Here is an 86,985-nt window from a genome sequence, read left to right as displayed (position 1 = left end):
ACCCTATGCATAAATCAAACTCAGCTATAGAAAGAATAAAAAATCATTTAGCTTATAAATTAGGCAAAGTTATGATTGACTTTAGTCATCAAAGAAATAATTATAAATATGGGGGGGGGTATATAGCATTATTTAAAAAACTCTATAAAATCAAAAAACAACACAAAAAAGAACAAAAAATTTATCAACAAACCATACAAGTTTTTCCTCAACTCAAATATCCAAATTTAGAAACATGCAGCGATTATGAGCAGGCTTTAAAATATAAATTTCATTTATCTTATATGCTTGGTGAAGTTCTTATACAAACTTTTCAAAATTTACATAAAGGAAGCATGTTTAAACTAGCTAAAAATATTAAAAAAGCCAATAAAGAATTTAAAATATTTAAAGAAATTTTTAATAATTTTGCGAAATTAAGTCCAAATATCATTAAAATAATCTCTAAAAATAAGCAAGCCTTTTTAAAAGAACTTCCAAGAATACAAAATATATTAAAAATTCATCAAGATTATCAACCTATACTTGATAATATTTTCCATAATTTTAATTATTTTATACAAAATTTTAATCTTATAGAAGAATGGCTATTATCAAATGATTTTAATGAAAAATATAAAAAAGAAAACCATCCTTATCCTTCATTACTTGATCCTAAAAAACTAAATGATGAAAAAGAAAAAATAAACTATAAAAACATACCAGCTGAACTTGCTTGGGAAATGAATCTACCTTTACCTGATAATTATGAATTTGTGTATCCATTATTTGGGTTATCTGGAGGTGGTGCTTTATCTTCTTTTTTTCAAAAATGTGGTTTAAATATGCATTATGATTTTCATAGAAGTTTTTTAAAAAGTTATTATTTAAATTATAATTTATTTAAAGAAAGACACCGAAATAATATTTTATATTATACAGAATGGGGTTTAAATACATTATATAGGGAAAAATTTTTATCACTTTTTTTAAAAAAAGTGATAATTCTTTTTTTGGTAAGAGATCCGATATCGCGGCTTAAAACAGCTGTGAATCATCATACCAATAATCCAGATAAAGATGTTCGATTATTTAATTTAAGTTCAGATTTCAATAAAATTTTAAATTGTAAAAAATATGGTACCAGTATAGTTGGAAAATTTGCTAATGCTCCGATGATTGAATATCTAAATTTTTGGTTTTTTACAGATAGATGGTTTCTATATAATTCTTTGTTATCCTCAATTAGGAATTTCGAAGTTTTTTATATTGACATGGAAGAAATAAAACCAGCAAAAGCATTTGATACAATGTGTGATTTAGCTAACAAATTTGGTTTTAAGAAACCAACGGATAAAAAATTTTTTGAAGGAGTTATGAATGGAGATTTTTTAGGGATATTGCCATTTACTTTATATATACATTCTAAGGATATAGATAATGTTTATTCTTTAATGAAATCTTACGAAAATTTATCTTCATTAAAAGATAATGATGGGATCCATCTTCAAATCACATCTACAAATTTGATTGAATTTTATAAACAATCTAAAGAATATATTAACTTTACTAAAGAATTTTTTGATAAACCTTTGAAATATGAAAATTTGGGAATATTTTTAAAACCACAAGAATTTGAGCGTTTAAAGCAAGATTCTAAGCTATTTGATGTTACTAAAAGATATTTGAATAATTTTATTGAAGCTTTAGAAGAGAGAATAGACCTAGAAAAAGCTAAATTATTTAAAGAAAAAGACGTGTTAAACTATTTAAAAGAAAATAAAGAATTAAGAGTTAAGTTAAAAAACATATTAGATAAAGAACTTGTTCATATTAAACAACATCGTCCAGATATAGTAGCTTCTTGGAAATACTATCAAGAATTTGAAAAAATGTGCAAGGAGTTGGATGGGTGATATTCAGGAGAAAGATTTTGTAAATTAATAAAAAAAAGATATAATTATGTTTTAATTTGGAGAAAGGAATCAATATGAAACAAGGGGATTTTACAGAGGTTGCAAAGCATTATCATAATAGGCCTGCTTATAGTCCATTTTTACTTGAAAAACTTGTAGCTTGTATCAATGATAAAAATAAAAATTTTAAAGATTTAAATATTGTTGAAGTAGGAGCTGGAACTGGAAAACTTACTAAGATGCTGGGAGAAATGTTTGGATGCCAAATTAGTGCTGTGGAACCAAACGATAATATGCGTGAAGAAGGGCAAAAATTTACACAAAATTTATCAAATATTTCTTGGCACAAAGGAAGTGGTGAAGAAACCTGCATGAGCAATAATCAAGCTGATTGGGTCATCATGGCTAGTTCTTTCCATTGGACAGATCCTAAAAAATCTCTCCCAGAATTTAATCGTATATTGACAGGGGGGGGGGTATTTCACTGCGATTTGGAATCCTCGCCACATTGTAGAGGGTTCGGTTTTTGATGAAATTGAAAAGGAGATTAAACATATTGTTCCAGATCTTGCTCGTGTAAGCAGTGGCACTCAAAATGTTAAAAAATGGGAAGAAATTCTTGTTTCAACAGGAGATTTCACAGACTGCTTTTTTATGGAGTGTGACTATAAAGAGTTTTGGGATAAAGAGCGTTATCTTGGAGCTTGGCATTCTGTAAATGATATACAAGCACAAGCAGGTGAAAAAAGATGGAAGGAAATTTTAGAGATGATAGAAGCTAAAATTTCTCATATGCAAAGTATAGAGATTCCTTATAAAATAAGAGCATGGACAGCTAGAAAAGCATAAAATACCTCCTTTTTTTCATCAAGCTTGTCAAAGATGAAAAAAAGGAAATAAAATGCAAAAACTAGTAGAACAAGTGTGGGATTATACCAAGCATGCTAAATTTTATAGCTATAGACCAAATTATGCTCCAAAAACTATAGATATGCTTATTAGCTTAGTTGGAAAAAAAGATATTAAAGTCGCTGATATCGGTGCAGGAACTGGAAATTTAAGCATTATGCTTTTAGAAAGAGGATGTAGGGTAGTATCTGTAGAACCCAATGATGCGATGCGTGAGATCGGGATAGAAAGAACCAAGGATCAAAAGATTGACTGGGTTAGAGCAACAGGCTTAAACTCAACACTCCAAAATAGTGAATTTGATTGGGTGACTTTTGGTAGTAGTTTTAATGTAATGGATAGAAATGAAGCCTTAGAGGAAGCGCATCGCTTATTAAAATCAGAGGGATATTTTTCTTGTATGTGGAATCACAGGGATTTAAACGATCCTGTGCAAAAAATAGCTGAAGATACTATTATAGAATTTGTACCAAATTATACAAGGGGAACAAGAAGAGAAGATCAAAGACCAATTATAGAGAGTCGAAAGGATCTTTTTGATAATATTGTTTATATTGAAGAGGATTTTTATTTTCATCAAAGCATTGAAAATTATATTAATGCATGGAAGAGTGTTAAAAATCCTTACTGGGATTTGGAGACTGATGAAGGAAGTGAACTTTTTAATAAAATTAGTAATAAAATTTCACAAAGACTTCCTAAGGAATTTAGCATAAAATATACCACTCGTTGTTGGAGTGCTAAAAAAATATAAAACTAAGGAAAAACATGGCGGAGTTAAAATTTAAAACCAAAGCACAAAATTTAAAAAATTTACAAACAAAATTAAAAAAAGCAAAAGTTCTACCTTTGGTTTTAACTTCGCTTGAAGAATTAATATCAAATGAAGATAAAGTTTTACAGGACATTCAAACCTTAAAGGCTAATAGACTCATTATAAGAAGTTCTTCTTTAAGTGAAGATAGCATGAAAAACTCCAATGCAGGTGCTTTTCTTTCTTTGGCAAATATTAAAGCTGATTCTAAAGATGAGTTATTAAAAGCTTTATATGAAGTTGCCAATTCTATGCCATCAAAAAGTGATGAAATTTTAGTTCAACCTATGCTTGAAAACATTACTCTTTGTGGAGTTGGTTTTAGCGTTGATAAAGATAATTTTTCCCCTTATTTTTGTCTTCAATATGATGAAAATGGTTCAAATAGCTCTATTACAGATGGAAGCAGTAAGAGTGCAAAAACTTACTATCATTACAGAAATTATTTAGAATTTAAAGATATTAGACTTCAAAAAATTATAGAACTTATAAAAGAATTAGAAGTTTTATATGATTGTCATTTTTTAGATGTTGAATTTGCATTTGCTATTCAAGATGATAAGGAAGAACTTTTTTGCTTACAAGTGCGTCCTTTGGTTATGCATGAAAAAAATAATTTATTTCATTCTTTACCAAAAGAAGCTTTATATAGATTTTATAAACGTTTTGAGTCTTTAAAAGAATCAAGATCTAGAGTTTTGGGAGATAAAGCCATTTTTGGGGTAATGCCTGATTGGAATCCAGCTGAAATCATAGGGTTAAGACCTAAGCGTTTAGCTTTTAGTTTATATAAAGAAATCATTACGGATAATATCTGGGCGTATCAAAGAGATAATTATGGTTATAGAGATCTAAGATCCCATCCTTTAATCCATTCTTTTTTAGGCATTCCTTATGTGGATGTAAGATTATCTTTTAATTCTTTTATACCAAAAAAAATAGATGAAAATATCGCACAAAAACTTGTCAATTTTTACTTAGATAAGCTTAATAAAAATCATGAATTGCACGATAAGATTGAATTTAATATTGTTTATTCTTGTTATGACTTTAATAGTTCTAAAAAATTAGAAGAACTTTTAAATCATGGTTTTAATGAAAATGAAATCAAAAGATTAGAATTTTCATTATTAGAACTTACAAATAAGATTATTAATCCTAGATCAGGGTTTTATTTAAAAGACATACAAAAAGCTTATAAGCTAAAAGAAAGATATGATGGCATTATTAATTCTAATTTTTCTTTAATTGATAAAATTTATTGGCTTATTGAAGAATGCAAGCGTTATGGAACCTTGCCTTTTGCGGGGGTGGCTAGGGCTGCATTTGTAGCAATGCAACTTTTAAATTCTTTAGTTGAGATTGATTTTATAACCAAAGAGGAAAAAGATGATTTTTTAAATTCACTCAATACAGTGAGCAAAAATTTAAGCAAACAAACAAACCATCTTAATTTTCACAACAAAGATCAATTTTTGAAAGATTTTGGACATTTAAGAGCAGGAACTTATAATATTTTATCTCCAAGATATGATGAAGATTTTGAACTTTATTTTGATGTGGATCAAAAAGATAGTAAAGTTTATTTACAAGATAAAGTTTTTGTTTTTTCAAAAGAAAAGACAAAAGCTTTAAATGCTTTACTTAGAGAGCATGGATTAGAGATTAATGCTTGTGAATTTTTTGATTTTTTAAAACAGGCTATCGAGGGTAGAGAGCTCGTTAAATTTGAATTCACTAGATTGCTTTCTAAAGCTATAGTTTATATAGAAGAATTAGGCAAATATTATGGCATTGAAAAAGAAGATTTGGCTCATCTTGATATAAAAAGCATTTTAAATCTTTATTCTAGTCTTTATTCTATAAATCCAAAAGAGCAGTTTGTAGAAGAAATTAATCGCAATAAAAAAGAATATGAACTTACACAAGCTATAAAACTTCCTTCTTTGCTTTGCAATGCCGATGAAATTTTTTCTTTTTATAATCATAGCATTATTCCAAATTTCATTACACAAAAGAGTATTACTGCATTTACGGCAAAGGAAAATGATAAAGATTTAGAAGGAAAGATTGTTTTAATTTATGCGGCAGATCCCGGATATGATTATTTATTTACAAAAAATATAGCAGGACTTATTACATGTTATGGGGGTGCTAATTCGCATATGGCCATTCGTGCCTCAGAACTTGGAATGCCTGCTGTTATAGGAGTTGGAGAAGAAAATTTTGAAAAATATTTAAAAGCTAAAAAAATAAATATAGAATGTGAAAGTGAGCAAATATTTTGTTTATAGGTATTACTCAAAGGCTTATTTGCAACGATAGTTATCATGAAGAAAGAGAATGTTTGGCTTTGGATTGGGGAAAATTATTTAATAAAGATTTATTTAAAAATTTTACTCCTCTTCCTCTTAGCTATGAAATAGATTTTTCTTATTATAAACATCTAATAAAAGCTGTGATATTAAGTGGTGGCAATGATTTAAGTTTTTATAGTCCTAATGTTTTATCCAAAAAGAGAGATTTATATGAAAAGCAAGTTATAGAAATTTGTTTAGAAGAAAAAATACCACTTTTAGGAATTTGCAGAGGGGCTCAGATGATAGCTCATTATTTTAACAGCCATATGAGTCCTTGTGAAAATCATATAGGCAAACATGAAGTATTTTTCTCAAAAGAAAAATTTATAAGCAATTCTTTTCATAATTTTGCTATTGAAAAATTAGGCGAAGATCTTGTAGAACTTTGCTTAGCAGAAGATAATACCATAGAAGCTTTTAAGCATAAGTATGAAAATATTTTTGGTATAATGTGGCATATTGAAAGAGAAAATGGGCTTAATAATATTCAAATTTTAAGAGAGTGGTTTAGTTTAATCAAGGAATAATATGAATGCAATTATCTTAGCAGCAGGTTTTGGATCAAGGCTGATGCCTTTAACCAAAGATCAACCAAAGTGTATGGTTGAGTATAAGAATAAAAAAATCATAGATTATGAAATCGAAGCTTTAAAATCAGCAGGTATAAATGAAATAGCTGTTGTGGGTGGATATTTAAACGAAGTGCTAAAAAATTATCTTAATAAATATGATATCGAGCATTTTTTTATTAATTCAAAATATGATAAAACCAATATGGTTCATACTTTTTTTTGCGCTAAAGATTTTATATTAAAATGCATCGAAGAAAAACAAGATTTGATTATTTCTTATGCGGATATTGTTTATTTTCAAGATTGCGTGCAAAAGCTTATAAATGCTAAAGAAGAACTTGCTATAGTAGTTGATAAGTCTTGGCGTAAGCTTTGGAGCAAACGCTTTGCAAATCCTTTAGAAGATGCTGAAACATTAAAGATGACAAATGGTTATATTATAGAACTTGGAAAAAAAGCTAATGCCTATGATGAGATAGAAGCTCAATATATAGGACTTTTTAAATTTTCTTATCAATTTCTTTCCGAAGTTATTGCTTTTTATGGAATGCTTGATCGAGATATTTTATATGATAATAAAAATTTTGAAAATATGTACATGACAAGTTTTTTGCAAGCTTTAATTGAAAAATACAACAACGCAAAAGCAGTGGAAATTGATGGCAATTGGTGTGAAATTGATTTTATGAGTGATTTAGAGGTGCAAATTGATAAATAGTCCTTATATTATTTGGCTTACTGGTTTAGCTGGAAGTGGAAAAACAACTATAGGTCAAGCTTTGTATGAGAAATTAAAACTAAAATATAAAAACCTTATTTATCTCGATGGAGATGAGTTAAGAGAAATATTAGGACATTATGCATACGATAGACAAGGTCGCATAGATATGGCTTTGAAAAGAGCTAAATTTGCAAAATTTTTAAACGATCAAGGTATGATGGTTATTGTCACTACGATTTCAATGTTTAATGAGATTTATGATTACAATAGAAAGCAATTAAAAAATTATTATGAAATTTATATAGAATGCGATATGCATGAATTAATACAAAGAGATCAAAAAGGGCTTTATACTAAGGCTTTAAATAAAGAAATTGATAATGTAGTTGGTGTTGATATAGAATTTGATAAACCAGAGGCCGATTTAGTGATCAATAATTCTTGTCGAAATAATTTAGAAGAAAAAGTTGAACTTATAATAAAGAAATTGGCATTGTGAAGCATTACTCAATATCAAAAAAACTTATTGCTAATGTTAGAAATTTTTACACCATTTCTTTGTATAAGAAAAATTCAAAAATAAATAAAGATGATCTTTTCCTTGGCTGGGGACGCAAAAAATCAGGTTTAAAAGCTATAAATTTAGCTAAAAAATATAAGGCTAAATTCATACTTTTAGAAGATGGATTTATCCGCTCATTAAACTTAGGGGTTGAAAATAGCCCAAGTTTTTCTATGGTTAAAGATGATATAGGCATTTATTATGATGCAACAGCACCTTCAAAGCTTGAAAATCTTTTAAATACTTATGAATTTAAAGATGAAGAAATCAAGCAAGCTAAAAAAGCTATAGAGCTTATCAAAAAATATAAAATTAGCAAGTATAATAACAATCTTGATATTCCAGATGATTATTTTCAAAAAGATGAAAAAAGGGTTTTAATCATCACCCAAACGGCCAATGATGCCTCACTTGAATTTGGGCTTGCTAAAGGTTTTAAAACCGTCGATATGATAAAAGATGCCATAAAAGAAAATCCTAAATCTAAAATTTATATAAAAATCCATCCTGATGTTTTAAGCGGTAAAAAACAAAGTGATTTAGATATAAATTCCTTACCTAAAGAATGTATTTTAATCACTGAAAATTTTAATCCCATAGCCTTGCTTGAGTTTTTTGATAAGGTTTATACCAAAACTTCTGGTATGGGTTTTGAAGCTTTGATGCAAGAATGTGAATGTATTTGTTATGGTATGCCTTTTTATGCAGGTTGGGGTCTAACAAAAGATAAATTAGAGTGTAAAAGAAGGATGCAAAAAAGAAGTTTAGAAGAAGTTTTCTATGTTGCTTATATACTTTATGCTGAGTATTTTAATCCTTATTTAAATCAAAAAAGTAATATTTTTGATACTATTCAAACTTTAGCAAAATATAAAGATATAGAAAAGGCAAATTCTAATAGACTTTTTTTCTTTGGATTTTCAAAATGGAAAAGGAAATTTGTAAAACCTTTTTTTATAGCTAAAAACAATGAAATCATATTTCTAGATTTCTTAGATTGTTTAAAGAATATACAATTAAAAGAAAATGATAAATTTTTCATTTGGGGTAAAAGGATAGATTATAACGCTCTTAAAACTACTCTTATAAAAAAAGCGCAAGATGAGAATTTGCTCCATTTTACTCCCAAAATTTCTTTAGTTGAAGATGGATTTATTCGCTCAATCTCTTTAGGTTCTGATCTTACGCGCCCTTTTTCTTTAATTGTTGATGATAAAGGACTTTACATAGATCCAAATAAAGCAAGTAAATTAGAAGAGCTTTTGCAAAACGAAATTTTTGATGAAAATATGCTAAATAGGGCAAAAAATATTATAAAAATCTTACTTGAGAACCGCTTTTCAAAATATAATGGCTTAAAGCATGAAGACTTAAAAATCAATGCCAAAACAGGGCAAAAAATTATTTTAATCCCTGCTCAAGTTGAAGATGATGCTTCGATGATTTTAGGGGGTTTTGGCTTATCTACTCTTGATTTGCTTAAGGAGGTGCGTTCTAAAAATCAAGATGCTTATATCATCTTTAAGCCTCATCCTGATGTGTTAAGTGGCAACCGTGTAGGTTTAAAAGATGAAACACTCATCTTGGAATTTTGTGATGAGATTGTAAAAGATTGCAGTATTGATAGCGCTATAAAAATTGCTGATGAAATTCACACTATTACTTCTACAAGTGGTTTTGATGCTCTTTTAAGAGCTAAAAAAGTTTTTACTTATGGTATGCCTTTTTATGCGGGCTGGGGTTTAACAAAAGATAAATATAGATGCGAAAGAAGAACAAGAAAACTAAGCCTAGAAGAGCTTGTAGCAGGTGCTTTGATAGCATATCCAAGATATATAAATCCTAAAACAAAAACTTTATGTGAAATTGAAGTTTGTTTAGATATAATGCTAAATTTACAAAAAGCTTATTTTTCAAAAAAATATATAAAATTGGCAATAGATTTTAAAACTTTTATGCTTAGAAAAATAAGAAGATTTTATGAATTTTTAGCAAAGAAATGAGATTTAGCACTAAAATTAAAAAAGAATTTAGCGGTAAAAATGTTTTACTCTTGCAAGGGCCTGTGGGAAATTTTTTTCATCATCTTGCAATAAAAATGAAAAAAAAACAAACCAAAGTTTTTAAACTCAATTTTAACGGTGGAGATTTTTTTTTCTATCCTAGTGGAACGAGGTGTAAGTGCGATGAAAAAGATCTTGAAAATTTCTATAGAGATTTTTTTCAAAGCAAAAAAATCGATGCTATTTTAATGTATAATGATTGTCGCATTATACATACTAAGGCTATTAAAGTGGCTAAAGAATTAGGAATTGAAATATGGATTTTTGAAGAAGGATATTTAAGGCCTTATTGTATTACTTTGGAAAAAGATGGGGTGAATGCAAATTCTTCTTTACCGCGTGATAAAAATTTTTATCTTTCTCAAAATATTTTTACCAAAGAAAGCATAAAAGAAATTCCAGGTGGATTTAAATTTATGGCTTTTGATGCTTTTTTGTATTGGTTGTTTGCTTTTATTTTGGCTCCATTTTTTAACAACAAACTTCATCATCGCACTTTATATCCTTTTGAATTTTTATTTTGGTTTAGATCATTGTATAGAAAGTATCTTTATAAGATTACAGAAAAAAAACTAAATGAAAAGATTTATAATTTAGAAAAAAAGTACTTTTTGGCGATTTTACAAGTTTATAGCGATACGCAAATTAAATATCATTACAAAAAAAGCATAGAGCACTTTATAGAGGAAACCATACTTTCTTTTGCAAACCATGCAAGAGCTAAATCTTATCTAGTTTTTAAACACCATCCCATGGATAGGGGCTATAAGAATTATTCTAAACTCATAAATGATTTAAGTCAAAAATATCATGTAGAAGGAAGGGTTTTATATGTTCATGATACCCACTTGCCAGTTCTTTTAAGAAAGGCTTTGGGTTGTATTACTATAAATTCAACAGTAGGCCTTAGTGCTATTTTAGAAGGCTGTCCGACTAAGGTTTGTGGCAATGCTTTTTATGATTTTGAAGGCTTATCTTATCCAAAAAAACTTCAATTTTTTTGGCGTGAAGCTCATGCTTATAAACCCAATCCTGTTTTGGTATGTAATTTTAAAAAATATCTTTTACAAACTAATCAATTCAACGGCAATTTTTATAAAAATTTCTTTTTAGACAAATAAGACTAAAAAGCTTTGATTAAGAGAGCTTTTAAAGCAAAGTTGTTATAATTAAAAGCAAAAAGAAATTATTGTATGGATAGGGAAGTATTTTATATAGCAGGATATGATCCTAAAAGTTATAGATTTTATTATGATTTATTTAAAAAAAACCTAAAAGATTATTCTCATGCTTTTAACATTAAAGTTGATTTAAGTAAAATTGAAAAAAATGAGCAATTTCCTTTTTTTCAAATTTCTTGCGAAGGAGTACAAACTACATATCATTTTTTAACATGGAATGATATTGTTAAGAAAAATTGGTCAGAAAATTATAAAGATGCTTTGGCAGATTGTTATAGTTTTTTTAGAATTTATACTATCACAGGGCTTTTTATCAAATTTGGCAAAGAGTCGATTTATCAACTTATCACAGGTTATTATCCTTTTTTTTATGTGTTATTTTCTTTACTATTTTCTTTGGTTGTGGCTTTTGGAAGTTTTGCTTTTTTGCAAAATTATATGCATTTTTCTTTAGCTATCATCATAGGATGTTTTTTAGGATTTTTACTAAATCATTTTTTATTTAAATTAGGTAAGAAATTAGCTGTATTTTGGATAGCAAGAATTTGTGCTTTTTGTGCTACTTGGCAAGATAAAAAAACAGGCACTATGCAAGAAAGAATCAAGCTTTTTGCGAATACCATAGTAGATAAGCTAAAACAAAATGAAAATAAACAAGATTATGAACTTGTTTTAGTAGCACATAGTGTTGGAACTATAGTTTGTATAGAAGTTTTGGAGTGTATTTTAAGACAAAATTTAGATTTATCTTTACTTCATAAGTTAAAAATTCTTACTCTAGGAGAATGCATTCCTTTAGTGAGTTATCAAAAAAAAGCGGATGAATTTAGAAAGAAGCTTGAATTTGTTTCAAGGTTTGATTTAAAATGGTATGATTATACATCGATTATTGATGGAGCATGTTTTCCTCAAGTGGATTTTTTCCGCACGAGTGGCGTAAATGCTAAATTTACACCCCCATTTTTAAGTGCTAAATTTCACACTTTATATGAAAAACATGAGTATAAAAAAATAAAAAGAGATAAAAACAAAGCGCACTTTTTATATCTTTATAGTATTAGTGTTAAAGGTGATTATGATTTTTTTTCTTTCATCATAATGCCTAAATTTTTAGAAGAAAAGGTAAAAATATGAGTGAATGCCCCTTTTTTCCAAAACCTTATAAAAATAAAGCTTCTACGCTTTTAACTTTTTTGTTAAAGCGTAGATCTTGGCTTGACGGGCTTTATGAGCGTAGTTATAAAATGCAAACAGGCTATGTGAAGATGCCAAATTTTGATCTTTATGTCATAAATGACACTAAAGAAGTTAAAAGAATGATGGTTGATGAGGTTAGAGAATTTCCTAAAAGTGCATTTTTACATGAGCTTTTAAGTCCGCTTTTAGGGGAGAGTATTTTTACTACAAATGGTGAAGTTTGGAAAAAACAAAGAGAGCTTTTGCGTCCAAGTTTTGAAATGACTCGTATCAATAAAGTGTTTAATCTTATGAGTGAAGCTGTGGCAGATATGATGGATCGTTTTAGCAAGTATCCAAATCATGCTGTTATCGAAGTAGATGAAGCTATGACTTTTATTACCGCTGATGTGATTTTTCGCACCATTATGTCTTCAAAACTCGATGAGGAAAAAGGTAAAAAAATCTTAAACGCATTTGTGACTTTTCAAGAGCAAAGCGTGCATACAGCCATGCGTCGTATGTTTCGTTTTCCAAAATGGCTTTCTTATGTGTTAGGAGATTGTAAGCGTGCTAAGGCCGGAGATGTGATCAGACAGGTTTTAAGTGATATCATAAAACCAAGATATGATATGGCAGATAATGCAGAATTTGAAGATATTTTAGGATCTTTGCTTTTAGTAGTGGATGCTGATACAAATAAGCGTTTTTCTTTTGAGGAAATTTTAGATCAAGTGGCTATGCTTTTTTTAGCAGGACATGAAACCACAGCAAGTTCTTTGACATGGACGCTTTATTTACTCAGTCTTTATCCTAAGGAGCAAGAAAAAGCTTACGAGGAGATTACTCAGGTTTTACAGGGTGGAGTCATTGAAATTTCGCATTTAAGACAGTTTAAATACTTAACAAATATTTTTAAAGAATCTTTAAGACTTTATCCTCCTGTTGGGTTTTTTGCAAGAGAGGCAAAAAAAGATACTCAAGTTAGAGATAAGCTTATTAAAAAAGGTTCTGGGGTGGTGATTGCTCCTTGGCTGATACACAGACATAAAGAATTTTGGACAAATCCGCATGGATTTAATCCTTCTCGTTTTGAAGGAGAGTACAAAAAAGATGCTTATTTGCCTTTTGGGGTAGGGGAAAGAATTTGTATAGGACAAGGTTTTGCTATGCAAGAAGCGATTTTGATTTTGGCTAATATTTTAAAAACTTACAAACTAGAACTTGAAGAAGGTTTTGTACCTGATGTAGTAGGGCGTTTAACAGTGCGTTCGGCTAATGGTATGAGGATAAAATTTAGCAAAAGAAAGCTATGAAAAGAGTTAGAACTAAAATTCGCGCCAATTTTCGTCGTCGTGTAAAACGCACCTTAAAAGGAAGCTTAAAAGAAAAATTAGCAGGGACTATTCTGCTTTGTGCAATAGTACCTTTAGCAGTTTTAGGATATCTTTTTATCGTGATTATAGGAATTTTTTTTAATACCGCACGAGCAAGACAGGGTGTTAGAGCCTTAGATCATTTCGTAAATGCAAGCTTGTTTAATGGCTATGCTTGGGAGAGCGTTTCTTCTCATGCGTGGCGTGAAAGAAATCGCAAAAAATGGGCAAGGATTGTTATAAAAATCACAGATTTTTTTCAAAAAGATCATTGCAAAAGAGCAAACAAAAGAGAACAACCTGTGGTGGATTTCATACTTTCAAGAAATTTAGACAAGCAAACTATAGGAAAATAATCAAACTATAGCCACTATGGCTATAGCAAAACCATTATCATGAGAAATACTTAGGGAAGTTTGAGTGATATTAAAATCTTTTGTAATTTTTTGAGAATATTTTAATTTAGGTGCGTTTTTTTCATCTTTTGATATTTCAATATCAAAAAAACTGCATAATTCACAAATTCCAATACCCAAAGCCTTGCTAGCGGCTTCTTTAGCAGCCCAAAGACCTGCTAGAGTTGCTGGATTTTTAATGAGTATTTGTTCTTTTGGGCTTAAAAATTTATCCAAAAAATTTTTGCCATGTCTAGAATGAATTTTTTCTATCCTAGAAATGGCGATGATATCACAGCCTACGCGCATTTAAGAAACTACAAAATCCGTAAAATAAACATTTTTAATAAAGCCATCGGTTAAAATTTCATTGATTTTTCCAACTAGCTCATCTTTTAAACGTTCTTTGCCTTTTTGTGTACTTACTTCTTCAAAGGTTTTAGCTGTTAATGTACGAATAATAATATCACGAATCACTGGGACTTTTTTATCAAGTTCAGGTTTTAAAAGTTCGCTATTTTGTTCTAGTTCTATAGTGCATTTTACATATCTTGAGCCGCTATCGCTAAGTAAATTTAGGGTAAAAGGATCAAGTGGATACATAGGACCTATATTAGCAAAATCACTACCTCGCTGAGTAGGAGCTGAAACTTTAGGTTTATCAGTTTTTGCCTCTTCTTTTGGGGCTTCTTTGACTTCACTTTCATCACTTGAACTGCTTGAAATAAGCCAAGCAATTACTCCCATAATACTAAGAAGTAAAACAAAAAGTAAAATAACAATAATAATTACAAGTGAACCGCCTTTTTTCTTTTTCGTTTCTTCGTTTTCTAATTCTTCATCCATAAATTTTCCTTCATTTAGTGAAATTAATGTAAAATTGTAGCAAAAATTTCTTTTCTATCCAAATTTGCTTTAGAAAAACGATAAATTTAGGTTAAAGAAGAGATGAATTTGAAGGAAAAAAATGTTAGATGTGATTTTTAGAGAATATGATATAAGAGGACTTTATGGCAAAGAACTGAATGAAAAAAGCGTTAAAGCTATAGGTTTTTGCTTGGGACAAACCATGCTAAATAAAGGCTGTAAAAATGTAAGTGTGGGCTATGATGCAAGATATAGTGCAAATGAACTTTTTAATTATCTAGTGAGTGGACTTAACAAAGCGGGAATAAAAATCTATGATATAGGGCTTGCGCCAACTCCATTGGGGTATTTTAGTCTTTATGAGGGCTTGAAATTTGATGCAAATGTTATGATAACAGGCTCTCATAACCCAAAAGATTATAATGGTTTTAAAATCACTATCAATAAAGAAAGTTTTTTTGGCGTAGAGTTAAAAGAGTTTTCAAAAGAAGTTTATAAGCATTTAAATGATGATATTGAAGAAAATTTAGAAGTAGAAAAGTACGATATTTTAAGCCTTTATGTGAAATTTATATGTGAGCAATTTAGCTTTTTAAAGGATTTTAATTATAAATTTGGTGTTGATTGTACAAATGGTGCGGCTGGAGTAGTGATAGAGCCTTTAATTAAAGCTTTAAATTTAAAAGCTCATGTAATGTTTGCAGAGCCTGATGGACAGTTTCCAAACCATGCCCCAGATCCTACAGAAGAAGAAAATTTAAGTGCGATTAGAGAATTTTTAAATCAAAATCAAGATTATTCTTTGGCTTTTGCTTTTGATGGGGATGCTGATAGAATGGTTGCTTTAAGTAAAACTCATGTATTTTGTGGGGATGAGCTTTGTTATTTGTTTGCTAAAAATATCCCTAATCCACGCATTTTAGGCGAGGTAAAATGTTCTAAAAATCTTTTTGATGAAGTGGCTAAATTTGGAACTATTTTTATGGGAAAAACAGGACATTCTAATATCAAAAAAATGATGAAAGAAAAAGATATTGATTTAGCTGCTGAAGTGAGTGGGCATATTTTCTTTAAACATAGATATTTTGGTTATGATGATGGAATTTATGCATTTTTAAGAGCCTTGGAGCTTGTTTATAAAGGTTTTGATCTAGAAAGTATGATTAAAGCTTTACCAAAACTTTATACTACACCTGAAATTAAAATTCCTGTAAATGAAGAAGAAAAATTCAAACTTGTGGAAGAATTTCAAAAAGAGATTGAAAAAGGAGCTTTAAAAGGTGTTAAAAGTCTTTGTGAAATTGATGGAGCTAGGATAGATTTTGGCGATGGATGGGCTTTACTTCGTGCATCTAACACCAGCCCTTATCTTATCACACGCTTTGAGGCAACGTCTTTAGAAAGAGCAAAAGAGCTTGAAAGTATGGTATTTACTTTATTTGATGATATAAAAGCTAGATTTAAGAATTGATGAGATAATATTTCGCGATTTAAATTTATCTTAAAAAGGAATAAAAAATGAAAAAAATACTTGTTCTACTTACGCTATGTGCTTTTGCTTTTGGTGCAAGTGAATGCGATAAAAAAATTGATCGTATTAATAAAGAAATCAGTTTTTCTAAAGCACATAATGACACAGCTAGAACTTTAAGTTTAGAACTTGCTTTAAAGCAAGTGCAAAATGATTGTACTAAAGATCCTATGTTTTATGATAAAAAGTTAGAAGCTAAAAAACTTAAAGAACAAGAAGTGGAAAAAATCGAAAAAGAACTCGATGCTTTACATGATCAAAAAGACTATATGAGCAAGGTTGAGTATAAGGCTAAGAAAAAAGCTTTAAAAGAGCAAAAAGAGAAAATTAAAAAAGAGATTGAAGAATATATCAATAATCTCTAAAAATTAAAAAGGCTAATTAAATTTTAGCCTTTTTAAACCCTGCCTTTTTTAAGGTTTTCTAGTAATTCTTCTATATTATAAATTCCTCTGTGTTCTGGTGTTAAAAGATGGATTAAAATATCGCCAAGATCAATCACGCTCCATTCTTCGCTACTATCTATGTTTAAAAATTCCTCACCTTTGGCTTTAAGTTGTGTTTTAAGCTCATCGATCAAGGATAGAGCGTGTCTTTCTCCTAAAGTAGCTGCAATAATGACATATTTTACAAAGTATTCTTGCTCGCTCATGTCAATGGTTTTGATATTTTCAGCTTTTTTTTCATCTAAAATTTTAACGATTGAATCTATTCTTTCTTGCATTATTGTCCTTTAATTTTTGAAATTGTATCAATTTTTTTGTAATTTTTCATAATATTTTTTTACTTCATCTTTAATTTCTTCACAAACCTCATTTGTATTTAAAGTGTCGCGTATGAAAGAAGAAGCGATTTTTTTATTGGTTTTTAAATCTTTGAAATTCTTAGGAATTCCTATATCATTGCGATTGGCAATAACAAATTCTACTAAAGAATTGAGTTTTTCAAAATCATGCCAAAGATGAAGTTTTTCTAAATGATCTGCGCCAATTAAAAGATAAAATTTACTAGGATTATAAAGCTTATAAAGATACTTAACACTTTCTATGCTAGGAACAGGGCGTTTTTGCCTGATTTCAAAATCGCAAATTTCTACTTTTTCTAAATTTCCCCAAAGTTTATTTACCCAAGCAAATCTTTGTTTTTCATCGGCAAAAAATCCTTTTTTAAAAGGATTGATAAAAGTAGGCATAATAATAAGTTTATCAATATCTAATTTTTCCAAAGCCTCTAAAACAACGCTATTGTGTCCATTATGTGGTGGATCAAAACTGCCACCAAAAAGTGCTATCTTCATTAAAATTTTAACCTTTTTTTTGTAGAATATTAACATTATATTTTGCAAAAGGAAATTAAATGGCTGTAAAAGTTGCTATAAATGGTTTTGGACGCATAGGCAGATGTGTTGCAAGAATCATCTTAGAAAGAAATGATATTGAGCTTGTGGCGATAAATGATACTACGGATATTGAACTTACAAAATACCTTTTTAAATACGATACAGTACATGGTGAATTTAAAGGCAGTGTTGATAGTGAAGGCGATGATTTAGTGGTAAATGGTAAAAAAATCAAAGTATTTAAAAGTCGCAATGTAAAAGATCTTGACTTTGCAAAACACGGCGCACAAATTGTTTTAGAGTGTACAGGAGCGCATTTAACTATGGCAAAATGTCAAGAATTTATAGATATGGGAGTGCAAAAAGTGATCATGAGTGCTCCTGCAAAAGATGATACACCTACTTATGTTTTAGGAGTAAATTCAGAACTTTACAAGGGCGAAAGCATTATTTCTAATGCAAGTTGTACAACAAATTGTTTAGGTCCTGTTTGTCGTGTTTTACAAGATAATTTTGGTATAGAAAAAGGACTTATGACAACAATACATGCTTATACAAATGGACAAAGTATTATTGATGCTAAGGCCAAAGATAAACGCCGTTCTCGTGCCGCAGCGCAAAATATCATTCCAACTTCTACAGGCGCAGCAAAAGCTATGAAACTTGTTATGCCTGAACTTAATGGCAAGCTTCACGGACAAAGTATGCGTGTGCCAGTGATTGATGTATCAAGCGTGGATTTAACTGCGCAGCTAAGCCGTAAAGTCAGCAAAGATGAAATCAATGAAGCTTTTAGAAAAGCTGCAGCTACAAATTTAAAAGGCATTTTAATGGTGGATGATGATGAAAGAGTTTCAAGCGATTTTATCACTTGTTCTTATGGAGCTATTGTAGCAAGTGATTTAACTCAAGTGATTGCGGATGATTTTATCAAGGTGATTGCTTGGTATGATAATGAATGGGGTTATTCAAGTCGTCTAGTAGATATGGCAGTATATATTGCAAATAAGGCTTAATCATGAGTGATATTATTTCTATAAAAGACATTGATTTAGCTAAGAAAAAAGTTTTTATAAGATGTGATTTTAATGTTCCTCAAGATGATTTTTTAAATATCACTGATGATAGACGCATAAGATCAGCTATTCCTACGATAAGATATTGTTTGGATAATGGATGTAGTGTGATTTTAGCCTCTCATTTAGGGCGTCCAAAAGAAATTAGCTCCAAGTATTCTTTAGAGCCTGTTGCTAAGCGTCTTGCTAGACTTTTAGATAAAGAAATTGTTATGGCAAAAGATGTTATCGGCGAAGATGCAAAAACCAAAGCTATGAATTTAAAAGTGGGTGAAATTTTACTTCTTGAAAATTTGCGTTTTGAAAAAGGCGAAACTAAAAATGATGAAAATTTAGCCAAAGAACTTGCTTCTATGGTTCAAGTTTATATCAATGATGCTTTTGGAGTATGCCATAGAGCACATTCTAGCGTGGAGGCTATTACTAAATTTTTTGATGAAAAACACAAATGTGCAGGATTTTTACTCCAAAAAGAAATTGATTTTGCAAGCAATCTTATCAAACATCCAGCACGTCCTTTTGTCGCTGTTGTTGGAGGTTCAAAGGTAAGTGGAAAACTTCAAGCATTGACAAATTTATTACCAAAGGTAGATAAATTAATCATAGGCGGAGGTATGGCATTTACTTTTTTAAAAGCCTTAGGTTATGATATAGGAAATTCACTTTTAGAAGAAGAACTTTTAGAAGAAGCTAATAAAATTCTTACTAAAGGTAAAAATTTAGGAGTGAAAATTTATCTTCCAGTAGACGTTGTAGCCGCTCCTGCGTGCTCACAAGATGCGCCGATGAAATTTGTTCCAGCACAAGAAATTCCAAATGGTTGGATGGGTTTAGATATAGGACCTGCAAGTGTGAGACTTTTTAAAGAGGTGATTTCTGATGCGCAAACGATTTGGTGGAATGGACCTATGGGGGTTTTTGAAATTGATAAATTTTCAAAAGGTAGCATTAAAATGAGTCATTATATCAGCGAAGGGCATGCAACTTCTGTTGTTGGCGGTGGTGATACGGCTGATGTGGTTGCGCGCGCAGGTGATGCAGATGAGATGACTTTTATTTCTACTGGAGGTGGCGCTTCTCTTGAACTTATAGAGGGTAAAGAACTTCCAGGTGTAAAAGCTTTAAGATCTAAGGAAAATGAATGATCTTTGCTGCAAATTTAAAATGCAATCACACAAGAGCAAGTTTTAAAATTTATGCTGAAATTTTAAATAAAACTATAGGGGTAAAATGCGATGATATTATCGTTTTCCCACCTAGTGTAGCATTTTTAGAAAAAGAAAATAACTTCATACAAGGAGCCCAAAATTTTTATCCTTGTGTTAATGGTGCTTTTACAGGCGAGCTTGGAAAAGAACATTTGGACGAATTTGGGATCAAATGCGTTTTAATCGGGCATTCTGAAAGAAGAGCTTTAGGAGATGAAGAATTTATTAAGGCTAAATTTGATTTTGCTAAAGAGCATGGTTATAAAATTGTTTTTTGTATAGGTGAAAATTTAGATACAAAAAATTCAGGCAAGACTTTAGAGTTTTTAAAAAAACAACTTGAAATTATTGATTTAAATTATGAAAGACTCATTATCGCTTATGAGCCTATTTATTCTATAGGAACGGGAGTGAGTGCACAAAATACAGATATCGCTAAAGTGCTTGAATTTTTAGCGAGTTTAACCAAGGCACCTTTGCTTTATGGTGGAAGTGTGAATGAAAATAATATCAAAGAAATTTTAAGTGTAAATCATTGTGGTGGAGTTTTGATAGGCTCTGCAGCTTTAAAAGTAGAAAATTTTATAAAATTAATCAAAGGATAAAAGATGATTATGAAGGGTAAAAAAGGCCTTATTGTAGGGGTTGCAAATAATAAATCTATCGCTTATGGCATAGCAAAAGCATGTTTTGATCAAGGAGCCGAGCTTGCTTTTACTTTTTTAAATGATGCTTTAAAAAAACGTGTAGAACCTATAGCACAAGAGTTTAATTCTAATTTTGTTTATGAGCTTGATGTAAATAATAACGAGCATTTAGATTCTATCGCTGAAAAAATCAAAAAAGATTTAGGTGAGATTGATTTTGTAGTACATGCGGTTGCTTTTGCTCCAAAAGAAGCTTTAGAAAATTCTTTTTTAGAAACTTCAAAAGAAGCTTTTGATATAGCTATGCAAACTTCTGTGTATTCTTTACTTTCTTTAACACGTGCGGTTTTACCTATTTTAAAAGATAAGGGTTCGATTTTGACTTTAAGTTATCTTGGTGGGGTTAAATATGTACCTCATTATAATGTTATGGGTGTAGCAAAAGCCGCACTTGAAAGTTCTGTGCGTTATTTAGCAAGAGATCTAGGAGTAAAAGGAATTCGTGTTAATGCTATTTCAGCAGGTCCTATTAAAACTTTGGCAGCAAGTGGAATAGGGGATTTTAGAATGATTTTAAAATACAATGAAATCAATTCTCCTTTAAAACGCAATGTTAGTATAGAAGATGTAGGCAATTCGGCTATGTATTTACTTAGCGATTTAGCAAATGGTGTTACAGGTGAAATACATTATGTTGATGCAGGATATAACATCATGGGTATGGGCGATGTTGAAAAAAATGAAGAAGGGCAAACTGTTCTTTGTTGGGATAATCAAAAAGGATAAAAAATGGCAAAGCTTAGCAATGAAGAATTAAAAAATATACTTGAAGATCGCATTAAAAAACTTGAGAATTCTACTTTAAAAGAGGATAAGGTTATCAATGAAGAAAGTGTAAAAATTCTTGCTAGGCATTTATCTTTAGGCAATGAAATTCCAGCTCTTGCTCAAAGATTTTTTCAAATCGCACCTAAAACAAAGTTAGTATGGCTTCATCTTTGTGAATGTACAGGGTGTAGCGAGAGTTTGTTGCGTTCTGAGTTGCCAAGTTTTGATGAGCTTATTTTTGATTTTTTTTCTTTAGAATATCATGAAACTTTAATGGCGGCAAATGGCACTAAGGCTGAAGAGCTTTTAGAGTATGTTTTAGAAGAAGATTTTATTTTAGCGGTTGAAGGTGGTGTTGCAGCCATTGATACCTTTTTTCTTACTATAGGAGCGCAAGGAGAGAGTGGCTATGAAATTTTAGAAAAACTAGCCGCTAAAGCCAAGGCTATCTTTGCAGTGGGTACTTGTTCAAGTTATGGTGGTATTCAGGCTGCTTATCCAAATCCTAGTAAAACTTGTGGTATTAGCGAAGTTTTAAGTCAGAAAGTAGTAAATATTCCAGGTTGTCCTCCAAGTGATATAAATATCATTGCGACTTTAAGTTTTTTTGCTTTATTTGGAGTTTTGCCTGAACTTGATGAGCAAAATCGTCCTGTGTGGGCTTATGGTAAATGTTTGCATGATATGTGTGAAAGAAAGGCGAAATTTGAAAGTGGGATTTTTGCTGAACATTTTGACGATGAAGCTGCAAAGAATGGAGCTTGTTTATTTAAGATAGGTTGTAAAGGACCTTATACTTACAACAACTGTCCTAAAGTGAAATTTAATGCTAAAACTTCTTGGCCAGTGGCTGCAGGACATGGTTGTATAGCCTGTAGTGAGAAAAATTTTTGGGATGAGTTTGGGAATTATGAAAAACCTATGGCAAATATTTTTTCTTACGCTAAACTTTGCAATGAAGAGTTAAAACAAGAATTTTTTCTAGAAGAGCAAATTAAAATTTTAGAACAAATAGATTTTGAATTTGAAAGCAATATAAAACTTATTTTACAAAATATAGCTAAAAATAAATTAGGCGCTTCGCTTGTAGAAAATTATAAAAAATCCTTTGAGAAAAACTATGCTTTTATAGAACAAAATTTTGATGAAAATCCTATGCCTTCAAAAGATTTTTGGAAATATCTTGAGATGAGTTTTATTTTGGTTAAAGGCGCATTTTTAAAAGATAAGAATGATTTTTTAATTGCGGCAAAAAATTACGCTTTTAAACATGCAAGTCCTTATGATTTTAAGTTAAATATGAATGCTGAAAAACCAAAGCTTGATGTGAGTAAATCTTTTCGTATGACTTTGATCTATCTTTGCGGTGGGCTTGATTTTGAAGGTATTGCTTATAGTATTTTAAAAGCTTTTGAAGATAATATTACTAAAATTTCATCATTAAAAGCAAGTTAATTTAATAAAATTTTAGCAATATGAAGCCCTATAAAAGCTACTATATAAGCACTTGTGCAGGTAAAAAGAAAGAGAAAGAGAGTATATTTTAGCTTTCCACTTTCTTTTGAAAAAAACTATAGTTGCTGCAAAGCAGGGATTATAAATCATTACAAATAAAATAAAAGCCACTGCACTTGGTATAGGTATGTTTTTAGCGATAATTCCTTTTAGATCATTATTTGTTTCATCTACATCTTTTCCTAGTGAATAAAGCACGCCCATAGTTGAGATCATCACTTCTTTAGCAGCCAAACCACTGATTAAAGATACGCTTAATTTCCAATCTAACTCAAGGGGTTTAAAAATAGGTTCTATGCCTTTGCCAAATTGTCCTAAATAACTTTGTTCTATAGCTCTTTCTTGAGCATTAAAATCATTTAAATTTTCTTCACTTTTTGGAAAATTGCTAGCAAACCATATGAGCAAAGAGGCCAAAAGTATGAAAGTTCCTGCTTTTTTAAGATACATTTTGGCTTTATTATAAACCATAAACCAAACTAAATGCCAATTTGGCATACGATATTTTGGCATTTCCATAACAAAAGGTTCATCAAGTCCACGAAATGCTGTCATTCTTAAAAATTTTGCAGCACAAAGTCCTAAAATCGCACCTAAAATATAAATTCCAAAAAGATAATTTCCTGCTTTTTCACTTGGAAAAAAAGCACATATACAGGAAGTCTTGCCCCACAACTCATAAAATTGATCACAAAAAGAGTTAAAAGCCTATCTCTTTTGTTCTTAAGAGTGCGTGTAGCTATAAAAGCAGGTACCAAACAACCAAAGCCAGTGATTAGTGGAATAAAACTTTTACCATGCAAACCAAATTTATGTAAAATCCCATCAAGTAAAAAAGCTACTCTTGACATATAGCCTGTGGTTTCTAAAAGAGCTATGCCTAAAAATAAAATCATTATATTAGGCAAAAAAAGTATCACAGCATCAACACCTGCGATAATCCCATCAGCCAAAGCTGAAGCGATAAAGGTATTAGAAATATTGTTTTTAACAAATTCACCTAAGGCATTAAAGCCCGATTCTATATAATCCATAGGAATTTGCCCTAAGCTAAAGGTGAGTTGAAATAAAAGCCACATTAAAAATAAAAATATAGGTAAGCCAAAGAATTTATGGATAAGTAAGGCATCGATTTTTTTGGTTAAATTTCTTTCTTCTTTTTTGTGCGTGATAATTTTTTTTGAAAGTTCATTAATAAAATATAATAAATCTTCTTTCTCTGGGCTTTTTTCACAAAGCGGAGTATAAAATTGAGATCTTGGAATAAATTTACTTTCAAATAAAATAATAATTTTTTGCAGCAAAAGTTCTAAATTTTCTTTTGTTTTTGCTGAAATTTCAACAACTTGACTTTGAAATTCTTGGCTTAAAATAGAAGTGTCAAGCTCTATACCTTCTTTTTTGGCTTCATCGCACATATTTAAAGCTAAAAGCATTTTTTTATTAAGGCTTAAAAGTTCTGCACTAAGGATAAGATTGCGTTCTAAATTGGTAGCATCTAAAACATTAACAATAACATCATAGTCATTTTGATTTAAAAAATGACGTGTGATTTTTTCTTCTTCGCTATATCCATCTAAAGAATAAGTTCCTGGCAAATCAATGACTTCAAATTCATAGTTTTTATAAAAAGTTTTTGTGCTTGCTTTTTCTATAGTAACTCCGCTAAAATTTCCTACTTTCATATTGGCTTTGCAAAGCGCATTAATAAGAAGACTTTTGCCTACATTAGGCTGACCTACAAGGGCTATTTTGATTTTTTTCATATAAGATTCACTTCTATGGTTTTAGCTTCATCAGATCTTAGGATAACACAACTTGCATCAAGCTCTACCATTATGGTGGCATTTTTTAAAGAGGAGTGAATTTTTTTCAAGTTTTTATTTTTAATAAATCCAAAGCTTAAAAGTCTATTTTTGAGTTCTTTGTGAGCGTTTAAATTGATAATAATAGCCTTTTGTCCATCTTTTAACTCGTTTAAAGTCATTGTAATTCCTAAATTAATAATAAATATTATAATAAAAAAGTGTAATGAAATTATCCTTCTTGTAAAAAGAAGGATAAATATTTAAAAAGAAAAGTGGTTTAAATTTTCTAGATTGATGATTTGATCTAGAATTTTGTTAGCTTTAGCATTATCAAGGTAAATTTGTGCATTGGCTAAAAATTTAGCTTTTAATTCTTCAAAACTTAGTGGATTATCAAAATTACCTTTATTGATAAAAACATCTTTTTGGATTATGCGTCCATCTTGCAAACTGGCTTCTAAATGCCCTGGAAAATATTTTGGAAAGCCTTGAGATTTCCTTTTTTCGTAACTGATTTTTTTAGCAAATTCTAGTACTTCTCCACGCTTTAAATTTTCATAAGAATTAAGAGTGATTTTGCCATCAAAGAATCCTAGAGCCATTAAAAAAGGCATGGAAAATTTAGCTTCATAAGCACTATTTGGAGTGTATTTTGCTTCCAAAGGATCACAGATAAAAGAAATAGGAACTTCATCTACAAAACAATGAATACTTTTAATTTCATCAGCTTTTAAACCATCATTTTTTAAAGCAATAGCACAATCAATAAGCCCATGAGCAAAATGACAACTTGGATAAGGCTTGATTGAAACTTGCATAGTTTGCCAAATTTCTCCTAAGGCTTTGTTAAGTTCTGTTTTATCGCATTCTTCTTCTATGCCAAAACATTTAAAGATATTATCCCTACCTTCAAAAATACTCAAAGGTCCACTCATATTGTTTTTAGCAAAATGAGCTACCATAATGCCGTTTTTAATAGCATTGGCAATATGTAAAACTTTTGAATTAGATCCATTGGATAAAAACTCATTAACCCCACTTGCAAAACTTCCTGCAAGTCCTAAAGCATTGATGATTTGTTCTTTGTTAAGATCCAGCAAGATTGCACTTGCACTCACGCTTCCAAAAATTCCTGCAATAGCAGTGGTATGAAAACCACGCTTATGAAAAGTACCTTTGCTTGCAATGCCTACTCTAGCTGCAATTTCCCAGCCTATTATAAAAGCTTTGATGATTTTTTTCGCATCTTTGCTAACATGAAAACCATAACTTAAACAAAGTGGAGTTAAAATCGCACTTGCATGCAAAATCGCTTCTGTATGCGTATCGTCAAAATCTAACGCATGAGAAGCAATGCCATCTAGCATGGCTGCGTATATAGGATCTAATTTTTGATCATTTACCCAAATAGGAGTATTTTTTTCTGTGCTTAAATTTTCAAAAGCTTTAAAAGCATTTAAAACACATTCTTCTTTGCTTGCTGCTATAGCTGTTCCAAGGCTATCAAGCATAAGCTCTTTAGCCCTTTGAACAACTGTATTGGGGATATTTTCATATTTAAGATTGAAAATAAAATCCGCTAAACTTTCACTATAGAACATGATTTTTCCTATTTTAAGATAGCGCTATTTTTGATTTTTGCTAAAAATTCATCTACAAGTTTTGGTGCATATCCTACATAGGTTGTTGCATCAAGCAAAGCATCAATTTCTTTTTCTTTCAATACCTTAGATACTCTTTTATCTGCAAGTAAAACTTCTTTAAAAGTTTTTTGTTTTTCTATACCTAGCATAGCATTTTCATAAACAATTTCATGGGCATGTTGTTTTCCATAATGATCGCTTAATGCAAACATAACACGCTCGGCTAAAACAAAACCATTAAGAGTATTTAAATTTTTAAGCATTTTGTCTTTTTTTACTTCTAAATCACTAAGAGCGAATTTCATATTTGCTAAAACCACAGAAAGCATTAAAAACATTTCAGGTAAAAGCTTCCATTCCATTTTCCAAACTTGACCATCTCTTTCATGTTCATGTCTTTCAATATCGCTTAAAATGGCTAAATTTGCTTTAAAGGCATTGCTTACTGTAACCGCATTTTCGCTTACTGCAGGATTTCTTTTGTGTGGCATAGTGCTTGATCCTACTTGTCCTTTTCCAAAAGGTTCAGCAACTTCATCAATTTCATTATGCGAAAGGATTAAAATTTCATGAGCGATTTTGTTAAAGGTTGCGTTGATATTACCTAGTACAAAACCAAGTTCTATAAAGCGATCACGTGCGCTCTGCCAAGAAATATTAGGCACATCAAGTCCTAAATTTTCTAAAGTGAGTTTTTCTACTTCATTGCACTCATCACTTAAACTTGCTTTAGTTCCTACAGCACCTACTATACTACCTACATAAAGTCTTTTTTCAAGCTCAAGTATTCTTTCAAAATGACGCTCAAGTTCGCTTAACCAAATAGCCACTTTATGTCCAAAAGTAATAGGCAAAGCTTGAAGTGCTAAAGTTCTTCCCATCATAGCAGTGTTTTTATGGGTTTTAGCTAGTTTCGCTAAGGCTTTTGCGATAGCTTTTAATTCACTTTTTACAAGAGTCATTGCTTCTTTAAATTGTAAAACCAGTCCTGTATCGATGATATCTTGAGTGGTTACTCCAAAATGTACATATTCGCCTAAATTATTATCGCAAGCTTTTTCTAATCCTCTTACAGTAGGAACTAAAGGGTGTTTAGTCTTTTTAAATTCAGCAAAGATAAAGTCCATATCCATAAATTTATAATGAGCTTTTTTTGCGATCTCATCAGCTGCTTTTTTAGGGATAATTTTAAGTTTTGCTTGTGCTTTTGCTAAAGCTGCTTCAACATCGAGCCATTTTTGTATGCGGTTTTGTTCGCAAAAAATAGCACGCATTTCCTGTGTGCTCCATGAGTCTGCTAGTAATCTATGATCAAATACGCTAATTCCTGTCATCTTATCTCCTTATTTTTTAATACTATCAAAAGCTTGTGTTAAATCAGCAATTAAATCTTTAGTATCTTCAAGACCTATATGAAATCTTACAAATGGTCCTCTTGCACTTAGGTCTGTTGCAGTTCTAGGTGGAGTAGTTACGGTGGCTAAGCTTTCATATCCACCCCAGCTAGCACCAATTGAAAAGTATTCTAGTTTATCTACAAATTTAATAGCATCATCTTTGCTATAACCTTCTGCAAATTCTATGGTAATCATACCATTTGCACCTTTATGATCACGCATGAAAATTTCATGATTTGGGTGGGATTTGAGTTTTGGATAGAAAATTGTTTTAATTTCTTTTCTGCTTTGTAAAAACTCTACAATTTCATCAGCACTTTTTTCATGAGCTTTCATTCTTACATCTAGTGTTCTCATACCACGAAGTACTAAGTAAGCATCATCAGGACTTGTTGTAAAGCCTAAAGCTTCTGGAAGTTTGTCAAAATTTTTCCATTCTTTTTCGTTGATTACTACTATACCCATGGTTACATCAGAGTGTCCGCTAAGATATTTTGTAGCGGCGATAACTGAAATATCCACTCCAAGTTCTAAAGGATTTAGAAAATATCCACTAGAATAAGTATTGTCAATAGCTACAGGGATATTATGCGCATGGGCAATTTTGCAAAGTTTTGGTAAATCTATGATTTCATAAAGTATAGAACCTGGACTTTCACATAAGATAAGCTTGGTATTAGGTTTGATTTTTTCTTCTACATCACTTGCATCAGCTTTTAAAAAATCAATTTCAACACCCATTTTTTCTAAAAATAATTCGCAAATCGTTCTTACAGGACCATAAATTGCATCGGTGATTAAAAAATGCGCATCTTTGCTTGCATAGTTTAAAAGCACCATAGCTAATGCTGCAAGTCCTGTTGGGAAAAGTTGTGCTCTATAACCACCCTCTAGAGTGCAAATAAGTTTTTCAAGTTCAAAATTGGTTGTTGTTCCTCTAGCTCCATAACTTAAAACACGATCTGTTTTTCTTAATTCTCTGTATTTTTGCCAAGTTGCGTGATCTTTAAAAAGTATGGTTGATGCACGCATAAGTGTAGGATTAACTGATCTTACTTCAGCGCCTTGATCGCCTCTGCCACAATGAATAAGTTTAGTTTTTGAGTTCATTTTTTCTCCTTTTTAAAGATAGATATAAGTCATAATAACATTTACAATAGCCGCTACAAGCATAGGAATAGCTGTTCTTTTAACCACGGCAAAAGGACTTACTTTTGCAATAGCTGAGATAGCTAAAATCGCTGGTGCAATAGGACTAACACATCTTCCAAAGCCTGTCATGATTTGAATCGGTGCTATTATGGTGATAGTTTCAACTCCAAAGTGTTTTGCTATATTTGGGATAAGTGGAGCAAAGTTAAAAAATGCCGCATTTCCTGAACCCATTAAGAAAGCACAAACCGCAAGCAAGATTGAAACGGCGATAATAATAGCCAAAACTCCAAATCCTGCATTTTTGCAAAATTCTATTAAAGTATCTACAAAACCTACAGATAAAAGACCACTTGCAAATACTTGACCACAAACGATGAGTGAAACTGTGATAACAAATAAATGTCCCATTCCTTTAAAGAAAATCATAATAGAATTAAGAGTTTCTACTATACTTTTATAGCGTATCATTTCAAAAATAATAGCCACAAAAGTTGAAATCACCATTGCTACTGGAACATTCATTTTAATTGCAGTGCTAGCAGCTGCTTTAACTTCTTCAGCGCTACTTATTCCCATTAAAACCAAGATGCTATCAAGCACGGAACTAAATCCTAGGATTAAAACCAAAGGAATTATAGGTAAAATCGCATAAATTCTAGGAGGTTTTTTAAGTTCTTTTTCTTTACCTTCATTTTCATTTAGTTCTTTTTCAATTTCTTGTGCATTGAAGACAAAATTATCTTTTTTGTCAAAAAATTTATTGCAAAGATATATGGCAATACCTACAGCTATAATGATAGGCAAGGTTGTAGGGAGTTGATAATGAACAAAATAAATTGCAGGATCAACTTCAGCTACTTTTGATGCCATGATCACATTTCCACTTCCAGGTCCATGATCGATATATTGACAAATCGCAATCACACTTAAGGCAGAAAGTTTTGAAACACCAGAACGTACAAGTATAGGATACATAGTAACCATAAGTAAAAGTGCCAAGCCTGCGTGAGAAGGGATGAAAAGAACTAAAAATTGCACGATAAAATAAGCAACTATGAGTAAAACATAAGGAGATTTTACGGCTTTTAAAGGTTTTTCAAAAACTTTAAAAAGTGCATAAGAAGCCCCTACATGATCCATATAAGCAGAAAAACCTGCTATAGTCATAAGTGTAAGTCCAAGCCCTGCTAATGTACTTGACATGGTTTGATTAAAAACTTGAAAAATATCAAAAAAACCTAAATTTAAAGAACCTTTAGCGACAATGTGTGGAGAAAGTCCAAAAATAGCAGCTAAGGAAAGTAAAAGTAAACCACTTAAAAGTAATGCCATGTGAGCATTGATTTTTTTATAAAGCATAAAAACAAGTAAAAAACACTAAATAAAGAAAAAACAATACCTAGCATGTTTTATCCTTTTTGAGCGATGATCTCTATCTCTACTTTAGCTTTTTTTGGCAGATCTTTTACTGCAAAAGCACTTCTTGCTGGATAAGGAGCTTTAAAAAATTCAGCATAAATTTCATTAAATGCTATAAAATCATTAATATCAGCTAAAAAGCAAGTGGTTTTAACCACTTTATCATAACTGATACCATTTTCTTCTAAGATAGCACCGATATTTTTCAAAGATTGTTTGGTTTGTTCTTTGATATCATGGCTTTCTATTTCGCCTGAATCAGGGTTGATAGGAAGTTGTCCTGATATAAATAAAAGTCCATTTACTTCTCTGTAAGCTGAGTATGGACCAATGGCCTTTGGATAGTTTGACATGAATTCTCCTTTGTTAAATATAGATTAAGCAGAATGCATTTTATCACTACAATAATAATTTGTCAATAGTTTATTATCATAATAATAAAATTTTATTTTTAAGAAATGTTTTAAAGTATAAAGAGTAGAATTTAATATTATATTAATTTTTTATTGAAGGCAGTTTTATGGATGAGGGACAAAAACAACAATTTATAAAGTTGACATATTTTTTAGGAGAAGTTTTAGGTGAGCAATATGAGATAGTTTTTCATGTAATTACTGAAGATGGGGCCTATATTGCAGCAATTGCTAACAGTCACATTAGTGGAAGAAGTTTAGATTCTCCCTTGACTGCTTTTGCAAGTGAGCTTATGCAAAATAAAAAATATTTAGAAAAAGATTTTTTATGTGATTATAAGGCTCTTGTTGGAAAATCAAAATTAATTAGAGGATCTACTTTTTTTATTAAAAATCATGACAAATTAGTAGGTATTTTGTGTATCAATCATGATACTAGCATTATGAGAGATTTAATATGCAAGATGATTGATTTAGAAAAAATTGGAGATATGGGTGATATTTTAGGAAATATTAGTTTTTCTCAAAATGATTCAAGTATAGAAACATTAAGTCACTCGATAGAGGATATTTTAGTTCAAAGCGTAGATTGTAGTTATTTAAATTCTGATTATCAATTAAGCATTACTCAAAAAGAAGAAATTGCTGAAAAGCTATATGAAAAAGGTATTTTTAATATAAAAGGGGCGGTTCCTATCGTAGCAAAATTTTTAAAAATTTCAGAACCTAGTGTCTATAGGTATCTGAAGAAATTTAAAAAATAACTAAAATTTTTTGATAAATTTTAGTATTTTTAGGCTTATTTTCTTTAAAAAATTATTTTTAGATTTTTTGAGTAAAAATTCTGCCACATCTTTTCGTCCAAACATAATAGCAAAAGTATAAGGTGTCATTCCTAAACCATTGTTTTCATCAATATTTGCTCCATATTTAACTAAAAGTTCACACATAGGTAAGTATCCTTTAAAACAAACTCCCGCTAATGGGGTTTGTCCACGATCATTTTTTTCATCAACAAGTGCACCCTTTTCTAAAAGTATTTTTGCACATTCATAAGAATTATTATAAGCTGCAAGCATAAGCAAGGTATCGCCTTTATGTGTTTTTAAATTCACATTCAGTCCTGCTTCTATCATGATTTTAAGATTTTCATATTCGTTATTTCTAGCAAAATTAAAAGCCATTTTGCAAAGCTCGGCAAATCTTTTTTCTTCTTCTAAGCTAAGTGTCATCATCGTTTTTCCTTTGTTTATAATCTTTAGTTTGCCACCTAAAAAGTGGCAAGTAAAAATTATTTTCCCAAAGCTTTTTTAATACCTTGTGCATAATCAGGTGAAATTTTTTCAAAATGTTCTAAAGCTCTAGTGATAATTTTTTCATCAACTCCTTCCATAGAAGCGGCGATATTATGAAAAAGTTGAGTTTTTTGGTCATCATTCATAAGATTAAATAAAGCTCTTGGTTGAGTATAAAAGTCATTATCTAGTGGAGCATATCTTTGTGCTATGCCTTCTAAGACTAAATCAGGTTCAAGATAGCTTTTGTCTTCTTTTGGGCTGTTATCATAGCTGTTTGGTTCATAATAAGCTGCATCATTTTTATAGCTATCAAAATTCATAGCACCAGCGACATTGTAAGTATTCACTTCGCTTTTTGCACGATTTACTGGTAAAAGATGATAATTAGTTCCTATTCTATATCTTTGTGCATCAGGATATGAAAAAATTCTAGCTTGCAACATTTTATCAGGGCTAAAGCCAATTCCAGGAACGATATTGCTTGGACTAAAGGCAGCTTGTTCTACTTCATTAAAATAATTTTGTGGATTTTGATTTAAGATCATTTCACCTATATCCATTAAAGGCACTACGCTATGAGGCCAAATTTTTGTTAAATCAAAAGGATTAAATCCAAGTTTTTCTATATCTTTTTCAGCAAGAATTTGAACTTGAACTTTCCATTTTGGAAAATCTTTATTTTCTATAGCATTATAGAGATCTCTTTGATGACTTTCTCTATCTTTTGCTATAAGCTCGGCAGCTTCTTGGTTGGTAAGATTTTTAATCCCTTGTTGGGTTTTAAAATGGAATTTCACCCAAAATCTTTCATTTTTATCATTAATAAAACTATAAGTATGGCTTCCAAATCCATGCATATGACGATAACTTGCAGGAATTCCTCTATCGCTCATAAGAATGGTTACTTGATGTAAACTTTCAGGACATAAACTCCAAAAATCCCAAGCAGCATTATTACTTCTTAGGTGAGTTCTTGGATCTCTTTTTTGAGTATGGATGAAATCAGGAAATTTATACGCATCACGAATAAAAAAAGTTGGAGTATTATTTCCTACTAAATCCCAGTTTCCTTCTTTGGTGTAAAATTTAATGGCAAATCCACGTACATCACGCTCAGCATCTGCTGCACCTGCTTCACCAGCTACTGTTGAAAAACGCAAAAACAATGGAGTAACTTCACCTTTTTGAAAAATTTTAGCTTTGGTATAAGCACTTAAATCTGCTGTAATTTTTATTTCGCCATAAGCTGCGCTTCCTTTTGCATGCACTGTTCTTTCTGGAATTCTTTCTCTATTTTGATGAGCAAGTTTTTCAAGTAAAAGATAATCTTGCATAAGTAAAGGGCCTTTTGCACCTGCGCTTAAAGAGTTTTGATTATCGGCTATAATGTTTCCGAAGTCGTTAGTTAATTTTTTCATTATTTTCTCCTAAATAATAATTTTTATTAGTTGAAAAATTATATCTATTAAAAATTAAAATTAGCTGAATTAATATAAATTGATAAAAAATATTAATGATAATAAATTTCAAAATAAATTTAGTTTGATTATATTATAATAATTATCAAAATAATTTAAAATAAAAATCACAAAGGAGAGCTTATGTCAGTTTTGGTTATTGGTGCAGATGAAATAACACCTATTAAGGCTGTTTTGTATGATTTAGGTGCAAAAAAAATAGAGCATTGGGATGCGCGCAATGAAAATAGAGTCAATCGCAAACCTATTCCTTGTGATACAGAATGTATAGTAATGCTTACGAGTTTCTTAAATCACAATACTATGAAAAAAATTAAAAACGAGGCTAAAAAACGAAAAATTCCATTAGTTTGCGCAAAAAGAAGCGTAAGTTGCGTGTATTGTGAGTATTGTAAGATATTTAATTTAGATAAAGAATTTTCTTGCTCTAAGGTTGAATAATGCTATTTGGATTTGATGATAAAATAGAATTTATCCCTCGGGTTTATAGTTCTTTGTGCAAGCAAGAGCTTGTCAAAACTTTTTTGATTCAATACAATGCTAGTATTGATAGTGCTTTAAGAATCCCGCTTTCATATGCAAAAAGTGCAAAGGATTTAAAAATGCCTTTTCAAAACTTCTTGCAAGATGTGATACATACGCCTTTTGGCAAGATAAAAAATATCGATAAAAATCTTACTTTGAACATTTCTTATTTTCAAAAAAGAAAGAGTTTGATTTTTAAAACTAAGATATTTCAAAATGTCGATATTTTAAGGCTTTTAAGGGCTTATTTTAGAGGAATTTGTTTTGATGCGCAAGTTTTATTTGATTTTTATGTATATGATAAAATTTCTCATCAAAATCAAAATCGAAGCATTATTCAAAATGATAATTTGATTATCATAGATAATAAAATTGCCGTTTTACCTCTTTGCAAGGAAGTGGATCTTCAAAATTTAAATATCGATAACGAAATTCAAAAAATATCTAAATTTATATATCAAAATCAATTTGAACAAATCTACATAGTTTGTCCGCGTAACAAAAAATTCACACATTTTATTCAAATAAAACATTTTTTATGCGATTTAAATAAAACTATGTTAAAATTAGTTCCGTATTCAATAACAAATAAACTTATAAGGAGAAAATAATGTCAGTAGCAGTAATTTATGGAAGTGCTATGGGAAATACAGAAGGAGCAGCAAATACAATCGCTTCAAAATTAGGAATTAGTGATGTTTTAAATGTTGCAGATATTGATGCAGCTAAAATTAATTCTTATGATAAATTAATTTGTGGAACTTCTACTTGGGGAAGTGGTGATTTACAAGATGATTGGGATGGTTTTGATTTTTCAGGTCTTAGCCTTGGTGGAAAAACTGTAGCTGTATTTGGAATGGGTGATAGTGAAAGCTATTCAGACACTTTCTGCGGCGGTATGGGAAAACTTGCAGAAAATTTAAAAAATGCAGGCGCAAATTTAGTAGGTGAAGTTTCAACTGATGGCTATACATTTGAATCAAGCGATGCAGTTGTTGATGGAAAATTTGTAGGTCTTGCACTTGATAATGACAATCAAGAAGATCAAACTGAAGCAAGAATTGACGCTTGGGTAGAACAAATCAAAGCTCATTTTGCTTAATTTTTAAAAATATCGGCTTTCTTTGCCGATATTTCAGTATATTTTTAATTATTCTACTTTTTTCAAAACCTGCTTAGAAAGATAAAAGACTGCTTTTTATATAGAAGAAGATTTGAAATTTATACACCATTAAAATATTAAATTCGCACTCAAAAATCGATTTTATCTTTTTTGCATGGCAAGCATCATCACCTTTGCTTTGCAATCTGCACAGCAATAAAGAGTTTTTATCTTGCTCTCGTCATTACCAAATTTAGGTTTCATTAAATTTGCAATTTTTTCTACCGCTTTTTTGGTAGCAAATTCTTTTCCGCATTCTACACAAGCAAAAAGTTCATCTTTTGCCATGGTTTGGTATTTAAAATAACTTGGATTAAATTCCATTCCACTACGCGTAAGTTTTAGAGTATCTTTTTCGGCACAACTTACTTCGCAGTATCCACAGGTGGTACATAATGAAGCATTAAATTTGAGTGCATTTTCTTTAGTATCGGCAATCAAAGCTCCTACATTACAGGCTCCTACGCAAGAAAGACAGAGAGTACAGGTGTTTGCATTGATTTCTATTTTTCCATATCTTAACCATTCACCACTTTCTTTTAGACCAAAATCATCATTTTGGATCAAATTTTGCATTCTTTTGGCAAAATTTTCTCTAGTAGTAAGAGTGTTATTGTGAAAATCAAAACTTAAATTTTCTATAAATTCTTGCTTTCCTAAAGCATTTTGCAATTCTTTTTCATCTTTAGCGGTAAAAATAGCTTCTTTTTGAAATTTTCTTTCAAAAAAAGTATTTAAAAGATCTATTGCTTCAGCACTTCCTCGTGAAATAAAATCCGTGTAAAAAACCAAATTTGCACCACTGCTTTGCAAAAGAGTTAGAAAATGCATAGAAGAAAGCCACTTTTCACCTTCTATCATAAAAGGCAAAACATCTTTGGGTAGCTTTATATTTAAATTTTCTAAAGACATTTTTTTAGGTATGATTAAAATCTTTTTTTCTTTATAAAATTCACAAAGTTCAAAAAAACTTTCCCTAGGCATGGGTGCATAATCAAGCGAACCACTAGGGCACACGCTGATACAGCCTCCACAGCCTAGGCAATCTACTTGAGAAAATTCTAAATGCTTGTTTTCATCATCTTTTAAAATAGCTATCGTAGGGCAAATTTCAGCACACTTTGCGCAATGCTCACTGCGTCTTTCGTGGTATTGACATACGCTAGAATCATAGGTAATATAGGTTTTGTATGTGTATTTTGGGCTTTTATCTTGTAAAAATTTCAGTAAACTTTCTTGATTTTTAAAATTGCTAATATTATAACAGCCACTTTGTCTTGTAAAATCCTTGCGAATGTCATTAGAATTTGTATTAAAAAGTAAAATATCAAAATCAATTTCTACTTCTTCTCCTTGATTTAAAATCACAACACAAAGCTCGCCTATGCTGCCAAATACTGCTAGAATTTCTTCATTTTTTAAGCTTATGATTTTAAAGTTTTGTTTTTTTAAAAAATCAGCCATAGTATCATCAGAATCTACCAAAATAATGCGGTTTTTTACTTCTTTGTTTTGTTCTAAATCAAGCCCTAAATCATAGACATTTGCCCTAGCTTCATAAAGTTTTAATATATTTTTACTTTTTTCTAAAATTTCATCTTGTGAACTTTTAAGATAAAAATTGATTTCTGGAGCATAAATTTGTGCTTTTTGTGCTTTTTCATTAGAAATTAAAACTTCTTCATCTTTGCAATTTTCCCAAATATTTATCTCATCGGGCAAGGGAATAAGATTTTCATTTTGTATGAAAACAAAGTCTTTCATTGATTTTCCTTGATGGTCAATTTGCCAAATTCTATGGTAAAATAACCAAATATTTTCTTAAGGCTTAAGATGAACAAATTTAGAACTTTTCCACAAATTGGAAGCTTGATTGATGATGAGAGTTTAAAAGAATATCCTTTTTATTTAAGATCTTATTTTTGCAAAAGTGTTGTCGCTAAACTCAAGGCGAATATAAGCGAAGATTTGCTAGATAAAAATACTATTTTAGAAAAAATACAGCAAGAAATTCAAAAACATTTACGCAAAGATTTACAAAGTGTTATTAATGCTACGGGTGTGGTTATTCATACAAATTTGGGGCGTAGTGTTATTGATGAGAGTATTTTTGAAAAATCCAAAGATGTGCTTTGTAATTATGCTAATATCGAATTTGACTTAGAAAGCGGTAAAAGAGGAAGTCGCTATACCTTGGTGCTTGAAAAACTTAAAATGCTTTTTGAATGCGAAGACGCTTTGGTTGTAAATAATAACGCTGCAGCAGTTTTTTTGGTACTTCATTCTCTTTGTTTTGACAAAGAACTTGTAACTTCAAGGGGTGAGCTTGTTGAAATTGGCGGAAGTTTTCGTGTGAGTGAAGTGATTAAAGCTGCAGGAGTAAAGCTTTGTGAAGTAGGTACGAGCAATAAAACGCATTTAAAAGATTATGAAAAAGCTATAAACGAAAATACTAAAATGCTTTTAAAAACCCATAAATCTAATTTTGCTTTGATTGGTTTTCATAGCGAGGTTGGCATCAAGGATTTAGGAAATTTGGCAAAAGAAAAAGGACTTTTGAGTTATTATGATTTAGGTTCGGGTTGGTGTGAGAATTTAAATCCAAAACTGATAAAAAATGAGCCTAAAGTCAAAGATTTGATAAAGCATTGCGATATTTTGAGCTTTAGTGGGGATAAGCTTTTTGGTAGTGTGCAAGCTGGAATTATACTGGGTAAAAAAGAATTGATTGATAAAATTAAAGAAAATCAACTGCTAAGAATGCTAAGAGTAGATAAAATCACACTTGCTTTGTTAAATGAAAGTCTTAAGGCTTATCTTGAAAAAGATTATGAAAAAATCACAAGTTTAAAGCTTTTAAATGACGAAATCACTCATATTAAAGAAAAAGCTTTAAGGGTACAAAATGAAATTCAGATTAAAAGTGAATTGAAAATGAGTAAAAGTTTAGTAGGGGGTGGTTCTATGCCTGATAAAACTTTAGAAACTTATGTTTTAGCTTTTAATGGCAATGCTTTAAAATTGCAAGAAAAATTTAGAGCAAAAAATATCATAGGTCGCATAGAAAATGAAGCTTTTGTGCTGGATTTTAGGACAATTAGAGAAAAAGATTTATCAAAATTAATTCAAATTATCAATACTATGGAAAATTTATGAATTCACTACTAATCGGTACTGCAGGGCATATTGATCATGGAAAAACTTCTTTGATTAAAGTTATAAATGGTTTTGAAGGAGATAGTTTAAAAGAGGAAAAAGAAAGACAAATTACCATTAATTTAAGTTTTTCTAATTTAAACTATAAGCAAAAACACCTTTCTTTTATCGATGTGCCAGGTCATAAAGACTTGGTTAAAACGATGATAAGCGGGGCTTTTGGTTTTAGTGCTTGTTTGTTTGTAGTTGATATCAATGAGGGCTTAAAAGAACAAAGTATAGAGCATTTAGAAGTACTTGAACTTTTAGGTGTCAAAGATATTATCTTGGTGTTTAGCAAATGTGATTTATGTGAAAATCCTAAGGAACAAGAGCAAAAAATTCTAAATTCACTTGAGTTTATGCCTATGAAAGTGTTTCACACTTCAATAAAGGATCAAGAGAGCATTGAGTGCTTAAAAAATTATCTTTTAAATTTAGAGTGTAAGAGTGCTAATGAAAATCTTGTTTTTCGTTATTATATCGATAGGGTTTTTTCTTTAAAAGGTATAGGAACTATAGTTACTGGAAGCCTTAATGAGGGCAAAATTTCCCTCAATGAAAAAATCATTTGTCTTGATAATCAAAAAGAACTTGTGGTTAAAAACATACAAAATCACGAAAGTAATTTTGATGAAATTTCAGCCTTTAATCGTGTGGCTTTGAGCTTAAATTGTGATTATAAAGAATTAAAAAAAGGCTATGTTTTAAGTAAAAAAGGTTTTTTTAAGGGTTTTAAAGAATGCGATGTTTTGATTAAGGCTAAAACATTAAAAAATGAAAAAATGCTTTTTTGCGTGGGTACAAAAAGTATAGAGTGCAAGATAAGTATTTTAAAAGAGCTAGAAAATAATGAATTTTTTGCCCATCTTGAATTTGAAAAAAATCTTTTTTTATGTTTTAATGAAAAATTTATTTTATTGCAAAATAATCGTGTTGTGGGCGGAGGAGAGGTTTTAAATCCTGTGAGTGAGCCTTTGAAAAAGGAGCAAAAAAACAAATTTTTAATGCTTTTGAAAAATAAAGAATTAAAAAAAGCTTTTGAATTTCTAAAAAATACGCATAAATATGGCTTTGGCTTGCTTTCAAGTTATCAAAGATTTAAGTTAAGTCATGAAGAAGCTTTGAATTTAGCCAAAGAATTAAATGGAGTTTTTATAGATGAAAAAAATCTTAATATTTATAATCTCTTAGCCCTAGATGAGCTTAAAAAATTCATTTCTTTTATACTTGAAAAAAATCCTTATGCCATGCTTTCAGCAAGCTCTTTAGCTCTAAGACTTCCTTGGGCTAGTGCGGAATTTTGTGAATTTGGTCTTCAAAATCTATCAAATTTACTTGAATTTGAAAAGGGAGTGTATTTTAAAAAAGGAATTGATTATGAAAAGCTTAGGGAAAAAAACAACGATGAGCTATACAATATACTTAAAAAACAAGGCATAAAACCTCAAGCACCTTATAATTTATACGAATTTTTAGAATTAGACAGAAAAAGTGGAGATGAAATTTTAAAAAAACTTACCAAGCAAAATCGCGTTATAAGACTTTCTCATAATCTTTTTGTAGAAAAAAATGCCTTAGATAAGCTTATGCAAGAGTGCCTAGAAATTTTAAAGAGTCAAAGCCTTGATGTACAAAGTATGAAAGAGCGTTTTAATCTTTCAAGAAAATACGCCATAGCTTATTTAGAATACCTTGATAAAGATGAGAGAGTACAAAAAAAAGATGAAAAAAGATTTTTAAAAACAAATATTTAGAATATCATTATAAAATAAAATCTTAATATTTGATTTTAAGGAAAATAAATGAAAAAAATAAGTTTAATCCTTGCTTGCTCAATGTCTTTATTTGCTGCTAGCAATTCTGAAATCAGCGATTTTTACTCTAAAAGTATTAAAGCGCAATTTCCAAATGCAACAGTGAGTGTAGGCAATCGCCAAAAGGTTGGAAATACAGGCTTTGAAAGTGTGATTGTTACGATAGAACTTGAAGGGCAAAAACAAGAGCAAATTCTTTTTACAAAAGACAATCTTATCGTTCCTGATATTATTGATTTAAAAACTAGAACTTCTTATGCTCAAGAATATGAAATGAAAAAATTCCAAGAGGCTAGGGCAAATTTTGCTAAAAATGCCAAACCTGTAGCAGAAAAAGAAACAATGCTTATAGCTTTAGGCGATAAAAGCAAACCCGCTATTTATGTATTTTCAGATCCAGAATGTCCTTATTGTAGAGATCATTTGGCACAGATTAAAGATGAGCTTAAAAATTATCAAGTCAATTATATCTTAACCCCAGTGCATGGTAAATCAGCTTTTGAAAAATCAGCATTGATTTACAAAGAGAGTAAAAAAGCTAAGAGTGATGATGAGAAAATAGCTATTTTAAATAAATACTATGACGCAAATATCAATTCTTATCCAAAGGTGAGCGATAGCGAGTTAAAAGAAGTATTTTCTCTTTATGAAAAATATCGTTCTTTAGGCCTTAGTGCTACTCCAACCATCATCAAATAATGAGAAAAATTCGTCTAATTTCAGTTTTATTTCTAGCACTCTTTTTGAGTGCTTGCGCAAAGCCTGCCTTTGTTCAAAGCTCTATACAAACAAGCAATGAAGGCATTTTTTTAAAGGCTAAACAAGGGCAAAGTTTTAGTATCACTTTGCAAAATCCAAGCAAAATTCAAAGTACTCTAAAAGATGAATTAGCTTTAAGACTTAAAAATTTAGGATTAAAAGAAGTATCTTTGAATGCCGATTATGAAATTTTGATTAATCTTGTAGATTTTAAAAAGCATTCCTACGCTCAAAGAATTACAAGTTCGGGAAGATTTTTTTATGATTTTGATCCTTTTGAAAATAATGGGGAATGGTATATTGAAAATTATTATACCATGCAAGTAAATATACAAATTGGCTCTAAAAATACTCTGCAAAAAACGAGTTTGTTTACTCGCACAGCTTATCTTAGTGATAAAAAGCGTTGTCAGCTTTCCTTAGAAAATAAAATTATAGATCAAATTTCAAGCTTTTTTTATTTTTGATTTAAATTTTACTTTCTAATTCTTCTTTATTTGTTAGCTTGCTATCAAATTTAATGACTAGATTTTTTGAGTTTTTGTATATATCTACAACGCCTAAATTTTTACCAAATTCGCTCAAATTTAAAGTCGTTTCTAAAGGCAAATAAATATTTTTAAATTCAGAAGGATTTTTTAAATATAACAAAGCTATAAACCAAACAATAGACAAAATCACTAAAATAATAGCCAGTAATTCTAATTTATTAAGATGTAAAAATATACCTCCTATTATACCTCCTATAAAACTTCCACCATATCCAAAAGCATTAAAAAGTCCTAAAGCTGCGCCTTTTTCATGTACTTTGCAAAATTTAGAAGCACAGCTTTGCATAATGGGCTCGTGCAAGTTAAAACCTATAAAAAATATCACAACCGCAACGATAAAGAAAGTAATTGTGCTAGAAAAAACAAAAAAGATATAAGAAAGGATAAAAAAAGCTATCCCTAAAAGTAAAATTTGCTTTGCTAAGCCTCTTTTTTCGCCTAAACTTCCTGAAAATCCCATGGCGATAAAGCCTGCTATCATAGATGCTGTATAAACAATCCAAAGTTTATGTTCATCAAAGCCTAAATGTTTTACTAAAATGATAGGAATGCTTAAAAACGCTATACTCATAAGCATTTTTTGCATGAAATTAGTAAAATTCATTAGGGTTAAATTTTTTTGTTTAATAAGATGAAAAAAAGGAGTTTTGGTATTTTCATGAGTGATTTTATTTTCTTTTGGAACGACGGTATAAAGCAAGATAATACACAAAAGCGATAAAACAGCACTAAGATCAAAAAGACTAGAAAGCCCCCATTTAGCACTCATTAAAGGCGAGATTACCATAGAAGCTGCAAAAGATAGTCCTATAAAAGATCCCATTATCGCCATAGCTTTACCGCGATTTTCTTCAGTGATAAAATCACTAATCATTGCTGTAGCTACTGCACCAATAGCCCCTGCACCTTGAAGCATTCTGCCTATTAGCATTGTATAAATATTATCAGCCCAAGAGCAGATTAAAGAGCCTATGATAAAGATAATCAGTCCTATAAGCATGGTTTTTTTGCGTCCAATTTTATCACTTAGTATTCCAAAAGGCATTTGTAAGGCCATTTGAGTTAGAGCATAAACACCCACTAGAAGTCCTACTAAAAATTCATTTGCACCCTGGAGTTCAAGAGCATAAAAGCTAAGCACAGGCAAAACTATAAAAAGTCCAAAAAATCTTGTTCCAACGATAAAAGATAGGGGTAAGACATTATTTAGCATTATTTGGTTTCCTAAAAATCTTAAATTTTACAAAAAGAGATAATTTTACTATGAATTATATTAAGGATTGTTAAGTTTTTTATTTTATCTTTTTAAAAGGCTTAAAAAAGTAAGATTTTAATTTTTTAAAAGGATGGGTTTATGAATCGTTTTCAAACTTTTTCTTTGGCAATGAAAGGTAAAGTAAATATAGAGCTGCTGGCAGCTTATAAAGATAAAATTGAAACTTTAAGCGATGAAACATTGTTTCGTTTTTGTTATTTAGAATTGAAAAATCCTATTATAGGGCTTATTTTAGGCGTAGCACCTGCTTTTATTTTATCAGGGCTTACTTCTGATCGTTTTTATAAAGGGGATATGGGGCTTGGTTTTGCAAAAATGGCAATGTGGGCTTTTATTTTTATAGGTTTACTTATTGCAGGTTTTTTTGATTCATCTTCTATGCTTGTAGTATGGATTTTTAATATCGTCGCTCTTTTTATATGGAATATACTTGATTTTTCTTAGTTTGGCAAGGGATGAAAATGATAATTTAGCGAAAATAATTCAATTTTTGGAGCAAGATAATGAAAATTTTATTAGCAACAAGCAATAAACACAAAGTTATAGAATTAAAAGAACTTTTAAAAGAATTTGAAATTTATGCCTTTGATGAAATTCTAACCACCTTTGAAATAGAAGAAAATGGCAATAGTTTTAAAGAAAATGCTCTTATAAAAGCAAGAGCGGTTTTTAATGCTTTGGATGAAAATCAAAAAAATGAATTTATTGTTTTAAGCGATGATAGCGGAATTTGTGTCGATGTTTTGGGCGGTAAGCCAGGAATTTATTCTGCGCGTTTTAGTGGTAAGGGAGATGATAAAAGCAATCGTGATGAGCTTGTAAAACAAATGAGAGTTTTGGGCTTTGAAAAAAGTAAGGCTCATTATGTAGCTGCTATCGCTTTGGTAAGCTTAGAGGGTGAATGGACAATGCATGGAACCATGCACGGACATGTAATTAACACAGAAAGAGGTGAAAATGGCTTTGGCTATGATAGCCTTTTTATCCCTAAAGGCTTTGATAAAACTTTAGCAGAACTTAGCCATAATGAAAAAAACCAACTTTCGCATCGTTTTAAAGCTTTGGAACTTGCAAGGATTGTTTTAAAAGTTTTAAATAAAGGAAAAGGGTGAGAAATTTTATCAAGTATATTTTAGTGGTTGTATTTATTTATGCGCTTTATGCGGGTTTAAAGCTTTGGTTTTCTTAGTATAAATTGTAACCAAAAGACTTGGAAGCAAAAATAAGCTTCCACTTAAAAGTAAAATCATCACAAATACAGTTAAAACTCCAAAATAAATCGTAGGAATAAAATTGCTACTCATCATAACGCTAAAACCTAAAACTATACCAATGGTTGTATAATAAAGTGCCGATCCTATGCTAAGATGTGAAGCTAAAATCGCTTCTTCTACGCTTTTGGTTTTAATCTCTTCTTTAAAACGATAGATATAATGTATGGTATCATCCACGCCTATGCCTATGGCTATAGCAGCTATGGTAATACTCATCATATCTAAAGGTATGCCTAAAATTCCCATAAGGGCAAAAACCATACTTAAAGGAATGATATTAACCAGTAGGGCGATAATTGAAAATTTCAAACTTCTAAAAATAACGATAAACAATACAAAGATAACCAAGATAACAAAAATAAGCGTATCAAATTGTGATGAAAAAAGGCTTTGAAGCATATTATTATAAAGTAGCATAATGCCTGTAATTTGAATTTCCACACCATCATTTTTTAAAAGTGTTTCGAGCTCTTGCTTGAGGTTTGTTAAAAACTCATTACGCCTTAGTTTTGGATCAGAATCTATAATGCGTATGCTAAATCTTAACTCGTTTTCTTCTATATTGACAAAGGGTGAAAGAAGTTCTTGCTTAAGTTCTGGGGGTAAATTTTCGTTTAAAAATGCAAGAGTAAAATCATCTAAATCCTTGCCATCATTGATATTTTTTCCTAGACTTAAAAGGCTATTAAGACTTAAAACCGAACCTATGAATTCTTTATTTTCTAAAAATTCATGCACCTTTTTAGCAATACGCGTTTTTTGAGAATTGAACCAATAAGTATCCTTTGTCGCTAGAGCATCAAATTCGCTTTCAAAGCTATCAAATACATCATTTAAACTAGGGTTGTTTTTATTATCAGGAAAACGAATGATAATATCCAAAGGCAGGGTTCCGCCTAAATTTTTATCAATAACCAATAAGCCTTTTTTGATTTCACTTCCATCTTTAAAATAATTTACAAAAGAATTTTCAACCCTTAGTTTAGAAATTCCTATTAGAGCCAAGATAATAGTAGTAATAGAGAGTATGTATATAATAGAGCGTTTTTTAGGATCTAGACTTGTCTTGGCGCAAAAAGCTAAGAAATTAAATTTAAATTCTTTTTTGTAGTATTTTTTTGGTTTAAGAAGTACCAAAGCACTTGCTAAAAACAAATAGCTAAAAATAAGTGCAAGCCCTATGCCTATACTCATCATAATACCAAGTTTTATAATAGGTTCTATATTTGAAAGCATGAGAGAGAAAAAGCCTATCATGGTGGTAATAATGGCATAAAAACTAGGATTTGCTTTTACAAGTAGGGTTTGAAGTACAAGGCGTTGAATTTTAGCTTTTGGATAAAGCTTGCTAATTTCTATAAAATGTGTGATGAGGTGGATAACTACGCTTAGAGTGATGATTAGGACTAAGGCGACATAGTTTGAAGAAATAACCGTGATTTGAAAATTTAAAAGAGCAAAAACGCCACTTGCCGCACTTAAACTTATAAAACAAATAAAGAGAGGTAAAAATACAAAACGCCACGCACGAAAAAAGCAATAAAGTGCACATGCTAATAAAAATACAAGAGAAATTCCATAGAGCATGAGATCAGATTTTATATAAGTTATCATATCATCAGCGATCATACTCACCCCGCCAAGATAGAATCTATCCTCATTTTTTTCATATTTTTTGATGATATTTTTGATTGCATCTAAGCCTTGTTTTGTAATGATTTTTTGTTGTTCTTGGTGTTTTTTAATTGCTAAGCGAATTTGCTCTTTTTTATTCTCATCTGTGCTAAGATCGCGTTTTTCTATGAGTTCATTATAGATTGTATCGGGTTTAAGATAGGTGATAAGTCCTGTTGTTTTGCCATCTTTTGAAATGATATTGTTTTTATAAAAAGGACTGTTTAAAATTTCATTTTGAGCTTTGGTGAGGTTAATATCCTTGCTTTGTATATTGGGAATATTTTTTAAAAGTTCTTTTAAGTCTGTATGTTCTGAACTTTGGAGCAAAGGAGCATTGATAATGCTAAAAACACGCTCGACTAATGAAACTTGTTCTAATTCTTGATGAAGCTCTTTTAATTTGTTTAAATTTTTACCTGAAAAAGGGTTTTCATCTTCAGGTTTAAAAGCTAAAAGTAAAAAATTATCACTTTTATAATGTTTAGAAAGTTCTCTAAAAATTTTTAAATCTTTATCATCCTCTAAAAGCAAGCTTTCAGCACTTGCATCTACGCTTAATTTAGAAGCGAAAAAGCTTAAAAATAAGCATATAAAAAGAGTAGCAAAAAAAGTACTTTTCGGATGATAAATAAAAATTTTTAAGAATTTCGCAAACATTATTCTATGGTTATATTCTCAAGTTTCTGAAGTAGAGTATCAAAATCTTGGTTTGCTAAAATATCCCCAAATTGAGATCTATAGGTTTGAACTATACTAACACCCAAAACATCGATATCGTAGATAAGCCAATCATTATTATTGTTATAAAATTTAAAGATGATATTTTTTTCTTCCCCATCTACTATCATCGAAGAGGTTAAAAAATATCGTTTTGCGTTTTTTAATTCTCCATTTTTTACCATTAAAACTTGATCCTTATAAAGATCGAGTTTATCTGTAAAGCTTTTTTTAAGGCTTGCCTCAAAAGCACTAGCAAATTTTTCTTGTTCTTTAGGGTTTAATTTAGCATAATCTTTAGAAAGGCTCAGTTGAGCCATGAGTTTATAATCAATTATATGATCAAAAATTAGAAAAATTCCATCAGCAGCTTGTTTTTTATCTTCTTTGTTGTTTTGTAGAAGTTGTAGGCTTTTATTGATATTTTTTTGCATGGTATTAGAAATTTCATCTAATTGTAAGGCAAAAATATTTAAAGATAAAGCTAGAATTAAAAATATTTTTTTCATTTTTTTTCCTTTATTTGCTAAGTTCATTGCGTCTTTGCTCGTAAGCATCGCGTATAAACGGATATAAGTTAGGAGTATTATAATAAATCTCATCAATCTCATCAAGTCTAAAGCTAAGTTCATTTCCAAAACCATAGGCACTTATAGCTATGCTTGCCCAAGTAGGATCGATATAAGCTGTTGGGCTTGCATACCAAGTTGCAGGTAGGGTTAATGTATCTCTTAAATTGCTAGGTCCAAGTATGGGCAAAACGATATGAAAACCGCTTCCCACTCCCCAATGCGCTAAAACAGTTCCTAAATCAGCAGGGTGTTTTTTAAGTCCCATTTTACTTGCAGGATCCATAATCCCACCAAAACCCATAATGGTATTAGCACTAAATCTTTTAAATTCTTCTCCTGCTTCTTCAAATTTAAATTGCAAGACATTGCCTACAAAGCGTAGGGGTGCAAATAAATTATCAAAAAAATTTCTTACGCCCGTGCGAATAAATTCAGGAGTGATAGCATTGTAGCCTTTAAGAATAGGACGAAGGCTATAATTATACAAAGCTACATTAAAGCTTGTCATTGCTTTATTGTACCCATAAAGTGGGTCATTTACTTTATAGCTTTGATACTCTTCTTCAAAATCATTTAAATCAAGCTCATTTGCAAAAGCAAAGATTGTACTAAAGAGTAAAATACAGGATATTAATTTTAATTTCAAATAAAACTCCTAAGATTAAAAGCCGTTATTATAGCAGATTCTAATCAATATGAATATCCCAGTAAAATTCAACCCATTCTTTAGCTTCTTTTACCTTAAATTCGGGTTCTAAAAGTGCAGTTTTTTTATAAAAAATCGTAGCAACTTTAAGTTCTATATGTGGAAATTTTTCAAGTAAAACCTTTTTAATTTCAGCCAAACTTTCCCCACTATCTACAATATCATCAATGAGTAGAATTTTTTTGTACTTGCTAAGATCAGGAATATTAAAAATCTCAATAGTATCAAGTTTTTTTGTATCATCATAGTGGATAGAATTTAGAGCAAAAAGCTTGCGTGTTTGAAGAGCAACTGCTAAAGAATGTCCTAAACTCATTCCTCCTCTTGCTATGGCTAAAAGTGCATCAGGATTAAAATCTTCTTTGATTTCTTTAGCCAAAATTTTTACATCTTCTTTAAATTCTTCATAAGAATAAAAAATCATTTTTGTCCCCCTTTTTTTATTACAAAGCAATGAGTAAGAAATTTCCTAAGGAAATTAAGCTTAAGACTATAATACCAAGATTAATCTTATCCCATTCTCTCTTAAAAATTCGAACCAATAAATAAGAAAGAAAACCAAAGGCAAAACCTGTGGTAATCGAATAAGTAAAAGGCATCATAATGATAGTAAAAAAGCTAGCTACTGCAATAGCACTGTCTTTAAAGTCTATATTTTTAACTTCCATAAACATTAAAATTCCTACCATTACAAGTACAGGATATATAGCATTTGCAGGAATAGCTTTAAAAAGTGGGAGCAAAAAAAGTGTGAAAGCAAAGCAAATAGCCACAACTAAAGCGGTAAGTCCTGTTCTACCTCCACTTTCAACCCCTGTTGTACTTTCTACAAAAGCAGTTACAGTCGAAGTTCCACCTAGTGCACCTAGAGCTGAACCTGTAGCATCTGCCATAAGGGTTTTACCTAGTTTTTTCTCTCCATTTTTTGCATCATCAAAAATTTTACCCCTCTCGCCTATACCCGTGATAGTGCCTATGCTATCAAAAAGTTGAGTAATAAAAAAAGTAAGGATAATAGGTATCATAGTGATATTTAAAGCACTTTTGATATCAAGTTCTAAAAAAATAGCTCCTAAGCCATTGTCACTACTAAAATTAGGTAAAGAAAGGATTTGCTCAGGAAAACTTGCATTATCAATCCCAAAAATCCAAGCTATAATAGAGCTTATTAAAACTCCTAAAATAAAAGCCCCTCTTAGTTTTATAGCCCAAAAAAATACAATTAAAATGAGGGTAAAAATTCCAAAAAGCACATGGGGATTTTTAAAATTTCCTATGCTGACTAAAGTATCTTTATTTGGCGTTATAATGCCCATTTGACTTAAGCCTAAAAAAGCGATAAAGCATCCAATCCCTGCACAAATGGCTAAGCGCAAATCTTTAGGTATATTGCGTATAACCCAAAGGCGAAAGGGGGTAAAAGAAAGGATTAGAAAAATAATACTTGAGATAAAGACTGCCCCTAAGGCACTTTGCCATGGTATTTTTTGTCCTAAGCAAACTGCAAAAGTAAAATAAGCATTCAAACCCATTCCAACACTCATGGCTACTGGAGTATTAGCAAAAAAGGCATTAAAAGCAGTTGCAATAATAGTAATTAAAGCAGTTGCAGTAATTAAAGCTTCTATCGGCATGCCTGTATTGCTTACTATGCTTGAATTTACAGGAATGATATAAACCATGGCTAAAAAAGCTGTTAATCCTGCTACAACTTCGGTTCGAACATTGGTACCATTTTCTTTGAGTTTAAAAAAATCCATTTTTAATCCTTAGTAGGTTTTTAGTTCATTATATAAACTATCGCGCTCTACAGGAGTTAAATTTGCTGTTTTTATCATTTCTATAAAGGTTTTTAGATTGGTACCCTTAGCAGATTTTGCTCCTCCTGCACTTTGTATACTTTCTTTTTCTATAGTGCCGTCTAAATCATTAGCTCCAAATTCTTGTGCTACCATGGCTAAATTTAAAGTCATTGTTGCCCAATAAGCTTTGATATTTTTGATATTATCAAGCACTAAACGAGAAATGGCAATGGTTTTTAAAATTTCTTCACTATCCATGATTTTATCAGTTTGTATAAAGCTATTATCCCTTTGCCAAACTAGAGGGATAAAAGCATTAAATCCACCGGTTTGATCTTGAAGATCACGCAGTCTTAACATATGATCGATCCTGTGATGTCTTTCTTCTATATGTCCAAAAAGCATGGTAGCATTACTTTGCTTGCTTTTTTCATGCCAAAGTTTATGAATTTTAAGCCAATTTTCACTGCTAACTTTTCCATGACAAATTTTCTTACGCACTTCTTCATCAAAAATTTCAGCTCCACCGCCTGGCATGGAATCAACGCCGTATTCAAGCATTTTTTCTATCACTTCTTCATAACTCATTTTAAAACGACGATGTAAAAAATCAATTTCAGCAGCAGTCATAGCTTTTACATGAAGATTAGGATATTTTTCTTTTATCATTTTAAAAATTTCTAAATACCATTGCCAACTTGTGTCTTTATTGTGAGCTGAAACGATATGCACTTCTTTGGTTTCTCGTTTTACAGTTTCATCGACGATTTTCATGATTTCTTCATGAGTCATCAAATAAGGATTAGGATTTTTTCGGTGCGCTGAAAAAGCACAAAATTTACATGTATCTGCGCAAATATTTGTAGGATTTATATGGCGATTTATATTAAAATACACCTTTTTTCCATGAAGCTTAGTGCGTTTTTTTTGTGCGAATTTAGCTAAGGTAAAAAGATCTAAATCCCATAGAGCATTTGCTTCATTTTCATTTAATCTTTCTTCATTTTCTAGTTTTTCAAGTAGATTTTTCATTGATTTTCACTTCTATAAATTTTTAGAATTTTTGAAAAAACATTATAAATTTTGCTTACTGAAAAAGAGTTTATAGCAAAGCCAAAATAAAAGATATTTTTGTTAAAATCTTATAAATGAAATTTTAAAAGAGAGTAAGGATTTGTTAAATAAAGAATTAGAACTTTTTAAGAAAAATCTCAATACCTATGCGCAAAACTATAGAAAATTTTTTTTAAAACAAGGATCATTTAGTCTGTATCATTCTAAAAATATGGATAATTTTTTAAAAAAAACTTATGATATAGTATTAAAGGAATGTTTTGAAAATTTTTTGCCTACAAGCGATAATATACCCTTTTGTGTTTTGGCAAGCAAAGGATATGCAAAAAATAATCTTTGCGCGAACGAAAGCATTTCTTTGATTTTTGTTTATAAGGATATTAAAGCTTATCATTTAAAACCTATGATTAAAGCTTTTATAGAGATATTAAATGATGTGCATTTGCAAATTGATTATGTGGTTTTAGAACTAAATGGACTTTATAATGCTAGCAATGAGCTTAAAACAAGCATAATAGGTGCTCGCTTTATATGTGGATCTAAAATTTTATTTAAATCAGTCAAGGAAAAATTTGACAGTATACTCCATGCAAATAAAAATGAATTTGCTCAAATTTTACTTGCTAATTTTAAAGATTTTAACCTTCCTTTTATCAAGCAAGAATTCAACATAAAAAAAGATTTTGGGGGCTTAGATCACTTACGAGCTTTAGAAAGCTTGTTAACTCTTTTTAAAAATTCCCCTAAAAATTATGCTTTAAATTTTATGGATGAAAAAAATGTAAGCGAGTTGCGCTTAGCGGCGGATTTTTTATTGTCCTTAAAATCTGCTATAAATTTGCAAAGCAATAAAGATCAAGACGAATTTTTATTTAGCAATATTCACGAGATTACAGAATTGATGTATAGAAAAGGCAAGAAAAATTTAGATGCTGAAAAAATCTTAGTGCAAAAAGCCTTGCAAAGTATGCATACTATAGGTTTTTATACCCATTTTTTAGCTTATAAAATTCAAAATGAATTACAAAATATTGCACAAAAACAATACCGATTTAAAAATTTAGCAGAAGCATTAACTTTTTTGTTGGGCTTGAAAGATCAAGATATTGCTTTTGATTTAGATTTGGTTTTTGCTCTTAAAAATTTAAGTTATGGAAAAAAGGATTTAGAGAAAGCTTTAGCTCTTTTTGAAAAAATATTTTATAAAAGACATAGTTTTTGTATTTTAAAAATTTTATTTGATAGTGGAATTTTAAAAGAATTATGCAAGCCTTTTGGTATGGTGCGTTTTTTAAGCGATGAGGAGGGGGATTATAGTTTTGATGAGCAAGCATTTTTGCTTTTAAAAGAATTTGAAAAATACGAAGATGAACTTGAGAGTTTGAAAAATTTAAATACAGATGAGAAAATGATTTTAAAATTAGTCATACTTTTAAGCGCAATTAACAATGAAAATGAAATTTCTTTAGCGAGTATATATAGGGCTTATTGTATTAAATTTAATCTAAAAAATGATATTTTTGAACTTGGGCTTAGGATTTTTAAAAATCACAATGCTTTAAAAGAGCTTGCCGAAAAAGAAGACGTTTATAATCCTATCATTATATGTGCTTTGCTTTCTAAGGTTGAAAATTTAAAAACCTTAGAGCTTTTACATACTCTTACTTGGCTTAAAGCAAAAGCTTTAAATTGTAATCCATTTTTTTATAAGGTTATAGATAGAATTTTAGAAAATGCTAAACAAGGTTTTGATGATGAAAATTTACTCGATGAAACCGCAAGGCGTGTAAAAAAAGAATTAACACTCAAAAGAACAAAGCTTTTCTTGGAGCAAAATGCTATTTTACAAGATAAGATCACTCATATAAAATCCAATCTTTTTATCATCAAAAATACTTTTGAAGATATTGTTGAAATTGCACGATTTGCAAAGGAAAATGATTTTAAATTTTGGTTTAGCAATAGCACAAATTTAAGTCTTCAAATCGTTGCTTTTAAGGATTTTAAAATAGAAATTGTTTTGACCGCTTTAGCAAATTTAAATTTAGTTTTTATGAATTTATTTGAGTTATTTGATGATAAAATTTATTTAAGATTTGAGTATGATAATATCATTACAAATGAGCAAAAAAACAAACTTTGCGAGCTTTTAAATTCAAATTTAAGTGGTTTTTCTTCAAGAAAGATCAAAAAGCCAATCATTAAAAAAGATGAGTTAAAATTGGATTTAAATTATTCTAAAATCTATGCAAAACTTAGTTTAAATACTAAAGATCAACAAGGTTTGATGGCATATATGATGAATATTTTTAACGAGTTAGGTTTGGTTTTATCTGCAGCAAAAATTCAAACCATACGCCAAAGAACGCGTAATACCTTTATTTTTCAAAAAAATGAAAATTTGGAGAAAAATGAAGAAAAATTGTTAATTTCTTTAATAAGTGAGTAAATCATGTGTGGAATTGTAGGTTATATAGGAAAAAATGAAAAAAAACATACCATTTTAAGTGGGCTTAAAGAGCTTGAATATCGCGGTTATGATAGTGCGGGTTTAGCAGTGATGAAAAATGGAGAGCTTGATTTTTTCAAAGCTGTAGGTAAGCTTGAAAATTTGGCCAATAAATGTGCAAATTTTACAAGTGAGGAATTTGGTTTTGCTATAGGTCATACACGCTGGGCAACCCATGGAAAACCTACTGAAATCAATGCACATCCTCATTTGGGTCAGTATTCTTGTGTAATTCATAATGGTATTATAGAAAATTATAAAGAGATTAAAAACAAGCTTGAAGACCAAGGAGTGAGTTTTCTAAGCCAAACAGATACAGAGGTTATAGTTCAACTTTTTGAATTTTATGCAGAAAAAATGGAAGTTTTCGAGGCTTGGAAAAAAACAATAGAAGAGCTTAGAGGTGCTTTTGCCACACTTTTAGTGAGTAAAAAAGATCCTACTCGTGTATTTTTTGCTAAAAATGCCGCTCCTTTAATCGTAGGAAAATCTCAAAATAATGAATTTTATTTTGCAAGTGCTGATACGCCTTTGATAGGGCTTTGCGATGAGGTAATTTATCTTGAGGATTTAAGTTTGGGTTATGCTAGTGAAAATGAACTTGTTATTTATGAAAATAATCAACTAAAACAAAATTCCTTTACCAAGCTTTCAGGCGATAAAGCTTATGCAAAAAAAGATGGTTTTCGCTTTTTTATGGAAAAAGAAATTTATGAGCAAAGTCGCGTAATGAGCGAGGTTTTGATGGGGCGCATTAATGGTGATGAGGTGGTTTTTGATGAGCTTGAAAATGAGGATTTAAGTACAGTTGATGAAATCACGCTTTGTGCTTGTGGAACTAGCTATCATGCTGCAATGGTAAGTGCTTATTTGTTTGAAAGAATTGCTAAAGTTAAAGCTAAAGTAGAAATTGCAAGTGAATTTCGATATCGTGAAGCAATTATAAAAAAAGATTCTTTATTTATTGTTATTTCTCAAAGTGGAGAAACAGCAGACACTTTAGAGGCTTTAAAGATTGCAAAAGAGCAGGGTGCTAAGACCTTTGCAATTTGTAATGTGGATAATTCCAATATAGTCCGTTTGGCACACTTAAGTCTTCTAACGCGCGCAGGTATTGAAAAAGGAGTTGCTTCAACTAAAGCTTTTGCCACTCAGGTTTTAACACTTTGGATGCTTGCTATTTTTATGGCACAAAAAAGAAATTTAAATGTTTCTGCTGAAATTAAAGCACTTTTGCATACTCCAAATTGCGTGAGTGTAAAACAGGCTTTACATGAAAAAATTCATCGTTTATCTAAGCGTTATTTGGATGGACATGGCTTTTTCTTTATAGGCAGAGATGTGTTTTATCCTTTGGCTTTAGAAGGAGCTTTGAAACTTAAAGAATTATCTTATCTTCACGCTGAGGGTTATCCTGCAGGAGAGATGAAACACGGCCCTATTGCTCTGGCTGATTCTAAACTTTATACTATAGCTTTAATGCCAAAGCACATGCTTTATGAAAAAACAAAATCAAATGTTGAAGAGCTTATTGCTAGGGATTCTACAGTGCTTAGCATTTCTCCTTTAGAATTTGATTTGAGTGATGATTTTATAAAAACCAATGAGCAAGATTACTATATGTGTGAATTTTTTGAAATGATGGTCATTACTCAACTTTTAGCGATGGAAATTTCCATAAGACTTGGTAATGATGTGGATATGCCAAGAAATTTGGCTAAAAGCGTAACGGTAGAATAGAAATGAGAAAATTTTTTTGTTTAACTTTAGTTTGTAAACTTTTTGCTTTAAGTGAATTTGAACTTCATAATGTCGATAAAGTACATAAGCTAGGCTATAGTGGAGATACTATTATAATAGGTGTAGCCGATGATGCTTTTAGTCAAGATCATATCAGTTTAAAGGATAAGATTTTAAAGTCTACTTATCCCACTGATACAGCTGGGCAACAGCTTATACCTGATTTGAACAAATCAACGCATGGAAGTCATGTAGCTGGTATAGCTGTAGGGGCTAAAATAGACGATACTAAGCCTTATGGAGTGGCTTATGGGGCGAAATTTTATGGAGCGGGGGTGTTTCCAGATGGCTCTTACACTCAAATTCCTGATATTTATGATTTTTTTAAAGATGTGAGTATTATTAATAATAGCTGGGGTATTAATTTTTATCCTTATTTTAATCTTAAGGCTTCAAATTCTGGATTAGTAGATTGTACTCAAACTAATCAAGGGGCAAGCTATAATATCTGTAATACTCCTTTGGAATATGTTATGAAAGCAGATAAGGTTGCTAATGATATGATGAGGCTTAGCAAGGACAAGGGAGTATTAAATGTATTTGCTGCTGGTAATGAAGGAATTCTTAGCCCTGCTTTGCATGCGATTTTACCAAGATATGATGAATCTTTAAGAGCTTGGTTGGCTGTTGGAGCTTTGGATGCAAATGAGATTACTTTAGAATCAGATGGGACTTTAATAATTAAAAGTCAAGGTTTGGCTGATTTTAGCAATGGTTTTAAGGGAGCTACGAATTTTTCTTTAGTTGCTGCTGGAGTAGATATTAATAATGTTGATTCAAAAACCAATGATAAGTTTACAAAAAAAAGTGGAACTTCTATGGCAGCACCCATGGTAAGTGGAACAGCGGCACTTGTAAAACAAAAATTCCCTTTTTTGGATGGTAAGCAAATTGCTGATATACTGTTAAGTACAGCAAATAAAAATTATAAGGCTCCAAAATTTACTGTTAAACAAGTAACCGATGGAACAAATCAACCTAAATTTCTTATTGTGTATATTTCGCAAGATCCACCTAGGATAGAAGATGAAATAAAACGGGATTTAAAACAGCTTTACAATGGAATACAAGTTCAAGTTAATGGACAATGGATTGATTATAGTGATTATATTTGGGATAATAGAGATAGTGCGCAGTCACAAAAACTTAATACTTCCACTATTAGTTCTATTAATGGAGTAGTTAGAGTTGAAAAAGAAGAATTATTTGGACAAGGAATTTTAGATGCACAAAAGGCGTTAAAAGGACTGAGTATTTTAGATGCAAACAGACTCAGTGATCAGGATGTATTAAAATATGAGCAAGAACCTAATACAGCTTATTATACTATAAACACTGCAGGTTATGATGCTGAATTTTCTAATGATATTAGTCAAAGAAAATGGGATGAAAGTACTCATTTATCAAGTGCTATTAATAAACCTACACATTTAGCTAATCTTAACATAGGATTATCTAAAGAAGGTGAAGGTATTTTGATTATCAGTGGTCAAAATACTTATGAGGGTGCAACTTTAATCAAACAAGGAGAATTAAAACTTAAAGGAAAAGTTAAAAATAATGCTTATGTAGAACAAAAAGCAATATTAAGCGGTAATGGTATTGTAGGGCAAAATTTAAACAATAAAGGCATAGTTAGACCTGGAAATGAAGATTTGAATGATTTAACCGTGCAAGGAACTTATACTCAAGAAGGAGTTGACTCTAAATTGCAACTTGATTTTGGTAATTATAAAAATTCTAAACTGATTGCAAAAACTTATGATATTAAGAGCGGGAATTTAGAATATATTCCTTTACCTAAATACTATATCTTAAATAAGCCAGTGAAAATTAATTTAGGAGATTTGGAAAAAAGTTTATCATCTTTTAATCATGTTTTGATACAAAATACCTATGCTTTAAATTTTGATTTTGTTTTAAGTGATGATTTAGTGAGTATTAATAAAACCTTAATAAAACCTAATTTAAAGCCAAATGCTTACGAAATTCCTAATACAAGCTTGGGAAATGCTTTAAGACAATTGCGATCTAGGGCAGACTTGAGTCAGACTTATCAGGAATTTTTTGCTTCTTTAGATAATGGAATAGATGTAAAGACTAAATTAAATAGAATAGAAGGTTCAGGGTATTTAAGCACTTTTAGTAATCATAATCAATCTAATTTAATGCAAAATAATATGTTATTTACCCTTCATCCTCTTAATGTTAATAATTTTGCACAAAACAATAATATCTTACTTGCTAGTACTTATTTACCTAGAATTTTTAGCAATGAAGAATATTTTTGGCATCTTACTCCAAGTTATAAATACTATAAAGATAAAGATTTTTCAGGTCAAAAAACAGGTGCTAATATCTCTTTAGGAGAAAATTTCTCATCAGGCTTTTTAGCTTATGCTTTATCTCTTTCTAGCGCTAAATTTAATTTTAATAATGGTAGTGATTTGAAGAGTTATAACATGGATTTATTGCTTAATTATAACCATGATTTAGATTTTATAAAAATATTAAGTGGATTAGGTATAGGTGTAGGATTTAATACTCTTAATCGTTTTGTAGTAGAGCAGCCAATTGAAGGCAAATATAAAACATTGCAAACTTCAGCCCAGCTTGGTGTAACTAAAGATATTATTTTAGGTCAAGATTTTATTTTTAATCCTTTAATGTATTTTACACATAGTTTTTTTTATCAAGAAGATTTTAAAGAAAATAAAAGTCCTTTTGCTAAAAATTATGAAAGTTTAAAACATCATAGCATAAATGCAAATTTAGGTTTTAATCTTGCTAAAAATATAGAGCAAGATGATTATCAAGCTTCTTTTTCTACTTTTGTAATTTTTGAAAAAAGAATTTATGGAAGAACTTTAGAAAATAAGGCTAGTTTTGTTGATTTTCCTATTGCTTTTATTCAAAAATATAAATTAAAAGATAATATTTTAAGTCAAGGTTTTAATTCAGAATTTTTATATAAAAACAATGTATTTTGGCAGTTTATGTTAATGAATAGATTTTCTCATAATGCCTATGAATTGCATTTAATGAGTTCAGTGGGAAAACGTTTTTGAAAGTATTTATTTTTTTAGCTTATAATAAATAAAATTTTAATCAAAGGAAAAAATTATGGAATACAGAGTTGAACATGATACCATGGGTGAAGTTAAGGTCCCAAATGACAAATATTGGGGAGCTCAAACTGAAAGAAGTTTTGAAAATTTCAAAATCGGTTGTGAGAAAATGCCAAAGGTTTTAATCTATGCTTTTGCAAATCTTAAAAAATCTTTAGCTTTGGTCAATAACAAACTTGGCAAACTTGATGATGCTAAGAAAAATGCTATAGTTCAAGCTTGCGATGAGATTATCGCAGGTAAATTTGATGATAATTTTCCACTTGCAATTTGGCAAACAGGTTCAGGCACGCAAAGCAATATGAATATGAATGAAGTTATTGCAAATCGTGCTACTGAAATCATGGGCGGGGATTTTCGCAAAGAAAAGCTTGTGCATCCAAATGATCATGTTAATATGAGTCAAAGTTCAAATGATACTTTTCCAACAGCTATGAGTATAGTTGCAGTTGAGCAAGTAGAGAAAAAGCTTATCCCTGCACTTGATGAGCTTATTGTAACTTTTGAAAAAAAAGTAAAAGAATTTGATGGTATTATCAAGATAGGTCGCACGCATTTACAAGATGCTACTCCACTTACTCTAGCACAAGAATTTAGTGGATATCTTTCTATGCTTTTGCATTCAAAAGAGCAAATTATCGCTTCTTTACCAACCTTAAGAGAATTGGCAATAGGCGGAACAGCGGTGGGAACAGGACTTAATGCTCATCCAGAACTCAGTGAAAAAGTGAGCGAAGAGCTTAGCAAGCTTATAGGTACAAAATTTGTTTCAAGTCCAAATAAATTCCATGCTTTAACAAGCCATGATGCTATTAATTTTACTCATGGAGCTATGAAAGGCTTGGCTGCAAATTTAATGAAAATAGCAAATGATATCAGATGGTTAGCTTCGGGTCCTAGATGCGGACTTGGTGAGCTTAATATCCCTGAGAATGAACCAGGAAGTTCTATCATGCCAGGTAAGGTTAATCCTACACAATGTGAAGCTATTACTATGGTTGCGGTTCAAGTGATGGGAAATGATGCAGCTATAGGTTTTGCTGCAAGTCAAGGAAATTTTGAACTTAATGTATTTAAACCTGTGATTATCTATAATTTCTTACAAAGTCTTGATTTACTTGCTGATTCTATGCATTCATTTAATATTCATTGTGCTGTAGGTATAGAGCCAAATCGTGAAAAAATAGAATACAATCTACACAATTCTTTAATGCTAGTGACTGCATTAAACCCACACATTGGATATGAAAATGCTGCTAAGGTAGCTAAAAATGCACATAAAAAAGGTATTTCTTTAAAAGAAAGTGCTATGGAGTTAGGTTTGGTTAGCGAAGAAGACTTTGCTAAATTCGTTGATCCTGCTAAAATGATAGGACCAAAAGCTTAAATCTAGCTTGATGTTTCTCTCTTACGCGAGAGAAACATTTTTTATTTTAAATTAAATTCTTATCTTTTAAAATCATATAAAGTCTTATTGTTGAAATAAAAAAAGTTAAAATTGCAGGCCCTAAAATAATACCCCAAAAACCAAAAGTTGAAATTCCAGCTATCATGGCTAAGAAAATCAAAAGTTCATTGATTTTAGTGGGTGTTTTTACGAGTTTTTCATTAATCCATTTAATGATTAAAGGCTTAACTAGGGTATCAGCGATAAAAGAGATAACAACAACAGAATAAATAAAAATAACAAGTGCAGAACCAAGACCGCTTGAAGCAAATTCATAAAGACTTATAGGGATATACACCAAAGCTCCACCCAAAGCTGGTATGAGAGAGCTTACAGCAAAAATTACACCCATTAAGATGGCATCATATCCATAAAACATAGCAATGATGCTAAAAAGTGCCCCTTGAAGTATGGCGATAATGATCATAGAATAAAGCACCACAGCCATAACATTACCCACTTCGCTTAAAATATCATCAAGTTCTTGTTTGTCGATAGGAATAACGGATTTTATATAGATTACTAATTCTGTTCCATATAGATTAGCAAAAAAATAAAATATACAGATTAACACCATATCTATAAGAAATTTAGCTCCTGATTTTGTAAAACTTGAAGCATAATTTAAAATTTGTTTAGAAATGCTATTTAAGTCTATAGAAGCTAGAAATTCTTTGATTTTAGGTTCTAAAAAGCTAAGGCTTTCAGGCAAGGTGAATTGATAGTTTTTGACATAATCAAGTGTTTGTGTAACTAAATTAATATCAAAATTCTTTAAAGCTTTGGCAAGTTCTATCATAGCATAAACAAAAGGTGCAAAGAAAAGCAAAACCATACAAGCTGTTGTAAGAATGGAAGCTAAAAATTTATGTCCTTTAGTAAGATTTAAAAATTTTGCATTGATGTTTGAGGTAGCTACCGCCATTAAACTAGCTATGATAATTACAAGTAAAAAACCTTTAAAAAGATAAAGTAAAAGGGATAAAACCACTAAAATAAAACAGATAAGAAAAATTTTTCCAGTTTGCATTTTTTTCCTTCAATTTTCATCAAATAAAGTTTGTTCGTAATTAAGCTTAAGTACACTAAAACTTTTTGTACTTGCTATACGACCTTTGGCAGTGCGTTCTATGTAGCCATTTGCAAGCAAATAAGGTTCGATTACATCTTCAATAGTATTTTCATCTTCACTCAAAGCTGCCGCTATGCTAGAAAGTCCTATAGGCTTTCTTTTAGCCTCTGTTAAAAGCTCTAGATATCTTAAATCCATCGCATCAAAACCAAGCTCATTGACACCTAAAGAATTTAATGCTTCTTTAGCCCTTTCTTTGGTGATTGTTTCTTCGTCATTTACATCTGCAAAATCTCTCACTCTTTTTAAAAGTCTAAGTGCGATTCTAGGGGTAGAGCGACTTCTTTTGGCAATCTCAAGTGCAGCTTCATTTTCACAGCTTTTATTGAGCTTTAGTGCAGCTTTTTGAAGTATGATAGCAAGCTCTTCATCTTTATAAAATTCAAGTCTAAATTGCATTCCAAAACGATCTCTTAAAGGATTGCTAAGCATTCCTGCACGGGTTGTAGCACCAATAAGTGTAAATTTAGGCAAATCGATTTTTATAGTTTGTGCTGCAGGGCCACTACCGATGATGATATCTAGCCTATAATCTTCCATTGCAGGGTAAAGTACTTCTTCAATAGCAGGGCTTAAGCGATGAATTTCATCGATAAAAAGCACATCTCCTTCGCTTAAATTGGTTAAAATTGCAGCCAAATCCCCGCTTTTTTCTATCATAGGTGCGGCGGTTGTTTTAATATTTGCACCCATTTCATAAGAAATAATATTAGCCAATGTGGTTTTGCCAAGTCCTGCAGGCCCACTAAAAAGTATATGATCTAAACATTCATTGCGTTTTTTCGCAGCACTGATAAAGACATTTAAATTTTTTTTAATGCTTTCTTGACCTATATAACCATCAAAATTTGAAGGACGCAACGAAGTTTCGTAAGTTTCATCAAAGGAGTATTTTTCTATTTCTACTATTCTATCCATATCTTTGCTTATATTTTGGAAAAATTAAAATAAGATTTTAGCTAAAATTTGCTAGAATTTACATTAAACTTTAATGATTATGGTTTAAAAATGGGAATTTTAACAAAATTAGAATTAGATTACGAAATCGACGACATAGAAAAATTTTTACAATTTTTTAGAACCATGTGCGATAGGTTTGAACCTTTAATCATCAAGCTTGGAAGCGATAGCGTGCGTTATAAAGAAGCCATAAAAGAGCTTGAAACTTTGGCGCATAATACCGCTTGGGCAGCAAGACGCTTAAATCTTGAAGAAGTGACTGATTTTTGTGTATTTTGTGAAGAAATGATGGCTCAAGCCAATCGTTTTGATGGGCCTGCTAGTGATGAATTTACAGATTGGATGCTTTTAATGAGCGATCAGTTTGAAAAATATTGTCGTTCGTATGAAAATGATGATTCTGTTTTAGCGGTTTTTAATCCTTTAATTGTTAATGTTCCAAATATTATTTCTAAATAAGGGAGCGACTTGGCTTCGACAGGAGTAAGTCTGCTTAGATGGCATGTCGCTTTGGGCAAAGCGTAAAAAGCCCAAATAAAATTAAACGCAAACAACGTTAAATTCGCTCCTGCTTACGCTAAAGCTGCGTAAGTTCAGTTGAGCCTGAAATTTAAGTCATACTATCTAGCTTAATTTTCGGTCATTTTTGATAGTGTAGATTGAAAATTGACAACTTTTAATCGAAGTTAAAGTCTTAGTCTAGCTTGAAATTTTGGAAGGTGAGTTTAGCTAGATGAAGTTTTCACCTTTGCTAAACATGTAGAAGTCTTTGTGGGGTTATTTTTGGACAGGGGTTCAATTCCCCTCGCTTCCACCATTTTATCAATTTTCTTTAAAAAGCTTAGAAGCTAGATAAGTTGCGCGACTTTGATCCGCATCCTTTTTAAGAGTTTTATAGATTTTACTGACATATTCTTCTAAAATTTGTTGTGAGTCAATCACTTTTTCATTACTAGCAACTTTTGCATATTCTCCATCATTTTGAAGTTCATAAGCAAGTAAATTATCGCTGAGTTGCAAGCGCAAGAATTGTGCTAATTTTGCCTTACTTCTTTCATCATATATAGGAGTCATAAGTTCTAAACGACGCTCTAAATTTCTTGGCATCCAGTCCGCACTTGATATAAAATAATTTGGCTCACTGTGTTTAAAATAAAACACCCTAGCATGTTCTAAATATTTTCCTATAATACTTCTAACGTGTATGTTTTTGCTGAATTCTTCATTAGGTTTTAAACAGCAAATTCCACGCACGATAAGATCGATTTGAGTTCCTTTTATACTTGCTTCATAAAGAGCTTTTATGATATCGCTATCTACAAGAGAATTCATCTTTGCAATGATAACTCCTTCGCTTCCTTTGCTTGCCTCTAAAGCTATCATTTCTAGAATTTTTTCTTTGATTTGATTTGGACTCATAGAGAGAGTTTGAAGGCGACGATTTTTGCTAAAACCTGAAAGTATATGAAAAAAGCTTGTTGTATCTCTTGCAAATTCAACTTTGCTTGTAAAATAACTCACATCAGTGTAGATTTTAGCACTGCTTGCATTGTAATTTCCCGTACTTAAATGCATATAAAATTTAAGCTTATCGCCTTTTTTGCGTATAATTTGAGAAACTTTGGCATGAACTTTAAAGCCAGTGATTCCATAAATCACATGAGCTCCAGCATTTTCTAAAGCTTTTGCCCAGTGAAGATTGTTTTCTTCATCAAAGCGAGCTTTAAGCTCTACCATAATTGTAACTTGTATCCCATCGCTTGCTGCATCGATTAAGGCTTGGACTATGTTAGAGTTTTTTTCTACTCTATAAAGAGTCATTCTTATAGAAATAACCTCAGGATCTTTGCTTGCTTCTTTGATGAACTTATAAACAGGATCAAAGCTTTCAAAAGGTTGAATGATGAGTATATCTTCTTTATCTATCGCATCAAAAATGGATAAATTTTCATCAAAAGGCGGTAAGGTTTTAGGTGTATAAAGCGGACTTAAAAGATGAGTAAAGGTTTTATTGCCAGCAATTTGCCAAAGGCTAGGAAGATTTAACAAGATAGAATACTCATAAACATCCTTGTGGAAAATTTTCATATGAGTATTAAGAAATTCTACGATTTGTTCATCTGCACCCTTTTGAATTTGTAATCTTACAAAAGCACCTTTTCTACGAAGTTTTAAGCCTTGCTCTAATATCATCATAAAATCATCAGCTTCTTCCTCTTCTATCACCATATCTGCATTTCTAGTTACCCTAAAAGCAGCTGAAGCAAGGAGTTTGTAACCTGGAAAAATTTCTTCTGTATGTTTTTCTACTATACTTTCAATTGGAACATAAACATTGGCACTCACTTCATAAAAACGAGGTAAAACTCTTGGAATTCGAATCATTCCAAATTTGATAAGCTCAGGATGGGTTTTATCACAAATTTTAACCGCCAAAGAAAATGAAAGATTATTTAGGTGCGGAAAAGGGTGAGTTGCATCCACAGCGATTGGAACGATAACAGGAAAAATAGTAGAGAAAAAATATTCGTCACATTTTTGTTTGAGGTTGTTGTCTAAATTTTCATAATTTTTGATAAAAAGATTTTCTTTTTCAAGATCGCTTATAATTTCATTAAAATAATGCTCTAAAAGATCTTTTTCTTTGTGAAGATATTTGCGTATAGCTTTTAATTGCTGCAAAGGAGACATCTCATCATTACTGCTTATATTAACTCCAGCTGAAAAAAGTTGTTTTAATCCGGCAACGCGTATCATATAAAATTCATCCAAATTGGTACAATATATAGCTACAAATTTAAGGCGTTCTAATAAAGGCAACGGACGCGAACATTGATCTAATACCCGTGAGTTAAAGCGTAGCCAAGAAAGTTCTCTATTTAAAAACATATTCGGATTTGTTTGCATTAAAACTCCTTTTTGCGTTATTTTAACATTTATTTTTGAAAATAATGAGTTTTTTAGAGAAATAAAATTCAAAATTTTTATTCCGGTTAATTAAGAGTAAATATATCTTTAAATTTATCTTAAAAAGCTATATGTTAGAATAACAATTTCATTTATTCTGAAAGTTTAAGGAGGAAAATTTTGAAAAAATCTTTGAATCTTTTTGGTATTTTTCTTGTTTTGCTTTTTGTGTTCTTTGCGGTAGGATTTTATACCTTTTATAATGCAAAAGGTACATCTTACTTAAGTAATGCAAGTGAATCTTGTAACAATTGCCATATTATGAACGAGGTTTATAATGAATATATGGCAGGGCCACATGCACAAAAGGTAAAAGGAGAAGCTAGGGCAACCTGTGTTGATTGTCATTTACCTCATGGTTTCTTGGCTAAGTGGATAGCTAAAGCTGAAAGCGGTTTAAATCATGCTTATGCTTTTACTTTTAAACTTGATGAGCTTCCTACAAATTTGAGTGCAACTGAAAAAAGCAGGAATATGATACAAGATAATTGTGTTCGTTGTCATGCTGATTTTGCTCAAACAGCTATCAATGCTACAACAAATCCACATGCGGACAAATCTTTAAAATGTGCTTCTTGTCATCAAGATGTGGGTCACAAACATGGAATTTAATTAAGGAGAAATTGAATGAAAAAAAATTTTTTACGCTTAGCTATCGTTGTTTTAGTTTTGCTTATAGTGGGAGTTTTATGGCTCAATAATGATATAAATCAAAAAAAAGAAGACGAGGCAAACAAAAATGCCATTGCTGCAAATGCGGATTTTTCTTTACTTAGCGATGATAATCCAAATTTTGAAAGATGGGGAAAGGTTTTTCCAGAGCAACTTAAAATGTATTTAACAGTTGAAGAAGAAGAGCCTAAGGCTACAGAATTTGGCGGTAACTTATCTTATTCAAAACTTATTCGTTTTCCTCAACTAACAATACTTTGGGCTGGATATCCTTTTAGTCTTGATTTTAATGAAGAAAGAGGGCATTTTTGGGTTCAAGTAGATCAAATGAAAACCGCAAGAAATAATAAAGATTTTCTTAATGCTCACGGACTTAAAGCATTTAAGGGTCAGCCAGCAGCGTGTATGAATTGTCATAGTGGATGGACTCCATGGCTTATTAATAATGTTGCTAAAGGGGATTTTGTAGCGTTTAACTCTACAAATTATTGGACTATGATTAAAAATGTTCCCGCTGTTGATGGTATAGTAGAAAATTCTCCAGAGCACGCAGGACCACATGGTGGTAAGAGAATGGGTGTGACTTGTGCAGATTGTCATAATCCAAACGATATGAGCTTAAGACTTACTCGTCCTGCTGCAATTAACGCTTTAGTTGCTAGAGGTTATGAAAAAGATCCAGTACAAGGCGTAAAAGCCACAAGAGAAGAGATGAGAACTTTGGTTTGTTCACAATGCCATGTTGAGTATTATTTTAAACCAACAGGCGAAAAAGTGAAAGCAATGGGCGAAACCATTGCTGATGATAGTTCTAAAAAATGGTGGGATGGCACTCAAAAAAATTATGATGAATATGAATTTTGGAGAGATGGTAATCAACCAAAAGAAATCGAAGCTAATGGTATCATGTTAACATTCCCATGGAATGAGTGGAAAAAAGATCAGCCTTTTAGAATTGAAATGTTAGATGATTATTATGATAAAGTTCGCAATGTATTTGGTGCGGATTTCACTCATAAATTAACAGGTGCGCAAATCATTAAAATTCAACACCCTGAAAGTGAGCTTTATAGTGGTGGTGTGCATGCTGCTAATGGAGTAAGTTGTGCGGATTGTCATATGCCTTATGTTAGAGAAGGTGCTAAGAAAATTTCTCAACACAATATCACTTCTCCATTAAGAGATATTAATTCTGCTTGTAAAACTTGCCATAAACAAAGCGAGGATTATTTAAGAGCTCAAGTTCGTGATATACAAAATAGTGTAGCACATGATCAAAGAACAGCTGAATATGCTATTGTTAGCCTAATCATGGATACTAAAAAATTGCGTGATGAGTTAGGCAATATGGAAAAATTCCAAACTGATGGTAAAGCTGATGCAAGCAAGATTAGTGAAGAACTTAAAGAAGTTTTAGAGCTTCACCGCAAATCTCAAATGAGAGCTGATTTTGTTAATGCTGAAAATTCAACAGGTTTCCACAATCCTCGTGAGGCTTCAAGAATGCTTTTACAAGCTGTAGATATGGCTAAAACAGGACAAATTAAACTTATAGAAATTGCTAATGCTAATGGCATTAATGATTTTAAAACTTCAAATTTAGGTTTTGAAGATATGCAAAAATTTAATCCTGGAGAGCTTTATTATAAAGTAGATGTTAATGGACATAAAGCAGGAGAGCGTTATTATGGTGATGAAATAGAAGTAAATGGTAATCCTCCAAAAGAACTTTTAGAACACGATAAAAACCTTGCTCCGTATAATTATCAAGTAATTGATAAAAAATAATTCTTAAAAGCCCTATATTTTAGGGCTTTTTTATATCTTTCAAAATAAAATCTTATAATTTTTATCTGTTTAATGTTTTTATATTTTCTATGCTTTTAAGCAGTAAATTTTTATAGATAAAAGTCTATGATTAATTTTGAGTTGTTTAGTATACACGATAAGATGGATTTATAAAAAATATAGCACTTGCTTAAGAAAAACGACAAAAATAATTTTTATAGTTTTTTAAAATTAGAATTTAAATCAATGCTTCTTTGCTTTAAATAGATCGTTTTTAAATGAAAAATAACCGATTTTATTATTGGATTATACGAAAAAAGCTCATTTATTTTAGATGGATAAAGTATAGAAATTTTTATTTTTAAAGCTTGCGTTATTTGGTTGAAAAATAAGGATAAAATTGAATTTTATTTTATTGATTAAGAAAAAGCTTTATAAAGTTTATTTTTGAAATGCAAATAATATATAAAAGGTAATTAAAATGATAGTTGATAGTTTTTTTGAAAGTCAGTGGCGGACAGAGAGGGATTTGAACCCTCGAGACCCGATTAAGATCTGCACCCTTAGCAGGGGTGTGGTTTCAGCCGCTCACCCATCTGTCCAATAAATTAAAGTGTGATTATATAAAAAATTAGATAATACCTAGCTTAAAAAAGCTAGATAAAAAAATTAAAGACTAAGATAAGCTAAAAGTATAGTGATAACAACCCCAGCTCCAAGTGTTGCAAGCTGTTTTTGTCCATCTTTTTTGCTAGCAAATAAAGTAATGATAAGTCCTGAGATATAGAGTAAAAATAAAGCAATACCAAAGCCTATGCTAAGCACAGAAAAATACCACGCCCCTTTATCTTTATGAAGCATGATCATATCGCCTAACAAAGATCTAGTTTTAAGAGTTATTACATACTCATTTTGAGCAACAGGAGTTATATTGGCGCTATAATGTGCTCCACCTATAGTTATTTCATTGTTTTTACCTTTGCCAGCTTTGACATTAGCAGGAGCTGCATTGGCATTATGGTGTATTCCGCCCATATTCGCCCCCTTGCCTTTGCCTTGAGTAGCTTCAGCGTCAGATGGAACTTTTAAATTGTTTTCTTGTAAGTATTGGATGAGTGCATCTTTTTCTTTACCAGGTTCTATATTTTTTACAAGTTTATAAGTTTCTACCTTTAAACCCGTATCTTGATCGGCTCCAAGGATATAAGCAATCCCTGTAAGTGCAAAAAGTACAGCACAGGGTAAGAAAAATAAACTCACATAAATGTGAATTTGTCTAAATAATTTGTTTTTGTTAATCATTTTCTCTCCTTTTTGATTATCAATTTGTATGGTATTTTGACAAAAGAATGTGAAGCGAAAGTGAATTTTTTATAGTGGATATAAACTTAAATTTGTTTAAGATTTGTACTTGATAGTTGGATTTGGATAAGAGAATGTAAGAGAACAACTTCTCTTACATAGGGTTTATTTAATAGCGTTTGTTACTTCTAAAATCATGGTTTTTAATGATTCTAAGCCATTGCCACTTGCTAGATACCAGTATTCAGGATCAAGATAAATGATTTTATTATTTGTAGCAGCGTTGGTTTTAGTTACAAGTGCATTATCAAGTATGCCTTGTGCGCGTTCTTTATTGCCCACAATGATATTTCTATCAACTACAAATAGATAATCAGGATTTTTTTCTAGTATAAATTCAGAATTAATGCTTTTTCCATGTGTGCCTACTTTTACATTTTCATCCACAGCATTGATTCCTAAAACATCATGAATGATTCCAAAGCGAGATTGAGGTCCAAAAGCGGAAATTTTGTTAGAATTGGTTAGAACAATAAGAGCTTTTTTATCTTCATCTACTATGCTTTTTGCTTGTTCTATCTCATTTTTAATATCTGCAATTTTTTCAGAAGCTTCTTTTTCTAAGCCATAAAGTTTTGCAACACTTAAAATATTGTTTTCAAAAGAGCTTAAGAAATTTGCATTATCAAGTCCTACAAACATAGTTGGAGCAATTTCTTTTAATTTTTCATAAAATTTGCTTTGGCGTCCGGAAATGATAATAAGATCAGGTTTTAAAGCATTAATAGCTTCAAAATCAACTTGTTGAACTCCACCTATACTAGGCTTGTCTTTAAATTGCTGTAAGTATTTTGGCAAGTTTTTAGCTGGAACTCCTGCAACTTTATCGTTAAGTCTTAGGGCATGGAAAGTATCTAAAATTCCAAGATCTAAAATCACAACTTTAGAAGGATTTTTTGGAATTTTGTTTTCACCTAGGCTATCTTTTACTAAAAAGCTATCGCCCTCATCACTCATACTAATAGGTATAACCTTTACCGTAGTGCTAGTTTTTATTGCAGTGCTTGCGTTGTTTTCATTGGATTTAGAATCGCAAGCTGTTAAAATTAGACTTAAAAAGAATGCAAAAAATGCAAAAACTAAAGATTTTTTCATATATTCTCCTTTATTTAGAAATAAATACAAATTTTTTTCCCATCAATCTGACTTACAGGGATATCCATATCATAAATTTGTCTTAAAACATCTTCTTGGATGATTTCATCTTTTAAACCCTGTTTTAAGAGTTTTCCATTTTTTAGGGCTATGATTTCATCAGAATAAATCGAAGCAAAATTGATATCATGAAGTACAACGGCTATGCTTTTATTAAAGTCTTTTACTAAATTTTTCATAAGTTGCATGATTTGTACGCTATGTTTCATATCAAGATTATTAAGAGGTTCATCAAACATGATAAATTCAGTATCTTGAGCGATAATCATTGCTATAAAAGCTCTTTGTTTTTGTCCCCCACTTAAGCTGTCTAAAAATTCATTTCTTAGAGTGTTAAGTCCCATATACTCAAGTGCTTCATCGATTTTCATTTTATCGTTTAAATTAAGTCTTCCTTGAGAGTGTGGAAAGCGTCCAAATGCGACCAATTCTTCAACTTTTAATCTTAAATTAATATGATTTTGCTGTTTAAGAATGGAAATTTTTTGCGCAAGATCTTGTTCTTTGTATAGTGCTAAATTCATGCCATCGATATAGATTCGCCCACTATCGGGTTTGATTAAACGACTTGCAAGAGCTAAAAGAGTAGATTTTCCTGCTCCATTTGCCCCTATAATGGAAGTAATTTTTCCTTTATGAAAATCGATACTAAGATCTGAAATGATAGCCTTTTGATCGTAGCATTTGGTGATATTTTGTAATCTTATCATAGTTTATTGCCTTTTAATACAAGATAGATAAAATATATTCCACCTAAAAAATTGATAATAACGCTTATGGTTGTATTGTAATCAAAAATTCTAGAGACAAAAAATACTCCCCCAAGTAAAGCTAAAATGCTAATGAGTATGCAAGCAAGTAGTAAAATGCTATGCTTTGCAGTTTTAAAAAGTTCGTAAGTGATATTTACTACTAAAAGTCCTAGGAAGGTGATGGGACCCACAAGTGCTGTGCTAATAGAAGTTAAAATAGCAATTATTATCATAAGATGTTTTGAAATTTTTTGATAGTTTATCCCTAAATTTATGGATAAATCCTTGCCCAAGCTTAAAGGGTCTAAAAATTTCATATAGCGAAAAATCCAAATAAAACTAAGCAAAGTTACGATATAAGCAAGGGCTAAAACATCAAAAGCTACATTATCAAAACTTGCAAACATTCTTCCTTGGATAATCATAAATTCATCGGGATTGATAAGAATTTCAAAAAAAGAGCTTAGCGTGCTAAAAAGTGTTCCAAAAATCAAACCTAAAAGCATGATAAGATAAATACTTTTATCACTGCTAAAAAGAATTTTATAAAGTCCTAAAGAAAATACAACCATACAAGCTAGAGTGATTAAAAAATTAATATCATTTCTATATACACTCAAATTTGCAGAACCTAAAGAAAAGACAAGGGCGCTTTGAAGAAGCATATATAAAGAATCCAAGCCTATGATGGCAGGGGTTAAAATTTTGTTATTGCAAAGAGTTTGAAAAATCACAGTTGATACAGCTATACAAATAGCCACTATAACAATAGCTGCGATTTGCAAAAAGCGATTTTTTAATGCGTATTCATCAAAATCTTTTAAACCTGCAAATACAAAAACAAGTGCCATTATAAGGGTTAAAAAAGCTAAGATTAAGATTTTTTTACGCATAAGTTTTCCTTTTGAGTAAAAGAAAAATAAAGATCAAAGAGCCCAAAACACCTGTGGTTATACTCAAAGGCATTTCAAAAGGAAAAATCACAAGCCTTGAGATAATATCGCAAATAAGTAAAAATAAAGCCCCGCATAATGCTATATAGATAAGATTTTTCTTAAGATTATCCCCGCGATAAATGGCAACAAGATTAGGAATGATAAGACCTAAAAAAGGTATAACTCCAACGCTTACAATCACTACGCTAGTGATAATAGAAACTATTATTAAGCCTAAAAATAAGATTGTATTATAAGAAACTCCAAGATTTAAAGCAAGATCTTCTCCCATACCTGCTATAGTGATTTTATGGGCTAGAAAATAAGCAAGTATAAAAAGCGGTAAAGAAATATAAAGCAATTCATAATTTCCCTGCATAACATTTGCCATACTGCCTTGTAGCCAGCCTTGGATATTTTGTATATAATTTAAAGCATAAGCAAAAAAAGTGGTTATAGCATTTATAATCCCACCAAACATTAAGCCTATCAAAGGCACAAAAATCACATCTTTAAGTTTAATTTTTCTTAGAATCTGAATAAATATAAAAGAACCTAAAAGAGCAAAAATAGATGCGATGAGAGCTTGAGTAAAAAAAAGAAGCTCCTGCAAAAAATATTAAAGAAATCAAAATGCCAAATTTAGCACAATCCATAGTCCCTGCGGTAGTTGGGGAAACAAATTTATTTTGCGTGAGTTGTTGCATGATGAGTCCGCATATACTAAGACTCATACCTGTAAGTAAAATTGCAATAAGCCTTGGAATTCTTGTAAGCAAAATGATTTCAAGCTGGGTAGCGCTGAGTGAAAAAATATCGTCTAAATTGATACGAATAACCCCTATAAATAAGCTTATCATTCCAAAAACAACAAGTAAAATTAAAAGAATATTTAAACTAAACAAGTGTTTAAAAAGCAATTTTTTCCTTATAGTAATAATAATTATCAAAAATAAAATCGTATTTTAAAATAAAATAATTTAAAAAACTATAAAAATTTATAAAATCTCAATTGATTGTTTTAATTTAATCTACAAAAAAGAAAATTAAATTTAATATGAAATCAAAAATCCCGTAGAAAGTCTTTGTAAGCGTTTGTTGTAATCTATAAGGCTTTCTCCATAGCCATTGAAGTATTGTAAATACCAATAAATTCCATTATCAAAAATATCATATCCTATATCCACTTGCACAGCGCCTTTATTGTCATGAAAATCAAGATTATTTCTTAGCATGAGATTTATAAAATAATCATTTCCTAAATACCCTATATTGATATCAAAATTTCCCATATAATGTGTGATTTCAGGATTATCATCATCTTCGCTGTTTTCAGGAATTCTATACCAAATTCTAGGAACAAATAAAAAACGCTGATATAAAAACACGCTTGAAGCATAAATTCTATTCCAAGAGCGTGATTCTAAATTCTCATCTCCTTTGCCATTGCTTTCATGCAAAATTCCTACTCTTAGATTATTAAGAAATTTATAATCTTCAAAATGCAAAGGAATATCTACAAAAAATTCAGGTTGATAATTTGTTTCTCTAAAGGGTGAGGAATGTTTATAGTTTTGCCACCAAGATGTTTGAGTGTAGCCTACATAATATTTTTCACCTAATCCTAACAAATCTTCAAATAATCTTTTTTTAATACTGAGTTGAAATTTCATTTCAGTTTTTCTATTTTCCCCGCCTAATGAGCCAAAACTATAAGCAAAAGGTAGGAAATAATTCATCTTATATGAGCTGATTCCAAGGGGATTAAAACTTGAATTTTCTCCTAAATAATTTGCCAAAGCAATGCGCGAAAAATCCTCTTTTGTGCTAGGTGTTTTTTGGGTATTTTGTGTTTCGTGCTTTATGCTTGAAAGTAAAGAAGCATTATTTTCTTTTAAATCTTGTTTAGGAGAATTTTGCAAGGCTAGTTTTTTATAAATTTGCATAGCTTTTTTATATTGTCCTTTTTTCTCAAATTCTAAAGCTTGTTCAAAATCATCGCAAAATACCAAACTATAAAAAAATATCAAAAAAAGAATTTTTTTCACTCGTACTCGCTTTTAAATTGCTCATATTCTTGATAAAAATTAAGATTTAAAAAAGGACTTTCATCCTCAAAATCTACAAAGTGGGTCTTTGCTTTAGAAAATAATAAAGCGATTTTTTGTTCATTTTTTTCTAGCAATTCTTTACAAAAGTGAGCTACAGAGCTGTGATAAAATCCGCATAAAGGATGTTTATGTGAAGGAGTTTTGGCAATGATGATTTGATAGTCTTGCTTTAAAGAAGGCAAGAACTTTAAAAGTTCTTTATCACTTAGATTAGGACTATCCACGCTTAAAATAAAAACAAATTCATCTTTAAAATTTGAAAGTATAGAATAAAGTGCAAGCATGGGGGAATAAATCTCAAATTCAGGGCAATCTTTTATGAGTTTAAATTTTGCTCCAAATTTGTCCTCTTTAGCACTCACATAAACATTTTTAAATATTTTTGAAAATTTTTCTACTTGAAATTGGGTTAAGGTTTGATTTTTAAAAATCAATTTGCTTTTATCCTCTCCCATACGACTTGATTTACCACCGCATAAAATCACGCAATTTAAATTTTCAAGTTTCAAAAATTTCCTTTTTTATTTCAATTCTATCATAAATTCATCAAAAATATCTTATAATCTCTTTTATGAAATACACAGAACTTATGCAATTACAAAATTTTTTTTCCCAATTTAAAAAAATCGATTTTATCAAGCGTGTTAATGATAATATTTTAGAGCTAAGCTTTAATAGAGAAAGATTTATTTTTGATTTAACTCGTGGAATGAGTGCTATTTATACTGCAAAATTAATGAGTAAAAACTATAACGCTCCTTTTGATTTTATGCTAAAAAAATACTTTAATAATGCTTTTATCAAAGAGGTGAAATTGCTTCAAGATAATCGCATTTTGTGTTTTAGTGTTAAGGTAGATAAAGCTTATAAGAGCTATGAAAGCAAGATTTATTTTGAATTTACAGGTAAAAATACCAATGTAATTATTACAGATGAAAAAGATTTGATCATAGAGGCTTTAAGGCATATTGATAAAAGTTATCGTGTTGTAAAACCTAATGTGATTTTAGAGTCTTTAAAGCCTTATAAAATGGATGAAAAATTTGAAGAAATAAAAAATTTTAAAGATTATTTTACTCAAAAATTTGAAATTTTACATGCAAATAAAATCAAGCAAATTCAAACACTCAAACTCGCTCAAATCGATAAAAAAATAGAAAATTTAAAAGAGCTTTATCTTGCTTTAGACAAAGAAGAAGTTTTATTAGATCAAGCTTTAAATTTAAGAAAGCAAGCGGATATTTTATTTGCTAATTTAAGCATTTTAAAAGAATACGAAAGAGAATTTGAACTTGATGATTTTGAAGGAAAAAAAGTAAAATTTAAACTCGATTTAAGTCCAAAAGAAAGCGCTAATTTATTGTATAAAAATGCTAAAAAATTAGAACAAAAAGCTAGAAATTTAAATTTACAAAGAGAAAATTTAAAAGAAAAATTAGAGTTTGCTTATGGCTTAAAAGAAATGTTAAGCAAGGCTAAAAATGAATTTGAGCTTGAAATTTTATTGCCTAAAAAAAGCACCAAGAAAAATCAAGAAAACAAGCAAGATAATGGCATAGCTAATTTTTATTTTAATGAGTTTAAAATTTGCGTAGGCAAAAATGAAAAAGGCAATGAAAATTTGCTAAAGAGCGCAAAAAAAGATGATTTGTGGCTGCATGTAAGAGATATTCCAAGTTCTCATGTTTTAATTATTTCAAACAAGCAAAAAATCAGCGAAGAAGTGATAGAATTTAGCGCAAGGCTTTGCGTGAATTTTTCAGGATTAAAGAAAGGTTCATATTGGGTCGATTATACTTTAAAGAATTTTGTTAAGGTTCAGCAAAAGGCGTTTGTAAAATATACAAATTTTAAAAGTATTAATATCACAAAGGATTAAAAATGCCAGTTAGCCCAATAGGAAATATGAATTTTGTTAATCAAAATATGGCTTATCCTGCCACTCAAACGAGTAATGAGCTTGCAAAAGAAGGTTTTGCGGCTTCATTAAATATGACAGCTTTTAATGAAAAAGAAAAAGCCTTAAACAAGCTTGAAAAAGTCAATGAAACTCATGAAATCAAAGAAGAGATCAAAGAAAAAGCCGAGCAAGAAGAAAAAAAGAAAAAACAAAAACAAGAAGCGAAAAAAGATGATAAGGATGAAAACTTAGAAGAGCAAACAGAAGAAGCCAGCTTTAAAAATGCACAAAGTATTCATCATATAGATATCAGTATATAAGGAAAAAAATGTTTAATGCAGCAAGAATTATTTGGGGCGTAGTGATGGCTATAGCAGTGATACTCATTGCTTTAATCGATCAGTTTATTATCAATTTTATTGTTTTTGCGTTTATATTGTATCTAGCTTTTAATGAGGCAAAAAAATTATTTCATTTAGAAAATGTAAGCATTATCCCTTTAGCCTTAGCCTTTATATTGGGAACTATTAGTGAAAATCCTTTGGCTTTTGGTGCTTTAGCAGCGCTTTTGGTATTGGGCTATCTTGTATACAAAAAAGCTCCTAGCTTAAAAGCTGTTTTGCTTTATCTTTATCCGAGTTTGCCTGTATTAGCGCTTTGGCAGGTGTATTTAGATAATGGAATGTTTGCTTTGTTTTGGTTGATTGCTATTGTTGCGATTTGCGATAGTGCGGCTTATTTTATAGGCAAGCTTTTGGGAAAAACTCCTTTTTCACAAACCAGTCCTAACAAAACCCTAGAAGGCGTTATAGGTGGTCTTGTTTGTGCGAGTATTTTGGGCACTTTGATAGGAATTTTTGTTTATAGTTTTTATCTTTCTTTGCTTTGCTCATTTTTTGTAGCATTTTTTGCAGTCATTGGTGATTTGCTTGAGAGTTATTTTAAAAGAGAAGCGGGTGTAAAGGATAGTGGAGATCTTATACCAGGGCATGGTGGAATTTTAGATAGAATTGATGCGGTGATTATCGCTGCTTTTGTGATGGTTGCTCTTTTATGATAGTTTTTGGAAGTACAGGAAGTATAGGGCTTAATGCCCTAAAACTTGCCACTTTAAAAAATATCAAGATTTCTGCTCTTGCTTGCGGGGAAAATATAAGTCTTTTAAATGAGCAAATAGAACAATTTAAACCCCAATTTGTAGCGATTAAAAACTCTAAGGATAAGCATTTAGTAAAACACGATAAAGTTTTTGTAGGACAAGAGGGCTTAGAAGAAATTTTAAGCTTGTGTGAAGATGATTTGTTGCTCAATGCCATTGTGGGTTTTGCAGGGTTAAAAAGCACTTTAAAAGCAAAGGAACTTGGCAAAAAAATCGCCTTGGCAAATAAAGAAAGCTTGGTCGTTGCTGGAAAATTTCTAAAAGGTGCGAAATTTTTACCCGTAGATAGTGAGCATTCGGCTTTAAAATTTTTACTTGAGGGTAAAAAAGACATAGTAAAGCTTTATGTTACCGCAAGTGGCGGAGCTTTTTATAAACACAAAATTAAAGATTTAAGTTATGTGAGTGTCAAAGATGCTCTAAAGCATCCAAATTGGAATATGGGCTCAAAGATCACGATAGATAGTGCAACAATGGCAAATAAACTTTTTGAAATCATCGAAGCTTATCATTTGTATAATTTTAAAAATATCGATGCTCTCATCGAACCAAAATCTTTAGTCCATGCCATGTGTGAGTTTAAAAATGGTGCAAGTACGGCGTATTTTTCAAGGGCTGATATGAAACTATCTATATCAGAGGCTATTTTTTCTAAGCATGATAGTAAAATTTTAGAGCCGGTTGATTTTGTTAAACTTTCTGGTTTAAAATTTTATAAAATCAGCACGAAAAAATATCCTATTTTTAAACTCAAAGACGAGCTTTTAAACAATCCTGATTTAGGCGTGATTATCAATGCTGCTAACGAAATTGGAGTGCAAAATTTTTTAGATCATAAAATACAATTTTTAGATATCGCTCATATTGTTTTTAAAGCATTGGATCATTTTGGTGTGCCTAAAATTTCAAGTATTGATGAGGTTTTTGAGTATGATTATAAAACAAGAGAGTATTTAAGGGGAATGAAATGAAATTTTTTATATCGATTATTTTTTTTATAAGCGGACTTTTTGCTCTAGATTTAGAATTTAGCGTGGGAGAGAATGGAAAAAGCTTAGATGATAACAATACGGTTTTGATTTTTGGAGGAATTCAAGGCGATGAGCCTGGTGGATTTCATGCGGCAAGCTTACTTTTGAGTGATTATAATATCACTAAGGGTAAAATCATAGTTGCTCCTAATTTAGCTTTTGATAGCATTATTAAACGCTCACGCGGGAAAAATGGAGATTTAAATCGCAAATTTGCAAGCATAAGTCCAAAAGATCCTGATTATCAAACAGTTAAACGCATTAAAGAGCTTATTTTACTTCCTGAAGTTAGCATGGTGATCAATCTTCACGATGGTTGGGGTTTTTATAAACCCACTTATATCGATGCGATGCAAAATCCTAAGCGTTGGGGAAATTCAAGTGTGATTGATACAAATGAAATCAATGCTAGTAAATATCCTGATCTTGAAAGCATAGCCACTCAAACTGTAAATAGTGTCAATGCTTCCTTGGTTGATCCAAAACATGCTTATCATCTTAAAAATACTAAAACTCAAGAGCTTGGTGATGCTGAAATGCTAAAAGCTTTAACATATTTTGTTATATCCAATCGCAAAGCCGCTTTTGCCAACGAGGCGAGTAAAAATTTGCCTGTAAATTTAAGGGCTTATTATCATCTTTTGGCTATTGAAAACTATCTCAAAACAGCAGGAATTGAATTTACTAGAACTTTTGAACTTACCCCACAAGGTGTTGATAAAGCCATTAATCAAGAGCTTGAAGTCAAGCTTTTTGATGATAAAATTTTACTTTCTTTAAAAAATCCAAGACAAGTTATCAATTATGTACCTTTTCCTGTTAATAAGGAGTTAAATTATAATACTAGCAATGAGCTTACTGCAGTTATAGCTGAAAATAATTCTTTTTATATCCAATATGGCAACCGATTTCAAACAAGACTTTATCCTGAATATCTTGAATTTAGCAATCCTTTTGATAAAGTAACTCTACAAGTAGATGGCAATGAAACTATAGTTAATTTTGGAACAAAACTTCAAGTTAAAGAAAATTTTCTTGTGCCAAGGATTAAAGGTGTGCGTGTAAATATCATAGGTTTTGATCATGGCAGAGATGAAAGCAATATGTTAGTTTCTAAAAAAAATATGCAAAAGCCTTATTCTTTAGATATGGCAGGTAAAATTTATAGAGTGGAATTTTATGAGTTAAGAGGGGCAAATTTGCAACAACTTTTAGAGGCAAATATCAATAGCAAGTTGATCAAAAATGCTAAAAATTTGGATTTAAATACTCTTAAAATGGCAAGATCAAAAGATAAATTCTTAGGTTCTATTTTAGTGGAATTTGAATGAAAAATCTTATTTTAGCTATAGAAAGTTCTTGTGATGATAGTTCTATAGCTATCATTGATAAAAATACATTAGAATGTAAATTTCATAAAAAAATTTCTCAAGAAATGGAGCACAATGTTTATGGCGGAGTAGTGCCCGAGCTTGCAGCAAGACTTCATAGTGAAGCCTTGCCAAGGATACTTGAGCAATGCAAGGGGTATTTTGATAAACTCTGTGCCATAGCTGTGACAAATGAACCTGGACTTAGTGTTTCTTTGCTTAGTGGCATAAGTATGGCAAAGACTTTAGCGCTTAGTCTTAATTTGCCTTTAATGGCTATCAATCATCTTAAAGGCCATATTTATAGTCTTTTTTTGGAAGAGCCAATTTATCTTGATATGGGAATTTTGCTTGTAAGTGGTGGGCATACTAAGGTTCTTTATCTTAAGGAAGATGGAAAAATAGAAATTTTAGCAAGGACCAATGATGATAGCTTTGGCGAAAGTTTTGATAAGGTAGCTAAGATGATGAATTTGGGCTATCCTGGCGGAGTACTTATAGAAAATTTAGCAAAAAATGCCAAACTTAAAAATATCTCTTTTAACACACCTTTAAAGCATTCTAAAGAACTCGCTTTCAGTTTTTCAGGGCTTAAAAATGCAGTGCGTTTGGAAATTTTAAAACATGAAAATTTAAATGAAGACACAAAAGCAGAAATAGCTTATGCCTTTGAAAATACAGCTTGTGATCATATCATGGATAAATTAGAAAAAATTTTTAATCTTTATAAATTTAAAAATTTTGGCGTTGTAGGTGGAGCTAGTGCAAATCTTAACTTGCGTTCGCGTTTGCAAAATTTATGTCAAAAATATAATGCAAATTTAAAACTAGCTCCTTTAAAATTCTGCTCTGATAATGCTTTGATGATAGCAAGAGCCGCAGTTGATGCTTATGAAAAAAAGGAATTTATAAGTGTAGAAGAAGATATTTTAAGCCCTAAAAATAAAAATTTTTCAAGGATATAGATGAAAAAAGCTTTTACTATATTAGAACTTGTTTTTGTGATCGTTATTTTGGGAATTTTAGCCGCTATTGCTTTGCCAAAAATGAGTTCAAGTAAGGATGAAGCTGAAGTTAGCAAGTCTTTAAACAACCTTAAAACTTTGATCAATGATATAAGCATTTATACTTTAAAAAATGATCATTTAAGCTCTATAAAAACGATGAGTAATGTAAGCGGGATTGAAAATGTTGATCTTAGTAATTTTAACGGTATAAAAGAAGTAAATTTTCGCGTAGGCGATGATAAAGAATGCTTAAAACTTGTTTTTATAAATAAAGCTGATTTTATACTCATGGGAATTTCAAGCAATGAAGTAAGTAAAAATGCTATCATTAACGCAGCCAATCAAAGCCATGAAGATTTAGAAAATATAGACTTTACAAGCTCTTCTAGTAATAAAGCTTGTGTGATTTTAAGTAAGAATGAAAATTTTAAAAACCTAGCGAGTAAAACTTATCTTTTAATAGGGGGAATGTAATGATAGTGAGTAAAACTTATGAGATCGACTCTTGTGATGATGTAGAACTTGGTATAAAAAGAGAATCAAAGCTTGAATTTAAGCTTTGTTTTGATGATGAAAAAGAAATAAAAGCTTTAGTGTTTATCATCCCTGGGCTTGGTGGAGATGCGGATGAAAATTACCGTGAACACTTGGCTGAATTTGTGGCTGGTGAGTATAATGCAGCTGTAGCTAGTGTGAATTATCATTGTATAGGAAATCGCCCGCAAACTGGATCAAGCTTTTTTATGGATGATATAGACAAACTTATTTTAAAAACAAGTTGTGAAGCTTTAAATATACAAGTTAATTTAGATAAGTTAAATTCTTTAGAAGAATTAAGCTCAACACTCAAAGAAGTTGATCACATCTTAGAAGAACAAAAAAACCAAAAATTAATTAATCCAAATTTTAAATTAAGCATTCATCTAAGTTTGCAACCAACAAAAAACGAATATCAAAATTTTGGGATCATGCAAGCTCAAGATCTTTTAAATGTCGCACTTTATCTTAAAAAACATGCTCCTTTTGATACTATGGGGGGGGTATACCAGTTATTATGATAGGTAGTTCTCATGGTGGGTATTTGGCACATTTAGCAGCTAAGATTGCGCCTTGGCTTATAGATGGAGTTATAGATAACTCAAGTTATGCTAAATTTCTTTGGCGTCTTGTAGGATTTGGAAAAGAAATTGATTTTATGAGATATTATTGTTTTGGAACAGCTAATTTTTTTAAACATATTTTTACTTATTGCTCTGATAAAACTTTTTGGACAAGTAATTCTAGTTTAAATAATTTTTTTTCAGTGCCAAGAAGAATGATAAGATATATCTTAGAACCAAAGCATCTTGAAATTCAGAGTAGCTATCCAAAACCATATTATACAAGCTATCATTCTTTTTATGATAAAGAAATAGCTCCACCTGATGAAAAATTAGAACTTTATAAATATTTAAAACAATTTGGATTTGACACAGAGCTTTATATGATAAAAAATCCAGATCAAATTGATGGCAAATTTATCAAAAGTTTAGAACACGGTATGGGAATGTCTATGAAAACTTTGATTTCTAAAGAATTTCCTTTAATGCTAGAAAAAATAAAACAAAATCCAAAAAAAGATTGTAAAGAAAAATGTATCTCTTATCCTTGTGAAGATTTGTTGTATCAATTTAGCGAAAAAGATGACAAAATATCACTAAAAATAGATAAATTTTAAGGAAACCCAATGACCATACTAGAAAAAAACATACAAGCTTTATTAAGTGGAGTCAATGAACCCTTAGGAAATAAACTTTTAAATTTCATACAAAATAAAACTTGTTCTCGTTTTAATATAGATGAAAATTTAAATATCTATGATAAAACTCATAATGTTTTCATGTATGAAAACTTAGAAGAAGAAATAAATTTTTTCTATCAAAGTATTTTAGAAAAAACTCATAGATATCCTTTTATATGTATTTATGGTATAGGCAATGCTTTACTGATTAAAAATTTATCCAAACACTATAAACATCTTTTTGTATTTGAAAGTGAAATAGAACTTTTTATCTTGGCTTTAAGCACGATAGATTTGAGTGAAGAGCTTTGTAGTGGAAAAATTTATCTTGTGGATATCGAAGAAGAAAGAGTAGATATTCAACTGCTTATACTTTTTGATATGAAAGATATGTTTGAGTACTTAAGTTTGTATGAAATGTTTGTAAATAATGTTTATTACAAAAAGTTTTATGAGGATATTTGGCATAGAGCAGATGAGCTTTGCGAGAAAAATATAGAAGTCATAGTAAGAAATTTAATTTCTAATTTAAACATCGGTTTTGAGTGTTATTCTCATCTTTTACAAAACATCCCTTCTATGCTTGAAAGCATTCCTTTTCAAAGAATCTTAAGCCAAAGAAAAAACCAATTTGAAAATGCTATAGTCGTTTCTGCAGGACCTTCTCTTGCCAAACAACTTCCTTTGCTTAAAGCTTATCAAGATAAAGTAGTGATTTTTTGTGCGGATGGGGCTTTAAGCATGCTTGAAAAAGAAGGCATCGTGCCTGATTATGTTACGAATTTAGATTTTACTGATCTAACAATGAAATTTTTTCAAAATAAAGAAAATAAAACTTCTTTAAATATGCTTTCATGCGCCACGCATCCTAGTTTGGTTTATTCACTAGATAATAAAAGTGTGATTTTAAGAGATGATCCTTTATACCAACGCTTCAATCTTAACGACTTTGGTTATATCGATACAGGTACTCATGTGAGTCATTTCTCTTATACTTTAGCTTTAGCTTTAGGATTTAAAAATATCATCATGATAGGACAGGATTTAGCCTTTGATGAAAAAGGAAATTCACACTCAAAAGGTTTTAGTTATGGCGAGCAATTTAGCGGAGAAAAAACTGTGCCTACTTTACAAGTCCCCGCCTATGCAGGTAAAGGAGAAGTTTTAACTCATATTACTTGGAATGATTATCGTATAAAACTTGAATATCTTTTTGCTTGCAATGATCAAAAGGCTAAATTTTACAATGCTACTGAAGGTGGAGCAAGGATTAATTTTACTGAAGAACTTTCCTTTAAAGAATGTTGTGAAAAACTCCTTACAAAAGAAAAACCTAAATTTGAACTTCCAAAAAGTTTAACTAAAAATAGAAGTGATAAACTCCTAGTTAAATTCAAAGAAAAAATACAAAAAGATCAAGAAAATGCCAAAAGATTTTTAAATGATGCTTTAGCTTTAAAACAAATTTTAGAAAATATACTCAGTAAAGATTTTATTTTGCCTTTAGAATTTTTAGAAAAAGTATATCAAAACATAGAAAATTTCAATCACTCTTTAGATGAAGATGAGTTTATACAGGATGGTATTTTAAAAGCAGTGATGTATGAGCGAGGACTTAAGATAAGTTTAGTTTATAAAGAAAATATTTTAGATCATGCTAGTTTCATCACAGCTTATATCAAGGCTTATGATGAATGGTTGCTTTATTTTATGGAAAAATTAGAGCAAAGAATAAATATTATCATCGATTCTTTTAAGGAACTTCCATGAATTTGCTAGAAAAAAACATACAAGCTTTATTAAGTGGAGTCAATGAACCCTTAGGAAATAAACTTTTAAATTTCATACAAAATAAAACTTGTTCTCGTTTTAATATAGATGAAAATTTAAATATCTATGATAAAACTCATAATGTTTTCATGTATGAAAACTTAGAAGAAGAAATAAATTTTTTCTATCAAAGTATTTTAGAAAAAACTTTAAGATATCCTTTTATATGTATTTATGGTATAGGCAATGCCTTGCTTATTAAAAACTTAGCCAAACACTATAAACATCTTTTTGTATTTGAAAGTGAAATAGAACTTTTTATTCTAGCTTTAAGTACGATAGATTTGAGTGAAGAGTTGAAAGTTTATAAGATTGTATTATTTGACTGTGTTGCAAAGGATTTAGAAATTCAAATTGCTATGATTTTTGATCAGCAAAGTATTTTAGAGTATTTAAGTTTATATGAAATGTTTATTAGCTCGCATTATTATCTTAAATACTATGAAACTTCTATTTTATCTTTAAATGAACTTTGTATTAAAAGTGCAAGTGTAGCAATAAGGAATGCAGATATTACTTGTTTTTTACCTTTGCTAACACATGGACAGTTTTTACAAAACATCCCTTCTATGCTTGAAAGCATTCCTTTTCAAAGAATCTTAAGTGAAAGAAAAAACAAATTCGAAAATGCTATAGTAGTTTCTGCAGGACCTTCTCTTACTAAACAACTTCCTTTACTTAAAGCTTATCAAGATAAAGCAGTGATATTTTGTGCTGATGGGGCTTTAAGTATGCTTGAGAAAGAAGGCATAGTGCCTGATTATGTTACGAATTTAGACTATAGTGATTGGCCAATAAAATTTTTTCAAAATAAAGAAAATTTAAAACAAAGCATTATCGCTCTTGAGTGTGCTACACATCCTAATGTTGTGCGTAGTTTAAATGCTGAAAATTGTATGATTGTTTTAAGAAATAAAGCCCTTTATCAACGCTTCAATCTTAATGACTTTGGTTATATAGATACAGGCACCCATGTGAGTCATTTTTCTTATACTTTAGCTTTGGCTTTAGGATTTAAAAATATCATCATGATAGGACAAGATTTAGCCTTTGATGAAGAAGGAAATTCACACTCAAAAGGTTTTAGTTATGGTGATCAATTTAGCGAAGAAACAATTGTACCAACATTACAAGTCCAAGCTTATGCAGGTAAAGGAGAAGTTTTAACGCATATAACCTGGAATGATTATCGTATAAAACTTGAATATCTTTTTGCTTGCAATGATCAAAAAGCTAAATTTTACAATGCTACTGAAGGTGGAGCAAGGATTAATTTCACTGAAGAACTTTCCTTTAAAGAATGTTGTGAAAAACTCCTTACAAAAGAAAAACCCAAATTTGATATTCCAAAAAGTTTAACTAAAAATAGAAGTGATAAACTCCTAGTTAAATTCAAAGAAAAGATACAAAAAGATCAAGAAAATGCCAAAAGATTTTTAAATGATGCTTTAGCTTTAAAACAAATTTTAGAAAATATACTCAGTAAAGATTTTCTTTTGCCTTTAGAATTTTTAGAAAAAGTCTATCAAAACATAGAAAATTTTAATCACTCTTTAGATACAGATGAGTTTATACAGGATGAAGTTTTAAGAGGAGCTTTTGCTTATCGTGGAAAAATGATTGCTGATGTATTAAAACTTCATATACAAGATAAAACGCATTTCATCACAGCTTATATCAAAGCTTATGATGAATGGTTGCTTTATTTTATAGAAAAGTTAGAACAAAAATACAAGTCTTTGTCAAAAGTATGAAATTTTATTGCTAAAGTATAAAATATTTTTTTGATTGCACGATATGGTATTTAACAAGTTCATGGATGAGCTTGAAATTTTTTAAAAGGATTTAAAATGGGATTTCGTATTAACACCAATGTTGCAGCTTTAAATGCTAAAGCAAACGCTGATTTAAATAGTAAAAGTTTAGATGCTTCTTTAAGCAGACTTAGTTCAGGTCTTAGAATCAACTCCGCAGCAGATGATGCTTCAGGGATGGCGATAGCAGACAGTTTAAGATCTCAAGCTAATACTTTAGGTCAAGCTATCAACAATGGTAATGATGCTATAGGTATCTTACAAACTGCTGATAAGGCTATGGATGAGCAACTTAAAATCTTAGATACAATTAAAACTAAGGCAACTCAAGCGGCTCAAGATGGACAAAGTCTAAAAACAAGAACCATGCTTCAAGCAGATATCAACCGTTTAATGGAAGAACTTGACAATATCGCAAATACTACTTCATTTAACGGTAAGCAACTTTTAAGTGGAAATTTTATCAATCAAGAATTTCAAATCGGTGCTAGTTCAAATCAAACTATAAAAGCTACTATAGGAGCAACTCAATCTTCTAAGATAGGTTTAACACGCTTTGAAACAGGAGGAAGAATTACATCTGGTGGTGAAGTGGAATTTACTCTTAAAAATTACAATGGTATAGATGATTTTAAATTTCAAAAAGTTGTGATTTCAACTTCAGTTGGAACAGGACTTGGAGCCTTAGCAGATGAGATCAATAAAAGTGCTGATAAAACAGGTGTTAGAGCTACTTTTACAGTAGAAACTAGAGGTATATCAGCAGTTAGAGAAGGATCTACTTCAGATACTTTTGCTATCAATGGGGTAACTATAGGTAAAGTAGATTACAAAGATGGTGATGCCAATGGAGCCTTAGTTTCTGCAATCAATTCGGTTAAAGATACTACCGGAGTTGAAGCTTCAATCGATGCTAATGGACAGCTTTTACTTACTTCAAGAGAAGGTAGAGGGATTAAAATCGAAGGAAGTATTGGTAGAGGTGCTTTTATCAATCCAAATATGACGGAAAATTATGGTCGTTTATCTTTAGTTAAAAATGATGGTAAGGATATTTTAATCAGCGGTACAGGTCTTTCTTTTGCAGGTTTTGGAGCGAATAATTTTATCTCTCAGACTTCTGTTTCTTTAAGAGAGTCAAAAGGACAGCTTGATGCTAATATCGCTGATGCTATGGGATTTGGTTCTGCAAACAAAGGAATTATATTAGCTGGTTTTTCTTCTGTTAGCGCTTATATGAGTAGCGCAGGAAGTGGATTTTCTTCAGGTTCAGGTTTTTCTGTAGGTAGCAATAAAAATTATTCTACAGGTTTTGCAAACGCTATAGCTATTTCAGCTACTTCGCAACTTTCTAAGGTATATAATGTTTCTGCAGGCTCAGGTTTTTCAAGTGGTTCTAACTTATCTCAGTTTGCAACTATGAAAACAAGTGTTTTTGGAGTAAAAGATGAAACAGCAGGTGTGACTACACTTAAAGGCGCTATGGCTGTGATGGATATAGCTGAAACAGCTATAACAAATCTTGATCAAATCAGAGCCGACATTGGTTCGGTGCAAAATCAAGTTACATCAACTATAAACAACATTACCGTTACTCAAGTAAACGTTAAAGCAGCTGAATCA

74 protein-coding genes, 1 tRNA gene, 1 other RNA gene and 6 pseudogenes are annotated in these 86,985 nt (G+C 30.7%); 50 read left to right on the top strand and 32 right to left on the bottom strand.

From position 1 onward, the window contains the following. Nucleotides 1–5: 5 nt before the first annotated feature. The 12 genes and pseudogenes from BGS43_RS09655 (at nt 6) to BGS43_RS09600 (ending at nt 13,985) form a co-directional block, all read left to right on the top strand. Nucleotides 6–1,895 (top strand): DUF2972 domain-containing protein, encoded by a 1,890-nt coding sequence (locus tag BGS43_RS09655; protein WP_096569601.1) that lies wholly within the window; start codon nt 6–8, stop codon nt 1,893–1,895. A 74-nt stretch (nt 1,896–1,969) separates the two neighbouring features. Next, nucleotides 1,970–2,744 (top strand): annotated as a pseudogene (locus tag BGS43_RS09650) (class I SAM-dependent methyltransferase). 52 nt (nt 2,745–2,796) lie between these two features. Beyond that, nucleotides 2,797–3,558 carry a class I SAM-dependent methyltransferase gene (locus BGS43_RS09645; RefSeq protein ID WP_096569598.1) on the top strand — a complete coding sequence of 254 codons (762 nt, stop codon included), beginning with the start codon at nt 2,797–2,799 and terminating at the stop codon, nt 3,556–3,558. 14 nt (nt 3,559–3,572) lie between these two features. Then, nucleotides 3,573–5,912, top strand: coding sequence for a PEP-utilizing enzyme (locus tag BGS43_RS09640; RefSeq protein ID WP_002903886.1), 2,340 nt, complete (start codon nt 3,573–3,575; stop codon nt 5,910–5,912). After that, nucleotides 5,903–6,505 carry a gamma-glutamyl-CDP-amidate hydrolase gene (locus BGS43_RS09635; protein ID WP_002860377.1) on the top strand — a complete coding sequence of 201 codons (603 nt, stop codon included), beginning with the start codon at nt 5,903–5,905 and terminating at the stop codon, nt 6,503–6,505. Before BGS43_RS09640 ends, BGS43_RS09635 begins: the two co-directional genes overlap by 10 nt. Nucleotide 6,506: 1 nt before the next feature. After that, nucleotides 6,507–7,268, top strand: coding sequence for a CTP:phosphoglutamine cytidylyltransferase (locus tag BGS43_RS09630; RefSeq protein WP_002875234.1), 762 nt, complete (start codon nt 6,507–6,509; stop codon nt 7,266–7,268). Further along, nucleotides 7,258–7,770: a cytidine diphosphoramidate kinase gene (locus tag BGS43_RS09625; RefSeq protein ID WP_002818256.1), complete on the top strand. Its 513-nt coding sequence runs from the start codon at nt 7,258–7,260 to the stop codon at nt 7,768–7,770. Before BGS43_RS09630 ends, BGS43_RS09625 begins: the two co-directional genes overlap by 11 nt. Further along, a complete protein-coding gene (locus tag BGS43_RS09620; RefSeq protein ID WP_096569594.1) occupies nt 7,767–9,836 on the top strand; it encodes a capsular polysaccharide biosynthesis protein in 2,070 nt (689 codons plus the stop codon). The genes BGS43_RS09625 and BGS43_RS09620 overlap by 4 nt, the downstream gene beginning before the upstream one ends. Continuing rightward, nucleotides 9,833–11,017, top strand: coding sequence for a capsule polysaccharide modification protein KpsS (kpsS, locus tag BGS43_RS09615; RefSeq protein ID WP_002890768.1), 1,185 nt, complete (start codon nt 9,833–9,835; stop codon nt 11,015–11,017). The genes BGS43_RS09620 and kpsS overlap by 4 nt, the downstream gene beginning before the upstream one ends. A 72-nt stretch (nt 11,018–11,089) precedes the next feature. After that, the gene (locus BGS43_RS09610) at nt 11,090–12,211 is read left to right on the top strand and encodes a hypothetical protein (RefSeq protein ID WP_002890766.1); all 1,122 of its coding nucleotides are present in this window, start codon (nt 11,090–11,092) and stop codon (nt 12,209–12,211) included. Continuing rightward, complete coding sequence (locus BGS43_RS09605) at nt 12,208–13,569, top strand: cytochrome P450 (protein WP_002860383.1); 1,362 nt, start codon at nt 12,208–12,210, stop codon at nt 13,567–13,569. The genes BGS43_RS09610 and BGS43_RS09605 overlap by 4 nt, the downstream gene beginning before the upstream one ends. Next, complete coding sequence (locus tag BGS43_RS09600; protein ID WP_002780440.1) at nt 13,566–13,985, top strand: hypothetical protein; 420 nt, start codon at nt 13,566–13,568, stop codon at nt 13,983–13,985. The genes BGS43_RS09605 and BGS43_RS09600 overlap by 4 nt, the downstream gene beginning before the upstream one ends. Here the strand turns inward: BGS43_RS09600 and acpS are convergent, their stop codons facing one another. Continuing rightward, nucleotides 13,986–14,333 carry a holo-ACP synthase gene (gene acpS, locus BGS43_RS09595; RefSeq protein WP_087707231.1) on the bottom strand — a complete coding sequence of 116 codons (348 nt, stop codon included), beginning with the start codon at nt 14,331–14,333 and terminating at the stop codon, nt 13,986–13,988. Then, nucleotides 14,334–14,870, bottom strand: coding sequence for a flagellar basal body-associated protein FliL (fliL, locus tag BGS43_RS09590; RefSeq protein WP_002868488.1), 537 nt, complete (start codon nt 14,868–14,870; stop codon nt 14,334–14,336). A 102-nt stretch (nt 14,871–14,972) separates the two neighbouring features. On the opposite strand from fliL, the pseudogene pgmL reads away from it, so the two are divergent. After that, nucleotides 14,973–16,362, top strand: a pseudogene (pgmL, locus tag BGS43_RS09585) (phosphoglucosamine mutase PgmL). 47 nt (nt 16,363–16,409) lie between these two features. Continuing rightward, entirely contained in the window at nt 16,410–16,787 is a 378-nt protein-coding gene (locus BGS43_RS09580; RefSeq protein WP_002872730.1) for a DUF1090 domain-containing protein, read from the top strand. 32 nt (nt 16,788–16,819) lie between these two features. Here the strand turns inward: BGS43_RS09580 and rsfS are convergent, their stop codons facing one another. Beyond that, the gene (gene rsfS / locus BGS43_RS09575; protein ID WP_044258996.1) at nt 16,820–17,146 is read right to left on the bottom strand and encodes a ribosome silencing factor; all 327 of its coding nucleotides are present in this window, start codon (nt 17,144–17,146) and stop codon (nt 16,820–16,822) included. A gap of 27 nt (nt 17,147–17,173) precedes the next feature. After that, complete coding sequence (nadD, locus tag BGS43_RS09570) at nt 17,174–17,719, bottom strand: nicotinate (nicotinamide) nucleotide adenylyltransferase (RefSeq protein ID WP_096569591.1); 546 nt, start codon at nt 17,717–17,719, stop codon at nt 17,174–17,176. A 59-nt stretch (nt 17,720–17,778) separates the two neighbouring features. Between nadD and gap the strand changes: the two genes are divergently transcribed. Genes gap through BGS43_RS09545 form a run of 5 tightly spaced genes read left to right on the top strand, consistent with a single transcriptional unit; the run spans nt 17,779 to nt 22,975 of the window. Further along, complete coding sequence (gene gap / locus BGS43_RS09565) at nt 17,779–18,777, top strand: type I glyceraldehyde-3-phosphate dehydrogenase (RefSeq protein WP_002780453.1); 999 nt, start codon at nt 17,779–17,781, stop codon at nt 18,775–18,777. A gap of 2 nt (nt 18,778–18,779) precedes the next feature. Continuing rightward, a complete protein-coding gene (locus BGS43_RS09560; protein WP_002825797.1) occupies nt 18,780–19,982 on the top strand; it encodes a phosphoglycerate kinase in 1,203 nt (400 codons plus the stop codon). Continuing rightward, nucleotides 19,979–20,650 carry a triose-phosphate isomerase gene (locus BGS43_RS09555; protein ID WP_002825795.1) on the top strand — a complete coding sequence of 224 codons (672 nt, stop codon included), beginning with the start codon at nt 19,979–19,981 and terminating at the stop codon, nt 20,648–20,650. The genes BGS43_RS09560 and BGS43_RS09555 overlap by 4 nt, the downstream gene beginning before the upstream one ends. Nucleotides 20,651–20,653: 3 nt before the next feature. Beyond that, nucleotides 20,654–21,478, top strand: a complete 825-nt coding sequence (fabI, locus tag BGS43_RS09550; RefSeq protein ID WP_002780456.1) for an enoyl-ACP reductase FabI — start codon at nt 20,654–20,656, stop codon at nt 21,476–21,478. A gap of 3 nt (nt 21,479–21,481) precedes the next feature. Continuing rightward, on the top strand, nt 21,482–22,975 hold the full coding sequence (locus BGS43_RS09545) for a hydrogenase small subunit (RefSeq protein ID WP_002873911.1): 1,494 nt from the start codon (nt 21,482–21,484) through the stop codon (nt 22,973–22,975). Here the strand turns inward: BGS43_RS09545 and feoB are convergent. The 7 genes and pseudogenes from feoB to BGS43_RS09510 form a co-directional block, all read right to left on the bottom strand. After that, nucleotides 22,972–24,801, bottom strand: a pseudogene (gene feoB / locus BGS43_RS09540) (ferrous iron transport protein B). The gene BGS43_RS09545 and the pseudogene feoB overlap by 4 nt on opposite strands. Further along, complete coding sequence (locus tag BGS43_RS09535) at nt 24,798–25,022, bottom strand: FeoA family protein (RefSeq protein ID WP_096569588.1); 225 nt, start codon at nt 25,020–25,022, stop codon at nt 24,798–24,800. The pseudogene feoB and the gene BGS43_RS09535 overlap by 4 nt, the downstream one beginning before the upstream one ends. Nucleotides 25,023–25,103: 81 nt before the next feature. Beyond that, nucleotides 25,104–26,444 carry an MmgE/PrpD family protein gene (locus BGS43_RS09530; RefSeq protein WP_096569585.1) on the bottom strand — a complete coding sequence of 447 codons (1,341 nt, stop codon included), beginning with the start codon at nt 26,442–26,444 and terminating at the stop codon, nt 25,104–25,106. Nucleotides 26,445–26,452: 8 nt separating this feature from the next. Next, entirely contained in the window at nt 26,453–27,820 is a 1,368-nt protein-coding gene (gene purB / locus BGS43_RS09525) for an adenylosuccinate lyase (protein ID WP_002829458.1), read from the bottom strand. Nucleotides 27,821–27,829: 9 nt separating this feature from the next. Further along, nucleotides 27,830–28,993 (bottom strand): trans-sulfuration enzyme family protein, encoded by a 1,164-nt coding sequence (locus BGS43_RS09520; protein WP_052803804.1) that lies wholly within the window; start codon nt 28,991–28,993, stop codon nt 27,830–27,832. Between the two features lie 12 nt (nt 28,994–29,005). Next, a pseudogene (gene dcuC / locus BGS43_RS09515) lies at nt 29,006–30,444 on the bottom strand (C4-dicarboxylate transporter DcuC). A gap of 3 nt (nt 30,445–30,447) precedes the next feature. Beyond that, a complete protein-coding gene (locus tag BGS43_RS09510; protein WP_096569579.1) occupies nt 30,448–30,810 on the bottom strand; it encodes a RidA family protein in 363 nt (120 codons plus the stop codon). A gap of 167 nt (nt 30,811–30,977) precedes the next feature. On the opposite strand from BGS43_RS09510, the gene BGS43_RS09505 reads away from it, so the two are divergent. Then, nucleotides 30,978–31,634, top strand: a complete 657-nt coding sequence (locus tag BGS43_RS09505; protein WP_025399195.1) for a helix-turn-helix transcriptional regulator — start codon at nt 30,978–30,980, stop codon at nt 31,632–31,634. On the opposite strand, the gene BGS43_RS09500 is transcribed toward BGS43_RS09505, so the two are convergent. Beyond that, nucleotides 31,635–32,105 carry a Cj1386 family hemin-binding protein gene (locus BGS43_RS09500; protein ID WP_096569576.1) on the bottom strand — a complete coding sequence of 157 codons (471 nt, stop codon included), beginning with the start codon at nt 32,103–32,105 and terminating at the stop codon, nt 31,635–31,637. It lies immediately after the preceding gene. 56 nt (nt 32,106–32,161) lie between these two features. Next, complete coding sequence (locus BGS43_RS09495; protein ID WP_096569573.1) at nt 32,162–33,586, bottom strand: catalase; 1,425 nt, start codon at nt 33,584–33,586, stop codon at nt 32,162–32,164. A 183-nt stretch (nt 33,587–33,769) separates the two neighbouring features. Between BGS43_RS09495 and BGS43_RS09490 the strand changes: the two genes are divergently transcribed. The 4 genes and pseudogenes from BGS43_RS09490 to BGS43_RS10285 all read left to right on the top strand — a co-directional run. Then, nucleotides 33,770–34,087 (top strand): DUF2325 domain-containing protein, encoded by a 318-nt coding sequence (locus tag BGS43_RS09490; protein ID WP_002777843.1) that lies wholly within the window; start codon nt 33,770–33,772, stop codon nt 34,085–34,087. Beyond that, the gene (locus BGS43_RS09485; RefSeq protein WP_096569569.1) at nt 34,087–34,782 is read left to right on the top strand and encodes a hypothetical protein; all 696 of its coding nucleotides are present in this window, start codon (nt 34,087–34,089) and stop codon (nt 34,780–34,782) included. Before BGS43_RS09490 ends, BGS43_RS09485 begins: the two co-directional genes overlap by 1 nt. Continuing rightward, on the top strand, nt 34,782–35,273 hold the full coding sequence (gene fldA / locus BGS43_RS09480) for a flavodoxin FldA (protein WP_002777839.1): 492 nt from the start codon (nt 34,782–34,784) through the stop codon (nt 35,271–35,273). Before BGS43_RS09485 ends, fldA begins: the two co-directional genes overlap by 1 nt. Continuing rightward, a pseudogene (locus BGS43_RS10285) lies at nt 35,240–35,344 on the top strand (alpha/beta hydrolase); the annotation flags it as partial. The gene fldA and the pseudogene BGS43_RS10285, both read left to right, overlap by 34 nt. A 91-nt stretch (nt 35,345–35,435) precedes the next feature. On the opposite strand, the gene BGS43_RS09475 reads toward BGS43_RS10285, so the two are convergent. After that, the gene (locus BGS43_RS09475) at nt 35,436–37,097 is read right to left on the bottom strand and encodes a 4Fe-4S dicluster domain-containing protein (protein WP_096569567.1); all 1,662 of its coding nucleotides are present in this window, start codon (nt 37,095–37,097) and stop codon (nt 35,436–35,438) included. A 69-nt stretch (nt 37,098–37,166) separates the two neighbouring features. Here BGS43_RS09475 and selA point away from each other — a divergent pair, with 69 nt between their 5' ends. The 4 genes from selA to BGS43_RS09455 are packed head-to-tail and all read left to right on the top strand — an operon-like array spanning nt 37,167 to nt 41,571. Beyond that, the gene (gene selA / locus BGS43_RS09470) at nt 37,167–38,489 is read left to right on the top strand and encodes an L-seryl-tRNA(Sec) selenium transferase (protein WP_096569564.1); all 1,323 of its coding nucleotides are present in this window, start codon (nt 37,167–37,169) and stop codon (nt 38,487–38,489) included. After that, a complete protein-coding gene (selB, locus tag BGS43_RS09465; protein ID WP_096569561.1) occupies nt 38,486–40,285 on the top strand; it encodes a selenocysteine-specific translation elongation factor in 1,800 nt (599 codons plus the stop codon). Before selA ends, selB begins: the two co-directional genes overlap by 4 nt. Before the next feature lie 48 nt (nt 40,286–40,333). Beyond that, nucleotides 40,334–41,044: a thioredoxin fold domain-containing protein gene (locus BGS43_RS09460; RefSeq protein WP_096569559.1), complete on the top strand. Its 711-nt coding sequence runs from the start codon at nt 40,334–40,336 to the stop codon at nt 41,042–41,044. Nucleotides 41,045–41,088: 44 nt separating this feature from the next. Then, entirely contained in the window at nt 41,089–41,571 is a 483-nt protein-coding gene (locus tag BGS43_RS09455; RefSeq protein WP_002810415.1) for a hypothetical protein, read from the top strand. A gap of 1 nt (nt 41,572) precedes the next feature. Here the strand turns inward: BGS43_RS09455 and BGS43_RS09450 are convergent, their stop codons facing one another. Next, a complete protein-coding gene (locus BGS43_RS09450) occupies nt 41,573–42,868 on the bottom strand; it encodes an MFS transporter (protein WP_002825761.1) in 1,296 nt (431 codons plus the stop codon). Nucleotides 42,869–43,009: 141 nt separating this feature from the next. Here BGS43_RS09450 and BGS43_RS09445 point away from each other — a divergent pair, with 141 nt between their 5' ends. Then, nucleotides 43,010–43,375 (top strand): hypothetical protein, encoded by a 366-nt coding sequence (locus BGS43_RS09445; protein ID WP_180753346.1) that lies wholly within the window; start codon nt 43,010–43,012, stop codon nt 43,373–43,375. A 59-nt stretch (nt 43,376–43,434) separates the two neighbouring features. Continuing rightward, nucleotides 43,435–44,043 (top strand): RdgB/HAM1 family non-canonical purine NTP pyrophosphatase, encoded by a 609-nt coding sequence (gene rdgB / locus BGS43_RS09440; protein ID WP_002825757.1) that lies wholly within the window; start codon nt 43,435–43,437, stop codon nt 44,041–44,043. A 33-nt stretch (nt 44,044–44,076) separates the two neighbouring features. Here rdgB and BGS43_RS09435 read toward each other — a convergent pair whose 3' ends face one another. From BGS43_RS09435 to mqnE, 6 genes are read right to left on the bottom strand one after another with little or no spacing between them, the layout of a single operon-like run. Beyond that, nucleotides 44,077–46,539, bottom strand: a complete 2,463-nt coding sequence (locus BGS43_RS09435) for an efflux RND transporter permease subunit (RefSeq protein ID WP_052785154.1) — start codon at nt 46,537–46,539, stop codon at nt 44,077–44,079. Beyond that, the gene (locus BGS43_RS09430; RefSeq protein WP_002777812.1) at nt 46,539–47,108 is read right to left on the bottom strand and encodes a Tgt2/MlaC family protein; all 570 of its coding nucleotides are present in this window, start codon (nt 47,106–47,108) and stop codon (nt 46,539–46,541) included. The genes BGS43_RS09435 and BGS43_RS09430 overlap by 1 nt, the downstream gene beginning before the upstream one ends. A 10-nt stretch (nt 47,109–47,118) precedes the next feature. After that, nucleotides 47,119–47,817, bottom strand: coding sequence for an MlaA family lipoprotein (locus BGS43_RS09425; RefSeq protein WP_002825754.1), 699 nt, complete (start codon nt 47,815–47,817; stop codon nt 47,119–47,121). Between the two features lie 40 nt (nt 47,818–47,857). Beyond that, nucleotides 47,858–48,301 carry a phosphoribosyltransferase gene (locus BGS43_RS09420; protein WP_002785706.1) on the bottom strand — a complete coding sequence of 148 codons (444 nt, stop codon included), beginning with the start codon at nt 48,299–48,301 and terminating at the stop codon, nt 47,858–47,860. A gap of 19 nt (nt 48,302–48,320) precedes the next feature. Continuing rightward, complete coding sequence (locus tag BGS43_RS09415; protein ID WP_025399188.1) at nt 48,321–49,637, bottom strand: NCS2 family permease; 1,317 nt, start codon at nt 49,635–49,637, stop codon at nt 48,321–48,323. Nucleotides 49,638–49,646: 9 nt separating this feature from the next. Continuing rightward, nucleotides 49,647–50,711, bottom strand: coding sequence for an aminofutalosine synthase MqnE (gene mqnE, locus BGS43_RS09410; protein ID WP_025399187.1), 1,065 nt, complete (start codon nt 50,709–50,711; stop codon nt 49,647–49,649). Between the two features lie 142 nt (nt 50,712–50,853). On the opposite strand from mqnE, the gene BGS43_RS09405 reads away from it, so the two are divergent. The 4 genes from BGS43_RS09405 to fumC are packed head-to-tail and all read left to right on the top strand — an operon-like array spanning nt 50,854 to nt 59,577. Continuing rightward, nucleotides 50,854–53,202 (top strand): nucleotidyltransferase, encoded by a 2,349-nt coding sequence (locus BGS43_RS09405; protein ID WP_096569557.1) that lies wholly within the window; start codon nt 50,854–50,856, stop codon nt 53,200–53,202. A 3-nt stretch (nt 53,203–53,205) separates the two neighbouring features. Next, complete coding sequence (glmS, locus tag BGS43_RS09400) at nt 53,206–55,002, top strand: glutamine--fructose-6-phosphate transaminase (isomerizing) (RefSeq protein ID WP_096569554.1); 1,797 nt, start codon at nt 53,206–53,208, stop codon at nt 55,000–55,002. 2 nt (nt 55,003–55,004) lie between these two features. Continuing rightward, the gene (locus tag BGS43_RS09395) at nt 55,005–58,130 is read left to right on the top strand and encodes a S8 family serine peptidase (RefSeq protein ID WP_096569551.1); all 3,126 of its coding nucleotides are present in this window, start codon (nt 55,005–55,007) and stop codon (nt 58,128–58,130) included. A gap of 55 nt (nt 58,131–58,185) precedes the next feature. Continuing rightward, nucleotides 58,186–59,577, top strand: a complete 1,392-nt coding sequence (gene fumC / locus BGS43_RS09390; protein ID WP_057033016.1) for a class II fumarate hydratase — start codon at nt 58,186–58,188, stop codon at nt 59,575–59,577. A 46-nt stretch (nt 59,578–59,623) separates the two neighbouring features. Here fumC and BGS43_RS09385 read toward each other — a convergent pair whose 3' ends face one another. Together BGS43_RS09385 and ruvB are read right to left on the bottom strand one after the other, a co-directional pair. Beyond that, on the bottom strand, nt 59,624–60,667 hold the full coding sequence (locus BGS43_RS09385; protein ID WP_002825220.1) for an AI-2E family transporter: 1,044 nt from the start codon (nt 60,665–60,667) through the stop codon (nt 59,624–59,626). 9 nt (nt 60,668–60,676) lie between these two features. After that, nucleotides 60,677–61,687, bottom strand: coding sequence for a Holliday junction branch migration DNA helicase RuvB (gene ruvB, locus BGS43_RS09380; RefSeq protein ID WP_002825222.1), 1,011 nt, complete (start codon nt 61,685–61,687; stop codon nt 60,677–60,679). Between the two features lie 90 nt (nt 61,688–61,777). Here ruvB and BGS43_RS09375 point away from each other — a divergent pair, with 90 nt between their 5' ends. After that, nucleotides 61,778–62,188 carry a histidine phosphotransferase gene (locus BGS43_RS09375; protein ID WP_002822448.1) on the top strand — a complete coding sequence of 137 codons (411 nt, stop codon included), beginning with the start codon at nt 61,778–61,780 and terminating at the stop codon, nt 62,186–62,188. Then, nucleotides 62,189–62,546: a transfer-messenger RNA gene (ssrA, locus tag BGS43_RS09370) on the top strand. It begins immediately after the preceding gene. 5 nt (nt 62,547–62,551) lie between these two features. Here ssrA and BGS43_RS09365 read toward each other — a convergent pair. Continuing rightward, complete coding sequence (locus tag BGS43_RS09365) at nt 62,552–64,636, bottom strand: RNA degradosome polyphosphate kinase (protein WP_096569545.1); 2,085 nt, start codon at nt 64,634–64,636, stop codon at nt 62,552–62,554. 180 nt (nt 64,637–64,816) lie between these two features. Here BGS43_RS09365 and nrfH point away from each other — a divergent pair, with 180 nt between their 5' ends. Together nrfH and BGS43_RS09355 are read left to right on the top strand one after the other, a co-directional pair. Next, a complete protein-coding gene (gene nrfH, locus BGS43_RS09360) occupies nt 64,817–65,308 on the top strand; it encodes a cytochrome c nitrite reductase small subunit (protein ID WP_002777782.1) in 492 nt (163 codons plus the stop codon). A gap of 15 nt (nt 65,309–65,323) precedes the next feature. Then, nucleotides 65,324–67,156 (top strand): ammonia-forming cytochrome c nitrite reductase subunit c552, encoded by a 1,833-nt coding sequence (locus BGS43_RS09355; protein ID WP_096569542.1) that lies wholly within the window; start codon nt 65,324–65,326, stop codon nt 67,154–67,156. Between the two features lie 511 nt (nt 67,157–67,667). On the opposite strand, the gene BGS43_RS09350 is transcribed toward BGS43_RS09355, so the two are convergent. The 8 genes and pseudogenes from BGS43_RS09350 to BGS43_RS09315 form a co-directional block, all read right to left on the bottom strand. Next, nucleotides 67,668–67,758 (bottom strand) — tRNA-Ser (locus BGS43_RS09350). A 67-nt stretch (nt 67,759–67,825) separates the two neighbouring features. After that, complete coding sequence (locus BGS43_RS09345) at nt 67,826–68,458, bottom strand: hypothetical protein (protein WP_002799190.1); 633 nt, start codon at nt 68,456–68,458, stop codon at nt 67,826–67,828. A gap of 165 nt (nt 68,459–68,623) precedes the next feature. Continuing rightward, nucleotides 68,624–69,613 carry an enterochelin ABC transporter substrate-binding protein CeuE gene (gene ceuE, locus BGS43_RS09340; protein ID WP_002825225.1) on the bottom strand — a complete coding sequence of 330 codons (990 nt, stop codon included), beginning with the start codon at nt 69,611–69,613 and terminating at the stop codon, nt 68,624–68,626. A 14-nt stretch (nt 69,614–69,627) separates the two neighbouring features. After that, nucleotides 69,628–70,383, bottom strand: coding sequence for an enterochelin ABC transporter ATP-binding protein CeuD (gene ceuD, locus BGS43_RS09335; RefSeq protein WP_096569539.1), 756 nt, complete (start codon nt 70,381–70,383; stop codon nt 69,628–69,630). Beyond that, complete coding sequence (gene ceuC, locus BGS43_RS09330; protein ID WP_057033168.1) at nt 70,380–71,318, bottom strand: enterochelin ABC transporter permease CeuC; 939 nt, start codon at nt 71,316–71,318, stop codon at nt 70,380–70,382. Before ceuC ends, ceuD begins: the two co-directional genes overlap by 4 nt. After that, a pseudogene (gene ceuB, locus BGS43_RS09325) lies at nt 71,311–72,280 on the bottom strand (enterochelin ABC transporter permease CeuB). The gene ceuC and the pseudogene ceuB overlap by 8 nt, the downstream one beginning before the upstream one ends. A 132-nt stretch (nt 72,281–72,412) precedes the next feature. After that, nucleotides 72,413–73,306 carry a phospholipase A gene (locus BGS43_RS09320; protein ID WP_225847699.1) on the bottom strand — a complete coding sequence of 298 codons (894 nt, stop codon included), beginning with the start codon at nt 73,304–73,306 and terminating at the stop codon, nt 72,413–72,415. 98 nt (nt 73,307–73,404) lie between these two features. After that, nucleotides 73,405–73,980 carry a molybdenum cofactor guanylyltransferase gene (locus BGS43_RS09315; protein WP_002780540.1) on the bottom strand — a complete coding sequence of 192 codons (576 nt, stop codon included), beginning with the start codon at nt 73,978–73,980 and terminating at the stop codon, nt 73,405–73,407. Between the two features lie 62 nt (nt 73,981–74,042). Between BGS43_RS09315 and BGS43_RS09310 the strand changes: the two genes are divergently transcribed. From BGS43_RS09310 to BGS43_RS09260, 12 genes are all read left to right on the top strand, one after another. Continuing rightward, nucleotides 74,043–75,350 carry an NFACT family protein gene (locus BGS43_RS09310; protein ID WP_002843157.1) on the top strand — a complete coding sequence of 436 codons (1,308 nt, stop codon included), beginning with the start codon at nt 74,043–74,045 and terminating at the stop codon, nt 75,348–75,350. 2 nt (nt 75,351–75,352) lie between these two features. Then, complete coding sequence (locus tag BGS43_RS09305; RefSeq protein WP_002825237.1) at nt 75,353–75,691, top strand: hypothetical protein; 339 nt, start codon at nt 75,353–75,355, stop codon at nt 75,689–75,691. An 8-nt stretch (nt 75,692–75,699) separates the two neighbouring features. After that, nucleotides 75,700–76,428, top strand: a complete 729-nt coding sequence (locus BGS43_RS09300; protein WP_044600576.1) for a phosphatidate cytidylyltransferase — start codon at nt 75,700–75,702, stop codon at nt 76,426–76,428. Continuing rightward, nucleotides 76,425–77,501, top strand: coding sequence for a 1-deoxy-D-xylulose-5-phosphate reductoisomerase (gene dxr, locus BGS43_RS09295; protein ID WP_061474947.1), 1,077 nt, complete (start codon nt 76,425–76,427; stop codon nt 77,499–77,501). Before BGS43_RS09300 ends, dxr begins: the two co-directional genes overlap by 4 nt. Further along, nucleotides 77,498–78,892 carry a M99 family carboxypeptidase catalytic domain-containing protein gene (locus tag BGS43_RS09290; protein ID WP_096569536.1) on the top strand — a complete coding sequence of 465 codons (1,395 nt, stop codon included), beginning with the start codon at nt 77,498–77,500 and terminating at the stop codon, nt 78,890–78,892. The genes dxr and BGS43_RS09290 overlap by 4 nt, the downstream gene beginning before the upstream one ends. Further along, a complete protein-coding gene (tsaD, locus tag BGS43_RS09285; RefSeq protein WP_096569533.1) occupies nt 78,889–79,896 on the top strand; it encodes a tRNA (adenosine(37)-N6)-threonylcarbamoyltransferase complex transferase subunit TsaD in 1,008 nt (335 codons plus the stop codon). Before BGS43_RS09290 ends, tsaD begins: the two co-directional genes overlap by 4 nt. Next, complete coding sequence (locus tag BGS43_RS09280) at nt 79,897–80,412, top strand: type II secretion system protein (RefSeq protein ID WP_096569530.1); 516 nt, start codon at nt 79,897–79,899, stop codon at nt 80,410–80,412. Further along, a complete protein-coding gene (locus BGS43_RS10280; protein ID WP_374220171.1) occupies nt 80,412–80,996 on the top strand; it encodes a DUF2920 family protein in 585 nt (194 codons plus the stop codon). Before BGS43_RS09280 ends, BGS43_RS10280 begins: the two co-directional genes overlap by 1 nt. Further along, on the top strand, nt 80,993–81,655 hold the full coding sequence (locus tag BGS43_RS10275; protein ID WP_374220170.1) for a DUF2920 family protein: 663 nt from the start codon (nt 80,993–80,995) through the stop codon (nt 81,653–81,655). Before BGS43_RS10280 ends, BGS43_RS10275 begins: the two co-directional genes overlap by 4 nt. 9 nt (nt 81,656–81,664) lie before the next feature. Next, nucleotides 81,665–83,488 (top strand): motility associated factor glycosyltransferase family protein, encoded by a 1,824-nt coding sequence (locus BGS43_RS09270; RefSeq protein ID WP_096569527.1) that lies wholly within the window; start codon nt 81,665–81,667, stop codon nt 83,486–83,488. Then, complete coding sequence (locus BGS43_RS09265; protein ID WP_096569524.1) at nt 83,485–85,302, top strand: motility associated factor glycosyltransferase family protein; 1,818 nt, start codon at nt 83,485–83,487, stop codon at nt 85,300–85,302. The genes BGS43_RS09270 and BGS43_RS09265 overlap by 4 nt, the downstream gene beginning before the upstream one ends. A gap of 96 nt (nt 85,303–85,398) precedes the next feature. After that, a partial coding sequence (locus BGS43_RS09260) for a flagellin A (RefSeq protein WP_096569521.1) occupies nt 85,399–86,985 on the top strand: 1,587 nt, incomplete at its 3' end.

It is taken from the genome of Campylobacter sp. 110, assembly GCF_002383965.1.
GTDB classification, from domain to species: domain Bacteria; phylum Campylobacterota; class Campylobacteria; order Campylobacterales; family Campylobacteraceae; genus Campylobacter_D; species Campylobacter_D coli.
The sequence above is the reverse complement of the archived record's forward strand: the minus strand, read 5'-3'. Positions and strand labels throughout refer to the sequence as shown.

Excerpts from the sequence above, each read along its gene's own strand:
- ruvB (WP_002825222.1), bottom strand. The coding sequence starts at position 61,687 with ATGGATAGAATAGTAGAAATAGAAAAATACTCCTTTGATGAAACTTAC.
- BGS43_RS09475 (WP_096569567.1), bottom strand. The coding sequence starts at position 37,097 with ATGAAAGACTTTGTTTTCATACAAAATGAAAATCTTATTCCCTTGCCC.
- BGS43_RS09435 (WP_052785154.1), bottom strand. The coding sequence starts at position 46,539 with ATGTTTGCGAAATTCTTAAAAATTTTTATTTATCATCCGAAAAGTACT.
- BGS43_RS09640 (WP_002903886.1), top strand. The coding sequence starts at position 3,573 with ATGGCGGAGTTAAAATTTAAAACCAAAGCACAAAATTTAAAAAATTTA.
- glmS (WP_096569554.1), top strand. The coding sequence starts at position 53,206 with ATGTGTGGAATTGTAGGTTATATAGGAAAAAATGAAAAAAAACATACC.
- BGS43_RS09545 (WP_002873911.1), top strand. The coding sequence starts at position 21,482 with ATGGCAAAGCTTAGCAATGAAGAATTAAAAAATATACTTGAAGATCGC.
- BGS43_RS09505 (WP_025399195.1), top strand. The coding sequence starts at position 30,978 with ATGGATGAGGGACAAAAACAACAATTTATAAAGTTGACATATTTTTTA.
- acpS (WP_087707231.1), bottom strand. The coding sequence starts at position 14,333 with ATGCGCGTAGGCTGTGATATCATCGCCATTTCTAGGATAGAAAAAATT.
- BGS43_RS09420 (WP_002785706.1), bottom strand. The coding sequence starts at position 48,301 with ATGATTTTTTATTCTTATGAAGAATTTAAAGAAGATGTAAAAATTTTG.
- purB (WP_002829458.1), bottom strand. The coding sequence starts at position 27,820 with ATGACAGGAATTAGCGTATTTGATCATAGATTACTAGCAGACTCATGG.
- BGS43_RS09375 (WP_002822448.1), top strand. The coding sequence starts at position 61,778 with ATGGGAATTTTAACAAAATTAGAATTAGATTACGAAATCGACGACATA.
- BGS43_RS09500 (WP_096569576.1), bottom strand. The coding sequence starts at position 32,105 with ATGATGACACTTAGCTTAGAAGAAGAAAAAAGATTTGCCGAGCTTTGC.
- BGS43_RS09530 (WP_096569585.1), bottom strand. The coding sequence starts at position 26,444 with ATGTTCTATAGTGAAAGTTTAGCGGATTTTATTTTCAATCTTAAATAT.
- BGS43_RS09415 (WP_025399188.1), bottom strand. The coding sequence starts at position 49,637 with ATGGATTTTTTTAAACTCAAAGAAAATGGTACCAATGTTCGAACCGAA.
- BGS43_RS09600 (WP_002780440.1), top strand. The coding sequence starts at position 13,566 with ATGAAAAGAGTTAGAACTAAAATTCGCGCCAATTTTCGTCGTCGTGTA.
- tsaD (WP_096569533.1), top strand. The coding sequence starts at position 78,889 with ATGAAAAATCTTATTTTAGCTATAGAAAGTTCTTGTGATGATAGTTCT.
- ceuE (WP_002825225.1), bottom strand. The coding sequence starts at position 69,613 with ATGAAAAAATCTTTAGTTTTTGCATTTTTTGCATTCTTTTTAAGTCTA.
- gap (WP_002780453.1), top strand. The coding sequence starts at position 17,779 with ATGGCTGTAAAAGTTGCTATAAATGGTTTTGGACGCATAGGCAGATGT.
- ceuC (WP_057033168.1), bottom strand. The coding sequence starts at position 71,318 with ATGCGTAAAAAAATCTTAATCTTAGCTTTTTTAACCCTTATAATGGCA.
- BGS43_RS09490 (WP_002777843.1), top strand. The coding sequence starts at position 33,770 with ATGTCAGTTTTGGTTATTGGTGCAGATGAAATAACACCTATTAAGGCT.
- BGS43_RS09630 (WP_002875234.1), top strand. The coding sequence starts at position 6,507 with ATGAATGCAATTATCTTAGCAGCAGGTTTTGGATCAAGGCTGATGCCT.
- selA (WP_096569564.1), top strand. The coding sequence starts at position 37,167 with ATGAACAAATTTAGAACTTTTCCACAAATTGGAAGCTTGATTGATGAT.
- BGS43_RS09385 (WP_002825220.1), bottom strand. The coding sequence starts at position 60,667 with ATGCAAACTGGAAAAATTTTTCTTATCTGTTTTATTTTAGTGGTTTTA.
- BGS43_RS10280 (WP_374220171.1), top strand. The coding sequence starts at position 80,412 with ATGATAGTGAGTAAAACTTATGAGATCGACTCTTGTGATGATGTAGAA.
- BGS43_RS09450 (WP_002825761.1), bottom strand. The coding sequence starts at position 42,868 with ATGCTAAATAATGTCTTACCCCTATCTTTTATCGTTGGAACAAGATTT.
- BGS43_RS09610 (WP_002890766.1), top strand. The coding sequence starts at position 11,090 with ATGGATAGGGAAGTATTTTATATAGCAGGATATGATCCTAAAAGTTAT.
- BGS43_RS09520 (WP_052803804.1), bottom strand. The coding sequence starts at position 28,993 with ATGAACTCAAAAACTAAACTTATTCATTGTGGCAGAGGCGATCAAGGC.
- BGS43_RS09305 (WP_002825237.1), top strand. The coding sequence starts at position 75,353 with ATGCCAGTTAGCCCAATAGGAAATATGAATTTTGTTAATCAAAATATG.
- BGS43_RS09345 (WP_002799190.1), bottom strand. The coding sequence starts at position 68,458 with ATGATTAACAAAAACAAATTATTTAGACAAATTCACATTTATGTGAGT.
- BGS43_RS09300 (WP_044600576.1), top strand. The coding sequence starts at position 75,700 with ATGTTTAATGCAGCAAGAATTATTTGGGGCGTAGTGATGGCTATAGCA.
- kpsS (WP_002890768.1), top strand. The coding sequence starts at position 9,833 with ATGAGATTTAGCACTAAAATTAAAAAAGAATTTAGCGGTAAAAATGTT.
- BGS43_RS09365 (WP_096569545.1), bottom strand. The coding sequence starts at position 64,636 with ATGCAAACAAATCCGAATATGTTTTTAAATAGAGAACTTTCTTGGCTA.
- BGS43_RS09460 (WP_096569559.1), top strand. The coding sequence starts at position 40,334 with ATGAAAAAAATAAGTTTAATCCTTGCTTGCTCAATGTCTTTATTTGCT.
- BGS43_RS09430 (WP_002777812.1), bottom strand. The coding sequence starts at position 47,108 with ATGAAAAAAATATTTTTAATTCTAGCTTTATCTTTAAATATTTTTGCC.
- BGS43_RS09495 (WP_096569573.1), bottom strand. The coding sequence starts at position 33,586 with ATGAAAAAATTAACTAACGACTTCGGAAACATTATAGCCGATAATCAA.
- BGS43_RS09555 (WP_002825795.1), top strand. The coding sequence starts at position 19,979 with ATGATCTTTGCTGCAAATTTAAAATGCAATCACACAAGAGCAAGTTTT.
- nadD (WP_096569591.1), bottom strand. The coding sequence starts at position 17,719 with ATGAAGATAGCACTTTTTGGTGGCAGTTTTGATCCACCACATAATGGA.
- BGS43_RS09655 (WP_096569601.1), top strand. The coding sequence starts at position 6 with ATGCATAAATCAAACTCAGCTATAGAAAGAATAAAAAATCATTTAGCT.
- BGS43_RS09280 (WP_096569530.1), top strand. The coding sequence starts at position 79,897 with ATGAAAAAAGCTTTTACTATATTAGAACTTGTTTTTGTGATCGTTATT.
- rdgB (WP_002825757.1), top strand. The coding sequence starts at position 43,435 with ATGAAAATTTTATTAGCAACAAGCAATAAACACAAAGTTATAGAATTA.
- rsfS (WP_044258996.1), bottom strand. The coding sequence starts at position 17,146 with ATGCAAGAAAGAATAGATTCAATCGTTAAAATTTTAGATGAAAAAAAA.
- fliL (WP_002868488.1), bottom strand. The coding sequence starts at position 14,870 with ATGGATGAAGAATTAGAAAACGAAGAAACGAAAAAGAAAAAAGGCGGT.
- BGS43_RS09355 (WP_096569542.1), top strand. The coding sequence starts at position 65,324 with ATGAAAAAAAATTTTTTACGCTTAGCTATCGTTGTTTTAGTTTTGCTT.
- BGS43_RS09265 (WP_096569524.1), top strand. The coding sequence starts at position 83,485 with ATGAATTTGCTAGAAAAAAACATACAAGCTTTATTAAGTGGAGTCAAT.
- BGS43_RS09485 (WP_096569569.1), top strand. The coding sequence starts at position 34,087 with ATGCTATTTGGATTTGATGATAAAATAGAATTTATCCCTCGGGTTTAT.
- BGS43_RS09290 (WP_096569536.1), top strand. The coding sequence starts at position 77,498 with ATGAAATTTTTTATATCGATTATTTTTTTTATAAGCGGACTTTTTGCT.
- BGS43_RS10275 (WP_374220170.1), top strand. The coding sequence starts at position 80,993 with ATGATAGGTAGTTCTCATGGTGGGTATTTGGCACATTTAGCAGCTAAG.
- ceuD (WP_096569539.1), bottom strand. The coding sequence starts at position 70,383 with ATGATAAGATTACAAAATATCACCAAATGCTACGATCAAAAGGCTATC.
- fumC (WP_057033016.1), top strand. The coding sequence starts at position 58,186 with ATGGAATACAGAGTTGAACATGATACCATGGGTGAAGTTAAGGTCCCA.
- BGS43_RS09510 (WP_096569579.1), bottom strand. The coding sequence starts at position 30,810 with ATGTCAAACTATCCAAAGGCCATTGGTCCATACTCAGCTTACAGAGAA.
- BGS43_RS09605 (WP_002860383.1), top strand. The coding sequence starts at position 12,208 with ATGAGTGAATGCCCCTTTTTTCCAAAACCTTATAAAAATAAAGCTTCT.
- BGS43_RS09320 (WP_225847699.1), bottom strand. The coding sequence starts at position 73,306 with ATGCAAATTTATAAAAAACTAGCCTTGCAAAATTCTCCTAAACAAGAT.
- BGS43_RS09445 (WP_180753346.1), top strand. The coding sequence starts at position 43,010 with ATGAATCGTTTTCAAACTTTTTCTTTGGCAATGAAAGGTAAAGTAAAT.
- BGS43_RS09535 (WP_096569588.1), bottom strand. The coding sequence starts at position 25,022 with ATGACTTTAAACGAGTTAAAAGATGGACAAAAGGCTATTATTATCAAT.
- selB (WP_096569561.1), top strand. The coding sequence starts at position 38,486 with ATGAATTCACTACTAATCGGTACTGCAGGGCATATTGATCATGGAAAA.
- fabI (WP_002780456.1), top strand. The coding sequence starts at position 20,654 with ATGATTATGAAGGGTAAAAAAGGCCTTATTGTAGGGGTTGCAAATAAT.
- BGS43_RS09270 (WP_096569527.1), top strand. The coding sequence starts at position 81,665 with ATGACCATACTAGAAAAAAACATACAAGCTTTATTAAGTGGAGTCAAT.
- BGS43_RS09580 (WP_002872730.1), top strand. The coding sequence starts at position 16,410 with ATGAAAAAAATACTTGTTCTACTTACGCTATGTGCTTTTGCTTTTGGT.
- BGS43_RS09395 (WP_096569551.1), top strand. The coding sequence starts at position 55,005 with ATGAGAAAATTTTTTTGTTTAACTTTAGTTTGTAAACTTTTTGCTTTA.
- BGS43_RS09560 (WP_002825797.1), top strand. The coding sequence starts at position 18,780 with ATGAGTGATATTATTTCTATAAAAGACATTGATTTAGCTAAGAAAAAA.
- BGS43_RS09310 (WP_002843157.1), top strand. The coding sequence starts at position 74,043 with ATGAAATACACAGAACTTATGCAATTACAAAATTTTTTTTCCCAATTT.
- dxr (WP_061474947.1), top strand. The coding sequence starts at position 76,425 with ATGATAGTTTTTGGAAGTACAGGAAGTATAGGGCTTAATGCCCTAAAA.
- BGS43_RS09645 (WP_096569598.1), top strand. The coding sequence starts at position 2,797 with ATGCAAAAACTAGTAGAACAAGTGTGGGATTATACCAAGCATGCTAAA.
- mqnE (WP_025399187.1), bottom strand. The coding sequence starts at position 50,711 with ATGAAAAATCTACTTGAAAAACTAGAAAATGAAGAAAGATTAAATGAA.
- fldA (WP_002777839.1), top strand. The coding sequence starts at position 34,782 with ATGTCAGTAGCAGTAATTTATGGAAGTGCTATGGGAAATACAGAAGGA.